The 93,133-nt window shown below is 62.0% G+C and carries 93 protein-coding genes, 3 tRNA genes, 2 other RNA genes and 2 pseudogenes (1 of these 100 running past the window's edge); 63 read left to right on the forward strand and 37 right to left on the reverse strand.

The annotated features are described in order from the left end of the window. Positions 1-105, reverse strand: a pseudogene (gene cutA / locus VJR90_01990) (divalent-cation tolerance protein CutA) (it extends 222 nt beyond the left edge of the window). Positions 106-259: 154 nt separating this feature from the next. Between cutA and VJR90_01995 the strand changes: the two are divergent. The 5 genes from VJR90_01995 to VJR90_02015 all read left to right on the forward strand — a co-directional run bounded on the left by VJR90_01995 (position 260) and on the right by VJR90_02015 (position 6,005). After that, on the forward strand, positions 260-553 hold the full coding sequence (locus tag VJR90_01995; protein HKV96248.1) for a co-chaperone GroES: 294 nt from the start codon (positions 260-262) through the stop codon (positions 551-553). A gap of 54 nt (positions 554-607) precedes the next feature. After that, positions 608-2,242: a chaperonin GroEL gene (gene groL / locus VJR90_02000; GenBank protein ID HKV96249.1), complete on the forward strand. Its 1,635-nt coding sequence runs from the start codon at positions 608-610 to the stop codon at positions 2,240-2,242. A gap of 667 nt (positions 2,243-2,909) precedes the next feature. Next, positions 2,910-4,541 (forward strand): UvrD-helicase domain-containing protein, encoded by a 1,632-nt coding sequence (locus tag VJR90_02005; GenBank protein HKV96250.1) that lies wholly within the window; start codon positions 2,910-2,912, stop codon positions 4,539-4,541. Positions 4,542-4,860: 319 nt separating this feature from the next. Then, on the forward strand, positions 4,861-5,070 hold the full coding sequence (locus VJR90_02010; GenBank protein ID HKV96251.1) for a DUF2945 domain-containing protein: 210 nt from the start codon (positions 4,861-4,863) through the stop codon (positions 5,068-5,070). A 68-nt stretch (positions 5,071-5,138) separates the two neighbouring features. Further along, complete coding sequence (locus VJR90_02015; protein HKV96252.1) at positions 5,139-6,005, forward strand: dihydrofolate reductase family protein; 867 nt, start codon at positions 5,139-5,141, stop codon at positions 6,003-6,005. Between the two features lie 30 nt (positions 6,006-6,035). On the opposite strand, the gene VJR90_02020 is transcribed toward VJR90_02015, so the two are convergent. Further along, complete coding sequence (locus VJR90_02020; GenBank protein ID HKV96253.1) at positions 6,036-6,467, reverse strand: DinB family protein; 432 nt, start codon at positions 6,465-6,467, stop codon at positions 6,036-6,038. A 122-nt stretch (positions 6,468-6,589) separates the two neighbouring features. Further along, positions 6,590-7,150 (reverse strand): hypothetical protein, encoded by a 561-nt coding sequence (locus tag VJR90_02025; GenBank protein ID HKV96254.1) that lies wholly within the window; start codon positions 7,148-7,150, stop codon positions 6,590-6,592. A gap of 149 nt (positions 7,151-7,299) precedes the next feature. On the opposite strand from VJR90_02025, the gene VJR90_02030 reads away from it, so the two are divergent. Continuing rightward, a complete protein-coding gene (locus VJR90_02030; GenBank protein HKV96255.1) occupies positions 7,300-8,271 on the forward strand; it encodes a quinone oxidoreductase in 972 nt (323 codons plus the stop codon). 182 nt (positions 8,272-8,453) lie between these two features. Here VJR90_02030 and VJR90_02035 read toward each other — a convergent pair whose 3' ends face one another. Both VJR90_02035 and VJR90_02040 read right to left on the reverse strand, forming a co-directional pair. Then, complete coding sequence (locus VJR90_02035; protein HKV96256.1) at positions 8,454-8,987, reverse strand: VOC family protein; 534 nt, start codon at positions 8,985-8,987, stop codon at positions 8,454-8,456. Between the two features lie 105 nt (positions 8,988-9,092). Next, positions 9,093-10,376 (reverse strand): THUMP domain-containing protein, encoded by a 1,284-nt coding sequence (locus VJR90_02040; protein ID HKV96257.1) that lies wholly within the window; start codon positions 10,374-10,376, stop codon positions 9,093-9,095. 44 nt (positions 10,377-10,420) lie between these two features. Here VJR90_02040 and glnE point away from each other — a divergent pair, with 44 nt between their 5' ends. The 15 genes and pseudogenes from glnE (at position 10,421) to VJR90_02115 (ending at position 23,900) form a co-directional block, all read left to right on the forward strand. Further along, on the forward strand, positions 10,421-13,312 hold the full coding sequence (glnE, locus tag VJR90_02045; protein HKV96258.1) for a bifunctional [glutamate--ammonia ligase]-adenylyl-L-tyrosine phosphorylase/[glutamate--ammonia-ligase] adenylyltransferase: 2,892 nt from the start codon (positions 10,421-10,423) through the stop codon (positions 13,310-13,312). 37 nt (positions 13,313-13,349) lie between these two features. Further along, positions 13,350-13,556, forward strand: coding sequence for a zinc-finger domain-containing protein (locus tag VJR90_02050; GenBank protein ID HKV96259.1), 207 nt, complete (start codon positions 13,350-13,352; stop codon positions 13,554-13,556). A 24-nt stretch (positions 13,557-13,580) separates the two neighbouring features. Beyond that, on the forward strand, positions 13,581-14,339 hold the full coding sequence (locus tag VJR90_02055) for a glycosyltransferase family 2 protein (protein HKV96260.1): 759 nt from the start codon (positions 13,581-13,583) through the stop codon (positions 14,337-14,339). Next, positions 14,336-15,277: an ADP-glyceromanno-heptose 6-epimerase gene (gene rfaD, locus VJR90_02060; protein ID HKV96261.1), complete on the forward strand. Its 942-nt coding sequence runs from the start codon at positions 14,336-14,338 to the stop codon at positions 15,275-15,277. Before VJR90_02055 ends, rfaD begins: the two co-directional genes overlap by 4 nt. A gap of 109 nt (positions 15,278-15,386) precedes the next feature. After that, positions 15,387-16,415 (forward strand): lipopolysaccharide heptosyltransferase II, encoded by a 1,029-nt coding sequence (gene waaF / locus VJR90_02065; GenBank protein ID HKV96262.1) that lies wholly within the window; start codon positions 15,387-15,389, stop codon positions 16,413-16,415. A 179-nt stretch (positions 16,416-16,594) separates the two neighbouring features. Further along, positions 16,595-17,851 carry an RNA polymerase sigma factor gene (locus VJR90_02070; GenBank protein ID HKV96263.1) on the forward strand — a complete coding sequence of 419 codons (1,257 nt, stop codon included), beginning with the start codon at positions 16,595-16,597 and terminating at the stop codon, positions 17,849-17,851. Between the two features lie 148 nt (positions 17,852-17,999). Then, on the forward strand, positions 18,000-18,365 hold the full coding sequence (locus VJR90_02075) for a YciI family protein (protein HKV96264.1): 366 nt from the start codon (positions 18,000-18,002) through the stop codon (positions 18,363-18,365). A gap of 30 nt (positions 18,366-18,395) precedes the next feature. Next, positions 18,396-18,821 (forward strand): YciI family protein, encoded by a 426-nt coding sequence (locus VJR90_02080; GenBank protein ID HKV96265.1) that lies wholly within the window; start codon positions 18,396-18,398, stop codon positions 18,819-18,821. 26 nt (positions 18,822-18,847) lie between these two features. After that, positions 18,848-19,268, forward strand: a pseudogene (locus VJR90_02085) (VOC family protein). A 38-nt stretch (positions 19,269-19,306) separates the two neighbouring features. Then, positions 19,307-19,705, forward strand: a complete 399-nt coding sequence (locus VJR90_02090; protein HKV96266.1) for a DoxX family protein — start codon at positions 19,307-19,309, stop codon at positions 19,703-19,705. A gap of 52 nt (positions 19,706-19,757) precedes the next feature. After that, the gene (locus tag VJR90_02095) at positions 19,758-20,255 is read left to right on the forward strand and encodes a VOC family protein (GenBank protein HKV96267.1); all 498 of its coding nucleotides are present in this window, start codon (positions 19,758-19,760) and stop codon (positions 20,253-20,255) included. Between the two features lie 38 nt (positions 20,256-20,293). Further along, positions 20,294-20,950, forward strand: coding sequence for a dihydrofolate reductase family protein (locus tag VJR90_02100; protein HKV96268.1), 657 nt, complete (start codon positions 20,294-20,296; stop codon positions 20,948-20,950). Between the two features lie 85 nt (positions 20,951-21,035). Beyond that, positions 21,036-21,704: a dihydrofolate reductase family protein gene (locus VJR90_02105; GenBank protein ID HKV96269.1), complete on the forward strand. Its 669-nt coding sequence runs from the start codon at positions 21,036-21,038 to the stop codon at positions 21,702-21,704. Between the two features lie 64 nt (positions 21,705-21,768). Beyond that, positions 21,769-22,128, forward strand: a complete 360-nt coding sequence (locus VJR90_02110; GenBank protein ID HKV96270.1) for a DUF1428 domain-containing protein — start codon at positions 21,769-21,771, stop codon at positions 22,126-22,128. A 317-nt stretch (positions 22,129-22,445) separates the two neighbouring features. After that, positions 22,446-23,900: a DHA2 family efflux MFS transporter permease subunit gene (locus VJR90_02115; protein ID HKV96271.1), complete on the forward strand. Its 1,455-nt coding sequence runs from the start codon at positions 22,446-22,448 to the stop codon at positions 23,898-23,900. 12 nt (positions 23,901-23,912) lie between these two features. Here the strand turns inward: VJR90_02115 and VJR90_02120 are convergent, their stop codons facing one another. Next, positions 23,913-25,262 carry a YhjD/YihY/BrkB family envelope integrity protein gene (locus VJR90_02120; GenBank protein HKV96272.1) on the reverse strand — a complete coding sequence of 450 codons (1,350 nt, stop codon included), beginning with the start codon at positions 25,260-25,262 and terminating at the stop codon, positions 23,913-23,915. A gap of 59 nt (positions 25,263-25,321) precedes the next feature. After that, positions 25,322-26,320: a serine/threonine protein kinase gene (locus tag VJR90_02125; GenBank protein HKV96273.1), complete on the reverse strand. Its 999-nt coding sequence runs from the start codon at positions 26,318-26,320 to the stop codon at positions 25,322-25,324. Positions 26,321-26,394: 74 nt separating this feature from the next. Here VJR90_02125 and VJR90_02130 point away from each other — a divergent pair, with 74 nt between their 5' ends. Together VJR90_02130 and VJR90_02135 are read left to right on the forward strand one after the other, a co-directional pair. Beyond that, positions 26,395-27,201, forward strand: coding sequence for a cobalamin-binding protein (locus VJR90_02130; GenBank protein HKV96274.1), 807 nt, complete (start codon positions 26,395-26,397; stop codon positions 27,199-27,201). 123 nt (positions 27,202-27,324) lie between these two features. After that, the gene (locus VJR90_02135; GenBank protein ID HKV96275.1) at positions 27,325-27,948 is read left to right on the forward strand and encodes a hypothetical protein; all 624 of its coding nucleotides are present in this window, start codon (positions 27,325-27,327) and stop codon (positions 27,946-27,948) included. A gap of 24 nt (positions 27,949-27,972) precedes the next feature. Here VJR90_02135 and VJR90_02140 read toward each other — a convergent pair whose 3' ends face one another. Continuing rightward, positions 27,973-28,746 carry a hypothetical protein gene (locus tag VJR90_02140; protein ID HKV96276.1) on the reverse strand — a complete coding sequence of 258 codons (774 nt, stop codon included), beginning with the start codon at positions 28,744-28,746 and terminating at the stop codon, positions 27,973-27,975. Next, complete coding sequence (locus VJR90_02145) at positions 28,743-29,627, reverse strand: phosphoribosylaminoimidazolesuccinocarboxamide synthase (protein HKV96277.1); 885 nt, start codon at positions 29,625-29,627, stop codon at positions 28,743-28,745. The genes VJR90_02140 and VJR90_02145 overlap by 4 nt, the downstream gene beginning before the upstream one ends. Positions 29,628-29,750: 123 nt before the next feature. On the opposite strand from VJR90_02145, the gene djlA reads away from it, so the two are divergent. Beyond that, entirely contained in the window at positions 29,751-30,539 is a 789-nt protein-coding gene (djlA, locus tag VJR90_02150) for a co-chaperone DjlA (protein ID HKV96278.1), read from the forward strand. 77 nt (positions 30,540-30,616) lie between these two features. Next, entirely contained in the window at positions 30,617-31,351 is a 735-nt protein-coding gene (locus tag VJR90_02155; protein ID HKV96279.1) for a class I SAM-dependent methyltransferase, read from the forward strand. On the opposite strand, the gene VJR90_02160 is transcribed toward VJR90_02155, so the two are convergent. Beyond that, complete coding sequence (locus VJR90_02160) at positions 31,342-31,824, reverse strand: CopD family protein (GenBank protein HKV96280.1); 483 nt, start codon at positions 31,822-31,824, stop codon at positions 31,342-31,344. The two genes, VJR90_02155 and VJR90_02160, sit on opposite strands and share 10 nt — an antisense overlap. A gap of 103 nt (positions 31,825-31,927) precedes the next feature. On the opposite strand from VJR90_02160, the gene rpe reads away from it, so the two are divergent. From rpe to VJR90_02195, 7 genes are all read left to right on the forward strand, one after another. Further along, a complete protein-coding gene (gene rpe, locus VJR90_02165; protein HKV96281.1) occupies positions 31,928-32,602 on the forward strand; it encodes a ribulose-phosphate 3-epimerase in 675 nt (224 codons plus the stop codon). Next, positions 32,602-33,306, forward strand: coding sequence for a phosphoglycolate phosphatase (locus VJR90_02170; protein HKV96282.1), 705 nt, complete (start codon positions 32,602-32,604; stop codon positions 33,304-33,306). The genes rpe and VJR90_02170 overlap by 1 nt, the downstream gene beginning before the upstream one ends. Positions 33,307-33,460: 154 nt before the next feature. Then, positions 33,461-34,930 (forward strand): anthranilate synthase component I, encoded by a 1,470-nt coding sequence (gene trpE / locus VJR90_02175; protein HKV96283.1) that lies wholly within the window; start codon positions 33,461-33,463, stop codon positions 34,928-34,930. Between the two features lie 796 nt (positions 34,931-35,726). Next, complete coding sequence (locus VJR90_02180; protein ID HKV96284.1) at positions 35,727-36,329, forward strand: aminodeoxychorismate/anthranilate synthase component II; 603 nt, start codon at positions 35,727-35,729, stop codon at positions 36,327-36,329. A 38-nt stretch (positions 36,330-36,367) separates the two neighbouring features. Continuing rightward, positions 36,368-37,381: an anthranilate phosphoribosyltransferase gene (gene trpD, locus VJR90_02185; protein ID HKV96285.1), complete on the forward strand. Its 1,014-nt coding sequence runs from the start codon at positions 36,368-36,370 to the stop codon at positions 37,379-37,381. Beyond that, positions 37,374-38,180: an indole-3-glycerol phosphate synthase TrpC gene (gene trpC / locus VJR90_02190; GenBank protein ID HKV96286.1), complete on the forward strand. Its 807-nt coding sequence runs from the start codon at positions 37,374-37,376 to the stop codon at positions 38,178-38,180. The genes trpD and trpC overlap by 8 nt, the downstream gene beginning before the upstream one ends. A 65-nt stretch (positions 38,181-38,245) precedes the next feature. Then, on the forward strand, positions 38,246-38,521 hold the full coding sequence (locus VJR90_02195; protein ID HKV96287.1) for a hypothetical protein: 276 nt from the start codon (positions 38,246-38,248) through the stop codon (positions 38,519-38,521). Between the two features lie 697 nt (positions 38,522-39,218). Here the strand turns inward: VJR90_02195 and coq7 are convergent. Further along, positions 39,219-39,869, reverse strand: coding sequence for a 2-polyprenyl-3-methyl-6-methoxy-1,4-benzoquinone monooxygenase (gene coq7 / locus VJR90_02200; GenBank protein ID HKV96288.1), 651 nt, complete (start codon positions 39,867-39,869; stop codon positions 39,219-39,221). A gap of 189 nt (positions 39,870-40,058) precedes the next feature. Here coq7 and VJR90_02205 point away from each other — a divergent pair, with 189 nt between their 5' ends. The 4 genes from VJR90_02205 (at position 40,059) to VJR90_02220 (ending at position 41,447) form a co-directional block, all read left to right on the forward strand. After that, positions 40,059-40,364 (forward strand): (2Fe-2S) ferredoxin domain-containing protein, encoded by a 306-nt coding sequence (locus VJR90_02205; GenBank protein ID HKV96289.1) that lies wholly within the window; start codon positions 40,059-40,061, stop codon positions 40,362-40,364. A 144-nt stretch (positions 40,365-40,508) separates the two neighbouring features. Beyond that, positions 40,509-40,937, forward strand: a complete 429-nt coding sequence (gene rplM / locus VJR90_02210) for a 50S ribosomal protein L13 (GenBank protein ID HKV96290.1) — start codon at positions 40,509-40,511, stop codon at positions 40,935-40,937. Between the two features lie 23 nt (positions 40,938-40,960). Beyond that, positions 40,961-41,353 carry a 30S ribosomal protein S9 gene (gene rpsI / locus VJR90_02215; GenBank protein HKV96291.1) on the forward strand — a complete coding sequence of 131 codons (393 nt, stop codon included), beginning with the start codon at positions 40,961-40,963 and terminating at the stop codon, positions 41,351-41,353. 20 nt (positions 41,354-41,373) lie between these two features. Next, a tRNA-Gln gene (locus VJR90_02220) sits at positions 41,374-41,447 on the forward strand. A gap of 130 nt (positions 41,448-41,577) precedes the next feature. Here VJR90_02220 and VJR90_02225 read toward each other — a convergent pair. The 9 genes from VJR90_02225 to VJR90_02265 all read right to left on the reverse strand — a co-directional run bounded on the left by VJR90_02225 (position 41,578) and on the right by VJR90_02265 (position 45,253). Further along, entirely contained in the window at positions 41,578-41,997 is a 420-nt protein-coding gene (locus VJR90_02225; protein ID HKV96292.1) for a type II toxin-antitoxin system VapC family toxin, read from the reverse strand. Continuing rightward, a complete protein-coding gene (locus tag VJR90_02230) occupies positions 41,984-42,217 on the reverse strand; it encodes a DNA-binding protein (GenBank protein HKV96293.1) in 234 nt (77 codons plus the stop codon). Before VJR90_02230 ends, VJR90_02225 begins: the two co-directional genes overlap by 14 nt. 64 nt (positions 42,218-42,281) lie before the next feature. Continuing rightward, a complete protein-coding gene (gene rpiA, locus VJR90_02235) occupies positions 42,282-42,941 on the reverse strand; it encodes a ribose-5-phosphate isomerase RpiA (GenBank protein ID HKV96294.1) in 660 nt (219 codons plus the stop codon). Positions 42,942-43,018: 77 nt separating this feature from the next. After that, on the reverse strand, positions 43,019-43,210 hold the full coding sequence (locus VJR90_02240) for a hypothetical protein (protein ID HKV96295.1): 192 nt from the start codon (positions 43,208-43,210) through the stop codon (positions 43,019-43,021). 185 nt (positions 43,211-43,395) lie between these two features. Beyond that, positions 43,396-43,863, reverse strand: a complete 468-nt coding sequence (locus VJR90_02245) for an EVE domain-containing protein (protein ID HKV96296.1) — start codon at positions 43,861-43,863, stop codon at positions 43,396-43,398. After that, positions 43,860-44,477 (reverse strand): 5-formyltetrahydrofolate cyclo-ligase, encoded by a 618-nt coding sequence (locus tag VJR90_02250; protein ID HKV96297.1) that lies wholly within the window; start codon positions 44,475-44,477, stop codon positions 43,860-43,862. The genes VJR90_02245 and VJR90_02250 overlap by 4 nt, the downstream gene beginning before the upstream one ends. A 3-nt stretch (positions 44,478-44,480) precedes the next feature. Next, positions 44,481-44,664: non-coding RNA, 6S RNA (gene ssrS, locus VJR90_02255), on the reverse strand. A 50-nt stretch (positions 44,665-44,714) separates the two neighbouring features. Next, positions 44,715-45,023: a cell division protein ZapA gene (locus VJR90_02260; GenBank protein HKV96298.1), complete on the reverse strand. Its 309-nt coding sequence runs from the start codon at positions 45,021-45,023 to the stop codon at positions 44,715-44,717. Further along, positions 45,020-45,253 carry a TIGR02449 family protein gene (locus VJR90_02265; protein HKV96299.1) on the reverse strand — a complete coding sequence of 78 codons (234 nt, stop codon included), beginning with the start codon at positions 45,251-45,253 and terminating at the stop codon, positions 45,020-45,022. Before VJR90_02265 ends, VJR90_02260 begins: the two co-directional genes overlap by 4 nt. A 153-nt stretch (positions 45,254-45,406) precedes the next feature. Here VJR90_02265 and VJR90_02270 point away from each other — a divergent pair, with 153 nt between their 5' ends. From VJR90_02270 to VJR90_02280, 3 genes are all read left to right on the forward strand, one after another. After that, a complete protein-coding gene (locus tag VJR90_02270) occupies positions 45,407-46,717 on the forward strand; it encodes an aminopeptidase P N-terminal domain-containing protein (GenBank protein HKV96300.1) in 1,311 nt (436 codons plus the stop codon). A 213-nt stretch (positions 46,718-46,930) separates the two neighbouring features. Next, positions 46,931-48,133, forward strand: a complete 1,203-nt coding sequence (gene ubiH, locus VJR90_02275) for a 2-octaprenyl-6-methoxyphenyl hydroxylase (GenBank protein HKV96301.1) — start codon at positions 46,931-46,933, stop codon at positions 48,131-48,133. Beyond that, positions 48,130-49,338, forward strand: a complete 1,209-nt coding sequence (locus VJR90_02280; GenBank protein HKV96302.1) for a UbiH/UbiF/VisC/COQ6 family ubiquinone biosynthesis hydroxylase — start codon at positions 48,130-48,132, stop codon at positions 49,336-49,338. The genes ubiH and VJR90_02280 overlap by 4 nt, the downstream gene beginning before the upstream one ends. Positions 49,339-49,476: 138 nt before the next feature. Here the strand turns inward: VJR90_02280 and VJR90_02285 are convergent, their stop codons facing one another. The 3 genes from VJR90_02285 to ispG form a co-directional block, all read right to left on the reverse strand. Then, complete coding sequence (locus VJR90_02285) at positions 49,477-49,815, reverse strand: 4a-hydroxytetrahydrobiopterin dehydratase (GenBank protein HKV96303.1); 339 nt, start codon at positions 49,813-49,815, stop codon at positions 49,477-49,479. Positions 49,816-49,847: 32 nt separating this feature from the next. Continuing rightward, entirely contained in the window at positions 49,848-50,681 is an 834-nt protein-coding gene (phhA, locus tag VJR90_02290; GenBank protein ID HKV96304.1) for a phenylalanine 4-monooxygenase, read from the reverse strand. Positions 50,682-50,754: 73 nt separating this feature from the next. Then, the gene (ispG, locus tag VJR90_02295) at positions 50,755-51,990 is read right to left on the reverse strand and encodes a flavodoxin-dependent (E)-4-hydroxy-3-methylbut-2-enyl-diphosphate synthase (GenBank protein ID HKV96305.1); all 1,236 of its coding nucleotides are present in this window, start codon (positions 51,988-51,990) and stop codon (positions 50,755-50,757) included. Between the two features lie 261 nt (positions 51,991-52,251). Here ispG and VJR90_02300 point away from each other — a divergent pair, with 261 nt between their 5' ends. The 3 genes from VJR90_02300 (at position 52,252) to VJR90_02310 (ending at position 53,564) form a co-directional block, all read left to right on the forward strand. Next, on the forward strand, positions 52,252-52,881 hold the full coding sequence (locus VJR90_02300) for an alpha/beta fold hydrolase (GenBank protein HKV96306.1): 630 nt from the start codon (positions 52,252-52,254) through the stop codon (positions 52,879-52,881). 75 nt (positions 52,882-52,956) lie between these two features. Then, complete coding sequence (locus tag VJR90_02305; GenBank protein ID HKV96307.1) at positions 52,957-53,283, forward strand: type II toxin-antitoxin system RelE/ParE family toxin; 327 nt, start codon at positions 52,957-52,959, stop codon at positions 53,281-53,283. Further along, complete coding sequence (locus tag VJR90_02310) at positions 53,280-53,564, forward strand: helix-turn-helix transcriptional regulator (protein ID HKV96308.1); 285 nt, start codon at positions 53,280-53,282, stop codon at positions 53,562-53,564. Before VJR90_02305 ends, VJR90_02310 begins: the two co-directional genes overlap by 4 nt. A 227-nt stretch (positions 53,565-53,791) precedes the next feature. On the opposite strand, the gene VJR90_02315 is transcribed toward VJR90_02310, so the two are convergent. After that, a complete protein-coding gene (locus VJR90_02315) occupies positions 53,792-54,208 on the reverse strand; it encodes a Rap1a/Tai family immunity protein (GenBank protein ID HKV96309.1) in 417 nt (138 codons plus the stop codon). Between the two features lie 48 nt (positions 54,209-54,256). Then, positions 54,257-56,836 carry a DNA mismatch repair protein MutS gene (gene mutS, locus VJR90_02320; GenBank protein HKV96310.1) on the reverse strand — a complete coding sequence of 860 codons (2,580 nt, stop codon included), beginning with the start codon at positions 56,834-56,836 and terminating at the stop codon, positions 54,257-54,259. Between the two features lie 71 nt (positions 56,837-56,907). Between mutS and pncC the strand changes: the two genes are divergently transcribed. From pncC to VJR90_02360, 8 genes are all read left to right on the forward strand, one after another. Then, complete coding sequence (gene pncC / locus VJR90_02325; GenBank protein ID HKV96311.1) at positions 56,908-57,426, forward strand: nicotinamide-nucleotide amidase; 519 nt, start codon at positions 56,908-56,910, stop codon at positions 57,424-57,426. After that, complete coding sequence (gene thpR / locus VJR90_02330; GenBank protein HKV96312.1) at positions 57,410-57,970, forward strand: RNA 2',3'-cyclic phosphodiesterase; 561 nt, start codon at positions 57,410-57,412, stop codon at positions 57,968-57,970. Before pncC ends, thpR begins: the two co-directional genes overlap by 17 nt. A 67-nt stretch (positions 57,971-58,037) precedes the next feature. Beyond that, positions 58,038-59,075: a recombinase RecA gene (gene recA, locus VJR90_02335; GenBank protein HKV96313.1), complete on the forward strand. Its 1,038-nt coding sequence runs from the start codon at positions 58,038-58,040 to the stop codon at positions 59,073-59,075. Next, entirely contained in the window at positions 59,047-59,541 is a 495-nt protein-coding gene (locus VJR90_02340) for a regulatory protein RecX (GenBank protein ID HKV96314.1), read from the forward strand. Before recA ends, VJR90_02340 begins: the two co-directional genes overlap by 29 nt. Positions 59,542-59,734: 193 nt before the next feature. Beyond that, on the forward strand, positions 59,735-62,725 hold the full coding sequence (gene alaS, locus VJR90_02345; GenBank protein HKV96315.1) for an alanine--tRNA ligase: 2,991 nt from the start codon (positions 59,735-59,737) through the stop codon (positions 62,723-62,725). A 448-nt stretch (positions 62,726-63,173) separates the two neighbouring features. Further along, positions 63,174-64,433, forward strand: coding sequence for an aspartate kinase (locus VJR90_02350; GenBank protein ID HKV96316.1), 1,260 nt, complete (start codon positions 63,174-63,176; stop codon positions 64,431-64,433). Between the two features lie 145 nt (positions 64,434-64,578). Continuing rightward, entirely contained in the window at positions 64,579-64,779 is a 201-nt protein-coding gene (csrA, locus tag VJR90_02355; protein HKV96317.1) for a carbon storage regulator CsrA, read from the forward strand. Positions 64,780-65,126: 347 nt separating this feature from the next. Continuing rightward, a tRNA-Ser gene (locus VJR90_02360) sits at positions 65,127-65,220 on the forward strand. Positions 65,221-65,588: 368 nt separating this feature from the next. On the opposite strand, the gene VJR90_02365 is transcribed toward VJR90_02360, so the two are convergent. Together VJR90_02365 and VJR90_02370 are read right to left on the reverse strand one after the other, a co-directional pair. After that, the gene (locus VJR90_02365; GenBank protein ID HKV96318.1) at positions 65,589-66,221 is read right to left on the reverse strand and encodes a hemerythrin domain-containing protein; all 633 of its coding nucleotides are present in this window, start codon (positions 66,219-66,221) and stop codon (positions 65,589-65,591) included. A 171-nt stretch (positions 66,222-66,392) separates the two neighbouring features. After that, positions 66,393-68,684: a heavy metal translocating P-type ATPase gene (locus tag VJR90_02370; protein HKV96319.1), complete on the reverse strand. Its 2,292-nt coding sequence runs from the start codon at positions 68,682-68,684 to the stop codon at positions 66,393-66,395. Between the two features lie 101 nt (positions 68,685-68,785). Here VJR90_02370 and VJR90_02375 point away from each other — a divergent pair, with 101 nt between their 5' ends. Further along, positions 68,786-69,130, forward strand: coding sequence for a cytochrome c (locus VJR90_02375; protein ID HKV96320.1), 345 nt, complete (start codon positions 68,786-68,788; stop codon positions 69,128-69,130). A 116-nt stretch (positions 69,131-69,246) separates the two neighbouring features. Here the strand turns inward: VJR90_02375 and VJR90_02380 are convergent, their stop codons facing one another. Beyond that, positions 69,247-71,292 (reverse strand): M13 family metallopeptidase, encoded by a 2,046-nt coding sequence (locus tag VJR90_02380; protein HKV96321.1) that lies wholly within the window; start codon positions 71,290-71,292, stop codon positions 69,247-69,249. A gap of 220 nt (positions 71,293-71,512) precedes the next feature. On the opposite strand from VJR90_02380, the gene VJR90_02385 reads away from it, so the two are divergent. After that, positions 71,513-73,420, forward strand: a complete 1,908-nt coding sequence (locus VJR90_02385) for a M61 family peptidase (protein HKV96322.1) — start codon at positions 71,513-71,515, stop codon at positions 73,418-73,420. Positions 73,421-73,460: 40 nt separating this feature from the next. On the opposite strand, the gene VJR90_02390 is transcribed toward VJR90_02385, so the two are convergent. After that, on the reverse strand, positions 73,461-75,293 hold the full coding sequence (locus VJR90_02390) for a chloride channel protein (GenBank protein HKV96323.1): 1,833 nt from the start codon (positions 75,291-75,293) through the stop codon (positions 73,461-73,463). Positions 75,294-75,400: 107 nt separating this feature from the next. Between VJR90_02390 and VJR90_02395 the strand changes: the two genes are divergently transcribed. Then, positions 75,401-75,826 carry a MarR family transcriptional regulator gene (locus VJR90_02395; protein HKV96324.1) on the forward strand — a complete coding sequence of 142 codons (426 nt, stop codon included), beginning with the start codon at positions 75,401-75,403 and terminating at the stop codon, positions 75,824-75,826. Positions 75,827-75,947: 121 nt separating this feature from the next. Further along, on the forward strand, positions 75,948-76,670 hold the full coding sequence (locus VJR90_02400; GenBank protein HKV96325.1) for a 2OG-Fe(II) oxygenase family protein: 723 nt from the start codon (positions 75,948-75,950) through the stop codon (positions 76,668-76,670). Positions 76,671-77,060: 390 nt separating this feature from the next. Here the strand turns inward: VJR90_02400 and VJR90_02405 are convergent. Together VJR90_02405 and VJR90_02410 are read right to left on the reverse strand one after the other, a co-directional pair. Beyond that, positions 77,061-77,137, reverse strand: a tRNA-Pro gene (locus VJR90_02405). A gap of 177 nt (positions 77,138-77,314) precedes the next feature. After that, positions 77,315-78,325 carry a polyprenyl synthetase family protein gene (locus VJR90_02410; protein HKV96326.1) on the reverse strand — a complete coding sequence of 337 codons (1,011 nt, stop codon included), beginning with the start codon at positions 78,323-78,325 and terminating at the stop codon, positions 77,315-77,317. Positions 78,326-78,477: 152 nt separating this feature from the next. On the opposite strand from VJR90_02410, the gene rplU reads away from it, so the two are divergent. The 6 genes from rplU to VJR90_02440 all read left to right on the forward strand — a co-directional run bounded on the left by rplU (position 78,478) and on the right by VJR90_02440 (position 83,851). Then, positions 78,478-78,795, forward strand: a complete 318-nt coding sequence (gene rplU / locus VJR90_02415) for a 50S ribosomal protein L21 (protein HKV96327.1) — start codon at positions 78,478-78,480, stop codon at positions 78,793-78,795. An 18-nt stretch (positions 78,796-78,813) separates the two neighbouring features. After that, on the forward strand, positions 78,814-79,071 hold the full coding sequence (rpmA, locus tag VJR90_02420) for a 50S ribosomal protein L27 (GenBank protein ID HKV96328.1): 258 nt from the start codon (positions 78,814-78,816) through the stop codon (positions 79,069-79,071). Positions 79,072-79,326: 255 nt separating this feature from the next. Further along, positions 79,327-80,349 carry a GTPase ObgE gene (gene obgE / locus VJR90_02425; GenBank protein ID HKV96329.1) on the forward strand — a complete coding sequence of 341 codons (1,023 nt, stop codon included), beginning with the start codon at positions 79,327-79,329 and terminating at the stop codon, positions 80,347-80,349. A 237-nt stretch (positions 80,350-80,586) separates the two neighbouring features. Continuing rightward, positions 80,587-81,177 (forward strand): 3-hydroxyacyl-[acyl-carrier-protein] dehydratase FabA, encoded by a 591-nt coding sequence (fabA, locus tag VJR90_02430; protein ID HKV96330.1) that lies wholly within the window; start codon positions 80,587-80,589, stop codon positions 81,175-81,177. Between the two features lies 1 nt (position 81,178). Beyond that, entirely contained in the window at positions 81,179-82,387 is a 1,209-nt protein-coding gene (locus VJR90_02435; protein ID HKV96331.1) for a beta-ketoacyl synthase N-terminal-like domain-containing protein, read from the forward strand. 51 nt (positions 82,388-82,438) lie between these two features. Beyond that, positions 82,439-83,851 (forward strand): FAD-binding oxidoreductase, encoded by a 1,413-nt coding sequence (locus VJR90_02440; protein ID HKV96332.1) that lies wholly within the window; start codon positions 82,439-82,441, stop codon positions 83,849-83,851. A gap of 37 nt (positions 83,852-83,888) precedes the next feature. Here the strand turns inward: VJR90_02440 and VJR90_02445 are convergent, their stop codons facing one another. Together VJR90_02445 and VJR90_02450 are read right to left on the reverse strand one after the other, a co-directional pair. Next, positions 83,889-84,725: a phosphosulfolactate synthase gene (locus VJR90_02445; GenBank protein ID HKV96333.1), complete on the reverse strand. Its 837-nt coding sequence runs from the start codon at positions 84,723-84,725 to the stop codon at positions 83,889-83,891. Beyond that, a complete protein-coding gene (locus tag VJR90_02450) occupies positions 84,706-86,148 on the reverse strand; it encodes an MmgE/PrpD family protein (protein HKV96334.1) in 1,443 nt (480 codons plus the stop codon). Before VJR90_02450 ends, VJR90_02445 begins: the two co-directional genes overlap by 20 nt. A gap of 408 nt (positions 86,149-86,556) precedes the next feature. On the opposite strand from VJR90_02450, the gene VJR90_02455 reads away from it, so the two are divergent. Beyond that, positions 86,557-87,975 (forward strand): nicotinate phosphoribosyltransferase, encoded by a 1,419-nt coding sequence (locus VJR90_02455; protein ID HKV96335.1) that lies wholly within the window; start codon positions 86,557-86,559, stop codon positions 87,973-87,975. A 31-nt stretch (positions 87,976-88,006) separates the two neighbouring features. Here the strand turns inward: VJR90_02455 and VJR90_02460 are convergent, their stop codons facing one another. From VJR90_02460 to VJR90_02475, 4 genes are all read right to left on the reverse strand, one after another. Further along, positions 88,007-88,771: a 3-oxoacyl-ACP reductase gene (locus tag VJR90_02460; protein HKV96336.1), complete on the reverse strand. Its 765-nt coding sequence runs from the start codon at positions 88,769-88,771 to the stop codon at positions 88,007-88,009. A 129-nt stretch (positions 88,772-88,900) separates the two neighbouring features. After that, positions 88,901-89,494 carry a phosphoheptose isomerase gene (locus VJR90_02465; GenBank protein ID HKV96337.1) on the reverse strand — a complete coding sequence of 198 codons (594 nt, stop codon included), beginning with the start codon at positions 89,492-89,494 and terminating at the stop codon, positions 88,901-88,903. Between the two features lie 164 nt (positions 89,495-89,658). Continuing rightward, on the reverse strand, positions 89,659-90,036 hold the full coding sequence (locus VJR90_02470; GenBank protein HKV96338.1) for a YraN family protein: 378 nt from the start codon (positions 90,034-90,036) through the stop codon (positions 89,659-89,661). After that, positions 90,033-91,943, reverse strand: coding sequence for a penicillin-binding protein activator (locus VJR90_02475; protein ID HKV96339.1), 1,911 nt, complete (start codon positions 91,941-91,943; stop codon positions 90,033-90,035). The genes VJR90_02470 and VJR90_02475 overlap by 4 nt, the downstream gene beginning before the upstream one ends. 80 nt (positions 91,944-92,023) lie before the next feature. Between VJR90_02475 and rsmI the strand changes: the two genes are divergently transcribed. Next, complete coding sequence (rsmI, locus tag VJR90_02480; protein ID HKV96340.1) at positions 92,024-92,878, forward strand: 16S rRNA (cytidine(1402)-2'-O)-methyltransferase; 855 nt, start codon at positions 92,024-92,026, stop codon at positions 92,876-92,878. A 54-nt stretch (positions 92,879-92,932) separates the two neighbouring features. Then, positions 92,933-93,133, forward strand: an RNA gene (rnpB, locus tag VJR90_02485) — RNase P RNA component class A; the annotation flags it as partial.

Here is a 93,133-nt window from a genome sequence, read left to right on the forward strand (position 1 = left end):
GTTCACGCAGGCCGCCAAGCGCTCTTTCACCAAAGCCAAGGCAATTTTCTCCGCTGACTTCTGGTCAGGGACGGTGGATAAGACAACTACATGATTCTCAAGCATAAGTTTCCATAAATTTCCAACGGCCCATCCCTTGACTCCGGGGGATTCGACCTTATCATTAGCACTCAGAGCGGTGGAGTGCTAACAGGGTTCCTCCGCATGCCTTTGTAGACCCGTCATCCCTGGAAATCATTTCAAGAAGGAGAGTCTTTCCATGAAGCTGCAACCACTTCACGACCGGGTGATCATCAAGCGCCTGGAGTCGGAAACCAAATCCGCGGGCGGCATTGTCATCCCCGACACCGCCAAAGAAAAGCCCATGAAAGGCGAAGTCGTCGCCGTCGGCAAGGGCCGCACCCTGGACAGCGGCCAGGTACTGGCGCCGACCGTCAAGGTGGGCGACAAGGTGCTGATCGGCAAGTATGCCGGTTCAGAGTTCAAGATTGACGACGTGGAATACGTCGCGGTGAAGGAAGACGAGATCATCGCCATCGTCGGCGGCAAGTGATCCGGTTTTTCATCCCGAATTCATTCAACCCATTTCATTTAGAGGATTACAGCAATGGCTGCTAAAGACGTTAAATTCGGTGACGATGCGCGTCAGCGCATGTTCCGGGGCGTGAATGTCCTGGCGAACGCCGTCAAGGTTACCCTCGGCCCCAAGGGCCGCAACGTGGTGCTCGACAAGAGCTTCGGCGCCCCCACCATCACCAAGGACGGCGTGTCCGTGGCGAAGGAAATCGAACTCAAGGACAAGTTCGAGAACATGGGCGCGCAAATGGTGAAGGAAGTCGCCTCGCACACCTCAGACGAGGCCGGCGACGGCACCACCACCGCCACCGTGCTGGCCCAGGCCATCATGCGTGAAGGCCTGAAGGCCGTGGCCGCGGGCATGAACCCCATGGACCTCAAGCGCGGCATCGACAAGGCCGTCGGCACGGTCGTGGAAGAACTCAAGAAGCTTTCCAAGCCCTCCTCGGACAGCAAATCCATCGCCCAGGTGGGCACGATTTCCGCCAACGGTGACGAGTCCATCGGCAAGATCATCGCCGATGCCATGAACAAGGTCGGCAAGGAAGGCGTGATCACCGTCGAGGAAGGTTCGGGACTCAACAACGAGCTGGAAGTGGTCGAGGGCATGCAGTTCGACCGCGGCTACCTCTCGCCGTATTTCATCAACAACCAGCAGAGCATGAGCGCGGAGCTTGAGAATCCGGTCATCCTGCTGCACGACAAGAAAATCTCCAACATCCGCGAAATGCTGCCGATCCTCGAGGCCGTGGCTAAGAGCGGCAAGCAGCTGCTGGTGGTGGCCGAGGACGTGGAAGGCGAAGCGCTTGCCACCCTCGTGGTCAACACCATCCGCGGCATCGTCAAGGTGGTGGCGGTCAAGGCGCCGGGCTTCGGCGACCGTCGCAAGGCCATGCTTGAAGACATCGCTACCCTCACCGGCGGCACCGTGATCGCCGAGGAAGTCGGCCTGTCGCTCGAGAAGGCGAGCCTCAATGATCTGGGCAGCGCCAAGAAAGTGATCGTGGACAAGGAAAACACCACCATCATTGACGGCGGCGGCCAGAAGAAGAACATCGAGGCGCGCATCAAGTCGGTGAAGGCGCAGATCGAGGAAACCACCTCGGATTACGACAAGGAAAAACTCCAGGAGCGCGTGGCGAAACTGGCGGGCGGCGTGGCCGTGGTCAAGGTCGGTGCCGCGACTGAAGTCGAGATGAAAGAGAAGAAGGCCCGCGTCGAAGATGCGTTGCACGCCACACGTGCGGCGGTCGAGGAAGGCGTGGTACCCGGCGGCGGTGTGGCTTTCGTGCGTGCCCACAAGGCGGTTGCCAAGCTCAAGGGCGCCAATGACGATCAGAACACCGGCATCCAGATCCTGGCCCGCGCCATCGAAGAGCCGTTGCGCCAGATCGTGGAAAACTCCGGCGCCGCGCCGGACGTGGTGCTGGACAAGGTCGCCGCCGGTACAGGCAACTTCGGCTTCGACGCCCAGACCAGCGAATACGGCGACATGGTGGAATTGGGCATCCTCGATCCCACCAAAGTAGCGCGTACTGCATTGCAGAACGCCGCTTCCGTGGCCGGTCTGCTGATCACCACCGAAGCCATGGTGGCTGAGCTGCCGAAGGACGAGAAGCCTGCCATGCCCGCCGGCGGCGGTGGCATGGGAGACATGGACTACTGATCTGACAAGTAAGTCGGAAAGAAAAACCCCGCTTCGGCGGGGTTTTTCTTTTCTCTTTGTTCTCTCTCCCCCGAGGCGGGGGAGAGACAAAAGTGAGGGGGCAAGTTGGTTGTATCAGGAAGGCAAAAAAGCCCCGCAGCAATTCGGGGCTTTTCTTTTGTATGTGGGAGCGGCGATATTCGCCGCGATGCCTTTTCCCTTTGATGTGGGAGCGGCGATATTCGCCGCGATGCCTTTGCGCCGTCATTCCGGCGTAGGCCGGAATCCAGGTTTTGAATGCAGCCGCCGCCAGCGGCGGCTTATATTCAACCCCCCCTCCCTCCGGGAGAGGGTGGGGAGAGGGAAGGAGCGGCCTTCGGCCGCGCCTTTTTCAAGAGAGCGGGGTTCCGCCCCCGCAACACGGGTCCATTTTCTTTGCTCGTCCAAAGAAAATGGACGAAAAGAAAGGACGCCCCAGGATGCCGGTCCTTCGGCCTGCCCTGCGCGCTTCCCTCGTTCGGGGCTTCGCAGACGGCACATCCCTGTGCCGCTGCGAAGGCTCGCCTTCCTGGCTTCGCCAGCTTCGCTGCCTTATCCTCACTCTGTCCAGTGCTCGGCGGCATCCAAGGGGTGATGGACACGTAGTCAAGCACGCCAATCAATGTTGGGGTCGAGTATGAGTGCGGATATGCAAAGACAGGAAGCACAAGATGTACAACGCGAACTTCGTGAAGCAATTGAAAGGATTGTTGCGTCCCATAGCTCGCGCAGACTTGTGGTGGCGGGTCCCGGCGCAGGGAAAACCACGCTGTTTCGTACGTTGTTAGAGCAGTCTGCGGGAAACAGAGACACACGGCTGGCTCTTACCTTCATCAATAACCTCAAACAAGGCTTGGACAAGAGCCTAGGCGACCTTGCGTGCATCTTTACGCTTCATGGTTACTGTCAGTCATTACTCCATAGGCATGCTGTACTAAGGGCGGGGCTAACCCGGAATTTTATATGCCAACCAGGACTGACTTCTATTATCAAGTCTGATTGGACGCATATACATGGAGGAGGACCTCCTGCTTTCACGAATTTAATGCGCAACCTGGTGATGGATCCCGCGATACAGTTCTTTATAGACAGAACGAATTACTACGATGCTGTAGATTTCGACGACAGCGTGTATCGAACATATTTGGCGATAGCGGCTCATCCGGAGATGATTCGAGGATTTAATCTTGTCTTAATAGATGAGTACCAAGATTTCAATCGTATGGAAGCTGCTGTAATCGAGATACTAGCTCGGGAGAACCCAATCGTAATCGCTGGTGATGATGACCAGGCACTGTACAGCCAGTTAAGAGGTGCCAGCTGGGATCATATTCGAGCACTTTATGCTGGTGACGAATACGAAAAATTTACATTGCCATTCTGCATGAGATGTCCAGAAGTCATTGTCAATGCAGTAAACGATGTAATTGCGGAAGCAACGAAGCTGCATCGTCTACGTGGACGTATTGAAAAGCCATTTCGACACTTTGAACCAGCTAAGGGTGAGGCCAGCAGGCAGTATCCGAGGATTACCTCAATTACGACGAGCGTGCAACGGCGCAAACCAAACTATTTTGGGCAGTATCTTATTCAAGCTATAGAAAAGGTTCCGCAAGCAGAAATTGCCGAGTCGAGGGAAAAGGGGGAACTGACCGTCTTGATAATTGCAAGTAATCCGTACCGTCGGCAAATAGAAGAATATTTGACGGAACATAATCGGTTATTTGATACGAGTTCGAGTGAACCTGCAAATATAAGACGAGAAAATGGTCTGGCAATTTTGAAAGGCAATGAAACGTCAAATTTAGGGTGGAGAATCATTGGAGAATTTGAAGACGACACCGTTTTGGCTGGGTGGCTGCATGCCGCTCAAGCTCGGCGGACAAATCTCTTTGACGTAATACCGGAAGAATATCGAGCAGCCGTGCTTCAGGAAGCGGCCCGATGGGAGCCTACAGTAGAAGAAGTCGCTCAGACTCCAGACGACGGTGGCCCAACAATCAAGATCACATCGTTTGAGGGTGCGAAAGGTCTCTCTGCTCAACAAGTTTTCATTATCGGCATGCATCAAGGAGAGTTGCCACACGAGTCGGCGAACATACGCGATATTGAAATTTGTAAGTTTTTGGTTGGATTAACTCGAACCAAAAGGAAATGTACTCTATTAAAGACATCTCGCTTCGGCGAATCAAGAAAGCAACCATCTATCTTTCTTTCCTGGATAGACGCGAGTCGTTATGAAGAAATATATGTGGATGCTGCGTACTGGAGGAGGGACTAATAGAAAGGAAAAGCATAAACAATTTCTAATGGGCAGCGGATAAGCCGCCGCAGGCTTAACGAAACTATCGCATCGCCGCTCGCAGTCTTTCCAGCTCCTGAATGTATCCCCGATTATGCTCAATCCATAGCTCCAGCAGTTTGTGTAACGTGATTTCGCCTACGCCTTCGAGATAAGCTGTCCGGGCGAGTTGGGATTCGGTCAGCTTCCCAAGAATTTTCAGGTTTGCACGGCGTGCTTGAATGAAGGCGTCCAGGGCGCCTCATTGGCAGTTTTGCTGTAATGTAGCGTCGAGCATGGGTCTCGAGATGGTTGTGATATGACCAAGAGATTCAAAATCGGCGATCACGTGAGCTGGAATTCGGAGGCGGGACGGGTATCGGGCACGATCATCAGGATTCATACCCGCGATTTCGATTACAAAGGTCATACGCATCATGCGTCGAAAGATGACCCGCAATACGAAATCAAGAGCAACAAGACCGAGCACATTGCGGCGCACAAGGGCAGTGCTCTCAGGCATGCCTGATTCCGGGGGAACAATAATTTGCGCTTGGCATGAACGGGCGCACAGCATGATGCGTTACATTGCGTAACATGACGAAGGCTCCGAGTAGCAATCAAAGACCAGTTCTGCGCCTGTTTCCCGGCCCGGGCGGGCCGGCGCCCTTGCGCGGGCTTTATCTCAACGATGCGCTGCGGCCTTCCGGGACGCCGGCGCGGCCATTCGTATATGCGAGCTTTATTGCGAGCCTCGATGGACGGATTGCGCTGCCTGACCGGGAAACCAAAACACACAAGGTGCCGCGCGCGATTGCGAATTCGCGCGACTGGCGGCTGGTGCAGGAGCTGGCCGCATCGGCTGATGTGTTGGTGACTACCGGCAGATATATCCGCGATCTCGCCGCCGGAGTTGCACAGGATAATTTGCCGGTCAGCGACAAGCCGGAATTCGCCGATCTGCTCGAATGGCGGCGCGCACGCGGTTTGGCGTCGCAACCAGCTGTCGCCATTGTCACCGGGAGTCTCGATTTGCCGATTCCGGAGCTGCTGCTGCATTCGGGCCGGAGAATTTACATCGCCAGCGGCGGTGCGGCCGATGCCTCGCGGATTAAAACGTTGACGGCGCAAGGTGTTCGCGTGTTAAAGACTGGCACCGGCAATCGTGTCGAAGGCCGTGCGCTTATTGCAGCGCTGGCCAAAGAAGGCTTCGGCAACATTTTCATGACGGCGGGCTCCGTGTTGCTGAACACGCTTCTTTCCACTGGTGTCCTGAACCGACTCTATCTAACGCAAGCTTGCCGCATCCTGGGCGGTCCGGTATTTGAAACGCTTTACACCGGCGAGGAGCTTAGTTCGCCGGCCGACTTCAAGCTGCATTCGCTTTATTACGACGCCGGTGAAAGCGGCGCTGTCGAGCAGTTATTTTCCGTATTCGATTACCGCGCCCCGCTGGACGATTGAGTTGTCATGTCTATTATGTGTTTGGTTAGGCTAACGAACGGCGGTCCTCAGCTTTTTCAGTTCCTGAACGTGCCCGCGGTCATGCTCGACCCACAGTTCCAGTAATTTCCCTAACGTGATTTCGCCTACACCTTCGAGATAAGCCGCCCGGGCGAGCTGAGTATCCGTTACATCCCCAAGAATCTTCAGGTTTGTGTGGCGCGCTTCGGTAAAAGCATCCAGAGCTGGCTGCATTGGCTGTTCGCTGTAGTGCCGTTCGCGGGCGAGCTGACCGCCGTTGATGTCGGGCAGCGTGGGGTGATTTTCCGCAAGCATGCGATGCAGCCGTACTCCGTAGCCTTCGATTTCGATATCCCGCAGGTGGCAGATATTTTCCAGCACGGAAAAGTATCCGCCTTTGGGCTGGTAGTGCAGTTGCGCATCTGTGAGACCGGCAACCTGCCGCCGCAGGGTTTCCGGCATGCGTGTGAGTGCGGCGATGGCTTCCTCTGGCGACATGGTGTTACTTACATTCTAGCCGTTCGAGAACAGCGGACTCGCGCTCGGCGAGTCCGCTGCTGTTGGTTGCCACGCCAATGCTTGAGTTATGCGTGCCAGAGCGCCGCGAAGATTGCGCCGGTGATCAGGCTGTAGATCAAGCCGTCAATCACGTCCTTGGTCACGGCTTTCCAAGGCTGGCCGTACCAGATTCCCATCGGCAGCACGGCGAAGGCGTAAGCCATGAATCCGACCGTGGCGACGACGCGGAACACTTGCAGACCGGCGGTGCCGCCGGCCAGCGTACTGGAGGCAATGTAGGCGCAGAAGATCGAGACGATCAGGCAGAAAATGAACCACTGGACCAGGCTTGCCCCCATTTTGGGCGTGCCGCTCGCGCGCAGGAACATGAAAGCCACCGGGCCCCGCTTGTATTTCTCCTGAGCCTCGGGCTTTTTCATGTCCTCCATTTTGCAAAACGGCAGCATGTACATGCCGGGCGAGGGATTGCCCTTGCGGATTGCGGCGCCCACTTCATCTTCATTGGAGAAGCCGTGATAGTCCGGCATGTGCCAGAATTTCAGGGCCATGTGCACGATGCTGCTGGCGATGAACACGCCGATTGCGGAGAGCAGGATCGGCAGCCACAACTGGGTCAAAGTGATCATGGGGTGCTCCTTGCAAATGTTGCCCCGCAGTGGGGTCGTGGGATTCTACGCCGCAATTGCGCGGAATGACCCGTCACCGCATGTCGTTGACATGCGGGTAATATATTGTCGAATAGCACGACCCAACCCTGTTTCCCGGGAGAATACCCATGCCCCACGCCATCCGCATATACGCAACCGGCGGGCCGGAAGTGCTGCGCTGGGAAGAAGTCGCGGTCGGCAAGCCCGGCCCCGGCGAGGTCTTGGTGCGCAACACCGCCGTCGGCCTGAATTTCGTGGATGCCTATTACCGCAGCGGGCTGTACCCGATTTCGTTGCCCGCGACTCTCGGCCGGGAAGGTGCGGGTGTGGTGGAGGCGGTCGGTCCGAAAGTGAAGGAGTTCAAATCGGGCGATCGCGTGGCCTACACGGACCCGACCGGTTCCTATGCGGAAGTTCTGCTGCGGCCGTCCGACCGTTTAGTGAAAATCCCCGCGGGAGTGAGTGACAAGACCGCGGCGGCCATGATGCTCAAGGGTATGACTGCGCAATTCCTCTTGCGGCGTACATATAAGGTGAAGAAGGGCGACACGATCCTGGTGCACGCCGCGGCCGGCGGTGTCGGCCAGATTCTCTGCCAGTGGGCAAAATATCTTGGCGCTACGGTCATCGGTACCGTGGGCAGCGATGCCAAGGTGGCGCTCGCAAAAAAGGTTGGCTGCAAGCACGTGCTCGTGACATCGCGCGAGAAAGTTTCGGAGCGTGTGAAAGAGATCACCAAAGGTGCGGGCGTGCCGGTGGTCTATGACGGCGTGGGCAAGGACACCTTCATGGATTCGCTGGATTGTCTGGCGCCGCTGGGCCTGATGGTGACCTACGGCAACGCCTCGGGTGCGGTGCCGCCGTTCAGTCCCACGGTCCTGACGCAGAAAGGCTCGCTGTTTATTACGCGCCCGACTTTAGGAACCTACATTGCCCGGCGCGAAGACCTGGTGCGTACCGCACGTGAATTATTCGCGGTCGTGAAGAAGGGCACAGTGAAAATTGCCGTCAACCAGACCTATCCGCTGCGGGAAGCAGCTCAAGCGCACCGCGACCTCGAATCCCGCAAAACCACGGGTTCGACGGTGTTGTTGCCGTAGCACAGTACGCGACTTGTGTGTCATCGCTTTTGCTGAGCAATTGAAATCCCCCCCTTTGCAAAAGGGGGGTTCTGCGCACGGGGGGATTTTCCACACATATCAATTTTGTTCGGTGCTCCGTGGGAGCGCCAAGCCAACTGATGGTGGGTTGAAAGAAGCCCCGCTTTTGCGGGGCTTCGGATTTAATGATGTTGCTCCTGCATGCGTCGCTGCATTTCCTTGGGCGACACGTCCTCAATATGCGTGTGGATATGCCAGCGGTGGCCATACGGATCAATGAGCGTGCCGGTACGGTCGCCGTAAAATTGATTCTCCACCGGCCGTTCGACCCGGGCGCCGCTGCTTACGGCGCGCTCAAAGACTTTATCCACGTCCTTGACGTAGAGCAGGACACTCACCGGCGACGAGCTGCCCGGCTGCGGTGCACGTGCGCCCATCTCCGGATTTTCATCCGCCAACATGACGTGAGATGTGCCGATCAGAATCTCGGCGTGACCGATGCGCCCTCCGGGAGCCGGCATGCGCACCTTTTCCCTGGCGCCGAAAGCGTTTTTGTAGAACTCCAGCGCCGCCGCCGCGCCATTGATGATCAGATAGGGCGTGATGCTGTGGTAACCGGCGGGAATCGGCTGAACACGACGCGGTTTGCCCGTCTTGGCCTTGGGTTTGCCGGCGCGACGTTTTGCAGATTTCGATTTTGCGGACTTCTTTACCATGTGGACCTCCTGACAATCACATTAAACGAATGCTCAGTTTAATGCCGGGCGGCTGACAGGGTGGCCACGCCATGTTCATTAACCGGGACCGGGCGTCCGCTTATGTCACACGTTGGTACTGCGCATGAACCATTCAGGCTCAATATCGAACTGCAGCAACCTGCATTCGAGCGCGCCGTTATAAAAGGTGTTGATTTTCCGGGCACGCACGCCGATCTGCTTCGCAAGATCCCGGTTGTCCGTGATCACGCCCGCGCGCCAGCCCGGGCACTGGCTCCGCAGCCACCGACCGAGTTCGACGTACAACGGGCCAAGTTGCCCGGCTTCGCCCAGCCGCTCGCCGTAAGGGGGATTGGTCACTACCAAACCGGGGGTGAGCCCAGTACTCAGCACGTTATCGGCTAACGCACGGCGTTCAAAATGAATCAAGCTTCGCTCCGATTTCCCCTTTCCCTTTGGGAGAGAGTCGGGTGAGGGCGGCTGCATATCCTTTAATGTCATGAGGCCCGCGCGTTCGGCATTGGCCTTCGCGGCTGCAATAGCTTGTGGATCAGGATCCATACCCAGGATCACTGGAATTTTCCCGCGGCCGGCATCACGACGCCGGCGTGCCTCCTGCAACATGTGGTCCCAGAGCTGCGGATCATGCTTGCGCCAGCCGCTGAAGCCCCAGCGCGTGCGCCACAGTCCCGGCGCCACGTCGCCCGCGATGAGCGCGGCTTCAATCGCGAGCGTTCCGGATCCGCACATCGGATCCACGAATGTGCCGCCTTGTTTGCCGATTTCCGGCCAGCCGCATTTGAGCAGTAGCGCTGCGGCGAGAGTTTCCTTGAGCGGCGCCGCGACCCCACGTATGCGGTAGCCGCGCTGGTGCAGACTGTCGCCCGAGAGATCCAGGCTCACCGTGGTGATGTCGCGGTGCAGGTGCACGTTGATGCGCAGGTCCGGCTGCTCGACATTCACCGAAGGCCGGCGGCCGGATGTTTCGCGGAAGCGATCCACGATCGCGTCCTTGACGCGTTGCGCGCCGAACCCGGTGTGGATGATGTTTTCGTTGCTGCCGGTGAAATCCACCGCCAGCGTGCCATCGGGCGAAAGATCGTTCTCCCAGGGCATGCGCGTGACCGCGGTATAGAGCCGGTCGGCATCCGGCGCGGGAAACCGCGCCAACGGCATGAGCACGCGGTTGGCGGTGCGCAGCCACAGGCAGGCACCGTAGGCAATGGCGAGCGGCCCGCTGAAAGACGCGCCGCCGCGCGCTTCGTTCACTTCATGTGCACCGAGCGCGCGCAATTCGTCTGCGACCAGCGGCTCCAGGCCGCGCGCAGCGGTCGCGAAAAAATGGCGCTCGGCACGCACCGGCGGTTTGCGGCTGACAGCGGCGGGCATTGTGTTAGGGTACGGAACGCTTCGGAACTGTATGGTCGCATTCCATGAACCGCGCCGCCACTTGCCCCGCGTTGTTGATGCCCGGGCTTGAAGCCGGACTGACACAGTGGCGTGCCAACGGCGGCGATCCGGCACGCCTGCCTGCGGCCGTGAATGACAGCCTGTCGCGGGTCTGGGCAAGCAGTGCATTTGTGGCCGAAAGCTGCGTGCGTGAGCCGCAGCTCCTGGATGAATTGTGTGCATCCGGCGATCTGTTGAGCACCGAGTCCCCGGGCGCACGCGTGGCCGCGCAACTCGCGACGCGCACGTTTGTGTCGGAAGACGAACTCATGACCGTGCTGCGCCGCGTGCGGCGGCGTGAAATGCTGCGTATCGCCTGGCGCGATCTCACCGGCTGGGCGGAGCTTGCGGAAACCCTGCGGGATTTGTCCGATCTCGCCGATGCCTGTCTCGAGGGCGCGCTCAAACCTTTGACGCAATGGCGTGCCGGACGCCACGGCGTGGCACGTAACGCCCGGGGTGTGCCCCAGACGCTCGTCGTACTCGCGCTCGGCAAACTCGGCGCCGGCGAACTCAACTTTTCTTCCGACGTGGATTTGATTTTTGCCTATCCAGAACACGGTGCGAGCGACGGCGCGAAACCGCTCGACAACGACGAGTATTTCCTGCACCTTGGTCAACGCTTCAAGCGCGTGCTGGACGAGCCGACCGCCGACGGTTTCGTATTCCGCGTGGACTTGCGCTTGCGCCCCTTCGGCGAAGCCGGACCGCTCGCCATGAGCTTTAATGCCATGGAGACCTATTACCAGAACCACGGTCGCGACTGGGAACGCTACGCGCTCATCAAAATGCGGCCCTGTGCCGGCGATGTCAAAGCGGGTGCGCAGCTTCTGGAGCGGCTGCGGCCCTTCGTGTACCGCCGTTACCTCGACTTCAACGCCTTCGAATCCTTGCGCGAGATGAAGGAGCTGATCCGCCAGGATGTCGCGCGCCGCGGGCTCGAAGACAACATCAAGCTGGGTCCCGGCGGCATCCGCGAGATCGAGTTCATCGCGCAGGTATTTCAGCTGATCCGCGGCGGGCGTGAACCGCCGCTGCGCACGCGCGCAGTGTTGCTGGTGTTGCGCCATCTGGGCGCGGAAAATTATTTGAAGCCGCAGGAAACCGCGGATCTGGCCGCGGCCTATGAATTTCTGCGCCGCGTGGAAAACCGCCTGCAGGAATGGCGCGATCAGCAGACCCACGAACTGCCGCGCGATGCCGAGGGCCGCGCGCGTCTCGCCTGGACCATGAACTGCGCCGACTGGGATGAATTTGCCGCGGCACTCGCCACGCACCGCCGGCATGTGCAGCAGGTGTTCGACGCCGTGGTGGTGATGCCGCGCGCGCTGCGCGAGCAGCAGCACCGTGATTCGCCCTATACGTCCTTGTGGCAGGGCATGCTTGCCCGGGAAGATTCGGTCACGCGGCTGGAAAGCGCCGGGTACGCCGAGGCCGCCGCCGTGGCCGAAGAGCTGGGCGCGCTGCGCAACAGCGGATTCATCAGCGGGCTCGGCACGCGCGGCCGCCAGCGGCTGGACGAACTCATGCCGCGGTTGCTGGAAACGGCCGCCGCCACGTCTTCACCCACCGCAACATTTCGGCGGCTGCTGCACGTGGTCGAGGCCATCGGCAAACGCTCCGCGTATCTGGCGCTGCTGGTGGAGCGGCCCACGGCGCTGCAACACCTTGCGCGGCTGGTGGCCGGCAGCAACTGGCTCGCCGATCTCGTCGCACGCTCGCCGCTGCTGCTCGACGAGCTGATTGATCCGCGCATCTTCAGCGAATTTCCGACGCAGGATTCGCTGCAACGCGAGCTGGAGACCGCATTCGCGGATATCCCCGCGGATGACCTGGAAGCGCAGATGGATGCGCTGCGCCAGTTCCAGCAGGCCGCGGTAGTGCGGGTGGCCGCGGCGGATCTGGCCGGTCAGGCACCGCTCATGAAGGTCAGCGATTTCCTCACCTGGATCGCCGAGCAGGTGATACGCAAGGCGCTCGACATCGCCTGGCGTCACATGCGCACGCGCCACGGCGAGCCGCAGTGCATCGAGCGCGGCCGGCTGCGGCGCGCGCGCTTCGGCGTGATTGCGTACGGCAAGCTCGGCGGCTGGGAGTTGGGCTATGGTTCGGACCTCGATCTGGTATTCCTGCACGACAGCCGCAGCGGCGAACAGCAATCGAATGGCGCACGCGTGCTCGACAACAGCGAGTACTTCACGCGTCTCGCGCAGCGCGTCATCAATATCCTCTCGATCCCGACGGCCTCGGGGGTGCTTTATCAAGTGGACACTCGGCTGCGGCCGAGCGGTGCGGCCGGTTTGATCGTGAGTTCTCTGGACAGCTTCGCGCGCTATCAACGCGCGCAGGCCTGGACCTGGGAACACCAGGCTTTGCTGCGCGCCCGGCCGGTGGCCGGAGACAGCGAGGTGGGCACGGAATTCGAAGCGCTGCGCCGGGAGGTGCTCGGCAAACCGCGCGACGCGCAGACATTGCGCCGTGAGGTAGCCGAAATGCGGACGCGCATGCGGCACGAGCATGCGGCAAGCGCCGGGGAATTCGACCTCAAGCTGGATGCCGGCGGCCTCACGGACATCGAGTTCCTGGTGCAGTACTGGGTGCTGGCCAATGCGGACCGCCATCCCGCGCTGCTCGACTGGACTGACAACATCCGTAATCTGGAAGGATTGGTGGCTGAAAGGGTGGTCACGGCAGAGACCGGCGAGTTTCTGACGGACACCTATAAGGCCTTTCGCCGCATCGTGCATCGCACGAGCCTTGAAGGCCTGCCGGCGCGCATCCCGGCGGCGGAGGCAGAGCCGCGGCGTGCGCGTGTGCGGGAACTGTGGGCGTCAACCATCGGAGCATTGCCCGACGAAGCGCCTGCGAGGCCTTGATATAATCGCCAGCCTCCTACGCCAACCGGACGCAAACGTGAGCCAGCCTGCCGTCAAGACTCAAAAACAGGGAACGCCGAACGCCAAGCGTCACTACGACGTTACCCGCAAGGATTTGCCGTTGCACTGTCCCACGGACGGCATGAGTCTGTGGAATTCGCATCCGCGGGTGTTCCTCGCCATAGAAGCCACCGGCAACATCAAGTGCCCCTACTGCGGTGCGACGTACACGCTGGTTGACTGACACGGCGTCACGGCGGAGAGCCGCATGAGCAAAGCGCTTTCCCGGATTTCCGTCGTCATGATCGTGCGCGATGCCGCGGCCACGCTGGCGACCACACTCGACTCGGTGCGCGAGTTCGGCGAAGTGGTCCTGTACGACAACGGCTCCCGCGACGGAACTCTGGAAATCGCCGCGCGCTACCCGAATGCGAGGGTTCAGCAGGGTGAGTTCACCGGCTTTGGCCCCACGCGCAAGGCCGCGGCGTCGCTGGCGAAGAACGACTGGATTTTTTCGCTTGATGCCGACGAAGTCGTCGAGCCCGGTCTGGCTGCGGCCATCGCCGGACTCACGCTGGACAAGCCGGAGCAGGCCTATTCGGTCGAGCGCCAGAATTTTCTTCTCGGCAAGCGCGTGCGCCACGGCGGCTGGGGCAGCCAGCGACTCACACGCCTGTATAACCGGCGTACCCACCAATTCAACGCCGTGGCGGTGCACGAGAAGGTGGAATTGCAGGCCGGCGAGCGGGCCGTGCCGCTCACGGGAGTACTGCGCCACACCGCGATGCGCGATGCCGGCGATTTCCTGGTGAAAATGCACCGCTACACCATGCTCAAGGCGGGGGAATCCACGCGCACCTATCCGCCGGCTATCATTTTATTCAAGACCGTGTGGGCGTTCATCCGCGCCTATTTCCTCAGGCTCGGCATGCTGGATGGTTGGCGCGGCCTGCTGATTTCAGTATCCGAAGCCAACGGCGTGTTCTATAAATATATAGTTATCTATTCAAAGAGAGATCAAACATGATCATCGTCACCGGCGCGGCCGGCTTCGTGGGCAGCAATCTGGTGCTGGCGCTCAACCGGCGCGGCCGCACCGACATGATTGCGGTGGACGACCTCAAGGACGGCACCAAGTTCCGGAATCTCGTGGAGGCGGAGATCGCGGATTACCTCGACAAGGATCAATTCCTGCAACAGCTCACCGCGGGCACGCTCGGCCCGATTGAGGCGGTATTCCACAACGGCGCCTGTTCCGACACCACCGAGTGGGACGGCCATTACATGATGACCGTGAACTATGACTACTCCAAGACGCTGTTGGAATATTGCCTGACTCACAAAATTCCGTTCCTCTATGCCTCGTCGGCCGCGGTGTACGGCGGCGGCAAGGTGTTCAAGGAAGAGCGTCAATACGAGGCGCCGCTCAACCTTTACGGCTATTCCAAGTTCCTGTTCGATCAGTATGTGCGCCGCCGCATGCAGGCCGCGTTCAAGAGCCAGATCGCCGGCTTCCGCTACTTCAATGTCTATGGCCCGCGCGAGCAGCACAAGGGCAAGATGGCCAGTACCGCCTTCCACTTCAACAACGAGATACTTGCCACCGGCAACTGTAAGCTCTTCGAAGGTAGCGGTGGTTACAAGGACGGCGAGCAGCGCCGCGATTTCATTCACGTGGACGACGTGTGCGCCGTGAATCTCTGGGCTTTCGATCACCCCAAGGTCTCCGGCATCTTCAACCTCGGCACCGGCAAGAGCCAGACCTTCAACGAGGTGGCCAATGCCGTCATCAAGTTCCACGGCAAGGGCAAGATCGAATACATCGCGTTCCCGGAAAATCTGAAAGGCCGTTACCAGAGCTTCACCGAAGCCGATATGAGCGCGCTGCGTGCCGCCGGTTGCGAGCACAAGTTCATGACGGTGGAGCAGGGGGTGCAGAAATACATGGAGTGGCTGAACAAATAATTGCGCAGCCGCTTTGTCCCCTCGCCCCGTTGAGGGGAGAGGCCAGGGTGAGGGGTGATCAATTCCCCCTCATCCCCACCTTCTCCCGCAGGGTGAAGGAGTCAAAACAATGAATAGCACCCCTAACCCCTCACCCCTCACCCCTCACCGCATTTTAGTTGTCGGCCCTGCCTGGATCGGCGACATGGTGATGGCGCAAAGCCTGTTCGTCACCCTCAAGCAGCGTTTTCCCGATTGTGAGATTGACGTGCTGGCGCCGGCTTGGTCGAAGTCGCTGCTGGCGCGCATGCCCGAAGTGCATGCCGCACACAGCATGCCTCTGGGGCACGGTGAATTCGGCTTCGGTGCGCGCCGGCGGCTGGGGCACCTGCTGCGCGGACGTTACGATCAAGCCATCGTCATGCCGCGCTCCTGGAAGTCCGCGCTGGTGCCGCTCTTTGCCGGTATTCCACGGCGTACCGGCTATCGCGGTGAGTGGCGTTACGGCCTCATCAACGATATGCGCACGCTCGACAAGTCCGTGCTTACCCAGACGGTGCAGCGTTACGTGGCGCTGGGACTGGAGCAAGGCGACACGTTGCCGCCGCCCATTCCGCATTCTGCATTGCGCGTGGATACGCGGAACCAAAACGCCTTGCTGGACAAGCTGGCATTGAACCGCGATCGGCCGGTCATTGCTGTCATGCCCGGGGCTGAATATGGTCCGAGCAAGCGCTGGCCGACGGATCACTTCGGCGACCTTGCAAAGCGCTTGGTTGCAGCGGGCAAGCAGGTGTGGGTATTCGGCTCGACAAAGGAACAGCCGCTCGGCGAGGAAATTCTTCGCATCGCCGGCCGGCATGTCGTGAATCTCTGTGGTGAGACCCGGCTCGAAGATGTCATTGACCTCATGTCGCTGGCCGAAACCGCGGTGACCAACGACTCCGGTCTCATGCACATCGCGGCCGCCGTAAGCATCAAGGTAGTCGCGCTTTACGGCTCTTCGACGCCCGATTACACCCCGCCGCTTACCGACAAGGCGGAAATCGTCTATCTGCACCTCGATTGCAGCCCGTGTTTCCGGCGCGAATGCCCGTTCGGCCACACCAATTGCCTGAACCACATGAGCGTAGATGAGGTCCAACGAATTATTCCCTAAGAGCACCTTGCAACATGAATGCCTGTGTCAAATCCCCCTGCGCGCAGAGCGCGCCCCCCCCTTTGCAAAGGGGGGGGGAGGGGCGATTTCAGGTGCTCCGAATAATCATCGTCGCGCATATAGTCAGACGCTCTGCGGTAGCATCCCCATCGGGATAGCAATGGAGCAACGGCGCACTCATGGACCAGGACGCCACACAAGTTGTCCGTACCGCGGTGGATTCGATTTACCGCACCGAATCGCGGCGCGTGCTGGCGACGCTCATCCGGCTTGTGGGCGATTTCGATCTGGCCGAAGAAGCCCTGCACGATGCCTTCGCGGCCGCTCTCGCGCAGTGGCCTTCTGAGGGAGTGCCGGAAAATCCGCGCGCCTGGCTGGTTTCCACTGGCCGCTTCAAGGCCATAGACAAGCTGCGCCGCGATGCGCGCTTCGAGGCCCTCGACGCCGCAGCCGCACAGGTGGAGGCACTTGCTGACGAAAGTGCCGCGCCGGACGCAGAACCCGGGAGTATCGCGGACGACCGGCTGCGGTTGATTTTTACCTGCTGCCATCCGGCGCTCGCGCCCGACGCGCAGGTGGCTTTGACGCTGCGCGAAGTCTGCGGTCTGACCACCGAGGAAATCGCCAGCGCCTTTCTCACCCGCGCACCCACCATTGCCCAGCGCATCGTGCGCGCCAAGAATAAAATCCGCGAGGCGGACATCCCCTACGAAGTGCCGGTGCGCGCCGAGTTGCCGGAACGGCTCGACGGTGTACTGCGCGTCATCTACCTGGTGTTCAATGAGGGTTACTCGGCTTCCTCTGGCGCGGCACTGACGCGTAGCGATCTCTCCCGCGAAGCCATCCGACTCGGCCGGCTGCTTCTGGAAATGCTGCCGGAACTGGAAGTAATGGGTTTGCTGGCGCTGATGCTATTGCAGGAATCGCGGCGCGCGGCACGCAGCACAAAGGAAGGCGAACTGATCCTGCTGGAAGATCAGAACCGTTTGCTCTGGAACCGCGAACAGATTGCCGAAGGTCTGGCTCTGATTGAACGCGCTTTCGCCTCACGCCGCGTCGGGCATTACACTTTGCAAGCGACAATTGCGGCCGAACATGCGCGCGCTCCAAGCGCCGCGACTACCGACTGGAAACGCATCGTTGATTTGTACGACGCGCTGCAATCGTTGCAACCCTCGCCGGTGGTGGAACTGAACCGCGCCGTTGCCGTGGCCATGTCCCATGGCCCGGCGGTGGGTCTCGACCTGATTGACGCGTTGCTCGCACGCGGTGAACTCGCGGATTACCATCTGGCCCACGCGGCCCGCGCCGATCTTTGCCGGCGGCTCGGCAGGACCGCCGAAGCCCGTACAGCTTATGAACGTGCGCTCACCCTCGCGCGTCAGGAACCAGAGCGGCGCTTCTTGGAACGCCGCCTGGCTGCCTTGCCGGAATAGGCGGCGCATACTTTTCACTTTGGCCACCTGCCGAATCCAGGCCAACCCATCCGACTATCCAAGGAGAACGGAAGCGGCGGTCTGTCGAAATCCCGAGTCGCCGTTCGACCATGGAGTAAGAGCCCCCAATCCTGGCCTGGAGTGAAACATGAAATATCTGTGCCTGGTTTATCTGGACGAGAAACGACTGGAGGAGGTACCCGATGCCGAGTGTGTGGCTTTTGACACGGGGCTGCGGGCAGACGGCCGCTGCCTTGCCTCCGAGGCGCTGCAATCGGTTACTACGGCTACTACCGTGCGGGTGCGCAACGGTCAGGTGGCCATCACCGATGGACCGTTTGCCGAGACTAAGGAGCAACTGGCCGGGTTCTACATGGTTGAGGCGCGCGACCTGAACGAAGCCATCCAAATTGCCGCAAAGATTCCGCCGGCGCGCGTCGGCAGTATCGAGGTGCGGCCCATCCGGCCGATCCGCGAAACCGTTGTGGCGGCGCAGGCGCAGCGGCAACGCTGATTCATTCACCATTTAATAGGAGATACTGCAATGAGAGTTATGGTCATTGTCAAAGCAAACAAAGAAACCGAAGCCGGCGTCATGCCGAAGCGTGAGCTGTTGGAACCCATGGGCAAGTTCAACGAGGAGCTGGTGAAAGTCGGCGTGATGCTCGCCGGCGATGGGTTACACCCCAGTTCCAAAGGCAAGCGCGTGCGCTTCGAGGGCGCCAAGCGTACCGTGACGGACGGCCCTTTCACCGAAACCAAGGAACTGATTGCTGGCTTCTGGATATGGAAGGTGAAATCCATGCAGGAAGCCGTAGACTGGCTAAAGCGCGCGCCTTTTGACGGCGGCGCCGAAGTGGAGATCCGTCCGGTGTTCGAGGCGGAGGATTTCGGCGATGAATTGACCCCGGAGATGCGCGAGCGGGGAGCGCGCATGCGCGAGCAGCTTGCCAAGAATCCGAAGCACTAAACTAATCACATAATCAGGAAAGCACCATGCAAATTCAACCGTATCTGTTTTTCCAGGGACGTTGCGAAGAGGCCGTTGAGTATTACAAAAAAACATCTCGGCGCCAAACAAGGAAGACTGATGCGCTATCAGGACAGTCCGGAACCACCACCGCCCGGCATGGTGCCACCTGGTTACGAAGACAAGGTGATGTACACAGAATTTCGCGTCGGCGACACCCAGGTGATGGCATGCGACGACGCTACCCAGACCATTACCGGCTTTCAAGGCTTTCGCCTGTCGCTCAGCGTGACGAATGAGGCAGAAGCCAAGCGCGTGTTTGCCGCGCTGGCCAACGGCGGTGAAGTGAACATGCCGCTCGCCAAAACCTTCTTTTCATCTTGTTTCGGCATGCTCAAGGATAAATTCGGTGTGGGCTGGATGATCATCGTTCCAGCTGAAAGCTGATTCTGCGAGAGATCCGAAACATAAATGGAGAGAAATTTATGCAGTACGCTATTGAAACTGCTCCCGCATCCAAAGCCATGCTTTGGACGGGCCGCATTATCGTCATCCTGGCCACGCTGTTTTTCCTGTTTGATGCCGCCATGAAACTGTTCATGCCGGGGCTGGTGGTCAAGGCTACTAGCTGGCACGAAGGCGTGGTGGTCGGTCTCGGCATCATATTGCTGATCAGCACCGTTCTGTATGCCATTCCGCGCACGTCGGTGCTGGGTGCCATTTTGATTACCGGTTATCTGGGCGGAGCGGTAGCAACCAATCTATTTGTGCCCGTGGCACCGGTGTTGAATATCAGCCTCGCCGTTATCTACGGCATCCTGGTTTGGGGAGGCTTATTTTTACGCGATCCGCAGTTGCGGGCAATTCTCCCCGTGCGGCGTTGATGTGGAATTGTTCGGAGTCATTTGATACTTCATGGGAGATATGGAAATGGAAATGCAAAAGATTACCCCCTGTTTATGGTTCAACCACAGTGAAGCCGAGGAAGCGGTGCACTTTTACACCGGCATCTTCAAAAACTCGAAGATCGGCAAGATTTTGCGCTATGGCCCGGAAGCTGGGAAGCAACTCGGCATATCGGCGGATATGGTGCTGACCGTGGAATTCACGCTCGACGGCCAGAATTTCACCGCGCTCAACGGCGCCGGCGAGATGCAGTTCAAATTCACCGAAGCGGTTTCCTTTCAGGTATTTTGCGAGACCCAGAAAGAACTGGATCATTATTGGGACAAGCTCGGCGCGGGCGGTGACCCCAAGGCGCAGATCTGCGGCTGGCTCAAGGACAAATACGGCCTGTCCTGGCAGATCGTACCCACGGTACTGCCCAAGATGCTCACCGATCCCGACGCGCAAAAGGCGGCACGCGCGATGCGCGCCATGATGCAGATGAAGAAGCTCGACATCGCGGAACTCGAACGCGCCTATCGCGGCTGATTGCGGATCAGTACTTGAAACGGACAGTGAGGAACAAAGTGTCAAAACTACGCGTGCAAAGCTTTGGAGTTTCGCTGGATGGCTACGGTGCCGGGCCGGACCAGGATCTCGAGAATCCGCTGGGCGTCGGCGGCCCCGAGCTGATGGAGTGGTTCTTCCCCACCCGGGTATTCCAGCAGAAGGTACAGGGACGGGAAGGCGGCGAAACTGGCACGGACAACACCATCGCCGAGCAAGGCTTCGCGGGTATCGGCGCCTGGATTCTGGGACGCAACATGTTCGGTCCTGTTCGCGGTCCGTGGCCGGACGAGAGCTGGCGGGGCTGGTGGGGCGAGGAGCCGCCGTATCACACTAAGGTGTTTGTGCTGACGCATCATGCGCGCGCACCGCTCAGGATGGCCGGCGGCACGGAGTTCCACTTTGTTACGGAGGGCATACACAAGGCCCTGGAGCATGCGAGGGCGGCGGCCGGCAGTCTGGACGTGCGCCTCGGTGGCGGCGTGGCCACCGTTCGGCAATATCTGCGTGCGGGATTGATTAACGAGTTGCACTTGGCTATCCGGCCGGTCTTGCTGGGTTCCGGCGAGCAATTGTTCAGCGGCTTGAATATGCGCGCTCTGGGCTATGAGTGCGTGAAGCAAATTACGGGCGAGCGCGCCACGCATGTTTTTCTGCGCAAGCGCGTCCAGGAATGATGCAGGTTGGGGCGAAGTCTTCACAACCTTACTGCCTGTCATCAGCAAGCATGACCAAGACCCGCCTCACGACAGGAGTGTTTCCATGAGAAAACTCATTGCATCCACGTTTGTCTCGCTTGACGGAATCATGCAAGCGCCCGGCGGGCCGGAAGAAGACCCCACTGGCGGTTTTACGCTTGGCGGTTGGATGTTCAACTACGCGGACGAAAGCATGGATATCTCCACGGCAGGTTTCGACGGCAAGGACCGCGAGCTGCTGCTCGGGCGCAGGACCTACGAGATATTCGAAGCGTTCTGGCCGTATCAGCCGCCGGATGACCCGATTGCGAAGACGCTCAATACGGCGAAAAAATATGTTGCTTCGCGGACTTTGAGGGTGCTGCGCTGGAACAACTCAACCCTGCTCCACGGCGATGTCGTCTCGGCAGTCACGGCTCTCAAGGCCCAAGCTGGGCCGGATCTACAGATAATCGGCAGCGGCAACCTGATTCAAACACTCCAGGCCGCCTCACTGATAGACGAGTACAACGTGTGGACTTTTCCAGTGGTGCTTGGGCGGGGCAAGCGCCTCTTCAGCGAGACCGCCAAGCCTTCGGCACTGCGGCTCGTGCACTCCCGGGTTTCGGGCACCGGTGTTGTGATGAGTACCTATGCACCCAGCGGCGATATCCAGCCTGGTTCGTTCGCGAATGCCGAACCGAGCGCGCAGGAGTTGGCTCGACGCAAAAAAATGGTGGATAAGATGTGGTGATGTGACGTGGACAGGGTTTACCCCAACTTGCACTAGATTGTATGCACCCTTAACAGGAGGATTTATGAGTTACGTAGATGGTTTCGTGTTGCCTATACCGAAAAAGCAATTGCCGGCCTATCGCCGCATCGCGCGCAAGGCGGGCCGTATCTGGCGCGAACTTGGCGCACTGCAATACGTCGAATGTCTTGCCGACGACGTAAAACCCGGCAAGCTCACGTCGTTCCCGCAGGCAGTGAAGCTGAAACCCGGTGAGATCGTGGTGTTTTCCTGGATTGTGTACAAGTCGCGCGCGCAGCGCGACCGCATCATCAACAAAGTCATGAGCGATCCACGCATCGCCGACCTGATGGACCCGAAAAAAATGCCCTTCGATGGCAAGCGCATGTTTTGGGGCGGCTTTAAACCAATGATTTCTCTTTAAGAGCATCTATGAAAATGTGCGACGCTGTTTATTCGGTGCACCTGAAATCCCCCCTTTCGCACTTCGCAATCCTGCTCCGTTCGAAAGTCCAGGGCAGCCATCCGTGGCTGCCCGTTCGGGGCTTCGCCCCTCACCCCCCTTTTCAAAAGGGGGGAAGCGCGCTTTGCGCGCGGGGGGATTTGTCCCAAGTGAATTTTTCAGCTGTTCCAAGGCAGCGAATAACTTGCGCTTACCGGACGATTCGACCCCGCGTCATTACGCTCAGGGCGAACGGTTAATGAACCAGTACCTGCTTGGGTAAATCAATGGCAGACAGCATGACTAAAATCGCCTCCGCCTCCTCGCAACGCGACCACCGCTGGCTGGCATTCGGCGTGCTGTGTCTGGGCGCGCTCATGATTGTGCTCGACGTCACGATCGTGAATGTGGCGTTGCCTTCCATCCGCGAGGCCTTGGGCTTCAGCGAAACGTCGCTCGCCTGGGTGGTGAATGCCTATCTCCTTACTTTTGGCGGCTGCCTGCTGCTCGGGGGCCGGTTGGGCGATCTCTACGGTCATCGCCGCGTGTTTCTCATCGGTCTCGCGGGATTCTCGCTGGCTTCGATGGCGTGCGGCCTGTCGGACTCGCAGGGTTTGCTGGTGGTGGCGCGCGCGGTGCAGGGCATCGGCGGCGCGGTAGTGGATGCCGTGGCCTTGTCGCTGATGATGAATCTGTTCACCGAGCCGGCGGAGCGCGCCAAAGCCATGGGTGTATTCGGTTTCGTGTGCGCGGGTGGCGGCAGTGTCGGCGTGTTGTTGGGCGGACTCCTGACCGCCTCGCTCAGTTGGCACTGGATCTTCCTTGTGAACGTGCCGGTCGGCGCGCTGGTGATCGTGCTCACGCTGCGCTGGTTGCCGCGCGTGCGCGGCGACACGCTGCACAAGCATCTCGATTTCGGTGGTGCGGTCACGATTACCGCTGCGCTCCTGCTCGCGGTGTATGCCGTGGTCAACGGCAACAGCGCCGGCTGGACCTCGGCCCGCACGCTGGGCCTGCTGGCGGCGGCACTGGTGTTGTTCGCGGTGTTTCTGACCATCGAGACCCGGGTACGCGCGCCGCTCATGCCACTCAAACTGTTCCGGCTACGCAACCTGAGCACGGCCAACATGGTCGGTGTGTTGTGGGCCGCGGCCATGTTCGCGTGGTTCTTTCTTTCGGCGCTGTATCTGCAGTTGGTGCTGGGTTACAACCCGTTGCAGGTCGGGCTCGCGTTTCTGCCGGCCAATATCATCATGGCGGTATTCTCGGTAGGCTTGTCCGCGCACCTGGTCATGCGTTTCGGTTACCGCCTGCCGCTCGCGGCGGGATTGGGGCTGGCCGCCGCAGGCTTGCTGCTGTTTGCGCGCGCACCGTTAAGCGGGAACTTTGTGATTGACGTGCTGCCCGGCATGCTGTTGCTCGGCATCGGCGCGGGCATCGCTTTCAACCCGGTGCTGATGGCGGCGATGAATGACGTCGCGCCGGACGAATCGGGCTTGGCGTCGGGCATCGTGAACACCGCATTCATGATGGGCGGAGCGCTGGGTCTGGCGGTGCTGGCAAGTATCGCGAGCGCGCGAACCTCCGCGCTGTTGTCGTCAGGCCATACCCAACTGGCCGCGCTCAACGACGGCTATCACCTGGCGTTCTTTGCCGGCGCCTGTTTTGCGGCGCTCGCAGCCGCGGTGGGCGCAATCTGGCTGCGGGGCAGAACCGCGATCACCGTCGACGTTGCGCAGCCCGTCAAACCGTAAGCCGCTGCCCGCTCACGCGCGGCGCACGTCCGCGATGTCGATTACGGCCTGCTGCTCCACCAGTTCGCGCAGCGTGGTTTGGCCGAGTGCGGATTCAATCGCGTGGTCCAGGCGGTTGACCACGGTGTCCACGGCCGGCACGCCCTTGAGATAGGAATCCACGTCTTCGGCGCCCGTGGGATTGAGCCGCATGACGTTGACAATATCCTGCAGCGTGATGGTACCCATGTCACGCGCCGGCACGTAGCGGCGGATGCGGCCGGAGATCAGCATCAGCAGCCCGTTTTCACGCAGGCGCCCCAGCACGTCCAGCACCGATTCGGTGGGCACGCGCAGCCGCCGCGCGAGTTCCTCGCGCGACCACGGCGGTCGGCTGTCGTGGTAGCTGCGGCCGACGAGATACATGATGTGCAACGCCAGGCGCTCGAGCGTGCGGCCGCCGACGTCTTCCCGGCCGCGGCGGCGCACCAGTTCCGGGTTCTGCACGTAGAACGCCACCTGCGCGCCCACGAACAGGATCAGCCAGCACAGGTAAATCCACGCCATGAACATCACCAGGATGGCGAAGCCGGAATAAATCAGCGTCAAACGCGTGGACGTAACGGTGAGGGCGGTAAATGCCCAGCCGGTGAATTCCCACAGGATGCCGGCGAATATGCCGCCGTAGAGCGCGGCACGGAATTGCACGTGGGTGTGGGGCACGAATGCGTAAATGAACGTGAACGCCGCGATCACCATCAGGTAGGGCACCACCTTGGTGGCGAGCAGCAGCAGATGGCCGGAGACGCCGAACGCCATGATCTGCTGCATGACGGTATGGCTGCTGACCGTGGCGGTGATGGCGAACGCCGCGACCACCAGCAGCGGGCCGATCAGGATCACGCCCAGATAATGGCTGAAACGCTCGCCCAGAGTGCGCACTTCGCGCACCTGCCACACGTGGTTCAGGCCGGTTTCGACTTTCTGCACCAACGCCACCACCGCGTACAGCAGCACCAGCAGGCCGATGGTACCGAGCACGCCGGCGCGCACGTGATCCACGAAGTTGAGGATGCGCCCGGACAGCACTTCGCCCTTTTCCCCGAGCGGCGCCAGAAAATCGAACAGCAGCGGCTCGAGGTTGTCCTGCACGCCCAGGCCCTTGAGCACCGCGAACACGAATGCCAGCAGCGGCACGATCGCCAGCAGCGAGGTGTACACCAGGCTCATGGCGCGCAGCGTGATTTCGCCGCCGGCGAAATCCTGCACCAGCACCTGCAGCATGCGCAGCCAGAAGACCAGCAGGCGTTTGTGCACCGGCATGGTGTGCAGATCGCCGTGCCAGATAAAGCGGTCAAACGTGCGGGCGATGCCCTTCAGCATGCGCGGTTCCCGGTTTCCGGAGTGCTTAATTCTAGCTGCATTCGGCCCGCCACCACGGCTTACCGCTCCAGGTTGAGCGGGGCTTCATCGAGCAACGCCAGCTGCTCGCGCAGGCTCTGGATGTGCTCTTCCCAGTAGCGCGGCGCATTGAACCAGGGGAAGGCGCGCGGGAAGGCCGGATCGCTCCAGCGGCGCGCGATCCAGGCGGCGTAGTGCAACATGCGCAATGCACGCAATGCCTCCATCAGCCAGAGTTCCGCGGAATTGAAGTCGACAAACTGCTGATAGCCGTCCAGTACGTGACCGAGTTGTTGCTGCATGTCGGCGCGCGAGCCGGCGAGCAGCATCCACAAATCCTGCACCGCCGGACCCGTGGCGCAGTCGTCCAGGTCAACGAAGTGCGGGCCGGCATCGGTCCACAGCAGGTTGCCGGGATGACAGTCGCCGTGCAGCCGGATGTGCCGGAATTCTCCCGCACGCTCGAAGTTACGCGCCACGCCGGCCAGCAACAGATCAGTCACTTCTCGGTAACGCGGCACAAGTTCCGGCGGCAGGAAGCCGCTGTGCAGGATGAATTCCCGCGGTCTACGGCCCAGGGTTTCAATGTCGATTTTCGGACGGTTTTGAAACCGTCCCGCTGCGCCGACTGCATGGATGCGCCCGATGAAGCGACCCAGCCATTCAAGCTGATCGGGCCGTTCCAGATCAGGCGCGCGGCCGCCCTGGCGCGGGAACAATGCAAAGCGGTAACCGGCATGGTGCAGGAGCGTCGCGCCTTGCGCATCCGCGAGCGGCGCAACCACGGGGATTTCTGCGTCAGTCAGTTCCCGGCTGAAGGCGTGCTCTTCCAGAATGGCTGCGTCGGACCAGCGGCCGGGACGGTAGAACTTGGCGATCAGCGGCGCACTGTCCTCGATGCCCACCTGATACACGCGGTTCTCGTAGCTGTTGAGCGCGAGCAATCGTCCGTCGCTCAGCCGGCCGGCGGACTCGACCGCGGCGAGAATGGTATCCGGCGTCAGGTTTTCGTAAGGCGTGGCAGAAGTCACATCGTTCATGTGTGCAGTCTAACTGATGGGCAGACGCGCCACACTTCGGTATGCTGGATACGGCATCCTAAGCGCTGCGAGCAATGATCGATTCTTATCCACAACGCATCGTCTGCCTCACTGAGGAAACCACCGAGACGCTGTACTTGCTCGGTGAGCAGCAGCGCATCGTTGGCATTTCCGGTTTTACCGTGCGTCCGCCTGAAGCGCGCAAAGAGAAACCCAAGGTGTCGGCCTTCACCAGCGCCAAGATTGAAAAGATTCTGGAACTCAGGCCGGATCTGGTGTTGGGCTTCTCCGACATTCAGGCGGACATCGCCGCGGAACTGGTGCGCCGCGGCATCGAGGTGCATGTGTTCAATCAGCGCAGCGTGGCGGAAATCCTGCGCATGATCCTGATGCTCGGAGGCATGATTGGCTGTGAGGACAAGCCGGGGACGTTGGTTGATAAATTGCAGGCCGGCTTGGATGCAATTCGTGCTGAAGCGTCGAAGTTACCGCACCATCCGCGCGTGTATTTCGAGGAGTGGGACAATCCGCAGATTTCTTGTATCGCTTGGGTGTCGGAATTGATCGGGATCGCCGGCGGCGAGGACATTTTTCCGGAACTGGCGAAGGAACCGCTGGGCAAGAATCGCATCGTCCGCGACCCCGCCGAAGTCATTCGCCGTCAGCCGGACATTATCCTCGGCTCCTGGTGCGGCAAGAAATTTCGACCTGAGCAGGTGGCGGCTCGGCCCGGATGGCAGGCGATTTCCGCAGTGCGCACCGGAGAGTTGCACGAAGTGAAGTCCTCGCTGATCCTGCAACCCGGTCCGGCGGCGCTGACCGATGGCGTGGAGGCGCTGCAGCGGGTTTTCCGCCGCTGGTCGCAGGCTCATAGCCGCTAGTCGCGCAACGTGCATCCTGCGCTGCGGCTTCTGGGAAACTCGTTGGCGCGTGCCGGGGCAGGCGAGGGCGAACGCACTTCAATTCTGGGGACACGCGTGAAGAAAATACGCTGGGGTTGAGCCATGTTCCGCAAAAAGAAAAAACCACCGCCACATGAAGTGCTGGTGCTGTTGCACCATTCCATGGTGCGCGACGTGGGCAAGTCGGTCTCGAACCTGCTCATCAACCTACTTCTGGGGTTCATCGCGTCACTGATGATGCTGCACCTGCACACGGATGCGCATGAGAGTTTCCAGAACTACATCAGCGGTGCCATCAGCCCGGATATCCTGCTGGTGCTGACGCCGGTATCCATGATCCTGATTGGCGCCGAATTCCTGTTTCTGGCGTTTGCGCCTTACGAAAAAGGCCGCGTGCCGAAGCCGTTCACCACCCTGATCCTCGGCATCAAAGATTCGATCGTGGTGGTCGCGGGCCTGTCCATGGGCATGGCCTGCGCGTCCCTGCTGCGCAATCCTTACACCGCCTGGAGCGCGTTTCTGATTTCCATGTTTTATTTCGTGATTGCGTTTTTTCTCGCGTTCCTGTGCTTTGCGCCGTTTTATGCCGATCTCAAGGGGCTGGGGAGCCGGCTGGTATTTGTCGTTGTGGGCGCGGGATTTCTGGTGTTGTCGGTCTATTACCCGTATCTCGTTGATCAGATGTCCTCGCTCGGCCAGTGGTTGTCTCCAGCCGCTTTGCCTTGAAGCACAGGCTCATGGGCAGACGCATCAATCCGCTTTGCACACCGATGACTGCCGGTAGGGCTGGTCCGAGATGAAACGCAGCCTACCGGCGTCCCAATGATAGGTTTCGGTCGCCAGCGCCGCGGTGACGTCCGGCACTTGGGCTTGTGAGCCATCCTTGAGGTATGTGAAAACGGCACGCGTGCCGGTTATCGTGAGAGTTCGCCCGTCGTCGCCGAAGCTCACGGCATAGGTCTCGGAGATGAAGCGTCTGGGTGTGCTACCGGAGGCGGGAACATTCAGGCCCTGGTTGTAGCCGTGCTCCCAGAGCGGAATGATCTTGTTGTCTTTCAAGGTCGCGATTCGCACGCCATCGTGAACGCAGTCGCCGGTTTCCCGATTCACATACACGAACATCACGCTTTGGCCGAGTTCCGCCAGCACCGGACCCGTCGATAACTTGCCGATGGCGCCGGTCGGCAGGCCGCCCACGGGCTTGCCGTCGCAGCTCACCGCAAACAAGGCGCCCGATTCCGGCGACAGCCACGCCAGGCCCATCCAGTACACTGCCGGCCGGCCGGTGCGCAGGACCGAGATCGGATGGTAAATGGCGGAATTTTTCGGGCTGTACTGCAGGGGCCTGTCCGGATGCGCGCGGTTGTACCAGGCAATCAGGGCCTGCGGTGCAGGCCGGTGACAGGCTTGCGCGGCGTACGCCGGCGCCGAGCACAAACCGCCCGCGCATAACAAGCACAGGGAGAAGGTGAGTTTGAAAATCGTGCGCATCACCGGCTTGCGTGCGACGCTGGCGTGTTTCACGCGGTCAAGCGCCGCCAGGCTTCCTGATATTTTTCCGCGGTTTTGGCGATGACTTCCACGGGCAGATGCGGGGCCGGCGCTTTTTTGTTCCAGTCGAGCGTTTCCAGGTAGTCGCGCACGTATTGCTTGTCGAAGGACGGCGGGCTGATACCGGGCCGGTAGCTGTCGACCGGCCAGAAACGCGAGGAATCCGGCGTCAACGCCTCGTCAATGAGCGTGAGCCGGTTGTCTTCATCCACGCCGAACTCGAATTTGGTGTCGGCAATGATGATGCCGCGCTGGCGCGCGTGTTCCGCCGCGTAGTTGTACAACTCGACGGCCCTGGCGCTCACCTGCTCGGCGAGCTTGCGCCCCAGTAGCATTTCAGCCTGCGCGTAGGAGATGTTTTCGTCGTGCTGGCCTTTGGGGGCCTTGGTGGCGGGCGTGAACAGCGGCTGCGGCAGTTGGTCCGCAAGTTTCAGGCCGGGAGGCAGTTCGATGCCGCACACCGCGCTGGTTTTCTGGTAGTCCTTCCAGCCCGAGCCGATGAGATAACCGCGCACCACCGCCTCGATGGGCAGGGCCGTAAGTTTGCGCACCAGCATGGCACGGTCCTGCAGCAGCGCCAGTTCCTCGCCCTTCTTGATGAGGTCGCTCAGATCGAGATGCGCGAGGTGGTTGGGTATGATGTGGCGCGTGCGCTCGAACCAGAACGTCGAGATGCCGGTGAGTACCGCGCCCTTGCCGGGGATGGGATCGGGCAGCACCACGTCGAAGGCCGAGAGGCGATCGCTGGTGACAATCAACAGGTGCTCGGGACCAGCGTCGTAGATGTCGCGCACCTTGCCGCGGTGAATCAGCGGCAGGCTCTGCAAACGGGTCTCGAATACCACGGCCGGCATGCGTTGGCATCCTTACAGGTCGGGCGAGCAACAGGCCGGCTATCTTCCGCGAGCACGGCGTGACTGTCCAGTCGCACACGGCGCTGCGGTTAGAATAGTCGGCCTTCAAAACGCGGGATCGTGATGGGTTGGTGGGGCGCAATCATCGGTGCGGCGCTGGGCTGGGTCGTGGGCGGTCCGTGGGGGGCGTTTATCGGCGCTGCCGTCGGACTGTTGCTGGCCAGCCGCAGCGTGCGCGTGCACGTGGTGGGCGGGAATCCGGCGCACGCGCAACAGGTGTTTTTCCGCGCCACTTTCCAGGTCATGGGACACATCGCCAAGGCCGACGGACGCGTGTCGGAGAACGAAATCCGCGCGGCGCGCGCGGTCATGGCGCAGATGAACCTTTCCGCCGAGCAGCAGCGTGCGGCCATGGAATTTTTCGGGCAGGGCAAGCAGCCGGAGTTTCCGCTGGACGCCGTGGTCAGCGAATTTCGCCAGGTCTGCGGCGGGTACCCGGGGCTGGTGAGCATGTTCCTGCAGATTCAGATTGCAGCCGCGCTCGCGGATGGCGGCATGCACCCCGCGGACCAGGCGGTGTTCAACCGCATTTGCGCGCTGCTCGGCATTCCGCCCATCGTGCTGCGCCAATACGAGGATTTCGCGCGTGCGCGCCCGCATTTTGGCGGCGGCGAAGCACCTGCGCGCGAGCGCAGCGATCATCTGGCGGCCGCCTACCAGACGCTCGGCGTCAGCGCGACGGCCAGTGATGACGAGGTCAAGCGTGCGTACCGCCGGCTGATGAAGGAGAATCATCCCGACCGGCTGGTGGCCAAGGGCCTGCCGCCGGAGATGATGGCGCTGGCCCAGGAGAAGGCCAAGCAGATCAATCTGGCGTACGAAGCGATCAAGATGACGCGCAGCATGAAATAAGCGCGGTTCTTGCCGGACTCGCGCACAGATGGAGATTGGGGAACAGGGACATGTCAGACAAGATGCAATACCCACGCATGACGCATGCCAAGCGCACAGCGGACTTTGTTCCGGAGTCGCAGTTCGGCTTCTGGTTTCTGGGCACCCACACCTGGGAATACGAGGTCGTGCGCGATTCGCTTGCACGGCTGGCGGCGTTGATTGCCAGGCCGCGCAAACGTTATCCGGTGGTGCTGGATGCAGGCTGCGGCCAGGGCATGGCATTCAGCCTGTTGCAGGAGCACTTCAGGCCGCGGCGCCTGATCGGTCTGGACATGGATGCCGCGGTTTTGGCGCGTGCCCGCCGGTTAAGCGAGACGCGCGGCTTGCGGGTGGCGTTACTCAAAGGCGATTGTGCCGCGCTGCCTTTGCCGGATGCCTGCGTGGATTTGGTGTTCTGCCACCAGACTTTTCATCATCTGGTGCACCAGGAGCGCGTACTCAGGGAATTTCACCGCGTACTCAAGCCGCGCGGAGTGCTGCTGTTTGCCGAATCCACGATTGAGTACATCGATACCTGGGTCATCCGCTTGCTGTTCCGGCACCCGGCAGCCTCGCAGCGCAGCGCGGCGGAATTTCTGGCGATGATCCGTTACGCCGGGTTTGCGTTTGACGAGCGCACCTTGGAATTTCCGTACCTGTGGTGGAGCCGCACCACATTCAAGGGCTTGTTGGAAATTCTGCATTTGCGGCCCACGCCGCCGCGCGGTGCGCGCAAGGAGACGCTGGTTTACCTGGCGGCCACCAAGCTCGCGACTGGAAATCAGTCGTAGAGCGCGAACGCGCCCGAGGCGGCCACGAAGATCACGATCAGCCCCAGCACCAGATTGATGAGGATGATCGCGCGGATCTGGTTCATGGCGTGGCGCGCTTCAGATTCATCGTTGACCGCAACGCCGTGGCGCAGCCGCGGGTAAGGGACGAAAAATACCTGCGCAAACAGCAGCATCATGGCAATGCCGAGTGCCAGCATGATGTTCACGAACAACGGGGCCTGCCGGAAGCCGCCGAAGGCGTTGAAGATCATGAAAAACCCCGTGACCAGCAGCACCGCGATGCTCGCCCAGACCCAGGGGAAAAAGCGCCGGAACACCGCCACCCACAGGTGCGCGCGTGCGAGCACGCTGTGTTCGGTGAGCGCCGGGCGCAGCGCCAGGTAGGCAAAAAACATGCCGCCCACCCACACCACGGCGGCCAGCACGTGGAGGGCGACGGCGACGGCGTTGCTGATTCCGCTCAGATCCATGAACGTTGCTCCCGGTTACGCTTGCAGTACGGCTGTTCCGTGGGCCGCACGATAGGGTAAAGTGTAACGCCTGCCGCCACAAAAAAGACCCGCGTAAGCCCGCATGGCAAAATATCTGATTGCGCCCTCGATTTTGTCCGCGGACTTTGCGCGCCTGGGCGAAGAGGTGGACGCCGTGCTCAAGGCCGGCGCCGACCTGATCCATTTCGACGTGATGGACAACCACTATGTGCCGAACCTGACCATCGGCCCCATGGTGTGCGCGGCGTTGCGCAAGCACAGCCCCAAGCTGCCGATTGACGTGCACCTGATGGTCAAGCCGGTGGACCGCATCATTCCGGATTTTGCCGAAGCCGGCGCGAGCTACATCACCTTCCATCCGGAAGCCAGCGAACACGTGGACCGCAGCCTGCAACTCATCCGCGATCACGGCTGCAAGGCGGGCCTGGTATTCAATCCCGCGACGCCGCTGGATTATCTGCATTACGTCATGGACAAGCTCGACATGGTGCTCGTAATGTCGGTGAATCCGGGTTTTGCCGGCCAGTCCTTCATTGCTTCCGCCCTGGACAAGCTGCGCGACGCGCGCCGGCTCATTGATCAGAGCGGCCGCGCGATCCGCCTCGAGATTGACGGTGGCGTGAAGGTGGACAACATCCGTGAAATTGCCACAGCCGGCGCCGACACCTTCGTGGCGGGTTCCGCCATATTCGGCACCAAGGACTACGCGGCCGTCATCAAAAAAATGCGCGCTGAGCTGGCGCTCACCGGGAATTGATGGCCGCAATCCGGCTGGTGACTTTTGACCTCGACGGTACGCTGGTGGACAGCGTACCCGATCTCGCCGTCGCCATTGACCTGGTGTGCCGGGATCTCGCGCTGCGCCTGCCCGGAGCGGTTGTGGTGCGTCAGTGGGTAGGCGACGGCGTGCGCCGGCTGGTCAAGCGTGCGCTCACCGGCGGCACGGATGACGAACCCGACGCACAATTGTTCCAACGCGGCATGGCGTTGTTCCACCGCTATTACCGCACTCACCTGAGCGATCATACGCACCTCTATCCGGGGGTGCGCGCTGTGCTGGACGAACTGCACACCTCCGGCTTGCACCTCGCCTGCGTGACCAACAAGTCGGGCGAATTCACTGCGCCCTTGCTGCAGGCGCTGGACTTGCAGCGTTATTTCGGCGCCGTGGTGTCCGGCGATACGCTCGCCGTGCGCAAGCCGGATCCCGCACCGCTGCTGCATGCCGCGCGCACGCTCGGCGTCGCGCCGGCCGCGGCCTGCATGGTCGGGGATTCGGCGAACGATGTGCGCGCGGCGCGCGCCGCGGGTTTCCTGCCGCTGGCGGTCAGCTACGGTTATGGCAATGCCGCGGAAGTCGCGGCCATGGTCCCCGCGACGATATTCGGCTCGCTGGCGGAGTTGCCCTGCTGGCTTGCGGCACAGGATGGTGCGCTTGCAGGACGGGCCGCAAGCCGTTAATCTCTGCGCCGGTTCTCAGCGAAGCCTTGCCACATGTCATTCACGGTCAACCTGAACGGAGCCGAAACAGCCCGCACCTGGCGATGGTGAGGCAGACGTTTTTGCGTTTCCAGGCAAATCGTCGTTTCGGACTGGCTTTCAGGGTGACCGTTTCATGGATCAGCAGCAGTTTGATGCCCTGCGGGGCGCCGGCTTCAATCGCATCCCCGTAACCCGCGAAATCCTCGCGGATCTCGACACGCCCTTGAGTACCTACCTCAAGTTCGCGGACGCGCCGTATTCCTTTCTGCTCGAATCGGTACAGGGTGGCGAGACCTGGGGGCGTTACTCGATCATCGGCCTGCCGTCGCGGGTGCGCGTCACCTACGGCGCGGGCGAGCTGCACGTGCACAGCCCGGAGCTCAATCAGCACCGGCGGTGCGCCGATCCGCTTGCCGAGATCGAGGCGCTGCGCCAGCAGGCGCATGTGCCGGCCGTGCCGGGATTGCCGCGCTTCGCCGGCGGGCTGGTGGGATACCTGGCGTTCGACACCGTGCGCTCGCTTGAGCCTCGGCTCGGCAATGGTGCCAAGCCCGATGCGCTCGGCTGTCCCGACATCTTCCTGTTGCAGGCCGATGAGTTCGTGGTGTTCGACAATCTGCGCGGTACGCTCACGCTCGTCACCCACGCCGACGCCGGCGATCCTGATGGACTGGCCTACGCCGAGCAGCGGCTCGCGGATTTTGCCGCGCGCCTGCGCGGGCCGCTGCGTTATCCGAGCGCGGGCGGTTTTGCCGGCAGCGCCGCCGGCGAATTCCAGCCGGGATTCGGGCGCGCGGAATTCTGCCGCGCCGTGGAGCGCGCACGCGCGTACATCCGCGATGGCGACATCTTTCAGGTGGTGTTGTCGCAGCGGCTCAGCGCGCCTTTTGCCGGGCGTGCGCTCGATGTGTACCGTGCGCTGCGCGGGCTGAATCCTTCGCCCTACATGTATTACTTCAATTTCGGCGACTTCCAGGTGGTGGGTGCGTCACCCGAGGTGCTGGTGCGCGTGGAGGACCGCGAGGTGACGGTGCGGCCCATCGCCGGCACACGCCGGCGCGGCCAGTCGCCCGCGGATGACGCGGCGCTCGCGGAAGAACTGCTGGCCGATCCCAAGGAGCGCGCCGAGCACGTAATGCTGCTGGATCTGGGGCGCAATGATCTCGGCCGCGTGGCCGAAACCGGCAGCGTCCGGATCACCGAGCAGATGGCGATCGAGCGCTATTCGCACGTCATGCACATCGTCTCCGAAGCCAAGGGCCGGTTGCGCGCCGGCCTTGGTCCGCTGGACGCGCTGCGCGCGGCATTTCCCGCCGGCACCGTGAGCGGCGCGCCGAAAGTGCGGGCGTTGGAGATCATCGATGAACTGGAGCCGGTGAAGCGCGGCATCTATTCCGGTGCGGTGGGTTATCTCGGCTGGAACGGCAACCTCGACATGGCCATCGCCATCCGTACCGCCGTGGTCAAGGATGGCTATCTGCACGTGCAGGCCGGTGCCGGCATCGTGCACGATTCCGTTCCCGAACGTGAATGGCAGGAAACCCTGAGCAAGGGCCAGGCGCTGATGCGGGCTGTGGCGATGACGAATGGAGGCGCGCTGTGAGCGCACGGTGTGCTTTTGAGCGGGGATGCCGCAGACGCCGTCATTGCGGCCCTTTGGCAAGCTCAGGACAGACCGGGCTTCGGCCGAGCCGGAATCCCGTTCGCGCGCAAACTGCGTCACGATTCCCCGTCATTCCGGCGAAAGCCGGAATCCAGATCCAGATGACTGGGCGGCCGTTGGCCGCCAACCCATCAAGAGAGCGGGAGTCCGTCCCGCAGCCGGGTGACTTTCTTTGGACGTGCAAAGAAAGCCACCAAAGAAACACGCCCCGGGGATTCCGCGCCTGGCTGAAACCGAATGGTGGACCATTCGGTTTCAGCCGCGTCCCCTCGTTTCTCGCCCGGCTCGGGGCGGCGCAGACGGTACATCCTTGTACCGCTGCGCCGGTTCGTCTTCCTGACTTCACCCTGCCCTGTGGGCGGGCCCTTTCCTCGCCGGGCTGCGAGACTCGGCGCAATCCACGGGGACCTGAAGAGCAAGAGGCGTGGATGGGATGTCTTATTCTTGCACCCGCAGTGCTCGGCACGCTCCAGCGGGTAAGGAAAAACTGGAGCGCGGCATCGAGCTCATTTGGGTCTTCGATGCCCCTTGGAGACCGCCGCAGGCGGCGGGCTCCGGGGGTGTCCTTTCTTTTCGTCCCTTTTCTTTGGACAAGCAAAGAAAAGGGACCCGGCTGCGGGATGGGTGAGCCGCGAAGCGGCGAACGCTGTGCCGCTTCGGCACGGCCGGGTAGCAACCGCTATCTTGATCAAGGCTGCGGCGTAGCCGCACAGATTCTCTTGGAGCGAGAAGCAACATGTTGCTCATGATCGACAACTACGACAGCTTCACTTACAACCTGGTGCAATATCTGGGCGAGCTGGGTGCCGAGGTGCGCGTCGAGCGCAACGATGTGCTCACGGTGGAGCAGGTGGCACGGCTCAAGCCCGAGCGTATCGTGATATCGCCGGGGCCGCGTACGCCGAGCGATGCTGGCATCTGCGTCGAATTGATTCAAAAACTGGGCGGCACGCTGCCGATTCTCGGAGTGTGCCTCGGTCATCAGGCCATCGGTCAGGCCTACGGCGGCCGGGTGGTACACGCCGCACGCATCATGCACGGCAAGACCTCGGCGATCCGCCACACCGGCAAGGGTGTGTTTCACAGCCTGCCGGACGCTTTCGAAGCCACGCGCTACCATTCGCTGGTGATCGACAAGCAGACGCTGCCTGAGTGTCTGGAAGTCACCGCCTGGACCGAGAACGAGGATGGCAGCATCGAGGAGATCATGGGTGTGCGCCACAAGACGCTGCCGGTCGAGGGCGTGCAGTTCCATCCCGAATCCATCCTGACGCAGCATGGCCATGCGTTGTTGAAGAATTTTCTGGAATGTCCCCCTCACTCCAGTCTCTCCCCCTGATAGGGGGAGAGAGGATCAAGTTCGAGAGGTCAATTCACTTGGAAATAAAGGAAGCCATCAGCCATATCGTGGACCGTGAAGATTTGAGCCGTGCCGACATGGAGGCGGTGATGCGCCAGATCATGACCGGCGGCGCCACGCCCATCCAGATCGGCGGCTTTCTCGCCGGTCTGCGCGCCAAGGGTGAAACCGTCGAGGAAATTGCCGCCGCCGCCACCGTGATGCGCGAGCTGGCCGTACCGGTGCGGGTTTCACCAGCGCACCTGGTGGACACCTGCGGCACGGGCGGCGACGGCGCGCGGCTGTTCAATGTTTCGACTGCCGCGGCCTTCGTGGTGGCGGCGGGCGGCGGGCGCGTCGCCAAACACGGTAACCGCGCGATGTCCGGCAGCTCCGGCAGTGCCGATGTGCTGGAGGCGCTCGGCGTGAAGCTCGACCTGCCGCCCGAACGCATTGCGCGCTGCATTGACGAGCTGGGCGTGGGTTTCCTGTACGCACCCACGCACCACAGCGCCACCAAGTACGCCTCCGCGCCACGCAAGGAACTTGGCACGCGCACGCTGTTCAACCTGCTCGGACCGCTCACCAATCCGGCCTTTGTGCCGCACCAGTTGCTCGGCGTGTTCGCGCCGCGCTGGGTTGAGCCGCTTGCCAAGGTGCTGCGCACCCTCGGCAGCCGCCACGTGCTCGTGGTGCATTCCGAAGACCGCTTGGACGAGATCAGCGTGGCCGCATCCACGCGCGTGGCGGAACTGCAGGATGGCCAGATCCGCAGTTACGAGATCGAGCCGCGGGACTTCGGCATGCGCCACGCGTCGCTCGACGCCTTGCGCGTGACGAGCGTGCAAGAAAGCCTGGCGCTGATTCACGAGGCACTCGCGGGCCGCGCTGGTCCGGCCTTCGACATGGTGGCGCTCAACGCCGGCGCCGCACTCTACGCGGCGGACGTGGTCGCGAGTCTGGCCGCCGGCGTGCAGCGCGCCCGTGAAGTAATGCAGAACGGCGCGGCCGCGCAGCGGCTCACAAGGCTGGTAGAAACGAGCCGTGCCTGACACCCCCGATATTCTGAAGCGCATCCTCGCAGACAAAGCGCGCGAGCTGACCGCGAAAAGCGCCGCGCGGCCGCTGCACGCGCTGCGGGCCGCGCTCAAGGACGCACCACCGCCGCGCGGGTTTCTCGCGGCGCTGCAGGCATGCGTCGCGGACGGCAAACCGGCGGTGATTGCCGAGATCAAGCGCGCTTCTCCCAGCCAGGGCCTGCTGAGAGTGGACTTCGACGTGGGCGCAATCGCGAAAAGTTACGCGGCGGCCGGCGCCGCTTGTCTTTCGGTGCTGACCGACGCGGCCTATTTCCAGGGCCGGGACGATTTCCTGGCCACAGCGCGCACGGCCTGCGCGCTGCCCGCGCTGCGCAAGGATTTCATCATGGATCCCTGGCAGGTGTACGAGTCCCGGCTGCTCGGGGCCGATGCCATCCTGCTGATCGTCGCGGTGCTGGGGGACGCCATGCTGGCTGACCTCATCGCCCTCGCCGCCGATCTCGGCATGGACGCGCTGCTGGAAGTGCACGACGCGGACGAGCTGGAACGCACACTCGCGCTCGGCGCACCGCTCATCGGCGTCAACAACCGCGATCTGCGCAGTTTCCATACCGACCTGCAAACCACGCTTGCGCTGCTGCCGCGCATTCCCGCCGATCGCTTGCTGGTCACCGAGAGTGGCATTGCCACCCGGGCCGACATTGCGCGCCTGCGCGCTCAAGGCGTGCATGCCTTTCTGGTGGGTGAAACCTTCATGCGCGCCGCTGATCCAGGGGCGAAACTCCAGGAGTTGTTTGGCGGGTCGAATTGAACAGCGGCCGGATAATTTGCGATTAAAATGACTCGGCGCAGTCCACTGGCAAAGCCGCATCCTGCATGACAACCTTCAGCATCGTATTTCTGGTCGCGGGCGTACTCGCCATTCTGTACGGGCTGCTGGTGTTGTGGAGCGCCGCCGGTCGCGGGGGCGGTATGGGGTCGGACGATTGGCTCAACTCGGAAGAGGTGACGCACAGCAAATTTCACCGCGTCGGGTACCTGAAGCACATGCTGGACCCGGCGCGCAAGAACATCAGTACTGGCCGCAGCAAGGGCCGCGGCTACGCCATGGTGGCGATCGGCATTGTGTTGATCGTGTTTGGAATTACCTAGCGAGCTGTCATTCCGGCGTGATCCGGGCCTTCGCCGGGAGGAATCCAGTTCTTGAGCGGCCTTCGGCCGCAACCATCTTTCGAAGCGGGTTCCCGCACCCGCCGGCGGGGCACTTTCGTTTCGGCGAAAGTGCCCAAAGCCATTCCCCCGGAGCGCGGGTCGCGGAAGCCACGACTGCCCTGCGCGCTTCCTTCGCTGCGGAGTCCCGCCGACAGGCCATCCCTGGCCTGACGGCGGGAGCGCGAACATCCTGTTCGTGCCCCTTCGGGCTAACCTTGCTCAGTCCAGTGCTCGGCTCGCGCTACGGGTATTAAAGACAAGACGGTGGTATGAAGCGCTTCTTGCTCTTTACAACCCCGTGGATGACGCCGAGTCTCGCAGCTCGGCAAGGATCAGGCCCGCCTGCAGGGCGGGGTGAAGTCAGGATGACGAACCGGCGAGCGGGCCACGGATGGCCCGTCTGCGCCGCCCCGAGCCGGGCGAGAAACGAGGGGACGCGGCTGAAACCGAATGGTCCACCATTCGGTTTCAGCCCAGCGCGGAATCCCCGGGGCGTGTTTCTTTGGTGACTTTCTTTGCACGCACAAAGAAAGTCACCCGGCTGCGGGACGGAATCCCGCTATCTTGATAAAGGCTGCGGCGCAGCCGCACAAAAATTCTTTGGGAGCGTTGTCAATCGGACGCCTGCCGATTGATCTCAAATCCAATACGCCGTTCTGGTCATCACTTTCGATGTCAGCCGCATGAGCGTGCGTACCGGCGCGGGCATGGGGCGGCCGCCGGCGCGACTGGCCTTGTCGCCGTGGTGGGCTTCGTCGGTTTTCATCTGTTCCAAGATGGCGCGGCTGCGCGCATCGCCGGTGGGCAGGCGCTGGAGGTGGCCGTCCAGGTGTGCGGTGACCTGGCGCTCGGTTTCCGCGATGAAGCCGAGGCTCCATTTGTCGCCGGCCAAGCCGGCAGCCGCACCGATGGCAAACGAGCCTGCATACCACATCGGATCGAGCCGGCTTGCGGCGGAGTCGAGTTCACGCAGGCGATCTTCGCACCACGCGAGGTGATCAATTTCCTCGCTGGCCGACTCCGCCATGCCGTCGCGCACCGTGTCGCTGCCCGCGGTGAGCGCCTGGCCGCGATACAGCGCCTGGGCGGCGACTTCGCCGGCGTGATTCACACGCATCAACCGGCCGGCAAGCCTTTGCTCATCCGGGCTCAGCTCGTCGGTGGCCAGCCGTGCCGCCGGATTGGGGCGTGCCGCAGCGTGGGCAACGGCGGGGAAGCTCGCGTGCAGTGCGCGATCAAACTCGGCCAGCAGCCGGTCGAGTGCCGTCAAATGGCGGGCGCTGTTCATGCGCAGATTATAGTGTGCGGGTGTGCGTCGTGCAGTGGCCGCACCGCGAGTTCCATTGTGCACTGGATGGGAATGCCAGGGCCGCGGCGTTTGAGTGCCACAGGCTGTTGCCGGTCAATACCGGCCGACGCCGGCGAATGGAGTAAACTTGGCGGCGCAATTTTCCCGCTGCACAGCGTTGTTGTTCTCATGTACTACCACCGGCACATCTTCTTCTGCACCAATCAGCGTACCGATGGCTCGCCCTGCTGCCAGAACCACGATGCGGAACGCATGCGCGCCTACGCCAAGCAGCGCGTCAAGGCGCTCGGCATCGCCGGGCCGGGCCAGGTGCGCGTCAACCGATCAGGCTGCATGGACCGTTGCAGCGAAGGTCCAATCGCGGTGGTCTATCCCGAAGCAGTCTGGTACAGCTACAACGACGAGGACGACATCGAAGAGATTGTGCAGGAACATCTGCTCAATGGACGCGTGGTCGAGCGTCTCAAGATTTAGCTAACAGGCTGATTTGCTGGCGGTTTTGTAAGCTCGCGTATCGGAGTGCACTGTGATAGCACCGTCGCCAAGTGCTTGATTCCTCAAAGGAAGTCGCGTAACATCGCGCGCCTTTCCGAGACACTTTTTCCGGAGTTCAGGTTCATGAAGACGTTTTCGGCCAAGCCCGAGACCGTGACGCGCGGCTGGTACCTGGTGGATGCCGATGGCAAGACCCTCGGCCGCCTGGCCACCGAGCTCGCGCGCCGTCTGCGCGGCAAACACAAGCCCGAGTACACCCCGCACGTGGATACCGGCGATTATCTGGTGGTGGTCAACGCCGAAAAAGTGCGGGTTACCGGGCGCAAGCTGGAAGACAAAATCTACCATTGGCATACCGGTTATATCGGCAACCTCAAGCAAACCAGCCTCGGCAAGCTGCTCAACGAGCACCCGGAACGCGTCATTGAAATGGCCGTCAAGGGCATGCTTCCCAAGAACCCGCTGGGGCGTGCGATGTTCAAGAAGCTCAAAGTGTATGCCGGCGCCGAGCACAAGCACCAGGCGCAGCAGCCCCAGAAACTCGACATCTGATTTTCTTACGCGAGAGCTAAACCATGGCAGTCAGCACCAATTACGGCACCGGCCGTCGCAAAACCTCGGCCGCACGCGTGTTTCTCAAACCCGGCAAGGGCCGCATCCTGGTCAACGGCCGGCCGCTCGACGAGTACTTCGGCCGCGTCACCTCGCGCATGATCGTGCGTCAACCGCTGCAAGCGGTGAACCAGATTGACAGTCTCGATGTGAGCGTCACCGTATCGGGCGGCGGTACCACCGGCCAAGCCGGCGCCATTCGTCACGGTTTGGCGCGCGCCTTGATTGAATACGACACCGTCAATCGCGTACCGCTGCGTAAGGCGGGTTTCGTTACGCGCGACGCACGTGCCGTGGAGCGCAAGAAAGTCGGTCTGCACAAGGCCCGCCGCGGTCCGCAGTATTCTAAGCGTTAAACTGACGTTGCCCGTTCCGTTGGGGGATCGTCTAACGGTAGGACAACGGACTCTGACTCCGTTTATCTAGGTTCGAATCCTAGTCCCCCAGCCAAAGATATAAAGCCCGCTGATAAGCGGGCTTTTTTTATCCCACAAATGACGTTCATCACTTACTTGCCAACACTCGCCTCGCATCACCCTTGGTCATGCAAACAGTGAGTATTTCGTTTGGCAGGAGCGACCTAAGCTTCGAACGGATTGAATACAGGGACGCGGGTGCCGTGGTAATGGCGGACATTCCTGGTTACTACGGTCAAATCGTGGGTAAGGGCCGTGGCTGCGATTTGCTTGTCTAATGCGTTTTCGGGATGGGGTACGCGCAACCGGCCCCATATCTGCGCACTGTCCACATCCAGTGGCAAAATATTCTCCGCGTATTCGCCCAGGGTCTTCTGTAGCCAAGTCTCCAGTTGCTGCGCTTGCTGCACATCGCCACGATGACGGATCAGATCAATGCCCCGCCGCAACTCGCCGATGGTGATAACTGACAGGTAAACCGGTGTTTGTTCTGCGTTGATACGCTCGAAAAACCGCTTTACCCCGGCATCGGCCTTGCCCTGCTTGCGAACTTCGCTGATGACATCGGTATCAATCAAGTACACGGGGGACTTCTCCGGCATCCACCCGTTCGAAGTCATGGTCAGTGCCGACGTTCGGAATGGCGGCAAGCGTCTGGGCGAAAGTTTTGCGTGCCGGGCTTAAAAGTGCCCGCTTCAAAATATCCCGATGCTCTGCCTCGGCACTGCGTTGATGGCGAGCCGCGCGCTGTTTGAGCGCCCGGACGATGTTGTCATCCAGATTGCGTACCACAAGGTTGGCCATGTCTGTCTCCGTAAGTCCGCATGATTGCAATGATAGCATACGCTTTTAGATTGGGAGACGCAGGTCACGGCATGATTTTTTCCACCCGATCCGCATACCCCACCAGTAGCACATCCGCAGGCCGGCGGGCGAAGATCCCGACCGTAACCACCCCCGCGATCTGGTTGATTTCAGCTTCCAGCGCCGGCGGGTCTAGGATCGTGAGGCCGTGTACGTCGAGGATTTGGTTGCCGTTGTCGGTGACAAAGCCCTGGCGCCAATCCGGCCGGCCGCCCAGTTTGACCAGCTCCCGCGCCACGTAGCTGCGTGCCATAGGAATGACCTCGACCGGCAGCGGGAAGCTGCCGAGCACGTCCGCAAGTTTGGAATTGTCCACAATGCAGATGAAACGTCCGCTCGCCGCCGCCACAATCTTTTCACGGGTAAGTGCGCCGCCGCCGCCCTTGATGAGCTGCAGATGCCGGTTGGCCTGGTCGGCGCCATCCACATATACCGATAGCTCTCCGGCAGCGTTCAGGTCCAGCACTGGGATACCGAGTGCCTTGAGTCGCTGGGTGGACGCCTCGGAGCTGGAAACCGCGCCGTCGAGACGGCTGCGGATGTCCCCGAGCGCCTCGATTAAATAATTGACGGTCGAGCCGGTGCCCACGCCGATGATGCGGGCGTCATCCAGCCAATTGAGAGCCTCGCGGGCAGCTCGTTTCTTGTTGTCTTCCGCGCTCATGGCGGGGATTCTGCGGGTAATTCACGCAAAAAAACAGGCCCGCCGAAGCGGGCCTGTTTAGCAAAGCCTTGAGGGCTTTACATCGCCGCGTCAGCGGCTTTCCTGCGACGGCGGCGACCGCCTTTCTTCTTTTTCTTGCCGCGGGCCTTTTTCTTGCGGCCACCGGCTTTCTTGCGACGACCACCCTTGCGGGCGGCTTTCTTCACGGCGGCCTTTTTCCTTCTCTTGGCCATCACCTTGGTCTTCTTCACTTTCGCTTTGCGTTTCATGGTCTGAGATCCTCCCGGTTAGATCACACGCACTTGAGTATATACAAGAATATGCGAATTTCCAGTTTTGCAAGCGTTATTTGCAACTTTGATGTCACAAATCACCAGCAAAACGCATTTTCGAACGTGTTGCAGGTGTGTGTGTTGTGTTTTGCGCAACAAATTTGATGCGTGCGCGGTTTTTTTCAGGTTTGCGCAGCCAATTTGAGGATGTATTGCCAGTGCTTGGCGCTCACCGGCGAGATGGACAGACGGTTGCCGCGGCGCAGGATAAGCATGTCTTTGAGTGCGACATGCCGGCGCAGTTCAGTGAGTGTGACCACGCGCATGAAGCGCTTCACCAGGGTGACATCCACGCAATACCAGAGCGGCTTCGACAGGGTACTGCGCGGGTCGAAATGATGGTCCTGCGGGTCGAAAGCACTGGCGTCCACATAACCGCTGCGGCTTACTTTCATGGTGCCCGCAATGCCCGGTGCGCTGCCACCCGAGTGGTAGAAGAATGCCAAATCGCCTTTGTTTATCTGATCACGCAGCATGTTGCGCACCTGGAAATTGCGTACCCCGTCCCAGACCGTGGCGCGGCGCGGCGCCCGCGCGAGGTCGTCAACACTGAAGCTCGAGGGTTCGGATTTCATCAGCCAGTAATTCATGGCGTGCGCACCCGGTTCGCGGCAAACAGGTAAACCTGCTGGTCGGTGACGACGCCATTGAGCGGCACGTCCCAGGGCCGGGGCTCGATATGCTCCAGGAGCTGGAATTCATAGGCCAAGCCCAGGAGCAGCGGGCGCGTGGCGCCGCTCTTGAGGAAGGCAAACGTATGGTCGTAATAGCCGCCGCCCGTACCCAGGCGCTGCCCATGGCGGTCGAACGCGACCAGCGGCGTGAGCACCAGATCGAGCTTTTCGGGTGGAATTGCACCGTTCTTGTCGTCGGTGGGCTCGGGTATGCCAATGCGGTTGGGCTGCATGCGCGTGCCGGGAGTCCAGCGGATGAATTGTAATGTGTGCGTGCGCCCCGCAACCAGGCGCGGGAGATACAGCTGCTTGCCCTCGTGGTCGGCGTGCTGCATGAACGGCGCCGGATCCATCTCGCCCTCGACCGCCATGTACGCGGCGATATGCCGCGCCGAACGGTAGTAGGCGAGATCCGCCACCCGCGTTGCGAGTTTCCGAGCCGCCGCGGTGCAGGACGCCGCATCGAGCGCACGCCGACGTGCACGCAACTCGTGGCGCAGGTCATTGCGGTTGGCGGCAGGAGGAATCAAGGGGCGTCTCCCATTGGTGCCGTTACCGGCTTTCGCCCTTGAACCAAAGGTTCAGGTGGAGCCGACCGTGATGCTTTAGGCTTTCCGCTGCAAGGCGGACCTGCACACCGACATCACTGGGCCAGTTCCGGGGGTTTGATTTAGGCTCAAAGAGTAACCCAGCCCGTATCGCACACCACAGGAGACGCCGAGACATCCAGATATTGCCACACCCGGGGCGCGCAACGAAAGAGCGCGTCAGTGCGTCAGCGTGGTGCTGTTGGCGCTCGCCAGGCGGTCGTTGAGCGCCCGCAGGCGCTCGACCAGAGCTTGCTGGGCCTGATCTGTCGCCGACTGATGCTGCAGGATTTCGTGCGACAGGTTGAGAGCCGCCATGACCGCGACCCGATCCAGCCCCACGACTTTGCCGCTCTCGCGGATTTCCTGCATTTTGCGGTTGAGCAGCGCGGCGGATTCCAGCAGCGCCTCGCGTTCCTCGTCCGGGCAGGCGACCTGGTAATCCTTGTCGAGGATGCGCACCGTGATCCGCGCCAACTCGTCGCTCACGCGCTTTCCTCCAGGGACTTGAGGCGCAGAATCATGGCCTCCACCTTGCCCCGGACCTGCTCGTTCCGGGCCAGCAGGCCCGCGCGTTCCGCGGACAGGGCCTCCAGGCGGTCGCGCAGCGAGCGACTCTCGCCGCGCAGCCGGGTGCACTGCGCCACCAGCTCTGCCACACGGCCTTCCAGCCGCTTGAGTTCCTGCTCGAGCAGTTCACGGGCGTTTTCGGTATGCATGCAATCACTATAGAGCCGCAGCCGCGGCACGGTCAACGTCGCAAAAATAAAAACTTTGGCATACGGATTGCTGATGCGCGGCCCGGGCAGGTACACATCCGTTTGCGTGTGGATTACATTAAGTCCCTGCTCCGGTAGCTATCCAAGGTCGCCATGCCACCCGAAGAATTCGTCCACCGCCGCCGCGAACTCATGCGCTGCATGGGGCCGGGGGCCATTGCCATCGTGCCGGCGGCCCACGAAAAGCTGCGCAATCGCGACACCCAGTACCCGTTTCGCCAGGACAGCGATTTTCACTATCTCACCGGCTTTCCCGAGCCGGAAGCGGTAGCGGTGCTGGTGCCGGGCCGCAAGCCGGCGGAGTACATCCTGTTCTGCCGCGAGCGCGATGTGCTCATGGAGACCTGGAATGGCCGGCGCGCCGGACCGGAAGGCGCGGTGCGCGAGTATCGGGCCGACGATGCGTTCCCCATCGGCGACATTGACGACATCCTGCCGGGCCTGATGGAGCGCTGCGAGCGGGTGTACTACACCATGGGCAATCACCCGGAATTCGACACGCGCGTCATCGGCTGGGTCAACAGTCTGCGTGCGCATGGCACAACCGGCCCGCAGGCGCCGCAGGAGTTCGTGTCGCTGGATCATCACCTGCACGATCTGCGCCTCTACAAGAGCCGCGCGGAACTCGACGCCATGCGCCAGGCGGCGGCCATCTCAGTGCGTGCGCACGAGCGCGCCATGCGCACTTGCCGTCCGGGCCTGAACGAGGCCGAGCTGGAAGCCGGATTCCTGTATGAGTTCCGCCGCGCGGGCGGAACGCCTGCCTACAATCCGATCGTCGGCGGCGGTGCCAACGGCTGCGTGTTGCACTACATCGACAACAACTGCACGCTCATGGACGGCGAGCTGGTGCTGATAGACGCCGGCTGCGAGTACCAGAGCTATGCGTCCGACGTCACGCGCACATTTCCGGTCAACGGGCGTTACACTCCCGAGCAGCGCGCGATTTGCGAATTGGTGATCGCGGCGCAGACCGCCGCCATCGGCAAGATGCGCGCCGGACGCCACTGGAACGAGCCGCATGCGGCGGCGGTGAAAGCGCTGACCGCCGGACTCGTCAGACTCGGACTGCTCAAGGGGCCGGTCGCCAAACTGATACGCGACGAGGCGTACCGGAAGTTCTACATGCACCGCACCGGCCACTGGCTGGGTCTCGATGTGCACGACGTGGGTGACTACAAGGTGGACGACAACTGGCGCGTCCTGGAGCCGGGCATGGTGATGACCGCCGAGCCCGGCATCTATATCGCCGCCCGCACCAAGGGTGTCGCGAAACGCTGGTGGAACATCGGCGTGCGCATCGAGGACGATGTGCTGGTGACGCGCGGCGCGCCGGAGGTGCTGAGCGGCGCGCTCATCAAGCAGCCGGACGATGTCGAAGCCTTCATGCGGCCGGCCGCCTGAATACCGCGTGCGGTGTGAGGAATCAGGAGTGAGGAGTCCAGGATCGTGAGTTCCCGCGCTGTAAAACGCCGCCGCACCGCTGGTGGCAAAGAGCCACACGCAAAGCGGCAGGCGGCCCGCCATAAAGGCAGGCGCCGGACTTCCACGCGGACCAAGGTCCCGAAACCTGCGATAAGTGAGCTGGCGAAATCCGTTCCAGCATTCGATTTCGACGTGCTGATTGCCGGCGGCGGGCTCGTGGGCGCGAGCCTGGCCGCGGCACTCGCACCCTTGCCGCTGAAAGTGGGTGTCGTGGAAGCGGTGCCGTTCGGCGCTCCCGGCCAGTCGAGTTACGACGAGCGCGTGACCGCCCTGTCCGTGGGCAGCCAGCGCATCTTCGCGCGCATCGGCGTGTGGCCCGCGCTGGCCGCGGAAGCCGAGTCCATTCGCGAGGTGCACGTATCGGAGCGCGGGCGATTCGGCAAAACCCGCCTGAACGCGCAGGAATTGGGCACCGAGGCGCTGGGCTACGTCGTACCCAACCGCGCAATCGGCGCGGCGCTCAGCGCCTGTCTAAGCCGTCAGGCAAACCTGCAGATGCTGGCCCCGGCCAGGGTAACCGGAGTCACGATGCGGCCGGACCGTGTCGTGGCCACGGTCGCAGGCGGTGCCGAACGGCAGGTGAGCAGCCGGCTGCTGGTGGCGGCTGACGGCGCGCAATCCGAAATCCGCACACAGCTCGGCATTACGGCGCGCGTCTGGGATTACGGTCAGAGCGCACTGGTGTGCAATCTCAGCGTCGGGCGTCCGCAGGCCGGGTGCGCTTGTGAACGCTTCACCGATCAGGGCACGCTCGCGCTGCTGCCCATGGGCGCGGAACGCTATGCGTTCATCTGGACAGCGGAACGCGCGCGGGTCGAGAAATTGTTGGCGCTGCCCGATGCGGAATTCCTGCAAGCGGCCGAGGCGCTTTTCAATGGGCGCATGGGCGGATTTTCCAGGCTCGGCAAACGCCAGAGCTATCCTCTGAAACTGGTGCGCGCGGCGGCACAGGTGCGCGGCCGCGCGCTGGTGCTCGGCAATGCCGCGCACAGTCTCAGTCCGATTGCGGCGCAGGGATTCAATTTGTCGTTGCGCGACGTGGCGGCCCTGGTGGACGTGCTCGGCGGTGCCGCAAAACAGGGTGCCGACATCGGCGCTGCGTCGCTGCTCGCCGCGTACGTCAAAAGCCGGCGCCGCGATCAAACCGGTACGGCCGTATTCACGGATTTGCTGACGCGCACCTTCTCCAATCCCCTGCAGTCCGTTGCGTTCGCCCGTAATGCCGGCCTCATGGGACTGGAATTGCTGCCTTTTCTGCGGCGGCAATTTCTGCGCCGCGGTGCCGGCCTGGCCGGCATGCGCGCGCGCATCACGCGTGAAACCGGACCGGCATGAAACAGGAATTTGATGTCATCATCGTGGGCGCCGGTGTCGTAGGTGCGACGCTCGCGGCCGCGCTCTGCGACAGCGGCCTGCGCATCGCGATTCTGGATGCGCGCGAGCCGCCGCGCTTTGATGCGCAGGGCGAGTGGGATCTGCGTGTGTTTGCGCTCTCGCCGGGTTCGCAGCAGCTGCTCGACGCGGTCGGGGCCTGGAAGTCAATTCCGGCCAGCCGCGTGTGCGCTTACACGGCAATGCAGGTGTGGGATGCAACCGGTCGCGGGCAAATCAAGTTTGATTGTGCCGAAGTGGGGGAAGAGGCGCTGGGCTACATAGTCGAAAACCGGCTGCTCCAGCATGCGTTGTGGCAGCGGTTGGAACAGGCAGGTAACCTCACGGCCATTCATCCCGCCAAGCCTGAAGCCGTGCATTTCGATTCGCAGCATGTTGCGCTGAGCTTGGAAGGCGGCGAGCGGTTGCACGCGCGCCTTCTGGTGGCGGCGGACGGCGCCGAATCGGCGGTGCGCAAGTTGGCCGGCATCGAAACCAAGGGTGCGAGTTATCGGCAGCAGGCCGTGGTCGCGCACCTGTCGACGCAAAAACCGCATTGCAACACGGCGCGGCAACGCTTCCTGCCGGGCGGGCCGCTGGCGCTGCTGCCGCTGGCCGACGGGCGGGTTTCACTCGTGTGGTCGCTGGATGACGCACGCGCCGGGGAAGTCCGCGCACTCAACGATGCACAATTTTGCGCGGCAATCACCGAGGCCAGCGAACACGTGTTGGGCGATATCACCGGCACCACAAAACGGACGGCATTCCCCCTGCAAAGACTGCGCGCGCGCACGTATGTGCGCCCACGCCTGGCGCTGATCGGCGACGCCGCGCATGCGGTACATCCGCTGGCCGGTCAGGGCATGAATCTGGGATTACTGGATGCCGCCGCGCTGAGCGCGGTAATCCACGCGGCCGTGGCGTGCGAGCGTGATATCGGTGATCTGGCGGTGCTGCGCCGCTATGAACGTGCGCGCAAAGGCGACAACCTCGCCATGATTGTGGCTCTGGACGGATTTAAACGCCTTTTCGGCAACGATATTCGACCCGTAGCACTGCTACGCAACGCAGGATTGAACGCTGTGGACCGATTTACGCCGCTCAAGAGCGCATTTATGCGCCGTGCCATGGGTTTGAACGCCAAATTTCGACCGCTGACGCGCATGTAGGAGAGTTCGGACCAGGGGAGCGGTGGTATTGCGGGAGTGACGATCCCCGTCGCGAGTCCGGTAATTATCGCAGTCGGGGTGACCGCTCCCACAAGCCGTAATTCCACCCATGCAGTGAAGCAGCCGGGTGATCGGGAGTCACTTCGCCAACAGCTTGTCTATCTTGGCGGCGCAGATGAAGTCATTCTCCGACAGTCCACCGATGGCGTGAGTGGTATAGCGCACCAGGCAGTGGCCGTAGCCCACTTCGAGGTCGGGATGATGGCCTTCCTGGTTGGCGATCCACGCAACCGCGTTCACAAAGCCCATGGTGGCGTTGAAGCCCTTGAACTTGAAGTCCTTGTAAATCTGTTTGGCGTCCGCGCCCAACTGCCAATCGGGTGCGATTTTCCTGAGATAACGCTCGGCTTCTTCGCGGGTAAGCGGCTGCACGCCGCCTTCGCAGGGGACGCAATGCTTGTCGGCCAGTTCAGTCATGGTGATTCCGTTAGTGAGTTGAATGAAGGGTGCTACGCAGCCCAGGAAATCTTCTTTTCAGTGGGCGGATAGGTGGGAGTGTACAGACCGAGCCGGCGCGCCTCGTTGATCAGGCCGATCAGGTCCATTTGCGCCAGCTTGAACAGGTCTTCGAGTCCATCGAGGACGAAATACACCGATTGGTAGATATCGATGCGGTAAGGCGTGCGCAAAGCTTCGATGGGATCGAACGGTTTGCGCTGCGGCAGCGGGCTGTCAATCGAGTAAGGCGTCTCACCGAAGGAGGAGACGATGCCTGCGCCGTAGGTGCGCAGACCCTGAGTGCCGCGGATCAGACCGAATTCGACCGTGAACCAGTACAACCGTGCGAGCCACAAATGGTCTTTTTTATCGGCCTTGACTCCAGCCTTGCCGTAGGCGTGGCTGAAAGCCGCGAAACGCGGGTCGGTCAGCAACGGCGTGTGGCCGAAGATTTCGTGAAAGATGTCCGGCTCCTGCAGGTAATCCATCTCCTCGCGGCTGCGGATGAAGGAGGCCGCGGGAAATCTTCTGTCTGCAAGCAGCGCAAAGAATTCATCGAAGGGAATCAGCGCGGGCACCGCCGCCACTTCCCATCCGGTGTGCTTGCGCAACACGGCCGACACTTCTTCGGGCTGCGGAATGCGGTCGGTCGGGAAATTCATGCGCTCCAGTGCTTCGAGGTACTGCGGGCAGGCGTATTTTTCGGCAATCGGTCGCTGGCGGATGATGAGATCGTGCCAGACCGCGTCTTCTTCCTTTGTGTACGGGATGCGCCCGTTCCGGTCGGGAACCTTGGCGGCGTATTTGGTGGCTTTGCCCATGACTGTTTGCCTCGCGGATCGCATGTCGGCAATCCGGCCTGTGTCTTATATAGACCCGTTTGCGTCCCGTTGGTGCCCTGAGGCTGGAGAAAGCGGCTCAAGCCCGGGGTTGGTAATGACTGCGCACATAATCTTCTACGATCTGCTGAAATTCCGTCGCGATTTTGGCGCCTTTCAGCGTAGTGGTTTTTTTTCCGTCCACGAACACCGGCGCGTTGGGCTGCTCGCCCGTGCCCGGCAGGCTGATGCCGATATTGGCGTGCTTGCTCTCGCCGGGCCCGTTGACCACGCAGCCCATGACTGCGACGTGCATGGCCTCGACACCTGAGTAAGCCTGCTTCCAGTCCGGCATGCGCGTGCGGATGTAGCTCTGGATGTCCTGGGCGAGGTGCTGGAACACGGTACTGGTGGTGCGCCCGCAGCCGGGGCAGGCCGCGACCAGCGGCACGAAGGCGCGCAGTCCCATGGTCTGCAGGATTTCCTGCGCCACGATCACCTCGCGCGTGCGGTCGCCGCCCGGCTCAGGGGTGAGCGAGATGCGGATGGTATCGCCGATGCCCTGCTGCAGCAGCACGGCGAGCGCCGCGGTCGAGGCCACGATGCCCTTGCTGCCCATGCCGGCTTCGGTGAGGCCCAGATGCAGCGGATAGTCACACTGCGCGGCGAGGCGCGTGTAGACGTCAATCAGGTCCTGCACGCCGCTCATCTTGCAGGACAGCACGATGTGATCGTGCGGCAATCCAAGCTCCTCCGCGCGTTGCGCCGACAGCAGCGCCGAGGCGACCATGGCCGCATGCATGACTTCGTTGGCTTCCAGCGGCTGCTTCGATTTGGCGTTATCGTCCATCATCTGCGTGAGCAGTTCCTCATCGAGGCTGCCCCAGTTCACGCCGATGCGCACCGGGCGGTCGTTCTTGATGGCCACCTCGATGATGGCCGCGAATTGGGTGTCGTGCTTGCTGCCGTGGCCGACGTTGCCGGGGTTGATGCGGTATTTGGCAAGCGCCTCGGCGCAGGCCGGGTACGCGGTGAGCAGCTTGTGACCGATGTAATGGAAGTCGCCGATTAGCGGCACATGGACGTCTTGCGCCTCGAGCTTTTCGCGGATGTGCGGCACGGCAGCCGCAGCGGCTTCGGTATTTACGGTTACACGCACCAGCTCGGAGCCTGCGCGTGCCAGGTCCGCCACCTGTTTGACCGTGGCCTCCACGTCGGCGGTGTCGGTGTTGGTCATGGATTGCACCACCACGGGTGCGCCGCCGCCCACCTGCACCGAACCGATCTTGACCGCCACGCTGTGGCGCCGTTGTTTGAGATGACCTATATCGTTCATGAGTTGGTCGAGGGAAAATGCACCTGCCAAGGGTCTTCTATGATAATAGATTCACACCGCCTCGGCGGAAACCGGGTTTGGCCAAGAGGGTAGAGTTAGGCTGAAGGGCATACTATTGTGGGACCGGTGTCGGATGTATATGGAAATACAAGTGCTGCGATAGGCAGGGATGCCGGGAGCAGCCCGACCACGATAATGCTGGATGCGCGGCGAATATCGCCGCTCCCACGGAATCGCCGCAACTTACACTTGGAATAGTGCGTGGCCGCAAATAAAGAAACTGTTGTCTTTGTTCACGGCCTGTACATGACCGGCCTGGAATTGGCGCTTTTGCGCCTGCGGGTGGGGCACGCCGGTTTTGAAACCCACCAAATCAACTACCACACCGTGCTCGAACCGGTGCGCGCCAATGCCGCACGACTTGCGGATTACATCGTAGGTCTCAAGGCGAACACACTGCACCTCGTCGGCCACAGTCTCGGCGGCCTTGTGATCCTGCGCATGCTGGAGTCCGGAGCGAAAGTTCCGCCCGGCCGCGTGGTTCTTCTGGGCTCACCGGTGAAAGGCAGTCTGGCTGCGCGCAACTTGGTAGCCAAACATCTCGGCTGGATACTGGGCCGCAGCGGCCCTGACGGATTGGCCGAAGAATACGATCCCAAGTGGAACGGCCAGCGCGAACTCGGGGTGATTGCCGGCACCGGGGGTTTTGGTTTGAATCCCCTGCGCCATGATTTACCCGAACCGCACGATGGCCTGGTGTCAGTAGAGGAAACTCGCCTCGCCGGCGCTACGGATTTCACGGAAGTCAAAACCACTCACACCGGCCTGCTGTTCAATCCCGAAGTGGCGGAGCAGGTGATCCTCTTCATCAAAAGCGGGCGCTTCGGATAGCATTGAGTTCATGCGCTGGATTTGACTTGGGGGATTGATTGATCAGAATGGAGTCTATAGCAAAAAGGCGATAAAATGACATGGACCGTTGAGACTTTGAATGCAGCAGTGGATGCGGAGCTGGACGCATTGCCGATATCCCTGAAAGCGCGGCTGGCCCGGATTGTGGAGCTGATAGAAACCGTAGGCTTGGAGCACGTACACGAACCGCATGTCGCGTATCTTGAAGGCAAACTCTGGGAAATTCGTGCCAAAGCCAAGGACGGGATCGCGCGTGCAATCTACGTTACCGCCGCCGGCAAGCGGGTAGTGATCCTGCATGTCTTTGTGAAGAAAACCCAGAAAACCCCGGCCAGGGTCTTGGAACTTGCCCGGCGCCGGATGCGCGAGGTGACAACATGACGAAGTTTTCCGATATCAAGAAGCGCTGGATACGGGATTCAGCCTTCCGCCACGAATATGAGGCTTTGGCGGAGGAATTTGCCATCGCCCACGAACTGATAAAAGCACGCACACGAGCGGGGCTGACGCAGGCCCAGGTAGCCAAGCGCATGGGCACGACACAAAGCGTAGTGGCGCGCCTCGAAAGCGGGGCCACCAAACCCAGCCTGCGGACCTTGGAACGCTACGCACGAGCCACGGGCTCGCGGTCGGTAGTCAGGCTGGTGGAAGTGCGGGCTTAGCAGATGCGTTGTCGTAAGGCCATCGTCTGCATCTGAATTTGCCGGAGCCGCACAAGGACCTGATCACAGGGGAAGAAACCCGCTTGGCCGGCGCCACGGATTACACTGAAATCAAAACCACTCACACCGGCTTGCTGTTCAATCCCGAGGCGGAGGAGCAGGTAATTCGTTTTTTAAAATCGAGAAGGTTTGAGCGTTAACGCCCGTTTTTGGCTGGAAGCGGACATTTATTTTGGACAAGGCCAGGCATCTTCAAAAGCCCATACCACTAAATCGTCCGCGTCTTGGTTAAGTAGCTGCGTATGTGACGAAAGGTACTTCGAGACTATTACTCCCATTTCAAACATCGTGTAATTGTGAGCAGGTATACAAAAGTGCGTGGCCGCATGTACTTTGCCTTTGGTTGGTTTCGGCCCCATTTTTTCATTGATGGCATCAGTTATGGACTGATCTATCGACCCTGTAATGACGCCATCAGCGAATAATGTGCATGCATTCCATTTATCCTTATCCGCATTTATATTATTTAAATTGCAGTACTGTATTAGCTGTACACCTTTTATAATAGGAAATGTTGCATTTGCGCTGTTACTGAATACGCAAGCAAACAAGATAAGAACAAGTGCCCACATCTTCTTATTCATACTTATTTCTCTTGGCCATAAAGGTCTGCCATTGGCCGTAAGCGGATATTAACCGTTCCCGGAAGTCTTTTTCAATTCGTACAAGAGATCCAGCGCCTGCTTGGGCGTGAAATTTTCCACGTCCAATTCGCGTAACTGTGCCAGTGCCGGATGTTCCGGCGCAAACAATCCCAGTTGCGGTAGCGGAGCTGTAGATGTTCGGTTGTCCCGCTGCTGGGATTCGGCTTCCATGGCGGCAAGCCGACCTTGGGCTTCGGTGATGACGGCCTTGGGTATACCGGCGAGTGCGGCCACCTGCAGGCCGTAACTCCGATCCGCCGGGCCTTCCTTGACCGCGTGTAAGAACACGAGTTCGTGTGCGTGCTCGGTGGCGTCGAGGTGCACGTTGGCGCAGCCGTCCACCAGTTCCGGCAGGGCAGTCAGTTCAAAGTAATGGGTAGCGAACAGGGTGAAGGACCTGAGTTCGCGCGCTATGTAACTGGCCGCGGCCCAAGCGAGCGACATGCCGTCGTAGGTGCTGGTGCCTCGGCCGATTTCGTCCATGAGCACGAGGCTTTGGTCGGTAGCGTTGTTGAGGATGTTGGCGGTTTCGACCATTTCCACCATGAACGTTGAGCGTCCGCCGGCCAGATCATCGGAAGCGCCGATGCGGGTGAAGATGCGGTCCAGTGGCCCAAGCACGGCTTTGTCTGCGGGCACGAAGCTGCCGATGTGAGCCAGGATCACGATGAGCGCTGTCTGGCGCATGTAAGTGGATTTGCCGCCCATGTTGGGGCCGGTGATGATGAGCATGCGGCGCGTATCGTTCAATTCCAGGTCGTTCGGCACGAACGGCGCGTCAATTACCTGTTCCACCACTGGGTGCCGTCCGGCCTCGATGTGAAGCACCGGCGCATCGGTCAGCTCCGGCGCCGTGAAACTGAGTGCGGCAGCACGCTCGGCCAGATTGGCGAGCACGTCCAGTTCCGCGAGCGCCGCAGCGGTTTTCTGCAAATCGCCGAGTTGCCCGATCAGCTTGTCCAGCAGTTCATCGTAAATAGATTTCTCGCGCGCCAACGCATGCTCGCGTGCCGAGAGAACTTTTTCCTCGAAACTTTTCAATTCCGGCGTGAGATAGCGTTCAACACCTTTCAAGGTTTGACGACGGATATAGTCGGCCGGCACCTTGTCCGCCTGCGAACGGCCGACTTCGATGTAGTAACCGTGTACGCGGTTGTAGTTGACGCGCAGCGTGGCAATGCCGGAGCGCTGGCGCTCGCGGGATTCAAGGTCGGTCAGAAATTGATCGGCGTGCTCACTGAGTTTGCGTAGCTCGTCGAGTTCCGCATCGTAGCCTTCTGCAATCACGCCGCCGTCGCGGATCAGCGCGGGCGGATTTTCGACGATGGCCTTTTGAAGCAGTGCGTGGGTTTCAGGGTGTTCGCCAGCGTCTTGTGCGAGGGTATCAATCAGCGGTGAATCCAGCGGCTTGATTTGGGACTGCAGCGCCGGCAATTCGCCCAAGGCGTAGCGCAACTGGGCGAGGTCGCGCGGGCGCGCGGACTTGAGCGCGACACGCGCGAGGATGCGTTCCAGATCGCCGATGCCGTTCAGGATTTCACGCAGCGCGTCATGGCGGCGGTCTTCCTGCAAAGTAGCGACGGCGTGGTAACGCTGGCGCAGCAGTGCGTGGTCACGCAGCGGGCGGTTCAGCCACCGGCGCAGCAGGCGTGCGCCCATGGCGGTAACGGTGCGGTCCATCACGCCGGCGAGTGTGTGCTCCGGCTGACCGGCAAAGCTCGTCTCGATTTCCAGATTGCGGCGCGTGGCCGCGTCCAGGATCAGCGCTTCGTCGCGCCGCTCGACGGAAAGGCCCGTAATGTGCGGCAGGTTAGTCCGTTGGGTTTCCTGCACGTATTGCAACAGCGAGCCCGCGGCGGCCACGGCAACGGGGAGCTCTTCGCAGCCGAAGCCGGCAAGGTCGCGGGTCTTGAACTGCGCGGTCAGCAAGCGCGTGGCCGTGCCGGCATCGAAATGCCAGGGTGGGCGATGCCGCGCACCGGGCCGTTCCGTGACCGCGCGTGGCAGTACGGCATCCTCATTAAATAAAAGTTCCGCGGGCTTGAGCCGTTCCAGTTCCGCGGCGAGCGCGTCATCGCCGTCCACTTCCAGCACCGTGAACCGCCCGCTCCCAAGATCCAATGCGGCAAGACCGTAATGCGGGCCTTGCGCGTGCAGGGCCGCGAGCAGATTGTCGCGGCGCTCCTCCAGCAGCGCCTCGTCGGTGACCGTGCCGGGCGTGACGATGCGCACCACCCTGCGTTCTACCGGGCCCTTGGCCAGAGCCGGATCGCCGACCTGCTCGCAGATCGCGACGGACTCACCGAGCTTCACAAGTTTTGCGAGGTAGTTGTCGAGCTGGTGATAGGGCACGCCTGCCATGGGAATGGGTGCGCCCGCCGATTGGCCGCGCCGGGTGAGCGTGATGTCGAGCAGGCGTGCCGCCTTGCGCGCGTCGTCGTAGAACAGTTCATAGAAATCCCCCATGCGGTACAGCACTAGGGTGTCCGGATGCTCCGCCTTGACGCGCAGATACTGGCGCATGACCGGCGTGTGGTCGTTGAAAGCGTCGTCGGGACGATCGGTCATGGCGGTTCCGGTAGAGAGCGGCGATGCTAGAGGCGGTCGCCGGAGATGGCAAGCGGTGCTAGGCTGAGCACATGTCGGAGAGCCGCAATTTCACTGCTTGTGACGATGCCGCGTTGGAAACACTCGCCAGAGAACTGGGCCCGCGGCTACTGGCGCGCGGCCTGAAGCTCGTCACGGCGGAGTCCTGCACTGGCGGCTGGATAGCCAAAAGCATCACCGATATCGCCGGGAGTTCCGGCTGGTTCGAGCGCGGGTTCGTGACCTACAGCAACGAGGCGAAGCGCGGCGATTTGGGCGTGGGCGCGGATACCCTGAGTCTGCACGGTGCGGTCTCTGAGCAGGCCGTGCGCGAGATGGCGATGGGCGCCGCGCAGCGTGGGCAGGTGCCGCTGGCGGTCGCGGTAAGCGGAATCGCCGGGCCCGACGGCGGCAGCGCCGACAAGCCGGTGGGCACGGTGTGGGTTGCCTGGCATTGGCCGGATCGGCATGTAAGCGCGCGGCATTTCCAGTTCGACGGCGACCGCGAGGCGGTGCGCCGCCAAACCGTGGCCGCGGCGCTCCAGGGATTGGTGGATGGCCTCGGCGGCTGACGGCCAGCGGCTGTTTTTTGGCCTGTGGCCGGACGATACCCTGCGTCACTCCCTATATAAGGAGACCCGCCACGCCGTGCACACCAGCGGCGGCAAGCCGGTACCGCCGGAGAACTTTCACATAACGCTGGCGTTTCTGGGTCACTTGGACCCGGACGGATCAGCTGCGGCGCGCGCGGCCGCGGACGCGACCCAAGGCGAACCCTTTGATCTGGTACTCGACCGCCCGGGATTCTGGCCTGATGCGCGGGTGGTGTGGCTGGCCCCGGCCAGCGTGCCCGAGGCCGGCAGCCGGTTTTCAGCGGACTTGCGCCGCGCGCTGAGAACGCGCGGTGTAGCGGTGGACCTCCGGCCCTTTCTGCCGCACGTGACGCTCGCGCGCAAAGTTTCCAAGCCGGGAAATCCGGGAACTGTGCGTCCGATCCGCTGGCCGGTGCGCGAGTTCGTGCTGGTACATTCACTTGCCGCCCGGCATGGCAGCGAATACCGGCCGCTGGTTTCCTGGCCGTTGTGCGCGCCGGCTGCGGCTGCTGCGGAACTGTGAAATAATGGTTTTCAGCGGGTTTTCCGTGCAATTTTTCGTCTTTTGGCCCAAAGAAAACAGGTGACCCATGGATGACAATCGCAAAAAAGCGCTGGCCGCGGCGCTCTCCCAGATCGAGAAGCAGTTTGGCAAGGGATCGGTCATGCGTCTCGGCGACCACAGCGCCTCGCGCGACGTGGACGTGGTGTCCACGGGCTCGCTCGGTCTCGACATCGCGCTCGGCGTCGGCGGCCTGCCGCGCGGCCGCGTGGTGGAAATCTACGGGCCGGAAGCCTCCGGCAAGACCACGCTCACCCTGCAGGTGATTGCCGAGGTGCAGAAGAAGGGCGGCACGGCCGCGTTCGTGGACGCGGAACATGCGCTCGACCCCACCTACGCCGCCAAGCTCGGCGTCAACGTGGATGATCTTCTGATTTCACAGCCGGACACCGGCGAGCAGGCGCTGGAGATTGCCGACATGCTGGTGCGCTCGGCGGCGGTGGACGTGGTGGTGGTGGATTCGGTGGCCGCGCTTACGCCCAAGGCGGAAATCGAAGGCGAGATGGGCGACTCACACATGGGCCTGCAGGCGCGCCTCATGAGCCAGGCGCTGCGCAAATTGACCGCGAACATCAAGCGTTCCAACACCCTGGTGATCTTCATCAACCAGATCCGCATGAAGATTGGCGTGCTGTTCGGCAATCCCGAAACCACCACCGGCGGCAATGCGCTCAAGTTCTACGCCTCGGTGCGGCTCGATATCCGCCGCATCGGTTCCATCAAGAAAGGCGAAGAGGTCATCGGCAGCGAGACGCGCGTCAAGGTGGTGAAGAACAAGGTGGCGCCGCCGTTCCGGCAGGCGGAATTCGAGATCCTCTACGGCGAGGGCATTTCGCGCGCCGGCGAAATCATCGAGCTGGGCGTGCAGCAGAATCTGGTGGAGAAATCCGGCGCCTGGTACAGCTACAAAGGCAAGAAAATCGCCCAGGGCAAGGACGGCGCACGCGAGTATCTGCAACAGAACGCCGCAGTGGCCGCGGAAATTGAACAGGCGCTGCGCGACCGGCTCTTGCCCAAGAAGACCAAGGCGCCGGTTGGTGAGCCGCTCGAAGCCGAAGAAGCCTGAGGGCGAGGCGGCGCGCGACCCCACGCGCATCCGCGCATCCGCGCTGCGACTGCTGGCACGGCGCGAGCACTCCACGCAGGAACTGACGGCCAAATTACTGGCGCGCGGGTTCGACCCGCAACCGGTTGCTGACGTAGTAGCCGCGCTAGCGGCCCAAAATCTGGTCAGTGACGCGCGTTTTGTGGAAGAATTCGTTGCGTCACGCCTGCGCCGTGGTACCGGACCGGCGAAGATCCGCGAGGAATTGCACGGCCGCGGTGTGGATACGGCGCAAGTGGAAGCCAGGCTGGCCGAGCATCGCGACGCCTGGGTGGTGAATGCGGAGCACGTCCGGCGCAAGCGTTTTGGAGCGGCACTGCCGCGGGATTACGCGCAACGCGCCCGGCAGGCGCGTTTTTTGCAGCAGCGTGGATTTACCGCCGAGCAGATCCGACAGGTGATGAAAGGCGACGTAGATGAGGCGTAGGAGCGGCGGTGTTGTGGGAGCGGCGATATTCGCCGCGATTCCAAGAATCGTCGCGGCCGGGACCGCCGCGGGGCGATTAATCAAGAATTCAAGTGAGGTGTGAGGAAGTGAGGAATGAGGTAAAAGAAAACCGAGTTGTCTCTTCTCTTATTCCTCACCCCTGACTCCTCACTTCCTCACTCTTATAAACATGATGACCACCAACGAAATCCGCGCATCTTTTCTGGAATTCTTTCGTAACAAGAAGCACACCATCGTACCCGCCGCATCTCTGGTGCCGGCCAACGATCCCACCTTGTTGTTCACCAACTCCGGCATGGTGCAGTTCAAGGATATTTTTCTCGGCCGCGAGAAGCCCCGGCACCTGCGTGTGGCCGACGTGCAGCCCTGCCTGCGTGCGGGCGGCAAACACAACGATCTTGAAAACGTGGGTTACACCGCGCGGCATCACACGTTTTTTGAAATGCTGGGCAACTGGTCGTTCGGCGACTATTTCAAGCGCGACGCGATTGCCTGGGCCTGGGAACTGCTGACTAAAGTCTGGAAACTGCCGGCCGACCGTCTCTGGGTCACGGTGTATCACACCGACGATGAGGCTTACGATATCTGGACGAAAGAGGTCGGTGTGCCGAAGGAGCGCATCGCGCGCATCGGCGACAACAAGGGAGCACCGTACGCATCCGACAACTTCTGGCAGATGGCGGATACCGGTCCCTGCGGCCCGTGCACGGAAATTTTCTGGGATCACGGTGCCGGTGTGGCCGGCAGTCCGCCCGGCAGCGCAGAATCGGAAGGCGACCGCTACGTCGAAATCTGGAACCTCGTGTTCATGCAGTTCGACCGCGATGCGGACGGCAAGCTCACGGCTTTGCCCAAACCTTGTGTGGACACCGGCATGGGCCTGGAGCGCATCGCCGCAGTCATGCAGGGCGTGCACTCCAATTACGACATTGATTTATTCAAGCATTTGATAAAAGCGGCGGCAGAGGTCACAGGCGCCAAGGATTTGTCCAGTCCGTCGCTGCGCGTCATTGCCGATCACATCCGCGCCTGTGCATTTCTGATTACCGATGGCGTATTACCCTCCAACGAAGGCCGTGGTTACGTGCTGAGGCGCATTATCCGCCGCGCCGTGCGCCACGGTTACAAGCTTGGCCAAGAAAAGCCGTTTTTCCACAAGTTGGTGAGAGTGTTGGACCAGGAGATGGGTGCGGCCTATCTGGAACTGCACAAAGCCGCAGATCACGTAGATAAGGTGCTATTGAAGGAAGAAGAAAAGTTTAGTGAGACGTTGCAACATGGACTTGTTCTGCTTGAGCGCGGACTCACTCCTGAGTCTTTCATTATTTCCGATTTTAGAAAGAAAATGCCTGTTGTTGAGACAGGTATTAACGGGGCGACTACAAAAGGAACTGGTTCTAATGCTATTGGCTATTCGTATGACGCATGTTTTTCGCTAGATAACGATCAAGAAATAGTCATAGATTTTTCGCATCTTAATAGAGATGGTCTCGACAAAATTAATGATCGAATTGCTAGAAAACTTGATTTTTTTGAAAAACATGGCGAGTCTTTCCGTATTGCAGAATACATTTTTGCAATTATTGGTGAGATGGCTGAGTCAGATCTGGAGCGAATTCGGTCACAGCAAAATAAATATCGATTCAAACATCGCGTTCTTAGATTCGGTGCTAAAGAAATTGCGCCAATCAAGATATTGGATGGGCACATAGCTTTCACACTCTATGACACTTATGGGTTCCCCATAGACCTAACAATGGATATATGCCGCGAACGCGGCATTAAAGTTGATGAGGCTACATTTCAAAACGACATGGAAAGACAGCGCGAGCGCGGTCGGGCGGCGAGCCAGTTCGGCGCGGAGTATGCTCAGGACGTGGAAATCACGGGCGAAACGCAGTTCACGGGCTATGCGACCCTGACGGACAGAGGCAAAGTCGTTGCGCTGTTCCGAGGTAAAGATGCGGTCAAGTCACTCAAGGCCGGCGAGCAGGGCATGGTGGTTCTGGACCGTACGCCGTTCTATGCGGAATCCGGCGGTCAGGTGGGTGACCAGGGCGTTCTGCGCACGGCCAAAGGTGAGTTCAAAGTCGAGGACACGCAGAGGCGCGGCGGTGGCGCGCACGCGCATCTCGGCACTGTGGTCAAAGGTGAATTCAAGCTGGGTGAGACGGTGGAAGCACAGGTGGATGAGAAACTGCGTGCAGCGACCGTGCTCAATCATTCCGCCACGCATTTGTTGCATGCGGCCCTGCGCAAGGTGCTCGGCATGCACGTAACGCAGAAAGGTTCGCTGGTGGCCCCGGACCGCTTGCGTTTCGATTTTTCCCACAACCAGCCGGTGACGCCGGAGGAATTGCAGAAGATCGAAGACTTGGTGAACACCGAGATCCGCAACAACGCCGCAGCCGACGTGCGTCAGATGGCTTACGACGACGCCATCAAGTTTGGCGCCATGGCGCTGTTCGGCGAGAAATACGGCGACACGGTGCGCGTGATGAAATTCGGCGATTTTTCCACCGAACTCTGCGGCGGCACGCACGTGCGGCGTGTGGGCGACATTGGTTTCTTCAAGATAGTTTCAGAGTCGGGTGTGGCGGCCGGCATCCGCCGCGTTGAAGCGCTCACCGGCGAAGGCGCGGTGCAGTGGGTGCAACAGGTCGAGCGCAAGCTGCACGCACTGGCAGAGCTGACGAAATCCAGCGCCGACCGCGTAAGCGAAAAGGTTGAGCAGCTCGTGGACCGCAATCGCAAACTCGAAAAGGAGCTGGAGCAGATGAAGGGCCGGCTCGCGAGCCGCGAGGGAGGCGACCTGGCTTCACAGGCGGTCGAAGTGAACGGCCTCAAGGTGCTGGCTTCGCGCCTGGACGGCGCGGATGCCAAAACGCTGCGCGACACCGTGGACCAGTTGAAGAACAAACTCGGCTCCGCGGCTGTGGTGCTGGCCGCGGTCGAGGACGGCAAAGTGCGGCTGGTGGCCGGCGTGACCGCCGACCGTACCGCCAAGATCAAGGCGGGGGAATTGGTGAACCACGTAGCGGAACAAGTGGGCGGCAAGGGCGGCGGGCGCGCCGATATGGCGCAGGCCGGCGGCACCGAGCCTGCAAATCTCGACGCCGCGCTGAGATCGGTGCCCAGATGGGTGCGGGCCCGCCTTGGGTGAACGCACCATATTTTCTGGAACAGCCGAACCAATGAACACCCATGAAAAATCCCCCTGCGCGCCTAGCGCGCTCCCCCCTTTGCAAAGGGGGGCGAGGGGCGAAGCCCCGAGCGGGCAGCCATGGGCACATCGTCATTCGATGTGCGGGAGACCAGGGATGGTCTCCCTGGACCCGAACACGAGACAGGATGGCGGAGTGTTCAGGGCTGCCCTGGACTTTCAAACGGAGCAGGATTGCGAAGTGCGAAAGAAGGGGCATTTAGCAAAATCCTCCCTCGTGCGGGCTGCGCATTCCTGCTTCGCCCGCAAGTCCAGGGCTGCCGTCCTTGGCAGCCCGCTCACCGCAAAACGGCGAGCCCTCCTTTTTCAAAGGAGGGGACGCATTGGTTTGTGCGGGTATTGGCAAGTTGCGCAGCCCATTTCCAATGAGTGACCACGGCGTATCTCCATGGCGCTGATCGTGCAGAAGTACGGCGGCACGTCGGTGGCCGATTGTGCGCGCATCGAACACGTGGCCGACAAGGTATGTGCCGCACGCCGCGCCGGTCACGATCTGGTGGTGGTGGTGTCGGCCATGGCGGGCGAAACCGACCGGCTGCTGGGACTGGGCAAGAACCTTGCGCCGCGGCCCAGTCTGCGCGAGATGGACGTGCTGCTTGCGACCGGCGAGCAGGTGACGATCGCGCTTACCGCCATCGCCATCGAACAGCGCGGCATCAAGGCGCGCTCCTTCACCGGCGCGCAGGTGAAAATCCTGACCGACGGCGCACACGGCAAGGCGCGCATCGAAGCAATTGACGAGGAGCAGTTGCGCGCGGCGCTGGCCGCGGATTGCATTCCGGTCGTCGCCGGTTTTCAGGGCGTGGATGACGTCGGCGACATCACCACGCTCGGCCGCGGCGGCTCGGATACCACCGCGGTGGCGCTGGCCGCGGCGCTCAAGGCCGACGAATGCCAGATCTACACCGACGTGGACGGCGTGTACACCACCGATCCGCGCATGGTGCCGGAAGCGCGGCGGCTCGAGCGCATCACCTTCGAGGAAATGCTGGAGCTTGCGAGCCTGGGCAGCAAGGTGCTGCAGATCCGCGCGGTGGAATTCGCCGGCAAGTACAATGTGCCGCTGCGCGTGCTTTCCACCTTCAAGGAAGGGGCAGGCACGCTGATTACTTACGAGGATACGACCGTGGAAGCTCCCATCGTTTCGGGCATTGCGTTCAACCGCGACGAGGCGGAAATCACCCTGCTGGGCGTGCCGGACGAACCGAGCACGGCGGCGCAGATTCTCGGACCGGTATCCGAGGCCAACATCGTGGTGGACATGATCGTGCAGAACGTGGCGCGCGACGGACGGCTGGATTTCACCTTTACGCTGCATCGCAATGACTGTGCGCAGGCCATGGAAATCCTCGAGGTCAATCGGGCGCGTATCGGGGCCGGAAGCGTGGTGGGCAACGAGCGGGTGGTGAAGATCTCGCTCGTGGGCGTGGGCATGCGCTCGCACTCGGGCGTCGCCACCCGCATGTTCCAGACGCTGGCGCGTGAGGGTATTGGCATCCGGCTGGTGGCGACCTCGGAGATCAAGATTTCCGTGGTGGTGGACGAAAAGCACCTGGAGGCCGGGGTGCGCGCGCTGCATGAGGCTTTCAAGCTGCACGCGGCGCCGCAGCAGGACCATCTGCCGCAGGACTCCCGCAAGCAGGCTTGAATCAGGCTTTGCCGGATTGAGAATCCCGACGGAAGGCCGCAGAATACGCACCGCCCCGCGCTCCGGGCCGGGTGGCCGTTAAAACAAGTATAAGGCGGCCTACGCTTCACCAGGTGATTGAGTGCGACTTTGCAGGAGTTAAACCATGCTGATTCTCACACGTCGGGTGGGTGAAACCATCATGATCGGCGACAACGTCACCATCACGGTGCTCGGAGTCAAGGGCAATCAGGTGCGCATCGGCGTCAATGCCCCGAAGGACATCGCCGTGCACCGCGAGGAAATCTACGAGCGCATCAAGCACGAGCATGAAAATGCCGCGCAGGCGCCACCCGCAGATAACTGAGCGTTCCGCCACGCGATTTTGACCGGTCCCGGTCAGGCCGGTATCATCTCGGCCGCGAACACGCGCTTGCTCGAAATCGGTCAAGCCCGGTTCGCGCTGAAGCGGGTTCGAGCCGGATGCGCGTGCAGTGCATGGGCGCGCGGCTCAAAAGCTTGGCCGCGGCCGTGGAGGTAGCGGCACCACGGACGGTCCAGCGATAAAATTTTTGCTTACGGAGAGATGGCTGAGCTGGGCTTGGCCGGTGCATGAATCGAACTGCCGGTGGCAGTTCGATCCGGGCAAGCGCGAGGCACGATGCCGAGCCGGACAACGCACCAGGGATGGTTCACTGCGAGATTCTGTGTTACGGAGAGATGGCCGAGCTGGTCGAAGGCGCGCCCCTGCTAAGGGCGTATACGCGCAAAACGCGTATCGTGGGTTCGAATCCCACTCTCTCCGCCAGTCAAACTAAAAAGGGAGGCTTTGGCCTCCCTTTTTAGTTTGACAGATGAACGTGGATTCGAACCCACGATGTAGATAGTTTGGTTCGACAAGTTTGCCTGGAGCAAACTTGGACCGCCGAAGGCGGGCCCGCGAAGCGGGAAGCCCCCCGGGACGGGGGCGAACAATCCCACTCTCTTCGCCAGATAGGAAAGGGGCTTTCAGCCCCTTTTTCTTTTGAAAATAGCGGGCGATATATTTCTCTCAAAGTTGGAATAAAGGGTAGCGTCCCGTTTTTCTCGCGTCGGATAGGAGGTGTAACGTGGCCCGGAGACGTCGTAGCGGCGCACCAGTTCGGGATCAAAACCCTCGATGTCCATAGTCCGTAGCTATTTGCGCGCTTGTGCAGCCGGTGCACTCTTAGGCTTGCGGCCCGGGACCGCCGCCGGGTGCGCCGCAGCCAGTTCTTCATCGCCCACTTCGCGCATCATGTAGTCGTACAGATACTGGAAGCGCTCGGGGGCCTTTCCATCGAACATCGGATCCTCGATCTCCCGCGCCTGTTCGCGAATCGCTTTCCAGTCCCGGGAGCGGAGCCGCTTGCGTGCCTGCGGAAACACCGTTTGTTCCTCGGTTTGCATGTGTTCGGCCTGGGTCGCCAGGTACTGCCGGCCGAGCAAGAGCATGCGGTTTCTGCTTTCCGAGCGGCCGGCGGGCAACTGCAGCGCCAGCTCGATGAGCATTTCCTCCAACACGTAGAGTTCGACGTGCTGCGCGTGCAGCCGCTTCACGAGGTCCTGTACCGGGGCGCCGATCTTGAGCAGCCGGTCGAAGACCAGGTCCTCCTTGGGGTGATGCACCGCGCTCGGGAATTTGCGCATGTAGTAGAACGCGTTGGCGAGCAGCACGGCATCCGGCACGCCGCCGTTTTCCAGCAGATCCAGCTGATTGCGTATCGCCACCTGTACGCGCCACATGTTGCCGTGCTCGTGCTGCAATTTGGTAATCGGGTGCAGGCGCATGCCGGTATTCCTCTCAAGCCGGGGCGGCAACGGTTGCGGTGGCAGGGAGCAGCCTGGACGCAGTCTTGCCCTGCGATTCGGATTGGCCGACAGCCTAGTCCGCGCGAACGGGTCCGGACATGATTTAGATCAAGGAATCAGGCGGTCGGTCACGGCACAGCCGCACGACGCTCAGGTCTGAGCCAGACTCTGATAAATCTCTTCTTCCTGGGCGAAATGCAGGCGCAGGATCGCATCCAGCGCATACAGAATGCGCTGCAAGTCCCGCAAGGTGCCGGGATCGGGGCCTTGCGGCGGCAGTCCCGAAATGAGCCGGTTGAGCCGCTGGTAAAGCACGAAGATTTCACGGTGCGTGCGGCTCATCGCGGCCAGCGGGTCGTCACCGCCCAGCAAGGCGGCGACCGCGGGATAAACCTGGCGGTCATCGGCGCGTTCATGCGGCAGCAGTTCTCGCTGCAGCATGGAATCGAGCTCAGTGAGCATGGATACGCGCTCGCCACCGGGCAGCGTCGGCAGGCGGTCGGCGACCTCCGTGAGCCGGTCGAGCACCGGCGCAAGCTGCTCGTGGTCAGCGCGCAGGCGTGCCGATTCATCTGCGCTCAGGCTGGAACGGCTGGCACGCAGCGGATGGATGCGCAAGGCGCGCAGTGCGTTGAGAATCACCGCCACGTCAATGATTTCCTGCAGCAGCGCGCCGGCGAGCGGCGGCAGATAGCCGGCGGCCGCGGCCAGCATCGCGGCGATCGACAAGCCCATGCCCGCGATTACGCTCTGCACGGCGATGGCACGTGTCTGGCGTGCGATGGAGCGCGCCTCGGCGAGCCGGTCGAGGCGATCCACCAGCAGCACGATATCGGCGGCCGCCGCGGAGGCTGCCGTGCCGCGCGCGCCCATGGCCACGCCGACACTCGCAGCGGCCAGTGCGGGCGCGTCGTTCACTCCGTCGCCGACCATGACGGTGGGTTCCAATGCGCCGGCTGCCTTGATGACTTCAAGCTTGTGTGCCGGTGTCTGCTCCGCCAGCACTTCGTCCACTCCCAGGCCGGTGCCGATGGCCTCGGCCACATCGCGGCGATCGCCGGTGAGCATCACGATGCGGCGGAAGCCCGCACGGCGCAGCAGGCGCAATGCGCGCGGCGTTTCCATGCGTAGCTGGTCGGCGAGCAGCAGCGCGCCGGAAAATTCGCCGTTGATGGCCACGCATACCGTCAAACGGCCCTCGGCGGCGACGCGTTCCAGCAGTTGTTCGGCGCTCTTCGGCAGCGGCGCGAAGTCAGTGATATAGGCGCGCGAGCCCGCGGCCACGCGCCGGCCATTGACTGTGCCGCTGATGCCTGCGCCCGCGGTTTCTTTGACGTCGGTCGGCAGGTCCAGGGTGAGTGCGCGTGCGCGCGCCGCGCGTACCACGGCGGCCGCGGTCACGTGGCTCGACATCTGCTCAAGCGAGGCTGTGGCGGCAAGCAGCTCGTTTTCACCGCCCGGCACGACACTTTCGATGGCCACCAGGCGCGCTTCGCCGCCGGTCAGCGTGCCGGTCTTGTCGAAAAACAGCAGGCGTGCACCGGCCAGCGCTTCCAGTGCGGCTCCACCCTTGACGAGAATGCCGCGCCCCGCGCAGCGCGAGATGCCCGAGACCATCGCGATCGGCACCGCCAGAATCAGCGGGCAGGGCGTGGCGACCACCACCACCGCGAGTGCGCGCATGGCGTCACCGCTGATGAACCAGGCGATGGCCGCGAGACCCAGCGATGCGGGGATGAACCAGAGTGCATAACGATCCGCAAGCCGCATGGCCGGCGCGCGCGAGCGCTGGGCATCCTCGACCAGCTTGACGATGCCGGCAAAGGTGCTGTCCGCCGCCGTGGCCGAAGCCAACATGTCGAAGGAATCCGCACCATTCACCATGCCGCTGCGCAGCAAGTCGCCTTTACTAAAGGTCACCGGCAGCGACTCGCCGGTGAGCGCGGATTCGTCGAGGGCCGCGTGTTCGGTGCTCAGGGCGCCGTCCACCGGCACCACTTCGCCGTGCCGCACCAGCAGGCGATCGCCGACGCGTACTTCCGCGAGCACTGTGGTTTTCAGTTCGCCGTTCTCGTAGCGGTTGACGGTGCGTGGTACCCGGGCGAGCAGTGCCGACATCTCTCGCCCGGCGCGCCGCTCCGCGTAACTCTCCAGCAGCCGGCCGCTGGCGAGCATTGCGGCGATCACCGCGGCAGTGAGCGACTGTTGCAAGGCGAGCGCGCCGGCGATGGCCACCAGTGCCAGCAGGTCCACACCGACCTCACGCCGCCACAAGGACACGCTCACGCGCGACAAGAGTGCCGCGCCGGCCACCACAGCTGCCGCGCTCCACGCCCAGTCAGCCTCCTGCCGCTCCGCTGCAAGCCACAGGGCAAAGCCCAGGATCAGGCCGCCGATGCAGGCGGCAAAGATGATGAGATCGGCATGCCAGCGGATTTTCATGCAATTGTTGCCGCGCGGATGTTGATGCAGATTATGGTCCGTTTCGACACGCCCCACTAGGCTGAAAATTATACCGGCGCGCCGATCACTGTGATTCCGATGTGTTGGCCACCAAGGTGGCGCGCTGGCAATGGCGTACACATGAACAGGTTGACAACCCGCCGCTGAACCGGGTGCCGCGATTGTGGCATCGGGACCCCGCTGCAATCGGGGTGTGGGTCTGGTGTATCAGCGAGGCCGCGGGCAATTACGGGCAGAACGGCATTTCCGTCGCGCCGATTTATCCCAACCTGGCCGGCCAGAAAGACGAGTATCTCATCGCCCAACTCAAGGCATTCCGCGACGGCACGCGCATCAATCCGATCATGAATCCCATGGCCAAGGGCTTGTCGGACATCGACATCGCGAACCTCGCGGCCTATCTGAGCGCACTGAAAGTCCCGTAGGCCGCACTGCGATGCCGGCGGTGCCGGCAGGGGTTATCGGTACGCGCAGGGCAAGGTGAAGCCAAAAAAAACGGCGGGCCAGAGCCCGCCGTTTTGTTTTGCGCCGGGTGGCGCGCTTACCAGATCACGCAACGCTTCTTGTTCACCATCGGGCTGCCGGCCGGCACGTTGAAGGTCTGCTGGAACTGCGGCAGGTTGGCGAGCGTGCCGTTCACGCGGTAGAGCGCGGGCGCGTGCGGATCGATGGTGATGCGCCGGCGCGCTTCTTCGGGCCGCGTGTTGCTCGCCCAGAAATGCGCAAAGCCCAGGAAGAACTGCTGGTCCGGCGTGTAGCCGTCAATCGTGGGCGCGTCCTTGTAGTATGGCGAATTGTGGAACGCAATCCACGCAAGCTTCAGACCGCCGAGATCGGCGATGGCTTCGCCGGTCACCAGTTTGCCCTGCACGTGCACGTCGCCGTCCACGGTGTAGCCTGAATACTGCTTGGCGATGCATTTCACGTTCTCGTTGAAGCGGTGCCGGTCTTCGAGACTCCACCAGTTTTTGAGGTTGCCGCGGCCGTCGAACTTGCTGCCCTGGTCATCGAAGCCGTGGGTCATCTCGTGGCCCATGACCGCGCCGATGGCGCCGTAGTTCATCGCCATGGGCGCGTTCGGGTCGAAGAACGGCGGCTGCAGAATGCCGGCCGGGAAGTTGATGTTGTTCATGGACGGATCGTAGTAGGCGTTGACCGTCTGCGGAGTCATGTACCACTCGTTGCGGTCCACGGGCTTGCCGATCTTGTTGAGTTCGCGCTCATTCTCGAACAGATTGGCGCGCAGCACGTTCAGCGCGTACGGACCGCGGTCAATCTTGAGTGCGGAGTAATCGCGCCATTTGTCCGGATAGCCGATGCGCTCGCCCATCATGTCGAGCTTCTTGATGGCCGCGAGCCGGGTTTTCTTGCCCATCCAGGGAATGGTCTGCAGGTCGTTCTTGAGGGCCACGCGCACGCCATGCAGGATCTCCAGCGCCTCGGTCTTGGAGGACGGCGGGAACACCTTGGCCACGTATAGCTTGCCCACGGCGAAACCCAGGGCGTCGTCCTCGGCATTTACCACGCGTTGCCAACGCGGCAGCAGTTCCTTGGCGCCGGTGAGCGTGGAGTGCATCTTGAAGTTCTCGTCCACGAACGGCTGTGAAAGGTAGGGCGCGAACGCATCCACCAGTTGCCAGCGCAAATACACCTTCCAGTCGTCAATCGGTGTGCGCTGCAGGTCCAGGCCCATGGCCTTGAAGAACAGCGGCATGGCCAGATTGATGCTCTTCAGTTCGGGATGTCCGACGTTGGCGAAATACTCCTGCCAGTTGAAACCGGGCGTCTCTTTATCGAGTTTCTTCAGGGTCATGATGTGGTAAACCGCGCGTGGATCGCGCTGCTGTACCTGCGACATGGAAGCTTGTGCCAGGCGCGTTTCGATGTCCATCACGGTGCTGGCATCGCGCCCGGCGGCGTACATCGGCTCGCCGAGCAACAGGAATATGTTGGCGACGTGGCTGACGTAAGCCTGGCGGATCTTCACGAAGTTTGGATTCTGACTGAGGTAATAGTCACGGTCGGGGAGGCCGAGGCCGCCCTGGCCGGCCACACCGATCACCTTGCTCGAATTCTTGAGATCCTGCATCTGGCCGAAACCGAACAGGGCGTTTACTCCGATCATCTGCAGGTGGGCGATTTCCGCCTGCAGCTGTTTCTGGTTCTGGATGGCGTCGATGCGTTCCAGTTCCGGCTGCAGCGGCGTGATGCCGGCCTTGTTGATGGTGGCCTCATCCATGCCGCTGGCATAGAAGTCGCCGATTTTCTGCGCATCGCTGCCCGCCTGTGCCTGGGTATCCTTGGCGGCATCCTCGAGCAGCGTGTGGATCACTTCCTTGTTGTGCTGTGACACGATGCCGAACTGGCCCCACTGCGCAAACGCGGCCGGAATAGGGTTGTTCTTCTGCCAATCGCCATTGGCAAACTCGTAGAAATTTTGGGACGGGCTGACGTTGCGGTCGAGCCAGTTCAGATGCATGGCCTCGGCCGCAGCCGAAGTGGTTCCGGCAGCGGGCGCATCCGCGCCGAAGCCGGTAAGCGGGACGGCACACAGCGTGGCCAGGAGCAGGTAGCAAGACAGTCGCATAAAGCCTCCGTTGAAGGTTCGGCCGGGCGGGGCCGTGGGAATTCCGTTGCGCAAGGGCACGCCGGCGGCGTGCGGATGTTGGCCAGCCAGGGTAGGCGATGGCGGGGCAGAAATACTAACATAGGCCGTTCCCGCAACGGTCTCCCCCGGGCCCGGCGTCCGCGGAAGGAATCGTGATTCCACCGCGCCGCCGCGCATTATTAATAAGAGGACTAGCTGCATGAAAATCCGCATTCCCCCCATGTTCGCGGTAACCCTGCTGGCCGTGGCGGCACTGTCCACCCCGGTCCGGGCCGCGGATCTCACCTCCGCCTACCCCGGCACCCTCACCTTGCAGGTGGATTTGACCGATGCCCCGCGCAAGATTTTCCGCGTATCCGAGACCATTCCGGTGCGCCCCGGCCCGCTGACGCTTTACTACCCCAAGTGGATCCCAGGCGAACACTCGCCGAGCGGACCGCTGGAGAATCTCGCTGGCATGGTGTTCACCGCCAACGGCCAGACGCTCTCCTGGCACCGCGATCTGGTGGACATGTATGCCGTGCATCTCGATGTTCCCCAAGGCGTGCACAGCCTGAACGCGGCATTCCAGTTTCTCTCGCCCACCAGCGGCGGGCGCTTCGGCGCGAGCGTGTCGGCCACGCCTGCGATCGTGGACCTCGAATGGAACCAGGTGCTGCTGTATCCCGCGGGCTATGCGTCGCGCGCGATCACCGTCGAGCCCAGCGTGAAGCTGCCCCAGGGCTGGCAGTACGCCACCGCACTCGAGCCGCACAACGGTGCGGGCGGCGAGGTGCAGTTCCACGCCGTGACACTCAACAATCTGGTGGATTCACCATTGATTGCCGGGCAGTATTTCAGGCAGGTGGACCTGGACCCGGGTGCAAGCGTGCCGGTATATCTGGATCTGGTGGCCGACGGTCCCGAAAATCTCGCCATCACGCCCGAACAGATCAGCGCGTACCGCAATCTGGTCCGGCAGGAAAACCGCATGTTCGGCGCACATCACTACGCCGGCTACCATGCGCTGCTGACGCTCTCCGACAACACCGGGCATTTCGGCCTGGAGCATCATCAATCCTCCGATGACCGCACGCGCGCCAATTATTTCACCGACGCGGATTCCTATTTGCTGGGCTCCGGTCTGGTTCCGCACGAATACACGCATTCCTGGAACGGCAAGTTCCGCCGGCCGTACGATCTCTGGACGCCGGATTTCAATTCCGTGCCCATGAAGGACGACCTGCTGTGGGTGTATGAAGGCCTGACGCAGTACTGGGGCGAAGTCATGACGGCGCGCAGCGGGCTGTGGACACCGCAAAATTACCGTGAAGCACTGGCACTGACCGCCGCCAACATGGATCACATGCCGGGACGCAACTGGCGGCCGCTGCAGGACACCGCCGACGAGGCCTCCATCCTGTATTACATACCCGGCGCCTGGCACAACTGGCGGCGCAGTGCCGGAGATTTTTACAGCGAAGGCGTGTTGCTGTGGCTGGACGTGGACACGCAGATCCTGGAACTCAGCCACGGACGCCATTCACTCAACGATTTCGCGCGCCTGTTCTACGGCATGGACAACGGCAGTTATGTGACCCGGACCTATACCTTTGATGATGTGGTCCAGGCACTGAACCAGGTCCAGCCCTACGACTGGGGCGGATTCCTGCGTCGCATGCTTGACCGCAAGCAATATCACGCGCCGCTGGCTGGCATCACGCGCGGCGGTTACAAACTCGTATATACCGACGTGAAGTCGAAGTACTTCGAGGCCACCGAAAAGGTTTATGACACGCTGAATGCCATGTATTCGATCGGTCTCACGGCGGACAGCAAGAACGGCGAAATCCGGGACGTGCTGTGGAACGGTCCGGCGTACAAGGCCGGCCTGGCTCCGGGCATGACGCTGGTCGCGGTGAATGGCCGGGCGTTCACACCGGAGGTATTCCGGGAAGCCATCCGCGAGGCCAAGGGTTCGGCGGAACCCATCAAGCTGCTCGTCAAGGACCTGACGTATTACCAGACCTATGCCGTGGATTACCACGGCGGCCTGCGCTATCCGCATCTGGAACGCGTGGCGGGGACCAGGGATTATCTCGACCAGATCATCGCGCCGTTGAAATAGGTTTGCCGATCGGCAACCACCGGCCGGCGTGCGTTGCGCGCTAAGAGGATTCGGCTTCGCCGGAAGTGCGGCGGCCGCGGCTCAGCCAGCCGTCCTCGGTCTCGGATTCCTCCTGCAAACGGCGTTCGCGGGCGTTGAGAATCAGCGTGCGTCCCACATAACCCACAAGCTTGTCCGGGGTGTCGCGGTCCACGACCAACAGCCGCCCGACGCCGTTGCGCAGCATCTTGTTGACGGCGGTGTGCAGCGTCTCGTCCGGATACGCAACGACCGGATGTGCGCTGCCGGCCTGCAGCAAGGTCATGGTCTGATCGGCGTGTTTTTCGATGGCACGGAAAACATCGGTACGCGTAATCATTCCTACCAGCCGGCCCTCGCCGTCGAGCAGCGGGTAACCGCTGTGCCCGATCACGCCCGGATCATGCGCGCCAATGCGCCGAGCAAGCTCGGAGACCAGCATGTCGGCACCGAGCGCGTGCGGATGACGATCCATGACGCTGGCGACCGCGACTTCGCGCAGCGGGTCCACCTCATACTCAAGGTGGATTTTCAGCCCGCGGCGCGACAGCCGCTCCGTCATGATGGATTCCTTGAGGTGAATATGTGCGATGCCGCTCGCCACCACGCACACCAGCATCAGCGGCAGTACGGATTCGTAGTTACGGGTGATTTCGAAGGCAAAAATGATGAGCGCGAAGGTGGCACGCGAAGCGGCGGCGAACACCGCCGCCATAGCGACGATGGCATACGCCGCCGGGTCGAGATGCGCGCCCGGAATGACGTGGTTGGCAACGATGGCAAAGGCCCCGCCCAAGGCCGCGCCGCCGGTGAACATGGGCGCCAGCAGGCCGCCGGAGGTGCCGGAGCCCAGCGATACCAGCAGCGCCAGGCTTTTGAACACCAGCAGCAGCAACAGCATGGACAGCGCCAGGTGATTGTTCAGGATGTCGGTAATCGTGCCGTAGCCAACGCCCAGCACGCGCGGCACAAAAAAGCCGATGATGCCGAGGCCCACGGCGCCGATGGCCGGCCACCACATCTCGTCAATCGGCAGCTTTTCGTACAAATCCTCGACCCAGTACAGGCCGCGGCACATGGCCACCGCCATGTAGCCGCACAGCACCGCCAGCACGATATAGAAGGGCAAGCCATTGATCATGTTGAAGTGCGCGGGGCCGACGCGGAACATCGGGCCGGGTCCGATGAGCACGATGTGCACGGTGGTGGCAAGCGTAGTGGCGATCACCAGCGGAATGAACGAGCGCGCGCGGAATTCGAACAGCAGCAGCTCAATGGCGAAAATCACGCCCGCGATCGGCGTCGAAAAGGTGGCGGCCATGCCGGCGCCGGCGCCGCAGGCGAGCAGCACTTTGCGTTCCGCCGCGGTCATGCGCAGCATCTGGCCGACCAGCGAACCCAGCGCGCCGCCGGTCTGGATGATCGGGCCTTCGGCGCCGAAGGGTCCGCCGGTGCCGATCACCAGAGCGGCGGACAGCGGTTTCAGGATGGCGACACGCGGCGCGATGCGGCTCTTGTTGGTGAGCACGGCTTCCATGGCTTCCGGAATGCCGTGGCCGCGGATCTTGCTGCTGCCGTACTTCGCCATGATGCCGACGATCAATCCGGCGACGGCGGGAATCACCAGCACCCAGACACCGAGCGTGTTGACGGTGATGTTCGGCAGCGCGGCTGAAAACCTGTGAAAGTAGGTAAAGTTGGTGATGAGCGCGATGACCACGAACAGGATGTACGCGGTCACACCGGCGGCCAGGCCGATGAGCGCCGCCAGCACCGACATGAGCAACAGACGAATTCCGCTGAAATGAGGTACAAACTGCCGTGCGCGTACGGCAACAGGCGTGCCCTGCGACATGCTGACTCCGGGTCGTAAAAATGAATTGCGGGGGTGCCAAAAGGCGCGGTATGATATATCGTATTACGATATAAAACAACGACAGTTATTGCCACACCGATACCCGCATGCACGAGAGCCCGGACCCACGCAAGGTCAGCGATGCCGACTTCGCCACGCTGGCGGAATTCCGCTCGGCGTTGCGCAAATTCCTGCGCACCAGCGAGGAAATCGCCCGCAGCCTGGGCCTGACTCCGCAACAGCATCAGGTGCTGCTGGCGATCCGGGGATTCCCGGGCGGAACCCCGCCCACCATCAGCCAGTTGGCGGCGCGCCTGCACGTGCGCCACAACAGCGTCGTGGGCCTCGTGAACCGTCTGGCGCGCCAGCGCCTGGTCAAACGCAGGAATTCGCTGGTGGATCACCGCCAGGTGCACGTGGTGCTGACCCCGCGCGGTTCAGCCATGCTCGACAAGTTGACGCAGACTCATCGCATCGAACTGCGGCGTATCGGCAGTGAAATTTCCCGTCTGTTGTCCGAGTTGACGCGCTGAGCGCGCCGTTCTTGCGGGCATCGGCTGGCGTGCCGCGCACGCCGCCAGTTGGCAAAACCGCGGAATTCCGACGCGTGCCATCGGCTATCATCTGCGCACCGGGCAGACTCAGGTACGGGCCATGCTGAATCCCAAGCTGGATGTGGCGCATTGGGCAAAGAATTTTGCCGTAGCGCGCCGCGTCCAGATTCAGGATGTATTGCTCCCGGAAGCAGCGGAACGGCTGTACGCATGCCTTGCCCACGAGGTGCCGTGGGGCATCGCGTTTACCGACGGCGTGCAGCCCAATTTCCTCAGTGCGCAGGAGGTTGCCGGATTCCGCCAGCAGGATTGGCTGGCTCTGGTCAACAAGGCACAGGCACGCGCCATCGGGGAACGCCAGTTCCGGTTCATCTACAACAGCTACAAGATGGTGGAGGCCTACAAGCAGCACCGTGATCCGGGGCTGATCCTGCATCATGTGCTGGAGTTCATCAATTCCGATGCGTTTCTGGGGTTGATGCGCGGGGTCACGGGCATCACGGATATCAATATGGCCCTGGCCCAGGCGACGCGCTATCTGCCCGGCCACTTTCTGACCGCGCACAACGACATCATTGACAAGGAAAACCGGCGCGTGGCCTATGTATTGAACCTGACCAAAGACTGGCGCGCGGACTGGGGCGGATTGCTGCAGTTCACCGACGGGCAAGAGCACGTGATCGCCACGTTCATGCCGACGTTCAATTCCCTGACGCTGTTCGAGGTTCCGATGTGGCACCACGTCAGCTATGTGAGCCCATTTGCTTCACAGGGCCGTTACGCGATCACCGGTTGGGGCATGGCGCGCGCCGCCGCCACTTAAGGCGGGACTCCCAACGGATTGGTCGGGGTGACAGGGCGCAGCCGGTGATTTAGACGGATGTCCGGTGGACATCCGTTCCGGCTGCGCGCCCGCACATGGGTGAGCCGGATGTAGGCGAAGCACAGCTTCGCGCCGGCGAACGGGCAGCCAGGGACGGCTGCCCTGGACTTCCGAGCGGAGCAGGATGCGCAGCTCGGAAGTGCGGGCCGGTAAGCGCATCAGGGATGACTCAGTGAGCGAGAAGCAGTGACGATTGGTCGGGGTGACAGGGCGCGGCGGGCGATTCAATTGAACAGCCGGTGGCGGTTCAATCCCGCCGTGCGCCACGCCATGGATGGCGTGGCCGGTAAGCGCACCAAGGAAGGTTCTGTGAACGGGAAGAGCACGGATTGGTCGGGGTGACAGGATTTGAACCTGCGGCCCCTTGGTCCCGAACCAAGTGCTCTACCAGGCTGAGCTACACCCCGCGAGGCCGCGTACTATAAAGCAAGGTCAGGGGCCCGGCAATCGCGCTCCCGCATGTCCGGGGAAAAGAATTAATCCGGTTATTGAGACGGGCCCACTGAGATGGGTTTCCCCGCCGCGCCTGCCGGGACCATCACCGCGTGTGACCTGCGTAAGGCCACTTTCCCCGGCCAGACTGGTCAGGTGCGCCGTTCCACCGAGAAATCCGCCAAGTCCACGAGTGCGGTCTTGTACACGGTTTCCGGCAGCAGTTCGAGGGCCGCGATCGCACGCTCGCGTTCCTGCTGGGCACGGCTCAGGGTGTATTCCAGTGCGGAGGTGCGCCTGAGGATGGCCAGGATGCCGCCCATGTCCGTGCTTTCGCCGGACTCAATCGCCGCGCATATGCGTTCGCGTTCGGCCTTGGTGCCGTGTTGCATGGCGTAGATCAGCGGCAACGTGGGCTTGCCTTCGGCGAGATCGTCGCCGTTGTTCTTGCCCATCTCGGCGGCGCTCGCGCTGTAGTCGAGCGCGTCATCAATCAACTGGAAGGCGCTGCCGAGGTGCAAGCCGTAGCGGCCGAGGGCCGCGGCCTGCGTTTCCGGCCGTCCGGTGATGATTGCGGCCAAGTGCGCGCCGGCCTGGAACAGGGTCGCGGTCTTGCGCCGGATCACCTGCAGGTAGCGCGCCTCGGTGGTCTCGGGATCGTGGGCGTTGAGCAACTGCATGACTTCGCCTTCCGCGATCAGGTTGGTGGCGTCGGCGAGGATGCGCATCACACGCATGTCATCGAGCGCCACCATCATCTGGAAGGCGCGCGAGTACAGGAAGTCACCCACCAGCACGCTGGCCTCGTTGCCCCAGATGGCGTTGGCGGTCTCGCGCCCGCGGCGCAGGCCGGAGGCGTCCACCACGTCGTCGTGCAGCAGCGTGGCGGTATGGATGAACTCGATGATGGCGGCGAGCTGCACATGACGCTGGTCGGCGACTTCGCAGGCGCGCGCCGCAAGCAGCACCAGCAATGGCCGCAGGCGCTTGCCGCCGCCGTTGATGATGTATTCGCCGAGCTGACTGATGAGCACCACGTCCGAGTGCAGCGCCTTGCGGATCAGGCTGTCGGTGGCGCGGAAATCCGCGTCCACCATGGCGCGCAGTGCCGCCAGTACCGGAGCCTGGCCGGCGGAGGTGACGGAATCGGGGGCTAGAACCATGAGCAGTATCGGGCTACGGCCGGAGCGGCACGTGCAGGCGATGCTAGGGGTGCCATGGTGGGGTGTCAAGGCGCGTACGCCCGGTTTGACCGCTATCGCCCAAGGCCGTAAAATTCGCGCCCTTTGACGGCATTTTGTGCTTTGGAGTTCCCATGTACGCGGTGATCGAGACCGGTGGCAAGCAATACCGGGTGAGCGAGGGCGACCTGATTCGCTGCGAGCAGCTTGCGGCCGAAGCCGGCGCCGCGGTGACCTTTGACCGCGTGCTCATGGTCGGGCGCGATCAGCAGGCGCCACTGCTGGGCACGCCGTACGTTGCCGGCGGCAAGGTTACCGGAACCGTCAAATCCCTGGGACGCGGCGACAAGATTTTTATTTTCAAGATGCGCCGCCGCAAAAATTACCGGCGCCGTGCCGGCCACCGGCAGCACTACACCGAAGTCCAGATCACCGGCATCCACGCCGGCTGAGCATCGAGGCACGTATCCATGGCACATAAGAAAGCTGGCGGCAGCACCCGTAACGGCCGCGACTCCGAGTCGAAACGCCTCGGCCTCAAACTCTATGGCGGCCAGGCGGTGAACGCCGGCGGCATCATCGTGCGCCAGCGCGGCACGCAGTTCCATGCCGGCGCGAACGTGGGCATGGGGCGTGACCACACGTTGTTTGCCAAAGCCAATGGCAAGGTGCAATTCTCACTCAAGGGCAGGCCGCAACACCGCATCGTGAGCGTGGTGGCGGATTGAGCTTCGCCCATTGCCCAGCAGCGCAGAAACCCCGGCTGGCCCGGGGTTTTTTGTCGCTGTTGGAAATTTTGGTACTGATATATTGTGGGAGCGGTCGTGACCGCCATGGATGGCGGAAATGCAGATTTTGCAGGAGCAAAAATCTGCCTCGACCGCGATATTGCTGGAATCGCGGCGAATATCGCCGCTCCCACAGGACCGTCGCTCCCACAATATTCTGAATCGCGGCTGCAGCCGCTCCTGGAATGGAAATCCGTGAAATTCATTGACGAAGCTACCATCAAGGTCATTGCCGGCAACGGTGGCAAGGGTGCGGTGAGTTTCCGCCGCGAGAAGTTCGTGCCTTTCGGCGGTCCGGACGGCGGCGACGGCGGCGACGGCGGCAGCGTGATCCTGGAGACACGCACCGGTTTGAACACGCTCGCCGATTTCCGCGCCACGCGCACCTTTGCAGCCGAGCACGGCGACAAGGGCATGGGCCGGGACATGACCGGCAAAAGCGGCGCGGATCTGGTGGTGCCGGTACCGGTGGGCACTCTTATATATGACGTGGACACCCATGAACTGCTGGGCGACCTGGTCACGGCCGGCGCCCAGATCAAGGTAGCGCAAGGCGGGTTCCACGGTCTGGGTAACGCGCGCTTCAAGAGCAGCGTCAACCGCGCACCGCGTCGCTCCACACCCGGGTCGCCCGGCGAGCGTCGCAACCTGCGCCTGGAACTCAAGTTGCTGGCCGACGTCGGATTGCTGGGCTTGCCGAACGCCGGGAAGTCCACGCTCATCCGTGCCGTCTCGGCGGCGCGCCCCAAGGTCGCGGACTATCCCTTCACCACGCTGTATCCCAATCTTGGCGTGGTGTCGGTCGGCGAGCACCGCAGCTTTGTGATGGCGGATGTTCCCGGTCTCATCGAGGGCGCAGCCGAAGGTGCCGGACTCGGTATCCGTTTTTTGAAGCACCTGCAGCGCACGCGCCTGCTGCTGCACTTGGTGGATGTCGCGACGCCGGCCGACGCAGCCGACCCGGTACGTGATGCACAGGCGATCATCGGGGAATTGCAGAAATTCAGTCCCGAGCTGGCGCAGCGCGAACGCTGGCTGGTGCTGAACAAGATTGACCTGCTGCCGCCAAGCGAGCGCGACGTGCGCTGCCGCGCGATTGAAGAAGGCCTGCATTGGCAGGGACCGGTATTCCGCATCTCCGGCCTGTCGGGCGAAGGCACGCGCGAACTGTGCGGGAAGATAATGAGCCGGCTCGAAGAAATGCACCACACGCCCTAGGTATGCAGTGTCCGGGCAGAAGGGGTGCACACGCACACTGCAACTGTTGTGCTCGGAGGAAGCCCGCACCCGGCAGGGCGCCGGCAGCAGGATTATTCGCTGACTCGACACGCCCGGGTCCATCGCGCATGATGTATGCGTGGTCATGGATGTGCTGCGGCCCCGGCGCTTGACCAGCAGATCTCGCTTGTAAGCCCGGTGCCGCGTAGCCAACTTCACATTGCGCAGGCGAGTGTTATGCAAATGCCGACCACCGAGTGGAAGCCCAATCCGCCGGGCCAGGCTCCAGCCGATCCCGCCGGACAAGGCAATCATTCCCGGTTGCATGCGTTCAGCCGTGAACAATTATTGGTATGCGGCCGTGGTGAACTGTTCGGCGCGGACAATGCGCGCCTGCCGGCGCCGCCGCTGCTCATGTTCGACAGGATCACGCACATCGCCAGCACCGGCGGCGCCTATAACAAAGGCGAGATCCGGGCAGAACTGGACATCCGCCCGGATCTGTGGTTTTTCGAGTGTCATTTTGCCGGCGACCCCGTAATGCCGGGCTGCCTCGGTCTGGATGCGATGTGGCAGCTCAGCGGTTTCTTTCTTCCCTGGCTCGGCGAACCCGGCCGCGGCCGGGCGCTCGGCGTAGGCGAGGTCAAGTTCACGGGACAGGTGCTCCCCAGCGCCAAGCTCGTACGCTACCAGATTGACGTACGGCGGGTGATGCACGGGAAATTGCCCATGGTGATCGCCGACGGCAGCACTTTTGTCGACGAGCGCCTGATCTATGTCGCCAAGGACATGCGCGTGGGATTGTTCCAGTCTGTCGAGGGCCTGTGAAATGAAGCGCGTGGTGGTGACCGGCATGGGCATCGTTTCCTGCCTGGGCAACGCGGCCGACACCGTCTCGCGCGCGCTGCGCGAGTTGCGTAGCGGCATTCGCGCGATGCCCGATTACGCCACGCGTGGCCTGCGCAGCCAGGTGGCGGGTGTTCCCGACATCGATCTGGATGCCGCCATCGAACGCAAGTGGAAACGCTTCATGGGTAACGCGGCGGCCTACGCCTACGTCGCCATGCGCTCGGCGATTGCCGATGCCGGTCTCGCGATGGAGCACATCCGCCATCCGCGGGTGGGCGTGATCGCCGGTTCCGGCGGCGGCTCGTCGCAGTGGCAGATCGAGACCGCCGATCTGCTGCGCAACAAGGGGCTGCGCAAGGTCGGGCCGTTCATGGTGCCGCGCACCATGTGTTCGACGGTATCCGCGACGCTGGCTAGCGCGTTCGGCATTCTCGGTCTGAGTTATTCGATATCCGCGGCCTGCGCGACTTCGGCACACTGCATCGGCGCGGCCGCCAATCTGATCCGCAGCGGCGCACAGGATTTGATGTTTGCCGGCGGCGGGGAGGAAGAGCACTGGAGCATGAGCGCCCAGTTCGACGCCATGGGTGCGCTAGCCGCCAGCCACAACGACCGGCCCGCTGCGGCCTCGCGCCCGTATGACGCCCAACGCGATGGCTTCGTCATCGCCGCGGGCGGCGGCATGCTGGTGCTGGAGGCTTACGAGCACGCGCGTGCGCGCGGTGCCGACATCCAGGCCGAACTTGTCGGCTATGGTGCCGCATCCGACGGTGCCGACATGGTGGTGCCGAGCGGCGATGGCGCGGTGCGCTGCATGCAGATGGCGCTTGCCGATGCCGGGCGTCCGGTGGATTACCTCAACACCCACGGTACCAGCACGCCGCTGGGAGATATCGCCGAACTCGACGCCGTGCGCGAGGTGTTCGGCGCCGACGTGCCGCCGTTATCATCGACCAAGGCACTGACCGGTCATTCGCTCGGCGCGGCCAGTGTGCATGAGGCGATCTACAGCCTGTTGATGATGCGCGACGGTTTCATGGCCGGTTCGGCGAACATCGAAACTCTCGATCCGCGTGCCGAGGGCTTTCCGATTCTGCGTGAGAGCCGCGCTGCAAAACTGGCCACCGTGATGTCGAACAGTTTCGGATTCGGTGGCACCAATGCCAGTCTGGTGTTTGCCGCAGTCTGATGGCCGGCGCCTGATCCAGTTGCTGGTTGTCGAATGCGAGATTCCCGGGTCATGAACCATCTGGATGCGCTGCGGGCCACCGTGGGTGCCGCGCAGGTGCTGACAGGCACGGACGCGCAAGCCTACGCGGTGGATTGGCGCGAGCGCTATCGCGGGACACCGCTGGCCGTGGTGCGACCTGCTTCCACTGAAGAAGTCGCCGCAGTCGTGCGCCAGTGCGCGCAGGCGCGTATCCCCGTGGTTCCGCAAGGCGGAAATACCGGGCTGTGCGGCGGCGCCACGCCGGATGGTTCGGGTCGCGCGCTAATCCTGTCGCTGCAACGCCTGAACCGGATTCGTGGTATCGACACCGACAACGACACCATGCAGGTCGAGGCGGGGTGCATTCTGCAATCGGTGCAGCAGGCCGCGCGCGACGCCGGCCGCTTGTTTCCGCTGAGCCTCGCCGCCGAGGGCAGTTGCACGATCGGCGGCAACCTGGCGACGAATGCCGGCGGTACGCAGGTATTGCGCTACGGCAACATGCGCGAACTGACCTTGGGGCTGGAGGTGGTGACGGCGCAAGGCGATGTCTGGCACGGCCTGCGCGGATTGCGCAAGGACAACACCGGCTACGAACTGCGTGACCTGTTCATCGGCAGCGAAGGCACGCTGGGCGTGATGACCGCGGCCACACTCAAGCTGTATCCGCTACCGGTGGCGCAGTGCACGGCGCTGCTGGCGCTCGATTCAATCGAGAGTGCGGTGGCCCTGCTGGCGCGCGCGCGCGCCGGCCTGGGAGCCGCGCTCACCGGCTTCGAGCTGATGGCGGGTTATTGCCTGCAGCAGGTGGTGCGCTGTTTTCCGCAGCAGCATCTGCCCTTCGACGGACCCTCGGCCAGCCATCCCTGGTACGCGCTGCTGGAATTGTCGGACAGCGAGTCCGAGGCCCATGCGCGCGCGCGCTTTGAAGCCGTGGTGGGCGGGGCGATTGAGGCCGGCTGCGTGCAGGACGCCGTCATCGCGGAATCGATCGCGCAAAGCCATGCGCTCTGGCATCTGCGCGAAAGCATCCCGTTGGCGGAGAAGGAATCCGGCAAGAGCATCAAGCACGATATATCGGTTCCGGTGTCACGCATGGCGGATTTCGTGCGTACCACGAATGCTGCGCTGGACGAGGCGTTCCCCGGCATTCAGCACGTGATCTTCGGACATCTGGGCGACGGCAATCTGCACTACAACGTGGCGTGCGGCGCGGATTGGACCGAGGAGCGGTTGCTTGCGCGCCAGAATGAAATCTCGGCGCTGGTGCACGACCGGGTGCACAAAGTGGGCGGGTCAATCAGCGCGGAACACGGTATCGGCCAGCTCAAGCGCGATGTGCTGCCGCACTACAAGGATGCGGTGGAAATGGCGCTCATGCACCGCATCAAGGCGGCACTCGATCCGCAGGGGATCATGAATCCCGGGAAGCTGCTGGCTTAACGCCGAGCTGGACTCGCGCGCAGGCGCGCCGCGCAAGTTACCTGTGGCTCGCGCGCGGCGCCGGATTCGCGATCCGGCCCCAGGTGGACTTGTTGCCCCAGATATTCTGGCGCAGTCCTTCGAGCTGCAGGATCTGCGAATGATCGCAGAACAGGTTGACCTCGTTGCCGTAGTTCTTGATGTACCACTCAAACACCGGCGGATCGGCCGCCTCGAACATCACGTGCTCGGCGCCCACACCGTTGATGACCGCGGCTGCGGGCGCGGTATTCCACTTCACGACATTCTCGGTGATGCCTTCGGATTCGATCATGACGATGTCGGCACCGGCCTCGAGCACGCGTTTCACGCGGTTGACGAGATCGCCGGTGTCCTTCTTGTCTTCGGCTGCGAGCTCGGCCTCGGAGGAATCACCGCCCGAGCCGAACTGGATGCCCAGTTCGGGCTTGGCCTTGAATCCCGCTTTCTTGACCTGTTCGATCAGGCGCAGCATGCCGCTGGTGGGCATGGTGAGGAACCCCGCGGAAATCTCGATGACGTCGAAGCCAACCTCTCTGGCCTCCTTGAGATATTTTTCGACCGCCTCCGGGCCGTAGCGCAGGACGGTTTCGATCCAGCCGCCCGAGGACACGTACGCGTCGTACTTGTGGGCGAGATCGCTGAACGCACGCACCTGCTCGCGCGGCACCAGCGAGAAGGAGCCTCCCGCCCACTTGATGCCGTCCACCCATTGTCCGGCCACTTCCAGCACATCCGCGAGGTGACGGGTGCCGAAGGTCGAATAGTAGGGTGCGCGAATCTCGGTGAGGCCGATCTTGCGCGGTTTCTCGGGACGATACGCACGTGGAATAAAATCAAAACTGGTGTTGAACATGGTTGCTCTCCTTGTGTGAAGCAGGCAGTGAATCAGCCTGCGTCGTCGAATTCAGCCGCTCCCGCGGTATCTCGGCCAGCAGTGCGGTCAGATCCCGCACGCCGTGGCTTTCCAGCTGCTCCACGCTGTGTGCAATCCGGTCGCACAGGCGGCTGCCGGTAAAAGGCGTCGCAAGCTTCGAGAATTTTTCCACGGCCGCGGCCCAATCGAATGGATTGGTGTGGAACCCGTGATAGCTTGCGGCAGTCGCCGCCAGTGTGGTGCCGTCGTCGAACTCCACCTCGACGGAACTCGGCATTTCGGCGGGAAAGCGTTTTGAGTAATCCGCATCCGGCAACACCGTCACCTTCTTCAGCAGCGCCTGGATATCGCCGCGCACGATTCGCTGTGCTGCGTATTGGGCGGGTTGTACTTCGCCGTCCAGCAAGGCGGCCGCCACCATGTATGGCAGCGAGTGATCCGCTTCCTCTTTGGTGCGGATTGCGTGCTTGTCGCCTTCCTCGCCGCCGCCGATGATGTCGTAGGCGACCTGAAAGGTTTTGACGCGCACGCTGCGTATCCGGTCGGCGTTGAATCTGACCTGGCGCCGGACCGCGATGGCCGCCTCGAGGGAGGATTGCGAATGAATCTCGGCGTTGTGCTTCTTGATGATGGTGCGCAGCACGCTTTCCAGATCCTCATGCGCCCAATCCATGGAGAAATCTCCCGCGATGGTTTGCTTGAATCCCTTGTTGCCTTCGAAGACCTGGGCCGGCCCGGTAATGCCGGCGCGCGCAAGCAGCGCGGCAAACGTGCCTTCCTTGCCGACTTCGGGATAGGCGAGACCTTTCCAGTTGGACAGGTCACCGGTGCGTGTGACGCGCAAGGCATTGTTCGCGGTACCGGAAATGGCCACCGCATTGGCGATCTGGGCGGGCGAGAGGCGCAGCGCTTTGGCGCTGGCCGCGGCTACCGCGTACGCGCCCTGTACGGTGTGATCGAAGCCGTGAGCCCTGACCGGGGCCACATCGGACAATCTGGTTTGCACCTGATAGGCGATCGCGACGGCTGTGAGAAAATCCTTGCCGCTCGCGTTCGCGCTTTCGGCGGCGGCCAGCACCGCACCGATGTTGTCCGACGGATGGCAGGTTTCTCCGGGTGCGAGATAGCTGTCCATGTAATCGAGATAACGACTCAAGGCGATGTTGTGGAACGCCGCACGATCCACCGCGGTGCGTCCGCCGCCGATGAGCGTGGCCTGCGGGTTCCCGCCCAGGGATTCGGTGAGCCTGCGGATCGCGACCATCGGGGCCGCATCCAGGGCGGCGATCGCGACACCCAGTGTGTCCAAAACGCGGATCTTGAGTTGCTTGACCGCAGCTTGGCTGACGCGGCGGAAATCGGCCGCGTGCACGAACTCGGCAAGTTTTTGTACTTCAGTCATGACGGGCTGTGGATGCCATTGGCACCCCCTCCGTATCCGGTTCAGGTGGGGGCGGTTGGCGCTCAAATCAAGTATTTCCCGGGGAATCGCGCACCCCATGCGGCCGGAATCGCCTTTTGGCCGTCACAAATATGGGTTTTTATCCGGACTTGGCCGGTGTGATTCGCAGGCCCGATGTCTGATTAATCAGGCGATTTTCGCGTGGTGGGGGCGGCTGCGTTTGTACACAGGCTTACCGGCGCCGCAAGCGGCGAGTACGCAACCGGTTTGCGGGATCGCGTTCCGGCAGGGAGGAAAATGCCTGACGCGCATCCGGCGTTGTCGATTCCACGCATATTCTTCGGTAAGCCGACCTGCGCCACAGACAGAGAGTGCATGCGGATGGCACCCGCGGTATCGTGTGTTTGCATGCACGTCACCGCCAACCTGATTCTCAACACCGACAGCTACAAGGCGAGCCACTGGCTGCAGTATCCGCCGGGAGTGGACGCGACGTTCTTTTACCTGGAGAGTCGCGGCGGCGTGTACGAGCGCACGCTGTTTTTCGGCCTGCAGTCGATCCTCAAGGAATACCTTACCCGGCCGGTGACGACGCCGATGATCGAGGAGGCGCAGGAGTTTTTCGCCGCACATGGCGAGCCGTTCAACGCGGCGGGTTGGCGGCACATCGTGGTGGCGCACGGCGGGAAACTGCCGTTGCGCATCCGCGCCGTGCCGGAGGGCACGCTGGTGCCCACGCACCAGGCGCTGATGACGATCGAAAGCACCGATCCCGCATGTTTCTGGTTGCCGTCCTACGTTGAAACCCTGCTGATGCGTGTGTGGTACCCGGTGACGGTCGCGACCGTAAGTTGGCACGTCCGGCAGACGATCCGGGAATATCTCGACAAAACCAGCGACGATCCAGCCGCGCAACTTGCGTTCAAGCTCCACGACTTCGGCGCGCGCGGTGTGTCAAGCGCGGAATCGGCGGCGCTCGGCGGCATGGCGCACCTCGTCAACTTCCGTGGCAGCGACACGATTCTCGGCGTACTGGCGGCGCGTGCATATTATGGCGAGCCCATGGCGGGCTACTCGATTCCCGCAGCCGAGCACAGCACCATTACCGCCTGGGGCCGGGACCGCGAGCTGGAAGCCTACCGCAACATGCTGCGCCAGTTCGCCAAACCCGGCAGCGTGCTCGCCTGCGTGTCCGACAGCTACGATGTGTTCCACGCAGTCGAAGCCATGTGGGGCGGCGCGTTGCGCCAGGAGGTCATCGCGAGCGGTGCGACGCTCGTGGTACGGCCCGACTCGGGTGACCCGGCCGACATTGTCCATCAGACGCTCAGGCTGCTGAATGCGGCGTTCGGCAGCACGCTGAACCGCAAGGGCTACCGCGTGCTGAATCACGTGCGCGTGATCCAGGGCGACGGTGTGAATCCCGATTCGATCCGCGCGATCCTGGAGCGCATCACGCACGCGCGTTACTCCGCCGACAACATCGCGTTCGGGATGGGCGGTGCGCTCCTGCAGAAAATGAACCGCGACACCCAGAAGTTTGCGCTCAAGTGTTCCGCCGTGCGCATCAACGGCATTTGGACGGACGTATTCAAGGATCCGGTTACCGACCATTCCAAGGCGTCCAAACGCGGGCGTCTCACGCTGGTGCGCCACCGCGAGCATGGCACCTTCAAAACCGTGGCGTTGCCGCACGGCGCAATTGCCGCCGACGCGTTGGTGCCCGATCCCGCCTGGGAAGACGCGATGACTACGGTATGGGAGAACGGAACGCTGCTCCGCGACTGGACGTTTGCGGAAGTGCGTGCACGCAGTGCGCAGCGTTGACAACGCGATCCGCGCCCGCGGATAACCCCTGTCAGTTCTTGACCAGCCCGCCGTCCACGATCAGGTTCTGGCCGGTTACCGCACGTGCCCAGGGTGAGGCGAAGAACAGCACGGCATCGGCGAATTCCTCCGGTGTGGTGACGCGCCGCAGCGGGGTGCCGGCGGCAATCGTGTCGAACACCGCTGGCGGCGTGGCCCGGCTGGCATCGGTGGTGCGCAGCAGGCCGCCCGAAACCATGTTCACCGTGATGCCGTCTGGGCCGAGATCCGCCGCCAGCGTGCGGGTGAGCGACAGCAACGCGGCCTTGGCGGCGGTGTAATCGTGATAAGGCACTACGGGGTTCTGGAACAGGTTGCTGCCGATGTTGATGATGCGCCCGTAATGCCGCGCACGCATGGCCGGCGCCGCGGCTTGCGTGGTATTGAGCGCACCGCCGATCGCACCCTGCAGTTGCGCGGCAAAAGCATCCCATTTGATCTCGAGCGCCTTGGCGCGCGCCTCGCCGTTGAACGCATAATCGGGCAGCGCGTTGTTGACCACCGTGGTCACGGGCTGGCCGAAATGCCGCTCGGCGGCTTGGAACATCGCCCCGACCTGATCGGACTGGGTGACGTCTGCGGCCAAAGCCAGTGCCTGTTTCGGACCGAATTTGGCCGCGAGCGCTTCCGCGGGCTCGCGGCTGCGCAGATAGTTCACCACGATGCGCGCGCCCTCAGCGGCGAACGCCCTGGCAATGGCCAGACCCAAGCCGCGGCCGCCTCCGGTGACCAGCACGATTTGCTGTTTCAATTCCATGGAAATTGCGCCGACCCCTGCTGCGTGTCGATTGACAAGGCACTCTAGCGCAAGGGAGCGTCAAGGAAATTGATGCAAATCAATGCATGCACGCGTGTGCCTCCCTGCTGCGCGCGTTGCGGACCGATGTCAGGCGCGCGCGCCGAAGAGCTGCGCGTCAATCAGATCGCAGAGGCAGTGAAGCGCGAGGAGGTGCACTTCCTGGATGCGCGCGGTGACTTTTGCGGGCACGCGAATCTCGACGTCCGGCGCTTGCAGCAGCGACGCCATCTTGCCGCCGTCGCGGCCGGTGAGCGCCACGATATGCACGTTTTTCTCACGTGCCACCTGCATGGCGCGCACCACGTTCGGCGAATTGCCGCTGGTGGAGATCGCCAGCAGCACGTCGCCCTGCTGGCCGAGCGCGCGCAGCTGCTTGGCGAATACCTCGTCATAGTGGTAATCGTTGGCAATCGAGGTCAGCGTCGAGGTGTCCGTGGTGAGAGCAATACCGGCGAGTGGTGCGCGCTCGCGCTCGAAGCGATTGAGGAGTTCCGCGGAAAAGTGCTGGGCATCGGCCGCCGAGCCGCCGTTGCCGCAACTCATGATCTTGTGGCCCTGCTTCAGTGCCACGGCCATGAGCTGGCCGCCGGTAACGATGGCCGGCACGAGTATCTTGAGCGCCGCCTGCTTGGTGGCGATGCTGTCGGTGAAGAGCTGGGTAACACGGGCATTCAGGTCCACGAAGTGTGTTCTCCTGTTTGAAGCCAAGGACAGGCATGAGAAGAGCTGTCAAGACCAAATCCTCCCGCGCGCGCAGCGCGCGCCCCCCTTTCGTACCGGGGAGTGAAGGGAGATTTTATATGCTGGCTGGAGTGCAGATGCATCATTTTGACAATGACCGTATGTCAGAAATCAGCACGGAAGGCGTCCTTGATCCATTCGGTTTGCGCTGCGCCGTGGGCGTCTTCGGTCACGGCGATTACATCGAAGCGCAGCGGCCGGCGGCGATAGTGGGCGTCTTGGCGTAAAAAGTGCTGCGCCGCACGCAGCAGTTTGTCCTGTTTGCGCGTGGTTACGGTTTCCGCGGCGCTGCCGAAACCCCGGTCGCGGCGGTAACGTACCTCCACTATCACCAGGGCTTCACCATCGGCCATCACCAAGTCCAGTTCGCCCTGTGGGCAGCGGTAATTGCGCACCAGCAGCTTGAGACCGGCATGGCGCAGCAATTCCAGAGCCTGATCCTCGGCACGTTGGCCCGCAGCCAGATGCGGCGCGAGATTCACGGAGACGGACCGGGCGCGGCCACGATCGGCGCCGTCGGCGCCGCCAGCGGTGTCAGCAACTGTGGCATGCCGTTGATGAACGTCGCCCAATCCAGTTGGCGGTGAATGCGGCCGTCGGGCGTCATGCTCAACAGGCCGGTCATGCCCTGTACGGAAATGTTGAACGCGTGACCCTGGTAGAGCAGCGGAATGAGCCGCCAGGCGTCGAAGCCCAGTGCGTACAGGCGGCTGTTGCTCGAGAAATTGTTCGGCCACAAGGACGTCACGGTGGCGCGGGTGGTGGCGGCGGCGCCACTGGTCTCCAGCGTCCAAGGCATGTCATCGAAGGTAATGCCGTCGAGGTCATCGTCGGCCGGAGCGTCCGGCTGGTAAACCTGCGACGTGGCATACACCGGCACGTTGATGGCGTGGAAAAACCGCAATTGCGGCCGGATGAGCCTGGCGTCACTGGCGTTCGCCGCCAGAAAAATGAACTGGATGTCCTGGCGCCGCCGCGGCTCGAATTGCAGGCTGGTGCCGAGAAATGCCGCCAGCTGTTCTTCGCGGTACTGGCTGTCGTTCAGATTCAGCAGGCGCGTGATGGGCACGGAATAATCGTTCGCGCCCGGCGTATAGGTCTGCGTACCCAACAAGTTGCCACCCAGCTGGGTAAAGCGCGTGGCAAATGCGTTCAGCACGCGCGTGCCCCAATCGCCCTGTGGCACCAGCGCCAAGCCGCGCGTCAGGTTTTCGGCGCTCACGCGATTGGCAACCTGTGTGGCCTCGTCCTCGGGTGGCAAGCCGAACTGGAACAGTCCCGCGGGCGATGCCTGGTTAGCGTCGAGCGTATTGAGCGCCAGCACCGGTACCGGCAGCGCGCCCAGCGCGGCAATGCCGCTTACGCTGTTCTTGATCAATGGCCCGACCACCATGTCCGCGCCCGCAGCTACTGCTTGCCGATAAGCCGCCTGCGCGCTGGCTGCGGTTGCGCCGGCGTCATACAGCGTGACCGCCGGTGCGCTGCCGTTGCCGGCCAGCTGGAAATAGGCGGCAAACAGGCCGTCGCGCACCGCATCGGCGACTGATTGATACGCGCCCGACAGCGGCAGCAGCAGCGCAATGCGCGCGGGGTAGGTCACCAGCGCCTGCTGCTTGGCGATCAGCTCGGGAACGATATCCAGTTCCGCGGGATGATTGGGGAACTGCACCTGCCAGGCCTGGAGCTGCTGCAACATATTGCGCGGTTGCTGCCAGATATTGCGCGTGAGGTTGCCGAGCACCAGCCAGCCGCGCGCGGTCTGGGAAATTCCCGGTGGCAGCGCCTGCATATTGAACGAGGCATGGCTCTGGAAGATGAGCTGCCAGATGCGCTGATGATTGTCATGGATGGCGGCAGGATTGCCGGCCAGATAATTTTCCCGTGCGCTCAGGTCCTCAACGGCGCCCAGCGTATTGCCGAGCGCGGCTTCGACTTGTGCGCGCAGCAACAGGGTACGTGCCTTGAGCTCGTCGGGGAGTGCCGTCAACGGAAACTGCAGATGCTTGAGAGCCACTTGTGGCTGGCGTGCGGCAAAATCCATTTGCGCCTTGAGCAATTCGGCGCGCGCGTTCAGACCTGGAGTGAGAAAGGCCGGCTGCACCTCGCCGAGAAGTTTCCACGCCTTCTGTCCCTGAGAGGCTTGCCACCATGCTTCCGCCGCGCTGACCAGATACTCGTCACGCGCCTGCGCCTGCGCGCCCGCGGCCAGTGACTCATAAAGCTGGGCGGCGGCCGCATAGTTTCCCTGCTGGAGCAACTGCTGCGCCTGTGCGGCGCGGCCCTGGGGTACGGGCTGTGGCGGCGTGACCGCGCAGCCTGCGAGCAGACCGAGCAACACGACTGCCAGGCCGTAGCGCCGCAGTCGCGCGCGAGGGAGATCGCCTTGCATGAATTTCGGTTTCCAGTGCAGGATGGACCTGCGCTCATCATACCTGCAGCAACGGCTGGCGGGAAAACCGGGGAACGGAAATGGCAAAACACGGCGCCGGCGTGCTTTATGTAGTGGCCACGCCCATCGGCAATCTCGAAGATCTTTCGCCGCGCGCGCAGCGGGTCATGGCTGAGGTGCAGTTGATTGCCGCCGAAGACACGCGCCATACACGCGCGCTGCTCGCGCATTTCGGTCTGCGCACGCCGCTGCTGCCGCTGCACGATCACAACGAGACCGAGTGCACGCCGCGTGTACTGGCCAGGCTGCTCGCAGGCGAGTCCGTGGCGTTGGTGTCGGATGCCGGTACGCCGCTCATCAGCGACCCGGGATTCACTCTGGTGCGCGCCGCGCGTGCCGCGGGCGTGACCGTGAGCCCCATCCCCGGACCGAGCGCCCTGATAGCCGCGCTGTCGGTGAGCGGCCTGCCCACCGACCGCTTTGCCTTTGAGGGGTTCTTGCCGGCTAGGGCGGCCGCGCGTCGCGCTCGGCTTACCGAACTGGCGGCCGAAGCCCGCACCCTGGTGTTTTATGAAGCAGTGCACCGCCTGCGGGATTCACTCACGGACATGGCGCAAACCCTGGGCGCGGAGCGCGACGCCGTAGTTGCGCGCGAGCTCACGAAACTGCACGAGACGGTGAGCAGCGGAACGCTGATGGAACTCGCCACGCAACTGGCTGCGGAGGCCGAAGCGCCCAAAGGCGAAGCCGTGGTCCTGGTCGCCGCTAGCGTACCGGCGCAATCCGGGACGTCGGACATCGAGGCGGAACGGGTGCTACGCATTCTGTTGGAAGAGTTGCCTATCAAGCAGGCGGTGGATATTGCGGCACGCATCAGCGGCGTGCGGAGAAACCCGCTGTACGCCAAGGCCCTGGAAATCGCCGGACGCAAGTAATCCCGGTATTCCCGGAGGAGCAATACGCCTGCGTCGCTCCGGTATAATGAGTGCGGAGCTGGCCGGGCAGCCGCTGCGTTTACGCGCAGAGGAAAGTCCGGGCTCCACAGGACAGGATGCCAGGTAACGCCTGGGGGGCGCGAGCCCACGGACAGTGCCACAGAAAACACACCGCCGATGGCCGCAAGGCACAGGCAAGGGTGAAAAGGTGCGGTAAGAGCGCACCGCGCGACGGGCAACCGTTCGCGGCACGGA

This window comes from Gammaproteobacteria bacterium (assembly GCA_035279405.1).
Taxonomy (GTDB): Bacteria; Pseudomonadota; Gammaproteobacteria; order Natronospirales; family REEB76; genus REEB76.

Coding starts and splice junctions, on each gene's coding strand:
- rfaD (HKV96261.1), top strand. CDS start 14,336: ATGATCATCGTCACCGGCGCGGCCGGCTTCGTGGGCAGCAATCTGGTG.
- coq7 (HKV96288.1), bottom strand. CDS start 39,869: ATGAACAGCGCCCGCCATTTGACGGCACTCGACCGGCTGCTGGCCGAG.
- VJR90_02230 (HKV96293.1), bottom strand. CDS start 42,217: ATGGCCAACCTTGTGGTACGCAATCTGGATGACAACATCGTCCGGGCG.
- VJR90_02170 (HKV96282.1), top strand. CDS start 32,602: ATGGCCGCAATCCGGCTGGTGACTTTTGACCTCGACGGTACGCTGGTG.
- VJR90_02025 (HKV96254.1), bottom strand. CDS start 7,150: ATGATCACTTTGACCCAGTTGTGGCTGCCGATCCTGCTCTCCGCAATC.
- VJR90_02460 (HKV96336.1), bottom strand. CDS start 88,771: ATGGAATTGAAACAGCAAATCGTGCTGGTCACCGGAGGCGGCCGCGGC.
- VJR90_02395 (HKV96324.1), top strand. CDS start 75,401: ATGCACGAGAGCCCGGACCCACGCAAGGTCAGCGATGCCGACTTCGCC.
- VJR90_02310 (HKV96308.1), top strand. CDS start 53,280: ATGACGAAGTTTTCCGATATCAAGAAGCGCTGGATACGGGATTCAGCC.
- VJR90_02030 (HKV96255.1), top strand. CDS start 7,300: ATGCCCCACGCCATCCGCATATACGCAACCGGCGGGCCGGAAGTGCTG.
- VJR90_02305 (HKV96307.1), top strand. CDS start 52,957: ATGACATGGACCGTTGAGACTTTGAATGCAGCAGTGGATGCGGAGCTG.
- VJR90_02080 (HKV96265.1), top strand. CDS start 18,396: ATGAGAGTTATGGTCATTGTCAAAGCAAACAAAGAAACCGAAGCCGGC.
- pncC (HKV96311.1), top strand. CDS start 56,908: ATGTCGGAGAGCCGCAATTTCACTGCTTGTGACGATGCCGCGTTGGAA.
- ispG (HKV96305.1), bottom strand. CDS start 51,990: ATGAACGATATAGGTCATCTCAAACAACGGCGCCACAGCGTGGCGGTC.
- VJR90_02370 (HKV96319.1), bottom strand. CDS start 68,684: ATGAAAATCCGCTGGCATGCCGATCTCATCATCTTTGCCGCCTGCATC.
- phhA (HKV96304.1), bottom strand. CDS start 50,681: ATGCGATCCGCGAGGCAAACAGTCATGGGCAAAGCCACCAAATACGCC.
- VJR90_02020 (HKV96253.1), bottom strand. CDS start 6,467: ATGCCGGAAACCCTGCGGCGGCAGGTTGCCGGTCTCACAGATGCGCAA.
- VJR90_02105 (HKV96269.1), top strand. CDS start 21,036: ATGAGAAAACTCATTGCATCCACGTTTGTCTCGCTTGACGGAATCATG.
- VJR90_02205 (HKV96289.1), top strand. CDS start 40,059: ATGTACTACCACCGGCACATCTTCTTCTGCACCAATCAGCGTACCGAT.
- VJR90_02435 (HKV96331.1), top strand. CDS start 81,179: ATGAAGCGCGTGGTGGTGACCGGCATGGGCATCGTTTCCTGCCTGGGC.
- VJR90_02270 (HKV96300.1), top strand. CDS start 45,407: ATGCCACCCGAAGAATTCGTCCACCGCCGCCGCGAACTCATGCGCTGC.
- VJR90_02445 (HKV96333.1), bottom strand. CDS start 84,725: ATGTTCAACACCAGTTTTGATTTTATTCCACGTGCGTATCGTCCCGAG.
- djlA (HKV96278.1), top strand. CDS start 29,751: ATGGGTTGGTGGGGCGCAATCATCGGTGCGGCGCTGGGCTGGGTCGTG.
- mutS (HKV96310.1), bottom strand. CDS start 56,836: ATGACCGATCGTCCCGACGACGCTTTCAACGACCACACGCCGGTCATG.
- glnE (HKV96258.1), top strand. CDS start 10,421: ATGAACCGCGCCGCCACTTGCCCCGCGTTGTTGATGCCCGGGCTTGAA.
- VJR90_02380 (HKV96321.1), bottom strand. CDS start 71,292: ATGCGACTGTCTTGCTACCTGCTCCTGGCCACGCTGTGTGCCGTCCCG.
- VJR90_02400 (HKV96325.1), top strand. CDS start 75,948: ATGCTGAATCCCAAGCTGGATGTGGCGCATTGGGCAAAGAATTTTGCC.
- VJR90_02385 (HKV96322.1), top strand. CDS start 71,513: ATGAAAATCCGCATTCCCCCCATGTTCGCGGTAACCCTGCTGGCCGTG.
- VJR90_02155 (HKV96279.1), top strand. CDS start 30,617: ATGACGCATGCCAAGCGCACAGCGGACTTTGTTCCGGAGTCGCAGTTC.
- VJR90_02475 (HKV96339.1), bottom strand. CDS start 91,943: ATGCAAGGCGATCTCCCTCGCGCGCGACTGCGGCGCTACGGCCTGGCA.
- VJR90_02160 (HKV96280.1), bottom strand. CDS start 31,824: ATGGATCTGAGCGGAATCAGCAACGCCGTCGCCGTCGCCCTCCACGTG.
- VJR90_02410 (HKV96326.1), bottom strand. CDS start 78,325: ATGGTTCTAGCCCCCGATTCCGTCACCTCCGCCGGCCAGGCTCCGGTA.
- VJR90_02115 (HKV96271.1), top strand. CDS start 22,446: ATGACTAAAATCGCCTCCGCCTCCTCGCAACGCGACCACCGCTGGCTG.
- rsmI (HKV96340.1), top strand. CDS start 92,024: ATGGCAAAACACGGCGCCGGCGTGCTTTATGTAGTGGCCACGCCCATC.
- rplM (HKV96290.1), top strand. CDS start 40,509: ATGAAGACGTTTTCGGCCAAGCCCGAGACCGTGACGCGCGGCTGGTAC.
- VJR90_02120 (HKV96272.1), bottom strand. CDS start 25,262: ATGCTGAAGGGCATCGCCCGCACGTTTGACCGCTTTATCTGGCACGGC.
- VJR90_02245 (HKV96296.1), bottom strand. CDS start 43,863: ATGAATTACTGGCTGATGAAATCCGAACCCTCGAGCTTCAGTGTTGAC.
- VJR90_02055 (HKV96260.1), top strand. CDS start 13,581: ATGAGCAAAGCGCTTTCCCGGATTTCCGTCGTCATGATCGTGCGCGAT.
- VJR90_02450 (HKV96334.1), bottom strand. CDS start 86,148: ATGACTGAAGTACAAAAACTTGCCGAGTTCGTGCACGCGGCCGATTTC.
- rplU (HKV96327.1), top strand. CDS start 78,478: ATGTACGCGGTGATCGAGACCGGTGGCAAGCAATACCGGGTGAGCGAG.
- VJR90_02440 (HKV96332.1), top strand. CDS start 82,439: ATGAACCATCTGGATGCGCTGCGGGCCACCGTGGGTGCCGCGCAGGTG.
- VJR90_02315 (HKV96309.1), bottom strand. CDS start 54,208: ATGAATAAGAAGATGTGGGCACTTGTTCTTATCTTGTTTGCTTGCGTA.
- fabA (HKV96330.1), top strand. CDS start 80,587: ATGCAAATGCCGACCACCGAGTGGAAGCCCAATCCGCCGGGCCAGGCT.
- VJR90_02015 (HKV96252.1), top strand. CDS start 5,139: ATGACGAAGGCTCCGAGTAGCAATCAAAGACCAGTTCTGCGCCTGTTT.
- VJR90_02390 (HKV96323.1), bottom strand. CDS start 75,293: ATGTCGCAGGGCACGCCTGTTGCCGTACGCGCACGGCAGTTTGTACCT.
- alaS (HKV96315.1), top strand. CDS start 59,735: ATGACCACCAACGAAATCCGCGCATCTTTTCTGGAATTCTTTCGTAAC.
- VJR90_02285 (HKV96303.1), bottom strand. CDS start 49,815: ATGACTGAACTGGCCGACAAGCATTGCGTCCCCTGCGAAGGCGGCGTG.
- VJR90_02090 (HKV96266.1), top strand. CDS start 19,307: ATGCAGTACGCTATTGAAACTGCTCCCGCATCCAAAGCCATGCTTTGG.
- VJR90_02130 (HKV96274.1), top strand. CDS start 26,395: ATGATCGATTCTTATCCACAACGCATCGTCTGCCTCACTGAGGAAACC.
- groL (HKV96249.1), top strand. CDS start 608: ATGGCTGCTAAAGACGTTAAATTCGGTGACGATGCGCGTCAGCGCATG.
- VJR90_02040 (HKV96257.1), bottom strand. CDS start 10,376: ATGCCCGCCGCTGTCAGCCGCAAACCGCCGGTGCGTGCCGAGCGCCAT.
- VJR90_02180 (HKV96284.1), top strand. CDS start 35,727: ATGTTGCTCATGATCGACAACTACGACAGCTTCACTTACAACCTGGTG.
- VJR90_02240 (HKV96295.1), bottom strand. CDS start 43,210: ATGAAACGCAAAGCGAAAGTGAAGAAGACCAAGGTGATGGCCAAGAGA.
- rpiA (HKV96294.1), bottom strand. CDS start 42,941: ATGAGCGCGGAAGACAACAAGAAACGAGCTGCCCGCGAGGCTCTCAAT.
- VJR90_02035 (HKV96256.1), bottom strand. CDS start 8,987: ATGGTAAAGAAGTCCGCAAAATCGAAATCTGCAAAACGTCGCGCCGGC.
- VJR90_02110 (HKV96270.1), top strand. CDS start 21,769: ATGAGTTACGTAGATGGTTTCGTGTTGCCTATACCGAAAAAGCAATTG.
- VJR90_02195 (HKV96287.1), top strand. CDS start 38,246: ATGACAACCTTCAGCATCGTATTTCTGGTCGCGGGCGTACTCGCCATT.
- rpsI (HKV96291.1), top strand. CDS start 40,961: ATGGCAGTCAGCACCAATTACGGCACCGGCCGTCGCAAAACCTCGGCC.
- trpE (HKV96283.1), top strand. CDS start 33,461: ATGGATCAGCAGCAGTTTGATGCCCTGCGGGGCGCCGGCTTCAATCGC.
- VJR90_02365 (HKV96318.1), bottom strand. CDS start 66,221: ATGCGCCTGCACCCGATTACCAAATTGCAGCACGAGCACGGCAACATG.
- csrA (HKV96317.1), top strand. CDS start 64,579: ATGCTGATTCTCACACGTCGGGTGGGTGAAACCATCATGATCGGCGAC.
- VJR90_02265 (HKV96299.1), bottom strand. CDS start 45,253: ATGCATACCGAAAACGCCCGTGAACTGCTCGAGCAGGAACTCAAGCGG.
- VJR90_02075 (HKV96264.1), top strand. CDS start 18,000: ATGAAATATCTGTGCCTGGTTTATCTGGACGAGAAACGACTGGAGGAG.
- VJR90_02070 (HKV96263.1), top strand. CDS start 16,595: ATGGACCAGGACGCCACACAAGTTGTCCGTACCGCGGTGGATTCGATT.
- VJR90_02455 (HKV96335.1), top strand. CDS start 86,557: ATGCACGTCACCGCCAACCTGATTCTCAACACCGACAGCTACAAGGCG.
- VJR90_02125 (HKV96273.1), bottom strand. CDS start 26,320: ATGAACGATGTGACTTCTGCCACGCCTTACGAAAACCTGACGCCGGAT.
- VJR90_02145 (HKV96277.1), bottom strand. CDS start 29,627: ATGCCGGCCGTGGTATTCGAGACCCGTTTGCAGAGCCTGCCGCTGATT.
- VJR90_02135 (HKV96275.1), top strand. CDS start 27,325: ATGTTCCGCAAAAAGAAAAAACCACCGCCACATGAAGTGCTGGTGCTG.
- VJR90_02280 (HKV96302.1), top strand. CDS start 48,130: ATGAAACAGGAATTTGATGTCATCATCGTGGGCGCCGGTGTCGTAGGT.
- VJR90_02010 (HKV96251.1), top strand. CDS start 4,861: ATGACCAAGAGATTCAAAATCGGCGATCACGTGAGCTGGAATTCGGAG.
- recA (HKV96313.1), top strand. CDS start 58,038: ATGGATGACAATCGCAAAAAAGCGCTGGCCGCGGCGCTCTCCCAGATC.
- VJR90_02095 (HKV96267.1), top strand. CDS start 19,758: ATGCAAAAGATTACCCCCTGTTTATGGTTCAACCACAGTGAAGCCGAG.
- rpmA (HKV96328.1), top strand. CDS start 78,814: ATGGCACATAAGAAAGCTGGCGGCAGCACCCGTAACGGCCGCGACTCC.
- VJR90_01995 (HKV96248.1), top strand. CDS start 260: ATGAAGCTGCAACCACTTCACGACCGGGTGATCATCAAGCGCCTGGAG.
- thpR (HKV96312.1), top strand. CDS start 57,410: ATGGCCTCGGCGGCTGACGGCCAGCGGCTGTTTTTTGGCCTGTGGCCG.
- VJR90_02005 (HKV96250.1), top strand. CDS start 2,910: ATGCAAAGACAGGAAGCACAAGATGTACAACGCGAACTTCGTGAAGCA.
- VJR90_02350 (HKV96316.1), top strand. CDS start 63,174: ATGGCGCTGATCGTGCAGAAGTACGGCGGCACGTCGGTGGCCGATTGT.
- waaF (HKV96262.1), top strand. CDS start 15,387: ATGAATAGCACCCCTAACCCCTCACCCCTCACCCCTCACCGCATTTTA.
- rpe (HKV96281.1), top strand. CDS start 31,928: ATGGCAAAATATCTGATTGCGCCCTCGATTTTGTCCGCGGACTTTGCG.